This window comes from Acidimicrobiales bacterium, assembly GCA_036378675.1.
GTDB lineage: Bacteria > Actinomycetota > Acidimicrobiia > Acidimicrobiales > Palsa-688 > DASUWA01.
In genome coordinates this window covers 1-115,343 of record DASUWA010000054.1, presented here as the reverse complement: position 1 = coordinate 115,343, position 115,343 = coordinate 1, and the positions used below count along the sequence as shown (strand labels likewise).

General features: G+C 66.3%; 110 protein-coding genes and 1 tRNA gene (1 of these 111 running past the window's edge). 66 read left to right on the top strand and 45 right to left on the bottom strand.

Features of this window, described 5'->3' with window-relative positions; translation table 11 throughout:
* The 13 genes in view from VFZ97_17115 to VFZ97_17055 are tightly spaced (at most 31 nt apart) and all read left to right on the top strand, a layout consistent with a single transcriptional unit that may run on beyond the window.
* A protein-coding gene (locus tag VFZ97_17115; GenBank protein ID HEX6395157.1) for a xanthine dehydrogenase family protein molybdopterin-binding subunit crosses the window boundary here: on the top strand, positions 1–780 show its 3' portion. 1,479 nt of this gene lie to the left of the window's left edge; only the last 780 of its 2,259 coding nucleotides appear in the window; its start codon lies beyond the left edge, outside the window; the stop codon is at positions 778–780.
* 26 nt (positions 781–806) lie between these two features.
* Positions 807–1,283: a (2Fe-2S)-binding protein gene (locus VFZ97_17110; GenBank protein ID HEX6395156.1), complete on the top strand. Its 477-nt coding sequence runs from the start codon at positions 807–809 to the stop codon at positions 1,281–1,283.
* On the top strand, positions 1,280–3,649 hold the full coding sequence (locus VFZ97_17105; protein ID HEX6395155.1) for a molybdopterin cofactor-binding domain-containing protein: 2,370 nt from the start codon (positions 1,280–1,282) through the stop codon (positions 3,647–3,649). The genes VFZ97_17110 and VFZ97_17105 overlap by 4 nt, the downstream gene beginning before the upstream one ends.
* The gene (locus VFZ97_17100; GenBank protein HEX6395154.1) at positions 3,646–4,470 is read left to right on the top strand and encodes a xanthine dehydrogenase family protein subunit M; all 825 of its coding nucleotides are present in this window, start codon (positions 3,646–3,648) and stop codon (positions 4,468–4,470) included. The genes VFZ97_17105 and VFZ97_17100 overlap by 4 nt, the downstream gene beginning before the upstream one ends.
* A gap of 9 nt (positions 4,471–4,479) precedes the next feature.
* Entirely contained in the window at positions 4,480–5,382 is a 903-nt protein-coding gene (locus VFZ97_17095) for a MoxR family ATPase (GenBank protein ID HEX6395153.1), read from the top strand.
* Between the two features lie 6 nt (positions 5,383–5,388).
* Positions 5,389–6,564, top strand: coding sequence for a VWA domain-containing protein (locus VFZ97_17090; GenBank protein ID HEX6395152.1), 1,176 nt, complete (start codon positions 5,389–5,391; stop codon positions 6,562–6,564).
* Positions 6,561–6,878 carry an XdhC family protein gene (locus VFZ97_17085; protein ID HEX6395151.1) on the top strand — a complete coding sequence of 106 codons (318 nt, stop codon included), beginning with the start codon at positions 6,561–6,563 and terminating at the stop codon, positions 6,876–6,878. Before VFZ97_17090 ends, VFZ97_17085 begins: the two co-directional genes overlap by 4 nt.
* A 5-nt stretch (positions 6,879–6,883) precedes the next feature.
* Positions 6,884–7,729 (top strand): XdhC family protein, encoded by an 846-nt coding sequence (locus tag VFZ97_17080; protein ID HEX6395150.1) that lies wholly within the window; start codon positions 6,884–6,886, stop codon positions 7,727–7,729.
* 14 nt (positions 7,730–7,743) lie between these two features.
* Positions 7,744–8,292: a nucleotidyltransferase family protein gene (locus VFZ97_17075; protein ID HEX6395149.1), complete on the top strand. Its 549-nt coding sequence runs from the start codon at positions 7,744–7,746 to the stop codon at positions 8,290–8,292.
* Positions 8,283–9,095, top strand: coding sequence for an SRPBCC family protein (locus VFZ97_17070; GenBank protein HEX6395148.1), 813 nt, complete (start codon positions 8,283–8,285; stop codon positions 9,093–9,095). The genes VFZ97_17075 and VFZ97_17070 overlap by 10 nt, the downstream gene beginning before the upstream one ends.
* Positions 9,096–9,126: 31 nt before the next feature.
* Positions 9,127–10,569, top strand: a complete 1,443-nt coding sequence (locus tag VFZ97_17065; protein HEX6395147.1) for a DUF501 domain-containing protein — start codon at positions 9,127–9,129, stop codon at positions 10,567–10,569.
* 23 nt (positions 10,570–10,592) lie between these two features.
* A complete protein-coding gene (locus VFZ97_17060) occupies positions 10,593–11,672 on the top strand; it encodes an alanine--glyoxylate aminotransferase family protein (GenBank protein ID HEX6395146.1) in 1,080 nt (359 codons plus the stop codon).
* A complete protein-coding gene (locus VFZ97_17055; protein HEX6395145.1) occupies positions 11,669–12,313 on the top strand; it encodes a GNAT family protein in 645 nt (214 codons plus the stop codon). Before VFZ97_17060 ends, VFZ97_17055 begins: the two co-directional genes overlap by 4 nt.
* On the opposite strand, the gene VFZ97_17050 is transcribed toward VFZ97_17055, so the two are convergent.
* Genes VFZ97_17050 through sodX form a run of 3 tightly spaced genes read right to left on the bottom strand, consistent with a single transcriptional unit; the run spans position 12,310 to position 14,601 of the window.
* Complete coding sequence (locus VFZ97_17050) at positions 12,310–13,350, bottom strand: NAD-dependent epimerase/dehydratase family protein (GenBank protein HEX6395144.1); 1,041 nt, start codon at positions 13,348–13,350, stop codon at positions 12,310–12,312. The genes VFZ97_17055 and VFZ97_17050 overlap by 4 nt on opposite strands.
* 4 nt (positions 13,351–13,354) lie before the next feature.
* Entirely contained in the window at positions 13,355–14,233 is an 879-nt protein-coding gene (locus tag VFZ97_17045; GenBank protein ID HEX6395143.1) for a lysophospholipid acyltransferase family protein, read from the bottom strand.
* A gap of 26 nt (positions 14,234–14,259) precedes the next feature.
* Complete coding sequence (sodX, locus tag VFZ97_17040; GenBank protein ID HEX6395142.1) at positions 14,260–14,601, bottom strand: nickel-type superoxide dismutase maturation protease; 342 nt, start codon at positions 14,599–14,601, stop codon at positions 14,260–14,262.
* Between the two features lie 101 nt (positions 14,602–14,702).
* Here sodX and sodN point away from each other — a divergent pair, with 101 nt between their 5' ends.
* Both sodN and VFZ97_17030 read left to right on the top strand, forming a co-directional pair.
* Positions 14,703–15,119 carry a superoxide dismutase, Ni gene (gene sodN, locus VFZ97_17035; GenBank protein ID HEX6395141.1) on the top strand — a complete coding sequence of 139 codons (417 nt, stop codon included), beginning with the start codon at positions 14,703–14,705 and terminating at the stop codon, positions 15,117–15,119.
* A gap of 74 nt (positions 15,120–15,193) precedes the next feature.
* On the top strand, positions 15,194–16,732 hold the full coding sequence (locus VFZ97_17030; protein ID HEX6395140.1) for an MFS transporter: 1,539 nt from the start codon (positions 15,194–15,196) through the stop codon (positions 16,730–16,732).
* 27 nt (positions 16,733–16,759) lie between these two features.
* On the opposite strand, the gene VFZ97_17025 is transcribed toward VFZ97_17030, so the two are convergent.
* A tRNA-Leu gene (locus VFZ97_17025) sits at positions 16,760–16,842 on the bottom strand.
* An 85-nt stretch (positions 16,843–16,927) separates the two neighbouring features.
* On the opposite strand from VFZ97_17025, the gene VFZ97_17020 reads away from it, so the two are divergent.
* Entirely contained in the window at positions 16,928–17,797 is an 870-nt protein-coding gene (locus tag VFZ97_17020) for a DMT family transporter (GenBank protein ID HEX6395139.1), read from the top strand.
* 51 nt (positions 17,798–17,848) lie between these two features.
* On the top strand, positions 17,849–18,319 hold the full coding sequence (locus tag VFZ97_17015) for a DUF1707 domain-containing protein (GenBank protein HEX6395138.1): 471 nt from the start codon (positions 17,849–17,851) through the stop codon (positions 18,317–18,319).
* Here VFZ97_17015 and VFZ97_17010 read toward each other — a convergent pair.
* Genes VFZ97_17010 through VFZ97_17000 form a run of 3 tightly spaced genes read right to left on the bottom strand, consistent with a single transcriptional unit; the run spans position 18,316 to position 21,488 of the window.
* The gene (locus tag VFZ97_17010; protein HEX6395137.1) at positions 18,316–19,260 is read right to left on the bottom strand and encodes an NAD(P)H-quinone oxidoreductase; all 945 of its coding nucleotides are present in this window, start codon (positions 19,258–19,260) and stop codon (positions 18,316–18,318) included. The genes VFZ97_17015 and VFZ97_17010 overlap by 4 nt on opposite strands.
* 2 nt (positions 19,261–19,262) lie before the next feature.
* Positions 19,263–20,180 (bottom strand): LLM class F420-dependent oxidoreductase, encoded by a 918-nt coding sequence (locus tag VFZ97_17005; protein ID HEX6395136.1) that lies wholly within the window; start codon positions 20,178–20,180, stop codon positions 19,263–19,265.
* A 21-nt stretch (positions 20,181–20,201) separates the two neighbouring features.
* Entirely contained in the window at positions 20,202–21,488 is a 1,287-nt protein-coding gene (locus VFZ97_17000; GenBank protein ID HEX6395135.1) for a C40 family peptidase, read from the bottom strand.
* 162 nt (positions 21,489–21,650) lie between these two features.
* Between VFZ97_17000 and VFZ97_16995 the strand changes: the two genes are divergently transcribed.
* Positions 21,651–23,048: a class II fumarate hydratase gene (locus tag VFZ97_16995; protein ID HEX6395134.1), complete on the top strand. Its 1,398-nt coding sequence runs from the start codon at positions 21,651–21,653 to the stop codon at positions 23,046–23,048.
* Here VFZ97_16995 and VFZ97_16990 read toward each other — a convergent pair.
* Positions 23,038–23,391 carry a metalloregulator ArsR/SmtB family transcription factor gene (locus VFZ97_16990; protein ID HEX6395133.1) on the bottom strand — a complete coding sequence of 118 codons (354 nt, stop codon included), beginning with the start codon at positions 23,389–23,391 and terminating at the stop codon, positions 23,038–23,040. The two genes, VFZ97_16995 and VFZ97_16990, sit on opposite strands and share 11 nt — an antisense overlap.
* Entirely contained in the window at positions 23,378–23,869 is a 492-nt protein-coding gene (locus VFZ97_16985; protein HEX6395132.1) for an SRPBCC domain-containing protein, read from the bottom strand. The genes VFZ97_16990 and VFZ97_16985 overlap by 14 nt, the downstream gene beginning before the upstream one ends.
* A gap of 93 nt (positions 23,870–23,962) precedes the next feature.
* Here VFZ97_16985 and VFZ97_16980 point away from each other — a divergent pair, with 93 nt between their 5' ends.
* From VFZ97_16980 to VFZ97_16960, 5 genes are read left to right on the top strand one after another with little or no spacing between them, the layout of a single operon-like run.
* On the top strand, positions 23,963–24,580 hold the full coding sequence (locus VFZ97_16980) for an ATP-dependent Clp protease proteolytic subunit (GenBank protein HEX6395131.1): 618 nt from the start codon (positions 23,963–23,965) through the stop codon (positions 24,578–24,580).
* 45 nt (positions 24,581–24,625) lie between these two features.
* Positions 24,626–25,114 carry a hypothetical protein gene (locus VFZ97_16975; protein HEX6395130.1) on the top strand — a complete coding sequence of 163 codons (489 nt, stop codon included), beginning with the start codon at positions 24,626–24,628 and terminating at the stop codon, positions 25,112–25,114.
* Positions 25,114–25,920, top strand: a complete 807-nt coding sequence (locus tag VFZ97_16970) for a hypothetical protein (protein HEX6395129.1) — start codon at positions 25,114–25,116, stop codon at positions 25,918–25,920. Before VFZ97_16975 ends, VFZ97_16970 begins: the two co-directional genes overlap by 1 nt.
* Positions 25,921–25,948: 28 nt before the next feature.
* Positions 25,949–27,130 (top strand): hypothetical protein, encoded by a 1,182-nt coding sequence (locus VFZ97_16965; protein HEX6395128.1) that lies wholly within the window; start codon positions 25,949–25,951, stop codon positions 27,128–27,130.
* Positions 27,131–27,151: 21 nt separating this feature from the next.
* Complete coding sequence (locus tag VFZ97_16960) at positions 27,152–28,084, top strand: CoA ester lyase (GenBank protein ID HEX6395127.1); 933 nt, start codon at positions 27,152–27,154, stop codon at positions 28,082–28,084.
* A gap of 3 nt (positions 28,085–28,087) precedes the next feature.
* Here the strand turns inward: VFZ97_16960 and VFZ97_16955 are convergent, their stop codons facing one another.
* The gene (locus tag VFZ97_16955) at positions 28,088–29,686 is read right to left on the bottom strand and encodes an acyl-CoA dehydrogenase family protein (GenBank protein HEX6395126.1); all 1,599 of its coding nucleotides are present in this window, start codon (positions 29,684–29,686) and stop codon (positions 28,088–28,090) included.
* A gap of 10 nt (positions 29,687–29,696) precedes the next feature.
* Positions 29,697–30,350 (bottom strand): methyltransferase domain-containing protein, encoded by a 654-nt coding sequence (locus VFZ97_16950; protein HEX6395125.1) that lies wholly within the window; start codon positions 30,348–30,350, stop codon positions 29,697–29,699.
* Positions 30,351–30,405: 55 nt separating this feature from the next.
* Between VFZ97_16950 and VFZ97_16945 the strand changes: the two genes are divergently transcribed.
* The 3 genes from VFZ97_16945 to VFZ97_16935 all read left to right on the top strand — a co-directional run bounded on the left by VFZ97_16945 (position 30,406) and on the right by VFZ97_16935 (position 33,895).
* Positions 30,406–30,918, top strand: a complete 513-nt coding sequence (locus VFZ97_16945; GenBank protein HEX6395124.1) for a MaoC family dehydratase — start codon at positions 30,406–30,408, stop codon at positions 30,916–30,918.
* A 117-nt stretch (positions 30,919–31,035) separates the two neighbouring features.
* On the top strand, positions 31,036–31,863 hold the full coding sequence (locus VFZ97_16940) for an MBL fold metallo-hydrolase (protein ID HEX6395123.1): 828 nt from the start codon (positions 31,036–31,038) through the stop codon (positions 31,861–31,863).
* A 136-nt stretch (positions 31,864–31,999) separates the two neighbouring features.
* The gene (locus VFZ97_16935; GenBank protein ID HEX6395122.1) at positions 32,000–33,895 is read left to right on the top strand and encodes an AAA family ATPase; all 1,896 of its coding nucleotides are present in this window, start codon (positions 32,000–32,002) and stop codon (positions 33,893–33,895) included.
* On the opposite strand, the gene VFZ97_16930 is transcribed toward VFZ97_16935, so the two are convergent.
* The gene (locus VFZ97_16930; protein ID HEX6395121.1) at positions 33,867–36,014 is read right to left on the bottom strand and encodes a S9 family peptidase; all 2,148 of its coding nucleotides are present in this window, start codon (positions 36,012–36,014) and stop codon (positions 33,867–33,869) included. The genes VFZ97_16935 and VFZ97_16930 overlap by 29 nt on opposite strands.
* Before the next feature lie 94 nt (positions 36,015–36,108).
* On the opposite strand from VFZ97_16930, the gene VFZ97_16925 reads away from it, so the two are divergent.
* Positions 36,109–36,309 (top strand): hypothetical protein, encoded by a 201-nt coding sequence (locus VFZ97_16925; protein HEX6395120.1) that lies wholly within the window; start codon positions 36,109–36,111, stop codon positions 36,307–36,309.
* Here the strand turns inward: VFZ97_16925 and VFZ97_16920 are convergent.
* A complete protein-coding gene (locus VFZ97_16920) occupies positions 36,293–37,219 on the bottom strand; it encodes a YihY/virulence factor BrkB family protein (GenBank protein ID HEX6395119.1) in 927 nt (308 codons plus the stop codon). The two genes, VFZ97_16925 and VFZ97_16920, sit on opposite strands and share 17 nt — an antisense overlap.
* Positions 37,220–37,296: 77 nt before the next feature.
* On the opposite strand from VFZ97_16920, the gene VFZ97_16915 reads away from it, so the two are divergent.
* From VFZ97_16915 to VFZ97_16860, 12 genes are all read left to right on the top strand, one after another.
* The gene (locus VFZ97_16915; GenBank protein ID HEX6395118.1) at positions 37,297–38,346 is read left to right on the top strand and encodes an LLM class F420-dependent oxidoreductase; all 1,050 of its coding nucleotides are present in this window, start codon (positions 37,297–37,299) and stop codon (positions 38,344–38,346) included.
* 75 nt (positions 38,347–38,421) lie between these two features.
* Positions 38,422–38,607 carry a hypothetical protein gene (locus VFZ97_16910; protein ID HEX6395117.1) on the top strand — a complete coding sequence of 62 codons (186 nt, stop codon included), beginning with the start codon at positions 38,422–38,424 and terminating at the stop codon, positions 38,605–38,607.
* A 117-nt stretch (positions 38,608–38,724) separates the two neighbouring features.
* The gene (locus tag VFZ97_16905; protein ID HEX6395116.1) at positions 38,725–39,720 is read left to right on the top strand and encodes a patatin-like phospholipase family protein; all 996 of its coding nucleotides are present in this window, start codon (positions 38,725–38,727) and stop codon (positions 39,718–39,720) included.
* A gap of 124 nt (positions 39,721–39,844) precedes the next feature.
* Positions 39,845–41,248: a Fe-S cluster assembly protein SufB gene (gene sufB / locus VFZ97_16900; GenBank protein ID HEX6395115.1), complete on the top strand. Its 1,404-nt coding sequence runs from the start codon at positions 39,845–39,847 to the stop codon at positions 41,246–41,248.
* Between the two features lie 85 nt (positions 41,249–41,333).
* Positions 41,334–41,819 carry a hypothetical protein gene (locus VFZ97_16895; protein HEX6395114.1) on the top strand — a complete coding sequence of 162 codons (486 nt, stop codon included), beginning with the start codon at positions 41,334–41,336 and terminating at the stop codon, positions 41,817–41,819.
* A gap of 211 nt (positions 41,820–42,030) precedes the next feature.
* Entirely contained in the window at positions 42,031–43,221 is a 1,191-nt protein-coding gene (locus VFZ97_16890; GenBank protein ID HEX6395113.1) for a SufD family Fe-S cluster assembly protein, read from the top strand.
* Entirely contained in the window at positions 43,221–43,535 is a 315-nt protein-coding gene (locus VFZ97_16885) for a non-heme iron oxygenase ferredoxin subunit (protein HEX6395112.1), read from the top strand. Before VFZ97_16890 ends, VFZ97_16885 begins: the two co-directional genes overlap by 1 nt.
* Positions 43,532–44,347, top strand: a complete 816-nt coding sequence (gene sufC / locus VFZ97_16880; protein HEX6395111.1) for a Fe-S cluster assembly ATPase SufC — start codon at positions 43,532–43,534, stop codon at positions 44,345–44,347. The genes VFZ97_16885 and sufC (VFZ97_16880) overlap by 4 nt, the downstream gene beginning before the upstream one ends.
* Positions 44,348–45,769, top strand: coding sequence for an MFS transporter (locus VFZ97_16875; protein HEX6395110.1), 1,422 nt, complete (start codon positions 44,348–44,350; stop codon positions 45,767–45,769).
* Between the two features lie 208 nt (positions 45,770–45,977).
* Entirely contained in the window at positions 45,978–46,997 is a 1,020-nt protein-coding gene (locus VFZ97_16870) for a metalloregulator ArsR/SmtB family transcription factor (GenBank protein HEX6395109.1), read from the top strand.
* Positions 46,998–47,036: 39 nt separating this feature from the next.
* Positions 47,037–47,987, top strand: a complete 951-nt coding sequence (locus tag VFZ97_16865; protein ID HEX6395108.1) for a fatty acid desaturase family protein — start codon at positions 47,037–47,039, stop codon at positions 47,985–47,987.
* A 145-nt stretch (positions 47,988–48,132) separates the two neighbouring features.
* Positions 48,133–48,903 carry a hypothetical protein gene (locus VFZ97_16860; GenBank protein HEX6395107.1) on the top strand — a complete coding sequence of 257 codons (771 nt, stop codon included), beginning with the start codon at positions 48,133–48,135 and terminating at the stop codon, positions 48,901–48,903.
* A gap of 57 nt (positions 48,904–48,960) precedes the next feature.
* Here VFZ97_16860 and VFZ97_16855 read toward each other — a convergent pair whose 3' ends face one another.
* The 4 genes from VFZ97_16855 to VFZ97_16840 all read right to left on the bottom strand — a co-directional run bounded on the left by VFZ97_16855 (position 48,961) and on the right by VFZ97_16840 (position 53,261).
* On the bottom strand, positions 48,961–49,725 hold the full coding sequence (locus VFZ97_16855) for a PaaX family transcriptional regulator C-terminal domain-containing protein (GenBank protein ID HEX6395106.1): 765 nt from the start codon (positions 49,723–49,725) through the stop codon (positions 48,961–48,963).
* Between the two features lie 78 nt (positions 49,726–49,803).
* On the bottom strand, positions 49,804–50,463 hold the full coding sequence (locus tag VFZ97_16850; protein HEX6395105.1) for an adenylate/guanylate cyclase domain-containing protein: 660 nt from the start codon (positions 50,461–50,463) through the stop codon (positions 49,804–49,806).
* 378 nt (positions 50,464–50,841) lie between these two features.
* Positions 50,842–51,885: an NlpC/P60 family protein gene (locus VFZ97_16845; protein HEX6395104.1), complete on the bottom strand. Its 1,044-nt coding sequence runs from the start codon at positions 51,883–51,885 to the stop codon at positions 50,842–50,844.
* 164 nt (positions 51,886–52,049) lie between these two features.
* Entirely contained in the window at positions 52,050–53,261 is a 1,212-nt protein-coding gene (locus VFZ97_16840; protein ID HEX6395103.1) for an acetyl-CoA C-acetyltransferase, read from the bottom strand.
* 78 nt (positions 53,262–53,339) lie between these two features.
* Between VFZ97_16840 and VFZ97_16835 the strand changes: the two genes are divergently transcribed.
* Positions 53,340–53,615 (top strand): DUF3039 domain-containing protein, encoded by a 276-nt coding sequence (locus VFZ97_16835; GenBank protein HEX6395102.1) that lies wholly within the window; start codon positions 53,340–53,342, stop codon positions 53,613–53,615.
* A 143-nt stretch (positions 53,616–53,758) separates the two neighbouring features.
* Here the strand turns inward: VFZ97_16835 and VFZ97_16830 are convergent, their stop codons facing one another.
* Positions 53,759–54,949: an FAD-dependent oxidoreductase gene (locus VFZ97_16830; protein HEX6395101.1), complete on the bottom strand. Its 1,191-nt coding sequence runs from the start codon at positions 54,947–54,949 to the stop codon at positions 53,759–53,761.
* Positions 54,950–55,081: 132 nt separating this feature from the next.
* Between VFZ97_16830 and VFZ97_16825 the strand changes: the two genes are divergently transcribed.
* Both VFZ97_16825 and VFZ97_16820 read left to right on the top strand, forming a co-directional pair.
* Positions 55,082–56,683, top strand: a complete 1,602-nt coding sequence (locus VFZ97_16825) for a hypothetical protein (GenBank protein ID HEX6395100.1) — start codon at positions 55,082–55,084, stop codon at positions 56,681–56,683.
* 28 nt (positions 56,684–56,711) lie between these two features.
* The gene (locus tag VFZ97_16820) at positions 56,712–57,194 is read left to right on the top strand and encodes a hypothetical protein (protein ID HEX6395099.1); all 483 of its coding nucleotides are present in this window, start codon (positions 56,712–56,714) and stop codon (positions 57,192–57,194) included.
* 28 nt (positions 57,195–57,222) lie between these two features.
* Here VFZ97_16820 and VFZ97_16815 read toward each other — a convergent pair whose 3' ends face one another.
* The 3 genes from VFZ97_16815 to sufC (VFZ97_16805) form a co-directional block, all read right to left on the bottom strand.
* Positions 57,223–57,744: an SUF system NifU family Fe-S cluster assembly protein gene (locus VFZ97_16815; GenBank protein ID HEX6395098.1), complete on the bottom strand. Its 522-nt coding sequence runs from the start codon at positions 57,742–57,744 to the stop codon at positions 57,223–57,225.
* Between the two features lie 62 nt (positions 57,745–57,806).
* Positions 57,807–59,033 carry a SufS family cysteine desulfurase gene (locus VFZ97_16810; protein ID HEX6395097.1) on the bottom strand — a complete coding sequence of 409 codons (1,227 nt, stop codon included), beginning with the start codon at positions 59,031–59,033 and terminating at the stop codon, positions 57,807–57,809.
* Entirely contained in the window at positions 59,024–59,767 is a 744-nt protein-coding gene (gene sufC / locus VFZ97_16805; protein ID HEX6395096.1) for a Fe-S cluster assembly ATPase SufC, read from the bottom strand. The genes VFZ97_16810 and sufC (VFZ97_16805) overlap by 10 nt, the downstream gene beginning before the upstream one ends.
* A gap of 114 nt (positions 59,768–59,881) precedes the next feature.
* Between sufC (VFZ97_16805) and VFZ97_16800 the strand changes: the two genes are divergently transcribed.
* Positions 59,882–62,017: a glycogen debranching N-terminal domain-containing protein gene (locus tag VFZ97_16800; GenBank protein HEX6395095.1), complete on the top strand. Its 2,136-nt coding sequence runs from the start codon at positions 59,882–59,884 to the stop codon at positions 62,015–62,017.
* A gap of 24 nt (positions 62,018–62,041) precedes the next feature.
* Here VFZ97_16800 and VFZ97_16795 read toward each other — a convergent pair whose 3' ends face one another.
* Both VFZ97_16795 and VFZ97_16790 read right to left on the bottom strand, forming a co-directional pair.
* On the bottom strand, positions 62,042–62,560 hold the full coding sequence (locus VFZ97_16795; protein HEX6395094.1) for a pyridoxamine 5'-phosphate oxidase family protein: 519 nt from the start codon (positions 62,558–62,560) through the stop codon (positions 62,042–62,044).
* Positions 62,561–63,163 (bottom strand): MBL fold metallo-hydrolase, encoded by a 603-nt coding sequence (locus VFZ97_16790; GenBank protein ID HEX6395093.1) that lies wholly within the window; start codon positions 63,161–63,163, stop codon positions 62,561–62,563.
* Positions 63,164–63,224: 61 nt separating this feature from the next.
* Here VFZ97_16790 and VFZ97_16785 point away from each other — a divergent pair, with 61 nt between their 5' ends.
* Positions 63,225–64,340 carry an acyl-CoA dehydrogenase family protein gene (locus tag VFZ97_16785; GenBank protein HEX6395092.1) on the top strand — a complete coding sequence of 372 codons (1,116 nt, stop codon included), beginning with the start codon at positions 63,225–63,227 and terminating at the stop codon, positions 64,338–64,340.
* Between the two features lie 28 nt (positions 64,341–64,368).
* Here VFZ97_16785 and VFZ97_16780 read toward each other — a convergent pair whose 3' ends face one another.
* Entirely contained in the window at positions 64,369–64,887 is a 519-nt protein-coding gene (locus VFZ97_16780; GenBank protein ID HEX6395091.1) for a gamma carbonic anhydrase family protein, read from the bottom strand.
* A gap of 330 nt (positions 64,888–65,217) precedes the next feature.
* Here VFZ97_16780 and VFZ97_16775 point away from each other — a divergent pair, with 330 nt between their 5' ends.
* On the top strand, positions 65,218–66,033 hold the full coding sequence (locus VFZ97_16775) for an alpha/beta fold hydrolase (protein ID HEX6395090.1): 816 nt from the start codon (positions 65,218–65,220) through the stop codon (positions 66,031–66,033).
* Positions 66,034–66,055: 22 nt separating this feature from the next.
* On the opposite strand, the gene thiE is transcribed toward VFZ97_16775, so the two are convergent.
* The 4 genes from thiE to aceE form a co-directional block, all read right to left on the bottom strand.
* Positions 66,056–66,733 carry a thiamine phosphate synthase gene (gene thiE, locus VFZ97_16770; GenBank protein HEX6395089.1) on the bottom strand — a complete coding sequence of 226 codons (678 nt, stop codon included), beginning with the start codon at positions 66,731–66,733 and terminating at the stop codon, positions 66,056–66,058.
* Entirely contained in the window at positions 66,726–66,926 is a 201-nt protein-coding gene (gene thiS, locus VFZ97_16765; protein HEX6395088.1) for a sulfur carrier protein ThiS, read from the bottom strand. The genes thiE and thiS overlap by 8 nt, the downstream gene beginning before the upstream one ends.
* Positions 66,927–66,929: 3 nt before the next feature.
* Positions 66,930–67,517, bottom strand: a complete 588-nt coding sequence (locus VFZ97_16760; protein ID HEX6395087.1) for an HhH-GPD-type base excision DNA repair protein — start codon at positions 67,515–67,517, stop codon at positions 66,930–66,932.
* 63 nt (positions 67,518–67,580) lie between these two features.
* Positions 67,581–70,289: a pyruvate dehydrogenase (acetyl-transferring), homodimeric type gene (gene aceE, locus VFZ97_16755; GenBank protein HEX6395086.1), complete on the bottom strand. Its 2,709-nt coding sequence runs from the start codon at positions 70,287–70,289 to the stop codon at positions 67,581–67,583.
* Between the two features lie 187 nt (positions 70,290–70,476).
* Here aceE and VFZ97_16750 point away from each other — a divergent pair, with 187 nt between their 5' ends.
* Positions 70,477–70,992, top strand: a complete 516-nt coding sequence (locus VFZ97_16750; GenBank protein HEX6395085.1) for a ribonuclease H — start codon at positions 70,477–70,479, stop codon at positions 70,990–70,992.
* Here the strand turns inward: VFZ97_16750 and murJ are convergent.
* Positions 70,985–73,003, bottom strand: a complete 2,019-nt coding sequence (gene murJ, locus VFZ97_16745; GenBank protein HEX6395084.1) for a murein biosynthesis integral membrane protein MurJ — start codon at positions 73,001–73,003, stop codon at positions 70,985–70,987. The genes VFZ97_16750 and murJ overlap by 8 nt on opposite strands.
* A gap of 82 nt (positions 73,004–73,085) precedes the next feature.
* Between murJ and VFZ97_16740 the strand changes: the two genes are divergently transcribed.
* From VFZ97_16740 to VFZ97_16725, 4 genes are read left to right on the top strand one after another with little or no spacing between them, the layout of a single operon-like run.
* Entirely contained in the window at positions 73,086–74,051 is a 966-nt protein-coding gene (locus VFZ97_16740; protein ID HEX6395083.1) for an aldo/keto reductase, read from the top strand.
* A 20-nt stretch (positions 74,052–74,071) separates the two neighbouring features.
* Positions 74,072–75,454, top strand: a complete 1,383-nt coding sequence (gene purB / locus VFZ97_16735) for an adenylosuccinate lyase (protein HEX6395082.1) — start codon at positions 74,072–74,074, stop codon at positions 75,452–75,454.
* Positions 75,451–76,917, top strand: a complete 1,467-nt coding sequence (locus VFZ97_16730; protein ID HEX6395081.1) for a cytosine permease — start codon at positions 75,451–75,453, stop codon at positions 76,915–76,917. The genes purB and VFZ97_16730 overlap by 4 nt, the downstream gene beginning before the upstream one ends.
* A gap of 23 nt (positions 76,918–76,940) precedes the next feature.
* Positions 76,941–78,311: a wax ester/triacylglycerol synthase family O-acyltransferase gene (locus tag VFZ97_16725; protein ID HEX6395080.1), complete on the top strand. Its 1,371-nt coding sequence runs from the start codon at positions 76,941–76,943 to the stop codon at positions 78,309–78,311.
* Between the two features lie 24 nt (positions 78,312–78,335).
* Here VFZ97_16725 and mftF read toward each other — a convergent pair whose 3' ends face one another.
* From mftF to VFZ97_16685, 8 genes are all read right to left on the bottom strand, one after another.
* Positions 78,336–79,715 carry a mycofactocin biosynthesis glycosyltransferase MftF gene (gene mftF, locus VFZ97_16720; protein ID HEX6395079.1) on the bottom strand — a complete coding sequence of 460 codons (1,380 nt, stop codon included), beginning with the start codon at positions 79,713–79,715 and terminating at the stop codon, positions 78,336–78,338.
* 61 nt (positions 79,716–79,776) lie between these two features.
* Positions 79,777–80,577, bottom strand: coding sequence for a mycofactocin-coupled SDR family oxidoreductase (locus tag VFZ97_16715; GenBank protein ID HEX6395078.1), 801 nt, complete (start codon positions 80,575–80,577; stop codon positions 79,777–79,779).
* Entirely contained in the window at positions 80,574–81,263 is a 690-nt protein-coding gene (gene mftE / locus VFZ97_16710; protein ID HEX6395077.1) for a mycofactocin biosynthesis peptidyl-dipeptidase MftE, read from the bottom strand. Before mftE ends, VFZ97_16715 begins: the two co-directional genes overlap by 4 nt.
* Before the next feature lie 4 nt (positions 81,264–81,267).
* Positions 81,268–82,395 (bottom strand): mycofactocin radical SAM maturase, encoded by a 1,128-nt coding sequence (mftC, locus tag VFZ97_16705; GenBank protein ID HEX6395076.1) that lies wholly within the window; start codon positions 82,393–82,395, stop codon positions 81,268–81,270.
* Positions 82,385–82,645 (bottom strand): mycofactocin biosynthesis chaperone MftB, encoded by a 261-nt coding sequence (mftB, locus tag VFZ97_16700; protein ID HEX6395075.1) that lies wholly within the window; start codon positions 82,643–82,645, stop codon positions 82,385–82,387. Before mftB ends, mftC begins: the two co-directional genes overlap by 11 nt.
* Before the next feature lie 5 nt (positions 82,646–82,650).
* A complete protein-coding gene (gene mftA, locus VFZ97_16695) occupies positions 82,651–82,782 on the bottom strand; it encodes a mycofactocin precursor MftA (GenBank protein HEX6395074.1) in 132 nt (43 codons plus the stop codon).
* 33 nt (positions 82,783–82,815) lie between these two features.
* A complete protein-coding gene (gene thiH / locus VFZ97_16690) occupies positions 82,816–83,973 on the bottom strand; it encodes a 2-iminoacetate synthase ThiH (GenBank protein HEX6395073.1) in 1,158 nt (385 codons plus the stop codon).
* A complete protein-coding gene (locus VFZ97_16685) occupies positions 83,970–84,797 on the bottom strand; it encodes a thiazole synthase (GenBank protein ID HEX6395072.1) in 828 nt (275 codons plus the stop codon). The genes thiH and VFZ97_16685 overlap by 4 nt, the downstream gene beginning before the upstream one ends.
* A gap of 166 nt (positions 84,798–84,963) precedes the next feature.
* Here VFZ97_16685 and lpdA point away from each other — a divergent pair, with 166 nt between their 5' ends.
* The 8 genes from lpdA (at position 84,964) to VFZ97_16645 (ending at position 94,626) form a co-directional block, all read left to right on the top strand.
* On the top strand, positions 84,964–86,391 hold the full coding sequence (gene lpdA / locus VFZ97_16680; protein ID HEX6395071.1) for a dihydrolipoyl dehydrogenase: 1,428 nt from the start codon (positions 84,964–84,966) through the stop codon (positions 86,389–86,391).
* On the top strand, positions 86,384–87,988 hold the full coding sequence (locus VFZ97_16675; protein ID HEX6395070.1) for a dihydrolipoamide acetyltransferase family protein: 1,605 nt from the start codon (positions 86,384–86,386) through the stop codon (positions 87,986–87,988). The genes lpdA and VFZ97_16675 overlap by 8 nt, the downstream gene beginning before the upstream one ends.
* 11 nt (positions 87,989–87,999) lie before the next feature.
* Entirely contained in the window at positions 88,000–89,868 is a 1,869-nt protein-coding gene (gene lipA, locus VFZ97_16670; protein HEX6395069.1) for a lipoyl synthase, read from the top strand.
* A 4-nt stretch (positions 89,869–89,872) separates the two neighbouring features.
* Positions 89,873–91,027, top strand: coding sequence for a Xaa-Pro peptidase family protein (locus VFZ97_16665; protein HEX6395068.1), 1,155 nt, complete (start codon positions 89,873–89,875; stop codon positions 91,025–91,027).
* Positions 91,027–91,752, top strand: coding sequence for an SDR family oxidoreductase (locus VFZ97_16660; protein HEX6395067.1), 726 nt, complete (start codon positions 91,027–91,029; stop codon positions 91,750–91,752). The genes VFZ97_16665 and VFZ97_16660 overlap by 1 nt, the downstream gene beginning before the upstream one ends.
* Positions 91,753–91,920: 168 nt before the next feature.
* Positions 91,921–92,964 carry an ABC transporter substrate-binding protein gene (locus VFZ97_16655; protein ID HEX6395066.1) on the top strand — a complete coding sequence of 348 codons (1,044 nt, stop codon included), beginning with the start codon at positions 91,921–91,923 and terminating at the stop codon, positions 92,962–92,964.
* Entirely contained in the window at positions 92,961–93,761 is an 801-nt protein-coding gene (locus tag VFZ97_16650) for an ABC transporter ATP-binding protein (GenBank protein HEX6395065.1), read from the top strand. The genes VFZ97_16655 and VFZ97_16650 overlap by 4 nt, the downstream gene beginning before the upstream one ends.
* Positions 93,748–94,626 (top strand): ABC transporter permease, encoded by an 879-nt coding sequence (locus VFZ97_16645; GenBank protein ID HEX6395064.1) that lies wholly within the window; start codon positions 93,748–93,750, stop codon positions 94,624–94,626. Before VFZ97_16650 ends, VFZ97_16645 begins: the two co-directional genes overlap by 14 nt.
* Positions 94,627–94,636: 10 nt before the next feature.
* Here the strand turns inward: VFZ97_16645 and metH are convergent, their stop codons facing one another.
* Together metH and VFZ97_16635 are read right to left on the bottom strand one after the other, a co-directional pair.
* The gene (gene metH, locus VFZ97_16640; protein ID HEX6395063.1) at positions 94,637–98,161 is read right to left on the bottom strand and encodes a methionine synthase; all 3,525 of its coding nucleotides are present in this window, start codon (positions 98,159–98,161) and stop codon (positions 94,637–94,639) included.
* A 73-nt stretch (positions 98,162–98,234) separates the two neighbouring features.
* Positions 98,235–98,702, bottom strand: coding sequence for a DUF2510 domain-containing protein (locus tag VFZ97_16635; GenBank protein ID HEX6395062.1), 468 nt, complete (start codon positions 98,700–98,702; stop codon positions 98,235–98,237).
* A gap of 98 nt (positions 98,703–98,800) precedes the next feature.
* On the opposite strand from VFZ97_16635, the gene VFZ97_16630 reads away from it, so the two are divergent.
* Together VFZ97_16630 and VFZ97_16625 are read left to right on the top strand one after the other, a co-directional pair.
* Positions 98,801–99,370 (top strand): cob(I)yrinic acid a,c-diamide adenosyltransferase, encoded by a 570-nt coding sequence (locus VFZ97_16630; GenBank protein ID HEX6395061.1) that lies wholly within the window; start codon positions 98,801–98,803, stop codon positions 99,368–99,370.
* Complete coding sequence (locus VFZ97_16625; GenBank protein HEX6395060.1) at positions 99,367–100,824, top strand: leucyl aminopeptidase; 1,458 nt, start codon at positions 99,367–99,369, stop codon at positions 100,822–100,824. Before VFZ97_16630 ends, VFZ97_16625 begins: the two co-directional genes overlap by 4 nt.
* Positions 100,825–100,836: 12 nt before the next feature.
* Here VFZ97_16625 and VFZ97_16620 read toward each other — a convergent pair whose 3' ends face one another.
* The 6 genes from VFZ97_16620 to greA all read right to left on the bottom strand — a co-directional run bounded on the left by VFZ97_16620 (position 100,837) and on the right by greA (position 108,091).
* Positions 100,837–102,231, bottom strand: coding sequence for a metallopeptidase TldD-related protein (locus VFZ97_16620; GenBank protein HEX6395059.1), 1,395 nt, complete (start codon positions 102,229–102,231; stop codon positions 100,837–100,839).
* Positions 102,228–103,739 (bottom strand): TldD/PmbA family protein, encoded by a 1,512-nt coding sequence (locus VFZ97_16615; GenBank protein HEX6395058.1) that lies wholly within the window; start codon positions 103,737–103,739, stop codon positions 102,228–102,230. The genes VFZ97_16620 and VFZ97_16615 overlap by 4 nt, the downstream gene beginning before the upstream one ends.
* Before the next feature lie 2 nt (positions 103,740–103,741).
* On the bottom strand, positions 103,742–104,560 hold the full coding sequence (locus tag VFZ97_16610) for an ABC transporter permease (GenBank protein ID HEX6395057.1): 819 nt from the start codon (positions 104,558–104,560) through the stop codon (positions 103,742–103,744).
* Complete coding sequence (locus VFZ97_16605; GenBank protein ID HEX6395056.1) at positions 104,557–105,630, bottom strand: ATP-binding cassette domain-containing protein; 1,074 nt, start codon at positions 105,628–105,630, stop codon at positions 104,557–104,559. The genes VFZ97_16610 and VFZ97_16605 overlap by 4 nt, the downstream gene beginning before the upstream one ends.
* Positions 105,631–105,715: 85 nt before the next feature.
* Positions 105,716–107,572 carry a glycoside hydrolase family 15 protein gene (locus VFZ97_16600; GenBank protein HEX6395055.1) on the bottom strand — a complete coding sequence of 619 codons (1,857 nt, stop codon included), beginning with the start codon at positions 107,570–107,572 and terminating at the stop codon, positions 105,716–105,718.
* A gap of 48 nt (positions 107,573–107,620) precedes the next feature.
* Positions 107,621–108,091, bottom strand: coding sequence for a transcription elongation factor GreA (gene greA / locus VFZ97_16595; protein HEX6395054.1), 471 nt, complete (start codon positions 108,089–108,091; stop codon positions 107,621–107,623).
* A 296-nt stretch (positions 108,092–108,387) separates the two neighbouring features.
* Between greA and VFZ97_16590 the strand changes: the two genes are divergently transcribed.
* From VFZ97_16590 to VFZ97_16565, 6 genes are read left to right on the top strand one after another with little or no spacing between them, the layout of a single operon-like run.
* Positions 108,388–109,389: a 3-isopropylmalate dehydrogenase gene (locus tag VFZ97_16590; GenBank protein HEX6395053.1), complete on the top strand. Its 1,002-nt coding sequence runs from the start codon at positions 108,388–108,390 to the stop codon at positions 109,387–109,389.
* 4 nt (positions 109,390–109,393) lie between these two features.
* Positions 109,394–110,317, top strand: a complete 924-nt coding sequence (locus tag VFZ97_16585) for a branched-chain amino acid transaminase (GenBank protein HEX6395052.1) — start codon at positions 109,394–109,396, stop codon at positions 110,315–110,317.
* Entirely contained in the window at positions 110,307–112,004 is a 1,698-nt protein-coding gene (cimA, locus tag VFZ97_16580; GenBank protein HEX6395051.1) for a citramalate synthase, read from the top strand. Before VFZ97_16585 ends, cimA begins: the two co-directional genes overlap by 11 nt.
* Positions 112,001–112,510: a hypothetical protein gene (locus tag VFZ97_16575; protein ID HEX6395050.1), complete on the top strand. Its 510-nt coding sequence runs from the start codon at positions 112,001–112,003 to the stop codon at positions 112,508–112,510. The genes cimA and VFZ97_16575 overlap by 4 nt, the downstream gene beginning before the upstream one ends.
* Entirely contained in the window at positions 112,507–114,207 is a 1,701-nt protein-coding gene (locus VFZ97_16570; GenBank protein HEX6395049.1) for a class I adenylate-forming enzyme family protein, read from the top strand. Before VFZ97_16575 ends, VFZ97_16570 begins: the two co-directional genes overlap by 4 nt.
* A 25-nt stretch (positions 114,208–114,232) precedes the next feature.
* The gene (locus tag VFZ97_16565; GenBank protein ID HEX6395048.1) at positions 114,233–115,210 is read left to right on the top strand and encodes a haloalkane dehalogenase; all 978 of its coding nucleotides are present in this window, start codon (positions 114,233–114,235) and stop codon (positions 115,208–115,210) included.
* Positions 115,211–115,343: the final 133 nt, after the last annotated feature.

Sequence of the window (115,343 nt, the reverse complement as noted above, 5' to 3'; positions counted from 1 at the left end):
GGGATCCCGATGGAAGACATCGAGGTCATCGCCAACGACACCGATCTCGTCGCTTCCGGCATCGGTACTTTCGGGTCGCGCTCCCTGCAGTCCGGGGGCCTGGCCGTGCACGAAGCCTCGATCCAGTTGGTGGACGAGGCGCGCAAGGTCGCGGCGACGATGCTCGAGGCCAACCCGGACGACGTCACTCTCGACCGGGTGGACGGACGCTTCCACGTCGCGGGAACGCCGGCAGTGTCGAAGACGTGGGCAGAGGTGGCGAAAGAGTCCGGTGGCGAGTCAGGGATCCGGGTGGAGCACCGGTCGGCTCCTGCGTCGCCGACGTTTCCCTTCGGTGCGCACGTCGCAGTGGTCGAGGTCGACGTCGAGACCGGCCGGGCGCGCCTTGACCGTCACGTCGCGGTGGACGACGCCGGCACCATCATCAACCCGCTCCTTGCCGAAGGACAGCGCCACGGCGGCATCGCGCAGGGCGCCGCGCAGGCGCTGATGGAGGAAGTGCGCTACGACGACGACGGCAACCCGGTCACCGCGAACCTGGCCGACTACGCGATGATCTCGGCTGCGGAACTTCCAAGCTTCGAGCTCGTTCCTATGGAGACGCCGACTCCGGTCAACGCGTTGGGCGCGAAGGGGATCGGGGAGTCGGGGACGATCGGTTCGACTCCGGCGATACAGAGCGCCGTGGTGGACGCGATCTCGCATCTCGGTGTCCGGCATATCGACATGCCGGTGGCGCCCGACAGGATATGGACGGCGTTGCAGCAGGCGAGAACCTGATCTTTGAGAGAGACAAGGGGGAAGCTATGAAGATTTCAATGACCGTGAACGGCGAGGTGCGCGAGCACGACGTCGAGCCTCGCACTTTGCTGGTCCACTACATCCGCGACGTCGTCGGGTTGACGGGGACGAACATCGGATGCGACACCTCTTCGTGCGGCGCGTGCACCCTTCTGTTGAACGGGGAGTCGGTCAAGTCGTGCACCATGCTGGCCGCCCAGGCCGACGGCATGGACATCACGACCATCGAGGGCTTGGCGGACGGCGATCGGATGCACCCGATGCAGGAGGCCTTCCGCGAGAACCACGCACTCCAGTGTGGGTACTGCACGCCGGGCATGGTGATGGCCGCGGTGTCTCTGTTGAAAGAGCATCCCGACCCTACCGAACGGGAGGTGAGGGAAGGGCTCGAGGGGAACCTCTGCCGCTGTACCGGCTACCACAACATCGTGCAGGCGGTCCTCGCTGCCGCGAAGGGCTCGACGGTGGGGGCGATCACGTGACCGCCGTTGATTCTCCGGCCGCGGTAGTAGGCACCAGGATGCGCCGCCGGGAGGACCCGGCGCTGCTGACGGGCGAGGCGCGCTTCGTGGCCGATCTTGCGGTGCCCGGGGCGCTCAGTGTTGCCGTGGTGCGCAGCACCGCCGCGCACGCGCGGATCCGGTCGATCGATGTCAAAGCCGCACTCTCGATGCCGGGAGTCGTGGCCGTCTTCACGGGTGAGGACCTGCGCGACGAATGGGCCGGACCGCTTCCTTGCGCGTGGACCGTCACCGAGGACATGAAGACGCCCGCCCACCTTCCGTTGGCGGTCGGCAAGGTGTCGTACGCCGGCGAGGGCGTGGCGGTCGTAGTCGCGCACAGCGAGTATGAGGCTCACGACGCGGCGGACGCGGTCGTCGTCGACTACGAGCCGCTCCCACCCGTGCTCGATCTCGAGGAAGCGTCGACTGATCGGGTCGTGATCCACGACGACCTCGGAAGCAATGTCAGCTACACGTGGGAGCTCGATCCCGATCCGGGCGCCGTGGACAGGGCCTTCTCAGAGGCGGCGCACACAGTGTCGGAACGGTATGTGCAACAACGACTGATCCCTTCTCCGATGGAACCTCGCGGAGTCGTCGTCGTTCCGCACCCGTTCGGAGGGGACTTCACTGTCTATTCCTCGACCCAGATTCCGCACATCCTCAAAGTGATGCTTTCCCTTTCCGTCGGCGTCTCGGAGACCAGCCTCCGCGTGGTGGCCCCCGCGGTCGGCGGGGGCTTCGGATGCAAACTGAACGTTTATGCCGAGGAGGCGCTTGCACTCGCACTCGCCCGAAAGATGCGCCACCCGGTGCGATGGGTGGAGGAGCGGACGGAACACTCGCAGGCCACCATTCAGGGTCGTGGACAGGTCCAGCACATAGAGCTGGCCGCCGACAAGACCGGGAAAATAACCGCAGTTCGCGTCAAGCTGCTCGCGGACTTGGGCGCCTACCTGCAGCTGGTAACGCCCGGCATTCCGCTGTTGGGAGCGTTCCTGTACGGCGGGGTCTACGACGTCGGTGCGTACTCTTTTTCGTGTACCGGGGTTTTCACGACCAAGACCCCGACCGACGCGTACCGCGGGGCAGGACGACCGGAAGCCACCTACGCGATCGAGCGGGCGATCGACGCGCTTGCGGCAAAAGTGAGCGCCGACCCGGCCGAGATCCGAAGGCGGAACTTCATCGCGGCCGACAAGTTCCCCTACAACTCGGTCGCCGGGCTCGTCTACGACAGCGGGAACTACGCGGGAGCCCTCGAGCGGTGCCTCCATCTCGCTCACTACGACGACCTGAGGGCTGAGCAAGCTCGCCGGCGGGAATCGAAGGACACCCGCCAGATCGGAATCGGCCTCTCGTCATACTGCGAGATGTGCGGCCTGGCACCGAGCCGGGTGCTTGCGTCGCTGAACTTCGGCGCCGGTGGCTGGGAGGCCGCAACCGTGCGCATCTTGCCGACCGGCAAGGCTCAGGTGGTGACCGGGTCGTCACCCCACGGCCAGGGACACGTGACTTCGTGGTCGATGATCGTCGCCGACAAGCTCGGAGTCGCCCCCGAAGACGTTGAGGTGATCCACGGGGACACCGCGACCTCGCCTTACGGACTCGATACCTACGGTTCTCGTTCTCTGTCGGTCGGCGGTACAGCGGTCTTCCTTGCGACCGATCGGGTGATCGGCAAAGCCCGCAAGATCGCGGCCCACCAACTCGAAGCCGCGGAGGACGACATCGAATTCGTTGGCGGGGAGTTCAGTGTCAAGGGCTCACCCGACCGGGCGATGCCGCTCGCAGCGGTGGCCTTCGAGGCTTTCACGGCGCACAACCTGCCGGACGGGATGGAGCCGAACCTCGAGGCGTCCAGCCATTACGACCCGCCGAACTTCACTTTCCCTTTCGGGACCCACGTCGCAGTGGTCGAGGTGGACACAGAAACCGGCGCGGTGCGACTAGAGCGCTACGTCGCAGTCGACGACTGCGGCAACCAGATCAACCCGATGATCGTCGAAGGGCAGATCCACGGTGGAATCGTCCAGGGGGTCGCGCAGGCGCTGTGGGAGGAAGCTTCCTACGACGAGGAAGGCAACCTGGTCTCCTCGAGTCTGATCGACTACCTCGTGCCGTCTGCCGCGGAAGTGCCGAGCTTCGAAACCGACCACACGGTGACGCCGAGCCCCACCAACCCGATGGGAGTGAAAGGCGTCGGAGAGGCCGGGACGATCGGCTCGACGCCGGCAGTCATCAACGCGATCTGCGACGCGCTCGCCCCTTACGGGGTCCATGACATAACCATGCCGGCCAGCCCTCAACGGGTGTGGCAGGCGCTGAAGGAGGTAAGCCAGTGATACCGGCCGCTTTCGACTACTGCCGCGCTTCCAGCCTGCAGGAGGCATTGCAGTTTCTCTCCGACGGCGGTGAGGACGCCAAGCTCATAGCGGGTGGTCATTCGTTGCTGCCTCTGATGAAGCTTCGGCTTGCGGCGCCGTCGTTGCTGGTCGACATCGGCCGGCTGGGTGACCTCTCGTACGTCAGGGAGAGCAACGGACAGATCTCAGTCGGCGCACTGACCCGCCATCGCGACCTCGAGACCAACGAGTTGTTGAAGTCGCATGCGCCGCTACTCGCGCACGTCGCCAGCCAGGTCGGCGATCCGCAGGTTCGCCACCGTGGCACTATCGGTGGTTCGATAGCTCACGGCGATCCGGCTTCCGACCTACCAGCGGCATGTCTCGCGCTCGGGGCGACGTTCGTCGCGGAGGGGCCCGGAGGGAGGAGAGAGATCGATGCCGGCGACTTCTTCGAGGGTTTTCTGGAGACCGCTTTGCGGCCGGACGAAATCCTCACCGAGATCAACCTCCCGAAGGCGACGGGATCGGGATGGTCGTTCCAGAAGTTCAACCGGCGGGCACAGGATTGGGCGATCGTCGGCGTCGCCGCCGTCGCTGGAGAACGCCCGGGTGTGGCCCTGGTGAACATGGGCCCGACCCCCTTGCGCGCGACCTCGGTGGAGTCGGCTCTCGGGTCGGGGGCCTCCGCGAGCGAGGCCGCGGCACACGCTTCCGACGGACTCGATCCGCCCGAGGACCTCAATGCGAGCGCCGACTATCGCAGGCACCTCGCGACCGTCCTCGTTCGCAGAGCGCTACAAGAAGCAGGTGTCGCTTAGCCTGTAGGCGTGGCCGCTTCGACCAGCCAGCTGACGGTAGACGACGTTTCGGACGCCCTCGCCGGCCAGGGATACCTCGCCGACGAGGGCTTGGCGACGTCGATATTCCTTGCAGTCGTTCTGCACCGTCCGCTCTTTCTGGAGGGCGACGCAGGTGTGGGGAAGACCGAGGTCGCCAAGGTCCTGTCGGCGTGGACCGGCGGGGAACTGTTGCGACTGCAGTGCTACGAGGGGATCGACGTCTCGCAGGCGGTTTACGAGTGGGACTACGCCCGCCAGCTTCTGCATCTGCGGGCTGCCGAGTCCGGAGGCGCGGCGGCGGTCGAGGACGACGTCTACTCCGAGCGTTTCCTGGTCAGGCGGCCCCTCCTTCGGGCGATCGATCACACTGCCGACGCACCTCCGGTGCTCCTCATCGACGAGGTCGACCGTTCCGACGATGAGTTCGAGGCGTTCCTCCTCGAGTTTCTCTCCGAATACGCGGTGACCATTCCCGAGCTTGGAACCTTCAAGGCTATTGAGCCGCCGCTGGTCATCATCACGTCGAACCGGACCCGCGACGTTCACGACGCGCTCAAGCGGCGCTGCCTCTATCACTGGGTCGAGCACCCGGATTTCGATCGCGAGGTCGCGATCGTGCGACTCAGGGCTCCAGAGGCCGTGCCCGAGCTGGCCCGGCAAGTGGCAGGCGCGGTCGAAGCGCTGCGCGGTATGCACCTCTACAAGCCTCCCGGCGTTGCCGAATCGATCGATTGGGCGGCTTCGCTTGCTGCGCTCGGTTGCAGCGACATAGACGCACGGACTCTCGACCTCACCCTCGGTACGGTCCTCAAGTACCAGGAGGACCAGCAGCGGGTCAGAGCCACCGGAGTCGACGAGCTGGTGCGCGCGGCGCTCCGCAGGGGGATCTGAAGAAACGTGGCTGCAGCCGACCGGATAGTGACCGGGTTCTGCGTCGCGTTGCGCGGCGCGGGGTTGATCGTGCCGACCGGATCCGTCGTTACGTTCGCGAACGCCTTGTCGCGGGTCGGGCTCGAAGACGAAGGTCGCGTTTATTGGGCCGGCCGGGCAACGCTCGTTCGCCGACCCGAGGACGTCCGCACCTTCGATCGTGTCTTCGATTCGTACTGGCGCAACCGAGTGGCGGGCGTGTTGGACGCCGTCTCCGAGCCGCCGCCCCTCAGCCTGGGCGTCGACGATGAAGACGCCGGCGGCGAAGACGAGCCCCAGGGCGTGTCGCCTGCGGGCGAAGTTCTCGCGGTTCGGTACTCGGCCGTCGAGGTGCTGCGCCGTCGTGATCTGGCCAGACTGAACCAGTCCGAGTGGGCGCAGGCCCGGCGCTTGATCTCGGCTCTTCGGGTGTCGTCCGAGCTCCGCCCGTCGCGCCGGCGCCGTCCAGCGCGCGGTCACGGTCGCGGCCATCCCGACCTGCGAGGCACCGTTCGGCGCAACCTGCGCCGCGGCGGCGTCCCGATAGAGCGGGCGTGGAAGGTGGAAGTGATGCGCCCGCGGAGGGTCGTTTTCCTGCTTGATGTTTCCGGGAGCATGGAGCCATACGCGCGAGCGCTGGCCAGGTTCGCTCACGCAGCGGTGGGATCCCGGAGGATCGGCCAGGTCGAGGTCTTCGCCTTCGGTACCAGGCTGACCAGGATCACCAAGCAGCTCGCCTGCCGTGATCCTGATGCAGCCTTGGGCTCGGCCACAGGATCCGTCGAGGACTGGTCGGGCGGGACCCGGATCGGCTCTGTGCTGCAGGAATTCAACGACCGCTGGGGCGTGCGAGGCATGGCGCGCGGCTCGATTGTCGTCGTCTGCTCCGACGGATGGGACCGGGGCGACCCCGAGCTGGTCGGTAGCGAAATGGCCCGTTTGTCCCGAGTCGCTCACCGGGTGGTCTGGGTGAACCCTCTCAAAGCATCACCGGGGTACGCGCCGCTTGCGCGAGGGATGGCTTCGGCCTTGCCGTACATTCACCAGTTCGTGGAAGGACACGCAGTCATGTCGCTGGAGCAACTGGCCGGCGTCATCGCGGGCACGGAGCCGGTTACCAGGACCAACAAGCTGGTGATCTCAGGCAAGGAGTCAGTCTCGTGAAGGAAGTTCTGAAAGACATCGAGCGCTGGAAGGGCGAAGGGAAGAGGGTCGCCTTGGCTCGCGTGGTCGGTCTCGACGGTTCCGGGCCCCGACTGCCGGGAGCGACGATGGCAGTGTCCGAGGCCGGCGAGGTCGCGGGTTCGGTGTCGGGAGGATGCGTCGAAGGCGCAGTGGTGACCGAGGCGCTGGACGTGCTCGGCGGCGATGGTGTGCCCAGGCTGTGCACCTTCGGCTACTCGGACGACGAAGCCTTCGCGGTCGGATTGACGTGCGGCGGAACCATCCGGGTCTTCGTGGAGCCGCTCGACTGGTGACCTCCATGTTCGAGAGGTTGGCCGAGGCTCTCCGTCGGGAGGAGCCGGCGGCGCTTGCGGAGGTGGTCGAAGGTCCCGACGAGTTGCTCGGCGGGAAGTTGCTGCTGCTTCCCGGGCCGCCCCGGGAATTGCTCGGCACCCTTGGCGATCCCGACCTCGACCGGGTCGTCGCCCGAGACGCGGAAGGCGAGCTCGCGGCCGGCCTGACAGCCACCCGCCACTACGGGCTGCACGGCGAAGCCCGTGCCCGGGACGTATCGGTCTTCATCGAGTCGTTCGCTCCGCCGCCGAAGATGGTCATTTTCGGGGCGGTCGACTTCACCGCTGCGCTGGCCAAGGTGGCGAAGGTCCTGGGCTACAGAGTGACCGTGTGCGACGCGAGGCCGGTGTTCGCGACCACGGCGCGCTTCCCCATGGCGGACGAAGTCGTCGTCGCCTGGCCGGACAAGCATCTCGACGATATTGGCGAAACCCTCGGGCCGCGCGACGTGGTGTGCGTTCTCACCCACGACCCGAAGTTCGACGTGCCGGCGATCGTCGCCGCGCTGCGCACCCGGGTCGGATATCTCGGGGCGATGGGTTCGCGCCGCACGACCGAGGATCGGGAGTCACGGCTGCGCGAGGCCGGAGTAGACGACGCGGGCCTCGCCCGGGTGATGGGCCCCATCGGCCTCGACATCGGCGCCCGGACACCAGAAGAGACAGCGGTCGCCATTTGCGCGGAGATCATTGCGCTTCGGACCGGCCGTCCCGCGCCATCGCTGCGGGACAAGCTCGGCGCCATTCACGGGGATCTTGCCGTTACAGGCGGCTCGGGCGCAGGCGGTCCGGGCACGGGTGGTCAGGTCTGACCGCCACCGCGGCAGTGGTTCTGGCGGCCGGCGGCGGCCGGCGCTTCGACGGGTCCGGCCAGGGACTCAAGCTGCTGGCGCCGTTCCGGGGACGGCCGCTCGTTTCATGGGCGGTTCAGGCCGCGGTCGACTCGGCGATAGGTCCCACTTGGGTGGTGTCCGGCGCGCTGGACCTCTCCGGTTCGCTCCCGGCCGGGGCCAGGCTCATCACCAACACAGGGTGGGCTGATGGCCAGGCGACCTCGCTCCAAACGGCCGTGAGGACTGCACGCGAAGAAGGGCTCGGCGCGATCGTCGTGGGCCTGGCCGACCAGCCGCTCATACCCGCGTCGGCGTGGCGCGCCATAGCAACCAGCGACGCACCGATAGCTGTTGCCACCTACGATGGGATTCGCCGTAATCCGGTCAGGCTTTCGGCCGCAGTGTGGGACCTGCTTCCCTCCGCCGGCGACGAGGGAGCCCGATCGGTGTTCCGGCACCGGCCGGAGCTGGTCCAGGAAGTCCCCTGCGAAGGCGACCCGGTAGACATCGACACTCGAGAGGATTTGCGCAAATGGAGCTGACCAACGACTTCAGGGTGGGCATATCGGTGCCCGACGCCTGGAAGGTTCTCACCGACGTCGAGCGGATCGCACCGATGCTTCCGGGCGCACAGCTCCAGGAGGTCGAGGGCGATGAGTACCGCGGGGTGGTGAAGGTCAAGGTCGGCCCGATAACCGCTCAGTACAAAGGAGTCGCCAAGTTCGTCGAACGTGACGAAGCGGCGGGGAAGGTCGTGCTCTCGGCTTCGGGGCGTGACACGCGCGGCCAGGGAAACGCGAGCGCCACCATCAGCGTCGCGATGCAGCCAGACGGCGACGGCACCAAGGTCAGCGTGGTCACCGACCTGACGGTCACCGGCAAGGTGGCCCAGTTCGGTCGCGGGGTGCTCGGCGAGGTCAGCACCAAGCTGCTCGGACAGTTCGTCGATGCCCTCGAAGCCGACCTCGCATCGAATACCGGCGGTGGCGGTGGAGCCCCGGAAACCGCAGGCTCGAACGAAAGCCCGGATACAGCTGAGGCGGGACAGCCCGACCCCGGCTCGATTAGCGCCGCGGCCGCGGCGACCGGTCTGGCCGAAGCCGCCGTCAAGGCCGGCGTCGTTGGCGACTCCGCGGAATCGCCGTCGACCAACGGCTCGGCCGCAACAGGGCCGAGACGCATCGAAGGACCGGAAGCCGAGCCGGTGGACCTACTTGCCATGGCCGGAGGCTCGACGTTGAAGCGACTCGTTCCCGCAGCCGGGGTAGTCGTGTTGATCCTTGTCGTCATCGCACGCGGAAGGGCCCGCAGGCTCAAGCGGATCGCCTCGGCCGTGCTTCCCTAAAGGCCGGCCGGCCTTAACGACTCTTCCCTCAATGAATGCAATGGACTTCCGACAACGGGAGGCAGACCGCAGGCGGGTGGCCGAGCTACTCGGTCGTGAACCGCGGGGAGAATTCTCCGTCGTCGCTCGCGACGAAGGCGGGGATCCGCTGGTCATCTGCAACGGCCCGGTCCTCACTGACGGGACTCCTATGCCTACCCGTTACTGGCTGGTCGGGGAGCGAGCCAGGCGCGCGGTGGACCGCCTCGAAGCCGCGGGCGGGGTGCGCGCCGCCGAAGCCGCGGTGGACCCCAAAGCACTCGCTGCGGCGCACGAGACTTACGCTCGTGAGCGCGACGCTCAGCTGCCTTCCGGCTGGACGGCCCCTCGGCCCGCAGGTGGAGTCGGCGGTACGCGACGCGGGGTCAAATGCCTGCACGCTCATTACGCCTGGTACCTCGCCGGCGGAAACGATCCAGTAGGGAGGTGGGTGGCCGACCAGCTCGCCGGCGAGTTCGCGCCCCCATACCAGGCAAGTTCAGACCAGCCAGGCGACGACAGTGGTCCGGTCGCAGCGGTCGACTGCGGGACCAACTCCACGCGTCTGCTGGTCGCCGCCTCCGACGGCAACCCGATCGAGCGGCTGATGCGCATAACCCGGCTTGGGGAGGGCGTCGATGTGAACAACCGGCTCAGCGCCGGCGCGATCGAACGCACTCTTTCGGTTCTCCGCGAGTACCGCACGGTCATGGACCGGCACGGGGTGACCAGGGCGAGGATGGCAGCCACGTCAGCCGCCCGGGACGCGAGCAACCGGGAAGAGTTCTTCTCCGGAGCGACCGAGGTCATCGGTGCTCACCCCGAGCTGCTCGGCGGAGACGAGGAGGGTCGCCTTTCATTTGTGGGAGCGACACGCGAACTCGACCCGGCTACCGGCCCCTGGCTCATGGCCGATATCGGCGGGGGCTCAACGGAGATCGCCTTCGGTGACGCCGCCGGCGGATCTCCGTCGATCGTGCGCTCCCTTCAGATCGGCTGTGTGCGGATCACCGAGCGGTTCCTCGCCGAGGATCCGCCGACCCCCGCCAGCGTCGGTGCCGCTCGTAGCTTCGTTGCTGGACTTCTCGACGAAACTTCAGCGGCACATCCCTCCCTTCGCGACGCGAGGACCCTTCTCGGGCTCGCCGGCACCGTTGCCGCGCTCGCGGCCATCGAGCAGCGCCTCGACCACTACGACCGCGCGCGCGTTCACCACCACACGCTGACACGGGCGAGCGTGGAGAACCTCTTGAAGGTGCTGGGCGGCGAACCCGCGGCCGAGCGTCGCCGGCGCCCCGGGATGGAGGCCGACCGGGCGGACGTCATAGTGGGCGGCACCCTCGTGCTCGCCGAGATCATGCGCCACTTCGGTTTCGACGCTTGTCTCACCTCGGAGGCCGACATCCTCGACGGGATGGTGATGAGCTTGGTCGGACCGCAGGGCGGGATGGGCTGACCTGCCGTCTAGCATCGACGGCCATGGTTCTCTCCGACCGAATTCTGATGGGCCCCGGGCCTTGCAACCCGTACCCGGAGGCGACCGAGGGGCTTACCCGGCCGATGCTCGGGCACCTCGACCCAGAGTTCATCCGGATCCTCGACGAGACGTGCGAACGACTGCGCAAGGTGTGGCAGACCGCGAACCTGCTCACTCTTCCCGTGTCGGGTACCGGGTCGGCCGGCATGGAGGCCGCGTTCGTGAACCTGGTCAGCCCGGGTGACACGGTCGTCGTCGGCGTCAACGGGCTGTTCGGCGAGCGCATGTGTGACGTGGCCAGCCGCTGCAGGGCCGAAGTCGTTCGGGTGGACTTCCCGTGGGGCGGACCGGTCGATCCGGACGTGCTCCTCTCGGCGCATCCCTCGCCCAAGGTGATCGCCCTGGTGCACGCCGAAACGAGTACCGGTGTCCGAAACGATGTTGCAGCCGTGGCAGCCGGCAAGAAGGACGCGCTGGTGCTGTCGGACTGTGTCACGTCCCTGGGCGGCATCCCGGTTGACATAGACGGCTGGGGGATCGACGTCGCCTACAGCGGGACCCAGAAATGCCTGGGCGTGTCGCCGGGGCTGGCTCCGTTCACTCTCGGATCGGTTGCATGGGAGCGCAGGAACCCGGCCCCTCAAAGCTGGTACCTCGACCTCGGAATGATCGGCGACTACACGTCGGGTACGGCGCGCAAGTACCACCACACCGCGCCGATCGCGATGATCATGTCCCTTCATGCAGCACTGGGCGCACTCCTCGAGGAGGGGCTCGAGGCTGCGTGGGCCCGGCATGCCGAATGTGGCCGTCAGCTGCAAGACGGACTCCAGAAAATCGGATTGGAGCTGTGGGCCGCCGAAGGCCATCGTCTCCCCGAGCTCACCACGGTTCTCGTGCCCGAAGGCGTGGATGACGCCGTTGTTCGGAGGACGCTGCTGAACCATTACGGGATCGAGATCGGAGGCGGGGTAGGACCGTGGGCCGGCAAGGTGTGGCGGATCGGCTGCATGGGCCACACCGCTCGCGCCCGCAACGTGACGCTCCTTCTCGCCGCCCTCGGCGAAATACTTGGCCGGTGAGCTGGCTCGGGAGCAACCGGACCTCGGCACCTGCGCTCACCGGCAGACGGGTGCTGTTGCGGCCACTCGCTCCCTCGGACTTCGATGCCTGGAGGGAAGTGCGTGTCCGCTCGCGGGACTGGCTTGTCAAGTGGGAGCCTCGTCCGCTTCCGGGACAACCCGACGCGACCGAAGACCGGCGCGTCTTCGCTGCAAGGTGCGGCGCCCGCGAGCGCGAGCGCCAGCTCGGCAGCGGGTACGGGTTCGGCATCTTCGTCGGACGGGACCGAGAGCGATTCGCAGGTGAGATCAACTTGGGTACGGTGCAGCGCGGCCCGTACCAGAACGCTTACGTCGGGTACTGGATCGACGAAGCCGTAGCCGGCAACTCGTACGTGCCGGAGGCGTTCGTGGTTCTCTGCCGCTTCGCGTTCGAGGACCTCGCACTGCACCGGCTTCAAGCGTCGATCATCCCGAGGAACCGACCTAGCCATCGAGTCGCGGAGAAGCTCGGGCTTCGAAACGAGGGCATCGCTGTTCGCTATCTCCAGATCAACGGAGTATGGGAGGACCACGTCCGATACGCGATCACCGCCGAGGAGTGGGCAGAGCGACGCGACGCCTATCTAGCCGATTGGATCCTCGCCGACGACGGAACTTAGGTGCTCCGGACCACGGCGGGGGAGTGGCGGAAGAACGCCTCGACGTCGCCCTCGTACCGGTACGCCGGCTCGGGTTCTCCCACGACTCCGCGAAGCCGTAGCTCCTCGACGAAGTGGCGGACCGCGCCGGCAGTCGTGAACATGTAGCGGAATCCCGCCGACTTCAGCTTGCTGTTGTCGACTCCCCGGCCGTAACGGAGCAGGTCGAGCGCTTCAGGCGGAAGGTTCAGCAGGCCAATTCGTTTGAGCGGTGCGGCAGCGAATCCGGTGGCCACCGGGCTCAGGTAGAGCGGCAACTTCCCGGCGATCGCGCGGACTTCTGACCACGGCAACCGGCCGTCAGCGGCGACGTTGTACGCCCCCTCGAGGCCCGAATCCACGACAAACCGAATCGCCCGAACGACGTCTTCCTGTTCGACGAACTGAATCTGCGGGTCGAAGCCGGCGATCGTCGGTATCGCCGGCATGGAGATAGCTCTGGACAGCGCAGTGGTCAGATGGTTTCCCAGGACGTTGGCGCAGCGTAGGACCGCGACACCGACTCCAGGATTGTCCTCGGCGAAAGACCGCAGGTAGCTCTCCGCCTCTACCAAGGAACGCTCGATGCGGGTACGGGCAGAAGATGTTCGCGGTGTTTCCTCGCGAAACCAGGTGGGATCCTGGCGCGACGATCCATACACGAGCGAGGAGGACTTTACGACCAGCGAACGAACCCGGCTCTCCTCGGAGCCGGCCGCCGCGACAAGGTTCATCGTGCCGATCACGTTCTTCTCGTGGATCCGTCTCTCAGGCACGAGCGCCGAGTTCACGACGAGTCCCGCGTGCACCACCGTGTCGACCTGCGTGGCTTTGAGGAGTCTCGCCAGGATCGAATAGTTGTCGTCGGTACGCACGAACTCAGTCCGATCGAGCGCGACAGTCGGCTCTTCGCTGTCCAACCCGACGACCACTTCGAAATGCGGATCCCGTTCGAACTCTTGGGCCAACCTTCCGCCCCAGAACGTGGCGAGGCCCGTGATGAGGATGCGGCGTCCCAAATCTTTACCCGAACCACACGCTGCGCCGCTGGCGCAGCATGTCGTAGATGTTCGACTGCATGTTTCGCCTTATCGATTCGGCCTCTTCGAATACACGGCTCTTCGGATACCGGTCCTGGTCGGGCTCGATGTCGAAGAACACCGGATCGAGAACCCGGATCTTGATCTTCGCCGGGAAGTAACCGAGCAACCCCAGCGGGCCGAGCAGCAGCATGTTCGCGGTGATCGGCACGTAGGGAACGTGCAGGATTCGAGCCAGCCGGTTCGATTTGGTGAGCAGAGGCATGGTCTCCTCGGCGCCGATGACCACCATCGGTACGACGGGCACTCCGGCGCGCATTGCAATCTCGACGAACCCCCCTCGACCGAAACGACGGAGCCGGTATCTCTCCGAGAAGATCTTGCCAGTACCCTTGGTGCCCTCCGGGAACACGAGGACCAGCTGGCGCTGGTCGCGCAGCAAGCGGTAAGCGTTGTCGGGGTGGGCGGCGACCCCCCCGCCTCGGGCCCACGCGGTCCCCACGACGGGCATCGATCGGAACAGGAAGTCGGCGAGGCCGTAAACGGGTCTTCCGAGCTCTTCCTCAACGCCGTGCATGATCACCGGCGCGTCGGTCGGAATGGCGCCGGCGTGATTGGCGATCAGCAGGGCTCCGCCTGCGCGTGGAATCTTCTCGAGCCCCTCCCATTCCACCCTGAACCAGTGCCGGTAAAGCGGTTGGTACACCTGGCGCAGAAGGGTTCGGGTTGATTCCGAGCGGCCCCACTCGTCGACGTCGCTCAGACGGTCCTCGGCCAGCTGATCGTTCTGCTCGCGTGGGATCGGCAGCGGGACGAGGGAAGCCCCTCGCGACGGATGCTCGGATAGCCCGGCCGGTGGCACGCTAAGAGCTTCGCACAATCCGGCCGCTATCCCGGCAGCCGTCCGGCCCTTTCGGGCGGGGCGTATCGATACACCACCCGCCCCGCCACCGACGACCTGGGCACCGGGCCAAAGTCGCGGCTGTCGGTGCTGGCTCCCTGGTTGTCTCCCCTCACATCCACGAGCCCGGACGCGATCGACTGGACCCTTTTGACGAGCAGTCGGTCAGGTTGTCTGGGATCACGGACGGCGACTACGTGCCCGGGCCGCACGCAGATGGCCGGAACGACCAGGATCCGGTCGCCTGGCTCGAAGGCCGGGCGCATGCTGTCGCCCGAAACCGCGACCCGGTGGAATCTCCACCTGCTGGATCCGACCAGGGTGATCATCGCCGCAACGCCCAGGGTGAAACCGAGCCTTCGGGTTCTGCGGCGTCCGGGAGACTGGGTAGGGTGAGGGCGTTCACAAACCATGGATAGGAGCTCCGGCTATGTCGCTTGTTTCTCGCGCCCTCAGCTTCGCCGATCGTCTGAGCGAACCGCGCACCGGATACGCACACTGCGATCTCCCGTGCGGGGTCTACGACCCGGCTCAGGCGCGTATCGAGGCGGAATCTGTCAAGGGTTGCATGGAGAAGTTCAATGCCTCGGATGACAACGTGTTCAAGACCCGAGCGGTCTTCATCAAAGAGGAGCGGGCCGAACTTGTAAAGCACCATCTGTGGGTGCTGTGGACCGATTACTTCAAGCCGGTTCATCTCGAGAAGTACCCGCAGCTGCACGAGCTCTTCTGGAACGCGACAAAGGCCGCCGGAGAAGCCAAGAAGACCAACGACACCGCGGCCGCGGACGACCTTCTGGCGAAGATCGCGGAGATCGACAAGATCTTCTGGGAAACCAAGAAGTAGAGCTTCCGTATCTGTCCGGAGGGGCCCTACGTGCAGGGCCCCTCCAGCGCGTCCAGCCCATAGGGTAGAGGCGGATGCAGAACGGGGACTCTGGTCATCGGTGGCGCCGCCTCGCCGGTCGGGTGGCTGGGTCGACCGAACGCCATCTTGACCACATACTCGGCGGTGCCGAACGCCGGCGGATCATAGTCGTGCTCGCAGCCGTCCTGGCGCTCAACAGCGCGGACTCGTCGACGGTTGGCGCCGCGGCCACGCAGCTTCGTTCGTCTTTGCACATCGACAACGCCGATATCGGACTTCTTGTCGCGGTCAGTTCGCTGGTTGCCGCGGTCGCCAGCGTCCCGTTCGGGATATTGGCAGACCGGTTCAAACGAACCCGCATCCTCGGGGTGACCATCGTCGCCTGGGGTGTGGCGATGGTGTGGAGCGCAACGGCGACTTCTTTTTCCAAGCTGCTGCTCGCCCGTCTCTTCCTGGGTGCAGGTACCGCTGCGGCCGGACCGATCGTCGCCTCTCTCGTAGGCGACTATTTCGGAGGCGAAGAGCGGGGGCGTATCTACAGTTTCATCCTGACCGGCGAGCTTGCCGGGGCCGGGGTCGGCTTCGCCGTTGCAGGAGACATCGCCGCGCTCTCATGGAGGGCGGCGTTCGTGTTCTTGGCGATACCGGCCCTCTACCTGGCGTGGAGAGTCTTCCGGTTGCCCGAGCCCGCCCGGGGCAGTCAGAAACCGCTCAGGACGGGGGTACCGCCCGGGGAGGAGGTCCCGGAGGATCCGACCGACGCGCAGAAGCTGGCGGAGGAACGCGGCATCAAACCGGACGAGGACAAGGTGATCGGGCCGGAGGCGCGGACGTACGGGATCATGCAGGCGGCGAGGGCCGTTCTCGGTATCCGCACGAACGTGATCCTCATCGTGGCCAGCGCGTCCGGGTACTTCTACCTGTCAGGCATCGAGACCTTTGCGGTCGAGTACGTCAAATTGCAATACGGGGTGGCGCAAGCCCTTGCGAACCTGTTGCTGTTCGTGCTTGGCGCCGGCGCGGTCCTCGGAACCATCGTCGCCGGTTCGCTGAGCGACCGTCTGTTGAAGCGCGGGTTCCTCAACGCGAGAGTTTTCGTCCCAGGAGTCGCCGCGATCCTCGCGAGCATTCTGTTCCTGCCGGCGATACTGACCAGGCAGACACTGACGGCTCTGCCTTATCTGACTGCGGCCGCGTTCATGCTCTCGGCGCAGAACCCACCGATCGACGCTGCCCGGCTCGACATCGTGCCGCCTCTTCTATGGGGCCGCGCAGAAGGCATACGAACTGCTCTTCGGACCGGGGCTCAATCCCTTGCCCCGCCGATCTTCGGCGTGATGTCGAACTCGATCCTCGGCCACGGCCGAAGGGGGCTCCAGCTCACCTTCTCGCTGACCCTGATTCTCCTTTTGGCTAGCGGAGTGATCCTCCTGAGAGCGATGAAGACCTACCCCCGCGACGTTGCGACGGCGTCCGCGTCTCGCGACCGGCAACGCTTCCCCGGCCAGCGCATCCGCACCGAGGGGCAGAGGCGCGGGGTGGATCCGGCGCCTCCGCCCGCCTGGCCGGATCCTCCAGGCGTCCCTCTCTAGGGGCCCGCCGGGTCAGTCAGTTCGCAGTGGGCGCGGAGGGAGTCGAACCCTCATGCTCGCAAGAGCAGCAGGGTTTAAGCCCGCTGTGTCTACCGTTCCACCACGCGCCCGAGCAACGACCCGGAAGTCTCGCACGGATCCGGTACCGCCGCGTACCGCCGCTCACCCGTCTACTGGATGCCGTAGCCTTCCGGCGTGTTGGCCGTGGTCTGCGCGCTGTTGTCAGCGCTGCTGTACGCGCTGGCCTCGGTCCTCCAGCAGCGGGGGGCAGCGGCCCAACCCGAGGAGACCGCTCTTCGGATCGGGCTGCTCACCCGGTTGCTTCGCAACCCAATTTGGGTGCTCGGATTCGGGTGCGACATCGGCGGTTACGTATTTCAGTTCATCGCACTCGGAAACGGTCCGCTCGTGGTCGTCCAGCCTCTCCTCGTCTTAGGCTTGCTATTCGCCTTGCCGATCGGAGCGGCGTGGTCCGGTCGCCGCCTGGGACGGTGGGACTGGGTGGCCGCAATGATGGTCTGCGCCGGCCTCGCCGCCTTTCTAACCGTGGCCCAGCCGTCGAAAGGCCGGCCGGATGCCGGGGGAGTCGAGTGGGTGCTCCTGGTCGTCAGCACCGGCGGCCTGTCCTTTCTCATGGTGGCGGCGAGCCTTGGGCGGCCCGCCTGGCAGAGGGCGGCGCTGCTGTCCTCCTCCGCGGGCGTCGTGTACGGGCTGGCGGCCGGGCTGACCAAGACCAGCTCGCATCTGTTGTCTGGCGGTGTATTGCACCTTCTGGGGCATTGGCCGCCGTACGCGCTTGCGGCGGCCGGAGTCGGCGGGATGCTCGTCGCTCAGAGCGCATTCCAGGCGGGATCTCTCGAGGCCTCGCTTCCCCCGATGTCGGTGATCGACCCCGTCGTGAGCATCCTTATCGGTGTTTTCGTGTTTGGCGAGACCATCTCGGCGAGCGGGCCGGCGATCGCTCTGGAGGTCGTCGCGCTGGCTGCCATGACGGTAGGCGTGTTCGTGCTCGCCCGGTCGGAGGCGGGCCGCACGGTCCACGAATCGAGATCCCGGCCTACCTAGGCCCTTACCCGGAACAACGTCCGGCGCTCTACGATGCGAAGCAGGATGCGAGTGTCGGACACGGAGAGGCAGAGGACCGTCGACGAGCTGAGGCGGCACTGCGCCGCCGGCAGGATCGACATGGACGAATACGGCCGCCGCATCGAAAAGGCGATGGCCGCCGAACGCCTCGAGGAGCTTGACGCGGTTCTGTCCGACCTCCCCATACTGCGGATCGCCGATCCGTCCGCTCCGGGCGAGGATCAGAGGCGGCATCGCCGCGCACGCGACAACGGACGCCGCCGTTCAGCTCCTTTCGCCCACCTTCCGCCGTTCGGGTCGGCCGGCGGCAATCTCGGCTCCGACGGCGCGTTGGGCTCGAGCAGGCTGGCGTCGACGCTGACCGCGCTGCTCGTGGTTGCCGTGGTCGTCGCCGCAATCGTGTTGCTGGTGACGGTGTCGTGGACATGGGCTGCCGTGCTGCTCGCCGGCTGGGTCGTCGGGATGGTGCAGGCTGCCGCAGCCAAACGGAGAGTTCGCTAATCGAACGTCAGGACGATCTTCCCGAACTTTCCGCCGGCCGCGAAATGGTCGTACGCCTTCTCGGCCTCGGCTAGCGGAAACTCGGAGTCGATGGGCACCGACAGCTTGCCCGCCTCGAACAGCGGCAGAACCTGTGCCTCAACCCGCCGGGCTGCGTGCGCCTTGCTCTCCAGCGGTCTCGCTCTGAGCGTCGACCCGTGAATCCTGCCGCGGCGCGCCATGAGTAGTCCGAGGTTGATCTCCCCGACCGCGCCGGCGCCGATGCCGATGACGCAGAGCCTCCCGCCATTGGCGAGGGCTTCCATGTTCGCGCTCAGGTTCGGAGCGCCGACCAGCTCGAGGATCACGTCGTACGGCCCGTGTTCGACGGTGGCCGCCGGGTCGACAACACTGGCGCCCAGCGCGGCCACCGCGTCTCTTTTGTCGGGCGAGCGCACCGTCGCAATCACCGTCGCGCCGGCGGCGACGCCGAGTTGGACGGCCGCGGTTCCTACACCGCCTGCCGCGCCGTGCACGCACAGTCGCTCGCCGAAACGGAGATCGGCCTGCGATATCAGTGCGTCGTGTGCGGTCGTGTAAGCCTCCGGGAGGGCTCCTGCCTCGGTCCACGTGAGACCGGACGGGACCGGCATCGCCTCGCGCTCGTGAACGACGCACATCTCCGCCTGCGCTCCGCCGGCGGCGAGCGACATGACTCGATCGCCCGGCTTGAACCGGTCCGCCCCCGGTCCGCAGCTGACAACCTCGCCGGCGAACTCGAGGCCGGGAATGTCAGCGGGGACGCCAGGCGGCGCCGGATACAGCCCTAACCGCTGGAGCAGGTCGGCGGCGTTGATGCCCGCGGCCCGGACACGGACGAGTATCTGGCCGTATCCGGGCTCTGGGTCGGCCCTCTCACGAACCTCCAGCGATCCTCCGGCTCCGATAACGACCGCCCGCATGGCTACCCCCGCCCCAACTCTGACAGCAGAGCCAGCGTCCGGTTTCGGTCGTCTCTCGACCCGAACACCGGAAGGCTCAGCTCGGTTGCGCCGACGTCGAATAGACGGCGAAGTGAACTGGAGACCGTCTCCTCGTCTCCGACGATCGCGAGGTCGGCCGGGCCGCCGGCGCCTTCCTTGTCGAGCATTGCCCGGTACGACGGGAGGTTGTTGTAGTAGCCGAACGCGCTCGCAGCCTGCTCCCTGGCAGCGCCGGGATCGGCGGTCACGCAGACCGGGAGGCCCACGACGACTCGGGGCGCGGGCCGTCCCGCAGCTTCGGCGGCCTTGGTGATGGTCGGCACGATATGGGTCGCGAGGGTGTGCTCGCCGACCATCCACAGGGCGGTCCCGTCGGCGACACGTCCTGCCAGGTTGAGCATCTGCGTCCCCAGCGCGGCGACGACGACGGGTGGCGCCGAAGCCCCCGCAACCCGCAGCGGCGCGAAGGTTCGTGCGGTCAACTCCTCGCCTTCGAAGGTGACCTTGCCGTCGTGCAGGAGCGGCATGAGGATCTCGAGGTACTCGCGCATGTGCCGGATCGGTTTGGAAAAATCGATCCCGAAGGCGCCCTCGATCACCACTTGGTGCGAAAGCCCGATGCCGAGGACAAGGTTCCCGCCGGTGGCGGCTTGCACCGTTAATGCCTGCATCGCCATCACCATCGGATGGCGCGGGTACGTAGGAACAACTGCCGTGCCGACTTGTAGCCCGGGAACCTCCCTCCCAATAACGGCCAGCGCCGTCAACGCGTCGACATCCGTCAGCTGCGGCACCCAGTAGTTCAGGCCGAGTTCGGACGCTTTCCGTGCGGTGACGATCATCTCGCCGATCGCGTTGTCCCCCCGGCCGGTTGGCCCTCCGTGGATTCCGATTCGCATGGAGGGATGGTACGCGGCCGGCTAGCCGGTGACCCGCCCCGCGCCGAGGAGGTCCGACCAGTAGATCGACTGGATGCTCACGTTCTGGCCGGTCTCTGGCGCGTCGATCATCTGGCCGTTACCTATGTAGACGCCGACGTGGTACACGTTGCTCGGAGTCCCGAAGAAGATCAGGTCGCCTGGAAGCGTTTCGGAGATCGATTCCCGCTGAGTCATGTCGTACTGGTCCTGGGCGAGATGCGGGAAGGACACACCGGCCTGCCGCCAGGCCATCATGGTGAGACCCGAGCAGTCGAAGGAGTTTGGTCCGGCGGCGCCCCACTGGTAGGGCTTGCCGAGTTGTGCTCTCGCGTAAGCGGTCGCCTTGTTGGCCCCGGGTGCCTGCGCGCCGACCTGCCCGCCTTGCGGCGAGCCGCTCTGGGGCTGTGCTGCCGTAGCCGGCGAAGTGGTCGTCGTCCGGTAGAACCCCGGGGTCGTGGGCTGAGCCGCCGGCGGGTTGTAGTGGCGCGTCGTGGTGGCCGACGTCGACGGAGGGGTTGACGGGGTCACCCCATGACCAACCGGTCGCGGGGTTGTAGAGGTGAGGACCGCGGCTTTCGCGGCCGCCTCCTGCGCAGCTTGAACCTGCGCGACGAGAACGGCCAGCTCGCCGGTCACCTGGGACAGTGATTGGCGCCGGGCCGTGTCGGCCTGTGCCGCCGACGAACGTGCCGCTTCGAGCTGCTGGAGATTTACCGCGGCTTCGTGTTGAGCTACGAGGACCCGCTGGGCGTCAGAGGCCTGCGCCGCCAACGCCGCCCGGTAAGCCTCGACCGCCCGCTTCTGTCCGCCGGTCACTATCTCGGCGTAGGAGATGGCCAGGTTGGGATCGGTCCGGGCGCTCCGCGGCACCGAGCTGATCGCCGGCGCGCCCCCGACCACATAGGACAAGACCGCCTGCTGTCTGAGGGCTGCCTTTGCGGCAACCGCCTCCGCATCGGTTTGCGCCATGTCCGACTGCAAGGCTGCCAGCCGGGATGCCAGCTGCTGGCTTCGCAGCTGCGCCGCGTTCACCGCCTCGGCCATCTGGTCGAGCCGGCGCCCGTCCGCCAGGATCTGGGCGGCGAGCTCCTGGGCCTGTACCTGTAGCGCCGACTGGTTCGACCCGCCCGAGCCGGCGGCTGATATCCCGCTTCCCGTGTTACCGGACGTTCCGCCGTCGGCCCATGCAGCCGGCGCTCCGCCGAGGGCTGACCCGGCGGTGGCCGTCACGGCTATGGCCGCCAACGCGGCAAGAGCCCGGAGCTTCCCGGCAGCGGCGTGGAGCATGTCGATCACGGACAGGCGATCCTCGGGACGGGGCCTCGCGCCCTATCCGCCGTCAACTCTAGTCACAACAGCCACATGGTCAACATCGGTAACAGAGTCCCCTACCTTGACCTCTACTGGCAGCCTTGACCTCTAGTGACATAGGTGCAGTACGTTCCCACCATGAGCAGCGGCAGCAGCGGCGAGTTCCGCGTCGAGCACGACTCGATGGGGGACGTACGCGTCCCCAAGGAAGCGAAGTACCAGGCCCAGACCCAGCGTGCGGTTGACAACTTCCCGATATCGGGGATGAGCATCGAGCGAGCTCTCATATCCGCGTTGGCTGCCATCAAGGGAGCCGCCGCGATGGAAAACGCACGGCTCAAGATCATCGACAGGAAAGTCGCCGACGCCATCCATTCAGCCGCCGAGGAGGTCGCAGCCGGCAAATGGGACAGCGAGTTCCCCGTCGACGTCTTTCAAACCGGGTCGGGCACGTCGTCGAACATGAACATGAACGAGGTGCTCGCAACCCTTGCCACCGAGCGGCTAGGGGAGAAGGTTCACCCCAACGACCAGGTCAACGCGTCCCAATCGTCCAACGACGTGTTTCCATCGGCGATCCACCTCGCTGCTGCATCGGAGATCGAATACCGGCTGATCCCGGCGCTCGATCACCTGGCTAAGGCGTTGAGGAAGAAGAGCCGCCAGTTCAAGTCGGTCGTCAAGTCCGGGCGCACCCACCTGATGGATGCCACTCCGGTAACGCTCGGTCAGGAGTTCGGCGGCTACGCGGCGGCGGTCGAGCACGGAATCGAACGGCTTCAAGCGTCTCTCCCTCGGGTTGCCGAGCTTCCTCTCGGCGGGACCGCGGTCGGCACGGGAATCAACGCGCCGAAATCTTTCGCCCCTCGTGTGATCAAGCGCCTCGCCGAGGACCGAAGCCTTCCGTTGACCGAGGCACGGGATCATTTCGAGGCTCAAGGTGCTCGCGACGCGTTAGTGGAGGCCTCGGGGGTTCTGCGCACCATCGCGGTCTCTTTGTTCAAATGCGCGACTGATCTGCGATGGATGGGAAGCGGCCCCCGAACCGGCCTGGCGGAAATCCGAATTCCCGATCTGCAGCCTGGGTCGTCGATCATGCCCGGAAAGGTCAATCCTGTCGCTGCCGAGGCGGTCTCGCAGGTCGTCGCGCAGGTGATCGGCAACGACGCCGCCGTCGGCTTCGCCGGCGCGATGGGCAACTTCGAGCTCAACGTGATGCTTCCTGTCATCGCGCGGAACCTGTTGGAGTCGATGCGGCTGCTGGAGAAGGTGAGCATTGTCTTCGCGGACAAGTGCATCGCCGGGATCGAGGCCAACGTCGAGCGTTGCCGGACTTACGCCTTGTCGTCCCCGTCGATCGGCACGGCGCTCGCGCCCTACATCGGTTACGAGGAAACCGCGAAAGTGATCAAGGAGTCTCTCACCGAGGGTAAGGACCTTCGAACCCTGGTCCTGGAACGGGGCCTTCTCACCGAAGAGGAGGTTGATCGCGCGCTCGACGTCGAAGCGATGACGCGAGGCGGCATCATCGGGTAGTCCCAGTATCCCGGAGTTGCCGGGTCAGCGCTTCGAGCCGGCGGTCCCACTGTTCTCCCACGTCACGCAGCCAGGACGAGACCTCGGTGAGGCGACGGGGATCGACTCCATACAGCACCTCCCGTCCGTGGCGTTCGGGGCGGAGCAACCCCGCACCGGTGAGGGTGCTGAGGTGCTTGACGACTGCCTGGCGGGAGACCGGGTAGTCCCGGGCCAGCTCGGTGGCGCTCATCGGGCCCTCAGATGACAGCCGGTCCAGAAGTTGCCGGCGGGTCGGGTCCGCCAGCGCAGAGAAGACGTCTGCCGCTTCGGGCTGAGAGTTTTCTGGCTCAGGCCCGCGCACGACCGACTTCCGCGATGCCGGCCCAAGCGCCGGCCAGGCGGGTGTCCCAAGCGGTCCACCCGGGCGCTTCATGCCGGGACGCCAAGGCGCCGGCCCTCGCCCGCGCCGTCGGGCCAGAGGTCGCTGCGGGAGCACCGGGCACGGGCCGCTCCTGGACGGTGAGCCTCACCCCTTCATCGACGGGTTCAAGCGTGTACGAGACCTCGCTCGCGTCGCCGGCGTCGCTCGCTTCGCCGGCCTCGCCGGCCTTGCCGGCGGGCCACCACACGAACCGGAGGCGCCGCTCGGGCCGAACCTCTTCGACCCGTCCTCGGCGCTCGTCTCCGCTCTCAGCGCGGAACCCCAGCTGCGATCCTTCGGTCAGCTCCCAGTCGAACTCGCCGCCGAACCATCCCCTGAGCGATTCGGGGTCGGTCAACGCCTCCCAAACCCGGTCCGGGCTGGCGGGTATTACTACTTGGCGTCGGATCACCGGCACCTCCTGATCCTCGAGAATCCCTGCAACCAAATAGTTGCACAACCGTTAGGCTAAGCATAACCTGCAACTACTCGGTTGCACTAGGAGGCCTAAGTGAGCTATCTCGTCCCCACCGTCATCGAGCAGTCGCCCAAGGGTGAGCGCGCGTATGACATCTACTCCCGGCTGCTCAAGGACCGGATTGTCGTCCTCGGGACCGAGATCAACGACACCACCGCCAACCTGCTCACCGCGCAGCTGCTCCACCTCGAATCAGAGGACCCGGACAAGGACATCGCGCTCTACATCAACAGCCCCGGAGGTTCGGTGACCGCGACCCTTGCCATCTACGACACGATGCAAGTGATCAGAGCCGACGTGGCGACGTTCTGCATGGGTATGGCGGCGTCGGGTGCGGCGGTGATCCTTGCGGCCGGCGCCCCCGGCAAGCGATCGGCGCTGCCGAACGCCCGGGTTCTGATCCACCAGCCTCACGGCGGTGCGCAGGGGCAGGCGGTCGACATCGAGAACCAGGCGCGCGAGATCGCGTTCCTTCGCCGGCGGGTCGACGAGATCCTCGCCCTCCACACCGGGCAGCCGATCGAGAGGGTCGCCAAGGACACCGACCGGGACTACATCCTCGGTGCCGTCGAGGCGAAGGAGTACGGACTGGTCGATGAGGTCCTCGAAGCACGGGAGAAGGAGCGCCCTCGCCTCGTCGGTTCCCAATAGCACCGGCCTGGGCCAGGTTCCAGATTCCAGTACCGTCGACGCTTCGTGACCGGCTTCCACATCCTCGTGATGCTGCACGTGCTCGGCGTCATCGGCGGCTTCGGCGCCCTCGCGTTCAACGCCCTGTACATGAGCCTGGCCCAGCGCCGGCCCCAAGGAGGCACCGGGGCGATCATCGAGGTCAACGGTCTCGTGTCGGGACTGGCGGAAATCCTGATCTACGCCGCATTGCTGTTCGGAATCGGAGCGGTGGCGAGCAGCCATTCGACGGTGAAGTTCAGCGACGCCTGGGTCTCGGCGGCACTCGGCGTGTACTTCGTCGCCGTTGGGGTGCTCCACGGTTGGATAAAGCGGAACCAGCGTCTCTACGGCGCGATGGTCCGGAAGCTGGAGAGCGGGGCGGAACCGTCGACCCAGGAGCAGGATCTCGGTGAACTCCAACTGCTGGAGAAGAAGGTGGGGTTCGGTTGGGGGGTGTTCAATGTGCTGGTGATCGGTGCGGTGTACCTGATGGTCTTCAAGCCAGGCGGTTGATGCACCCGATAGAGCATCTGCGCTACGTCGCCCGGGCGTCCGGGGCCGACCCGTCCCTGCTCGCCCGAGAAGCGGCCGCTGCTCTCGCCGAGATAGCCGAAGCCGACTCCGCCGGGCTGGTCCCGGCTTGCCGCCGTTTGGTGGAACGGCATCTGACGTCCGGGCCAGTGTGGTGGATGTCCGCCCGCGTTCTTTCGGCAGCTGATCCAGCGGAAGCGGCACTGAACGCAGCAGCCGAACTCGAGGACGACCAGACCGACAGGCACCTCGCGGCCTTGCTGCCTGACTCCGCGACGGTGACGGTCATCGGCTGGCCTGAAGCGACAGCCGACGCGCTGCGGAGGCGCGGCGATGTTGAGGTCCTCGTCGTCGACTCGACGGGCGAGGGGAGCGGCTTGGCCCGCCGCCTTTCGAACGCCGGTTCCGAAAGCGAAATCATCCCGAACACCGGTGTAGGCCCGGCAGCTGCAGTGTCGGACCTTGTGGTCATCGAGGCTTTCGTTGCAGGTCCCTCGGGAGTACTTGCTGCGCCGGGGTCGCTCCCTGCGGCGGCTGTGGCAGCCCACGCGGGGCGCCCGGTATTGCTCGCCGCCCCAACCGGGCGGGTGCTTCCCGACGCGCTTTGGGGCGCGCTTTTGACCCGGTTCGACGATACCGCCGGCGAGCCGTGGGATAGAAGCGCCGAGCTGGTTCCAGCCGCGTTGATCAGCCGGCTGGTCGGACCTGAAGGTGAGATCGATGTCGCCGGAGGTTTGTCGACTGCAACCTGCCCGGTCGCGCCCGAACTTCTCCGGGCCGCCGGATAAAGCCGGAGATGGCGGATAGCTTCGCTGCATGTCCGAGACACTCGTCGATGACTACCTGAAACTCGGCCTTGCTCTCGGCCGACACATCGACGGGCTGGTCGACGCGTACTACGGGCCCGCCGAGCTCGCCGATCAAGCCGCCGCCGGACCACCGGAATCGCCTTCTTCGCTCGCGGACAAGGGCCGGCGCTTGCTCGGCGACCTTGCGGTCGACGGTGAGCTCGGCGCCAGCCGGCGCGCTTGGCTAGCTGCGCAAGTCCGCGGGCTGTACACAACGGCGAGAAAGCTAGCGGGAGAGCAGATCAGCTACCTCGACGAGATCGAGGACTCCTACGGCGTGAGACCGCGCATGGTGCCCGAGGACGAGCTGTCGGAGGCCCACAAGCGGATCGACGAGGTGTTACCGGGGTCTGGACGGCTCGAAGAGCGTTATGTCGCGTGGCGGGAAAAGCAGGTCGTCCCGGCGGATCTCCTCGGCCGTGCGGTCGACTCTCTGGCAGAGGACTTCAGGGAACGAACCGGCAAGGCGTTCGGTCTTCCAGAAGGCGAGCGGGTCGACTTCGAGTTGGTCACCAACAAACCTTGGTCCGGTTTCAACTACTACCTCGGCGGGCTCCGAAGCAAGGTAGCCATCAACGTCGATCTCCCAGTGCCCTCGACCAACCTCGGGCCTCTCGTCGCGCACGAGGCCTATCCGGGACATCACACCGAGCACTGCCGGAAGGAGGTGGGTCTGGTGCGGCAGAGGTCTCAGCTCGAAGAGACGATCTTTCTGGTCGGAACGCCCCAGTGCCTTCTCGCCGAAGGTCTGGCCGATCTCGGGATCGAGGTGATCGCAGGGCGTCGACCGGAACCGGTCGTGGCCGAGCACCTCAAGCCTCTCGGCATCCCGTATGACCCGGGCCTGGTCGGTCATCTGGCCGTCGCAGGTGAGGCGCTCGGAGCGGTGCGCGGGAACGCCGCCATCCTCATCCACGACCGTGGAATGGAGCCGACCGAAGCAGTCGACTACATCGCCCGATGGGGCCTGCTTCCGACGGCCCGCGCAGAGAAGATGGTCGAGTTCCTCGTCGATCCGACATGGCGGGCGTACGTGTTCTGTTACATCGAGGGTGTGCGGCTGTGCCGCGCGTACGTGTCAGGCGATCCGGCGCGATTCCAGCGTCTCGTTACCGAGCAGGTGACCACCGCGGAACTCGTGGCCGCCTGACGGATCGCTAGCATCCGAACCATGTCGCAGCGCTCCCGCTTCCTTCCCCGCCGCTCTTGCCATGCCGTGCCGGGCTCCAACGAGAAGTTTCTCGCGAAGGCTCCGACCCTGCCGGCCGACATGTTCTTCCTCGACCTCGAGGACGCAGTGGCCCCTCTGGAGAAGGAGGACGCGAGGGCCAAGGTGGTCGAGGCGATCCAGAAATACGACTGGGGCGACGCGGTGGTCTGCGTGCGCGTAAACGCCTGGGACACCCGCTGGACATACGCCGACGTGATCGAAGTGGTGGGGAACGCCGGTACCCGGCTCGACGAAGTGATGCTCCCAAAGGTTCAGAACGCTGCGCAGGTCGTCGCGCTCGACTTGCTGCTGACGCAAGTCGAGATCAACAGCGGGCTTCCCGCCGGCCACATCGGCATCGAAGCTCAGATCGAGACCGCGCAGGGTCTGATCAACGTGGAAGAGATCTGTGCCGCGTCGCCTCGTCTCGAGACCGTCATCCTCGGACCGGTCGACTTCTCCGCTTCGATGGGGATGCCCTCGCTGTCGGGCGGTCTGTTGATCCCCGAATACCCCGGTGACTACTTCCACTACGTGTTCATGAAGATCCTCATGGCCGGGCGCGCGAACAACCTTCAGGTCATCGACGGCCCTTACGTGAAGGTGCGGGACCCGGAGGGCTTTCGGGAGTACGCCCGCAGAACGCAGATCCTTGGCTACGACGGAAAGTGGAGCTTGCACCCCGACCAGATCGACATCCTCAACGAGGTGTTTTCGCCGACGCAGGAGCAGTTCGATCGGGCTTGGGAGGTGCTCGACGCGTACCGCCAAGCGACGGAAGGCGATCGAAAGGGCGCGGTGATGCTCGGTGACGAGATGATCGACGAAGCGTCCCGGAAGGTCGCGGTGACTCTCGTCGCGCGAGGCGAGCGAGCCGGCCTGAAAAGGTCGTGACGGTCAGCCGGCTCGATCGAGCAGTCGCCGGGCGACGACCTTGAGGGCAAGGGTTTCGTCCGCTCCCTCGAAGATCGACAGCACCCGAGCGTCGACGAACAGCCGGCTCACTGGGTACTCCTCGGCGTAGCCCATGCCGCCGTGGATCTGCATCGCTTCACGCGACACCCACTCGGCAGCCCGGCAGACATAAGCCTTGATCATCGACGCTTCCAGGGCGCCTTCGCCTTTGGCCATCAACCGGGCGACGGCGTACATGTACTGGCGTGAAGCCTGGATTATCGAAGCCATCCGGGCGACCTTCACCCGGGTCAGCTGGTAGTCGATAATCGGCCTGCCGAAGACGATCCGCTCGCTGGCGTACGCGAGCGCGGTCTCGTAGGCGGCCTGCATGACTCCGACCGCGCGCGCAGCGGTTTGCAACCGGCCGTTCTCGAACCCTTCCATCTGGTAGTAGAAGCCGCGCCCGAGTCCGGCGTCCTCCCCGATCAGATGATCCGCAGGGATGCGCCACGAGTCGAACGAGAGCTCGTAGGAATGCATGCCTCGGTAGCCGATGGTGTCGATCGGCCTCCCCTCGAGCCGGCCGCCCGAGGGTTGCCGCAAGACGAATCCTTCCCCGTCCGCACGCTCCTTCGGCACGACGAACAACGACAGGCCCCTGTGCGCAAGGCTCCTGTCCGGGTCGGTACGTGCGAGGACCATCAGCACGTCGGCTCGCGCCGCGAACGTGGACCAGGTCTTCGTACCGGAGATGATCCATTCGCCGGATGAGCTGTCTTTGGACGCGGCGACCGTCAGTCCTGCTACGTCGGATCCGAAGTCCGGCTCGGTCACCGCGACGCCTGCCATGATCTCGCCGCTCGCGAGTGCAGGAAGCCACCGTTGCTTCTGTTCCTCGGTGCCTCCCCGAAGCAGCGCCCTGGCCAGAATTTCGGGCCGGGTGATCAGCGACCCGCCGGCGCCGAGCGATGCCCGCGACAGCTCCTCGGTGGCTACGACCATGCCCAGGTAGTCGTGCTCGCCACCGGATGCGAACCCGCCGTACTGCTCCGGGATGGAGAGCCCGAACGCGCCGAGTTCGGCGAGGCCGGCGATGATCTCCTCGGGGATGTCGGTGTTGTGCCGGTGAATGTTCTCGGCCGCGGGAGCGATCCGGTCCTCCGCGAACCGCCGGAAGGTGGCGGCGACCATTTCGAAGTCGGGGTCCAGGTGCCTCGGTCCAGCTTCACCGGCGAGCTGCGCGAGCCACTCCGGGTCCCGGTAGGCCTCGACGAAGGGCACCGCGGCAGAGAGGTCTTGGACTCCGACACCCCACGAGGTCTCGCGTGCGAGCAAGCGTGTCGCGAGGTCCCAGATCGCATCGGCGGTGAAGGCGGCCGCCAGCCTTCGTTCAACTTCACCGTGGGCTCCGTATTCGATGGCCGCCCGGGCGGTTTCGATGGCGGCGGCTGCGTGAGCCAGGTCGTACGCGACTGCCTGGTTCTCGTCAACCGCGCCGGCGCCCTGCGCCGCGAGGTGGGCCGCGGCGCGGTCGATCACCGAACGAGCCAGGTCGACCGCTTCCAGCGCTGCATCAAGATCTGGGGGGCTGTCCCTCACGCAGGGCACACTACCGAGCAGCCTTACGGGCCACGACTGTGACGAGCGGCGGCAGGATGACTGGCTCATTTTCTGGATCGACATCGGTCATCGCTTGCAAGTAGTCCGCGACAGGACCGGGGCCGGCCCACGCCGGCGCCTCCGCCCATGCGTCGACCAGCTCCAGGCCTGCCTCGAGAATGAGGGCCGGTAGGAATGCACCGATGTCGGCGTGTCGTGCGCCGGGCATGAAAAGGGGTTGGCCTCCGATCCGGCCGGCGGAGGTCACCGGCTCCTGGGCGACCACCCAACCTCCCGGCCGGACCGCGGCGCGCATTTTCGCGAGAACCACCACCGGCTCATGGACGTGCATCAGGACGAACCTGCAGTACGCGAGATCGAGCGGCTCGGGGAGGGTCAGCTCCTCGCCGGCCTGGGTCAGCGCTACGACCTGCGCCTGTGCGGCTTCGGCGGCGGCTCCGGCCACCTGATTTCGTCTCTCCGGGTCCGAATCGACCGCGTACACCCGGCCGTCCCGGCCGACGATGCGGGCCAATGCCACGGTCACGTCTCCTCCGCCGGCGCCGACGTCCGCGCACCTCCACCCCTCGCGCAGCCCTAAACGGTCGAGCGCCGTTGCGAGGGGGCGGCGGTAGACGTCGTTGCGCAACTCGAGGTCGATCACCCGAAGAGGTTCGCATAACCGGCCCGGCGTCCGGAGGCAATAGCCTCACGCTTTGATGACGACGTATGACCGTCCCTTCGGGCGCTACTTCGAGGACTTCGAACCCGGTGACGTCTACCGGCACTGGCCGGGCAAGACGGTCACCGAATACGACGACCACCTCTTCTGCATGATCACGATGAACCACCACCCGCTGCACACCAACGCCTGGTTCGCCGAGCACGAGACCGTCCAGGGCAAGAACGTGGTGGTGGGCAACCTGGTTTACAGCCTCGTCCTGGGTATGAGCGTGCCGGACGTGAGCGGGTCTGCGATCGCGAACCTCGAGGTCGAGGAGCTGACCCACAAGAAGCCGACCTTTCATGGTGACACGATCTACGCGGAGACCCGGGTGCTCGGAAAAAAGGAGTCGACGAGCAAGCCGGACCGCGGTGTCGTGACCGTCGAGACGAAGGGCTTCAACCAGCAGGGAGACGAGGTCTGTTACTTCCGCCGGCGGGTGATGGTCTGGAAGCGCGACTCGGCGCCCCAGCGTCGCCGCCCTTATGGCGACGACGTTTGGCCGTAGCCGCTACGCGGCCCGGCTGTGCCAGACTCGTCGCCCGTGTGTTGCATCGGTCACACCGCTTACAGCCGCCGGTCTGGTCGAAGTAGCCTGCGGGTTAATCATCCGGGGGGTGCCTGAGTGAAATTGACCTTTTATGGGGTCAGGGGCTCTTGCCCCTGCCCTTCAGAGGCAAACAGGCGCTACGGAGGCAACACTGCCTGCGTTGCGCTGACCGACGGCCCGGAGCCGCCGATCATCTTCGATCTGGGCACCGGCTTGAGGGCCTTCGGCGACACCCAGCCTGTCGACGGGAGCTTCAGGGGGACGGCCCTCGTCACCCACATTCACTGGGATCACATCCAGGGTCTGCCGTTCTTCCCTCCGGCTGACCGGCACGGGGCGCACTTCGACATCTACGGCCCCGAGCAAGAGGAGGCCTCCCTCACCGAGCTCATCGACGGGCTGATCCGTCCGCCCTACTTTCCGGTGACCTACAGCGAGTTGCGCGGAGACATCTTCTTCCACGAGGTTCTGAAGGACGAGTTGCACCTCGGGCCGGCGAAGGTCATCGTGCGGCCGGTTCCCCACATCGGGCCGACCGTCGGCTATCGGGTCGAGTGGGGCGCGAGCGTGATCACCTACATCAGCGATCACCAGGCGCCGCTCGGGATGGACAGCGTGGCCGACAGCGTGATCGAGCTCGCGCAGGGTGCCGACGTTCTCATCCACGACGCCCAGTACACCCCCGCCGAGTTCGAGCAGAAGTCTCACTGGGGACACTGCACGGTCGACTACGCCGTTCGCGTCGCGCAGGAAGCCCACGTGAAGAAACTGATCCTGTTCCACCACGACCCGTCTCACGGTGACGACTGCATGGACCTGATCCTCGAGGATGCGCAACGTTTGGCGGAACCGTCTGGGCTCGAAGTGGCCGCCGCTTTCGAAGGTTTGAAGCTCGACCTTTAGAGGTTTGGTCACAAATCCCGAGAATTGCCGGTGGGAATCGGACTAAACGCGAAATCTCCGAACAAGGCGTTCTGTCCCCGATGTGAAATCTACGGTGTAATGAAACATCGCAGGTCCGGGGCAGGATAGGAGAACCATGGAGACGATGTCGCTGGCGAGGCGGGACGTTCTACGTTCGGCTGACGTATCCATCGCAGCCGAGGCAGCCAGACAGCGGCGGCTGAGAAGGCTGGCGATCTTCCTCGGCGTGATCGCCCTGCCGTTGGTCGCGCGCGCGCTCGTCGGTGGCATCCGTTACGCACAAGGCGATCTGAGCGGCGCGTCATCTGCTTTCCGCTGGCCCCTTCCTCATCTTCCGGCCGGTGCAGGCACCTACATCCCTTCTGTATTGCTGATCGTCGCTCTGGTTGCGGTCCTCGCGGTTCCGCTCCTTGCCGCCGGGCGTTCCCCTCACGTCCTTTACCGGCCCGAAGAGATAGAAGTCCGGCTCTCCGATGTACGTGGGGCAGGTGCAGTCGTCGAAGAGGTGGTCAAGACGCTGAACCTGTTTCTCGCCTACCGCACGTTCAAAGAGCGAATGGGGGGAACACCTCGCCGCGCGGTCCTTTTCGAGGGGCCTCCGGGAACCGGCAAGACATACATCGCCAAGGCCATGGCAGCCGAAGCGGGCGTGCCGTTCCTTTTCGTTTCGTCGTCGGCATTCCAGTCGATGTACTACGGGCAGACGAACCGCAAGATCCGGACCTTCTTCAAGGCCCTCAGGGCGCATGCACGACGCGAAGGCGGTGCGATCGGCTTCATCGAGGAGATCGACGCCATCGGTGCGACCCGCGCCGGGATCGGTCCGGGCGGTGGCCGTGAGGGAATCGCAGGTGTCGTCAACGAGCTTCTCATCCAGCTTCAGTCGTTCGACCAGCCGCCTTTCGGCATCCGAATCGCAGGCCTGTGGATCGACTTGGTCAACCGGTGGCTCCCGCGAAACCACCGGATCCGCAAGCCGCTCGCATCGCCGGCGAACATCCTGGTAATCGGGGCTACCAACCGCGCCGGCGACCTCGATCCCGCTTTGCTCCGCCCCGGGCGCTTTGACCGGACGATCACCGTCGACCTTCCCGGACGCGTCGGCAGGCGCGAGATCTTCGACTACTACCTCGCCCGCAAAGCGCACTCGCCCGAACTCGACGACCCGGGCCTCCGCGACCAGCTGGCCGCCTCGAGCTACGGCTACTCGCCAGTGATGATCGAGCATCTTCTCGACGAGTCCCTGGTGTGGGCCTTGCGGCGCGGGGCAGAGAGCCTCTCCTGGGACGACATCCAGAAGGCCAAGATGACAACGGAGCTGGGCCTCGCACAGCCGGTCACCTACGCCGAGAAGGAACGCCTGACGATCGCCACCCACGAAGCCGGCCACGCGACCGTCGCCTGGCTCGTGGCACCAGAACGGAACCTCGAGGTGCTGTCGATCATCAAGAGGTCCTCCGCCCTGGGCCTCCTTGCCCACTCCGAGCCTGAAGAGCGCTGGACGAAAACAAAAGCCGAGATCGAGGCTCTCATCCGCGTCGCCATGGGCGGTCTGGTTGCGGAGGAGCTGTTTTTCGGCGATACGAGCAGCGGTGTGTCCGGTGATCTCCAGGCAGCGACGGAGGCGGCCGCTCAGATGGTCGGAAGCTTCGGCATGTCCGGTTCGCTCATCTCCCTGGACGCGGTACGGGCGCCAGGGTCCCCGAACATCGTGGCGAAGGTCCTGTCAGACGAGTCGTGCAGGGAACGGGTCGACGCCATCCTCGACGCAGCCCGAGAGGACGTGAGGGTGATCCTCTCTCGCTACAGCTATCTCGTCGAGGCGCTCCGAGACGCGCTGCTCGAGAAGGAAGAGCTCATCGGCGACGAGATCACCTCGGTGCTCGAGGCGGCGTACATGGCCAAGGACGGCGAAGGCAACATCGTCGACCTCCGGGACGCGCTGATCGATACCAGGCAGGCCGAGACCGATGATCCCGAGATCATGCCAGACCCATCTGCCACAGCATGAACGCCTGAATCCTGGCCTCATCTCGCCAAGTGTGGTAGCGCCCGGTCGAACCTCTGTGGCCCGCGCCCATCTCGGTTCTGAGCAGGATCGGTCGGTCGCCCTTTCCCGCTCCGACCGACCGTAGCTTGGCGACCCATTTGGCCGGCTCCCAGAAGCCGACCCGAGGATCGTTCAGGCCGGCGGTCACGAACATGGCGGGATAGTCCTTGGGCTCGACGTTGTCGTACGGCGAGTAGGAAAGCATCCGATCGTACGCAGCCTCGTCGTGCAGCGGGTCGCCCCACTCGTCCCATTCGGTCACCGTCAACGGGAGCGACGGATCGCACATTGTCGTGACGACGTCCACGAAGGGAACCTCGGCCACAATCGCACGCCAAAGGTCGGGACGCGTGTTGGTGACCGCGCCCATAAGCAGACCGCCGGCGCTTCCTCCGCGAGCCACCAGCTTAGCTTGATCGACCCAACCCGAGTCGATGAGGAACGTCGCCGCGGCAATGAAGTCCGAAAACGTATTCGCCTTGTGCTCCAGCCTCCCCGTCTCATACCAAGACCTTCCAAGGTCGCCCCCGCCTCGAACGTGCGCGATGGCAAACGTCACCCCGCGCTCCATCAGGTTCGCCCTGACCGGCGAGAACGAGGGGTCCACCGGCACCTGGTAGGCGCCGTATCCGTAGAGGAAGCAGGGAGCCGATCCGTCGAGCAGGGCGTCCTTCGGCGCGACCAGCGAGATCGGGACGAGAGTTCCGTCAGGTGCCTTCGCCCACAATCGTTCGGTCCGGTATGCAGCAGTATCGAAGCCCCGCACCAGCTGCGTCCACACCGCCCGTCTCTGCCGGGTGGTCAGGTCGTACTCGATCGAACTGGCCGGCACCGCGAGCGACGTGTACCCGAACCGGTACGAGGTCGAGTCCCATTCGGGGTTTGACTCGGGCGACAGCGTGTAGACGGGTTCCGCCTGCTCGACGATGTGCTGGCCGGTCCCGGAACGGGGCATGATCCGCAGTCGTTCCAGCCCGTCTGCCTGGTGTCGTTCCCACACGACGATGTGCGCAGCGAATGCGTCTGCGGACTCGAGCGTGACATCTGCGCGGTGGGAGATGACCTCTTCGAGTTCCGCTGGATCGTGACTGGATTCCTGAAGACGAAAAAGAGCGAAGTTGGTGCGGGGCGAGCCGTCCGCAGCCGCTCGATTCGTGCGTACCAGCCACGAGTCCCCGTCGTGCTCGACGTCGTATTCAACGCCGTCTTCACGCGGGAGAATGATCGTGGCATCGCCGTTCGGGTCGGCGGCATCCACCCACAGGGCCTCCGACGTAGTCGAGCTCGAAGAGTGGATGACGATGCGGGTTTCGGTGCGGGTCAAAGCCACGCTGACGAAGAAGCGCTCGTCGTTCTCCTCGAACACCAACTCGTCCTGGTTACTACCGGTCGCGCCGAGCCGGTGCCGCCACACCTGGAACGGACGCATCGCCTCGTCGGGACGCGTGTAATAGAAGGTCGAGTTGTCGGTGGACCAGGCCGAGCCGTAGTAGACGCCCTCGATCCCGTCGGCTAGATCATCACCTGTATCGAGGTCGCGGAACCTGAGCTTGTAGAGCTCGGAGCCGTCGTCATCGACCGCGTAAGCGAGCAGGCGATGGTCGGGGCTGATGTCGAGAACCCCGACGGCCATGTAGTCGCCGGTCGCCAGGTCGTTTTCGTCGAGCAGGACAGCCTCTCCCGAAGCAGTACCCGATCGGGTCGACTGTGTGATCCGTTCGGCGTCGAGCGACCTGTTGATGTCGGGCAGCCTGCAAAGCAACGGATACTGCCGCCCCTCGAACGTTCGGGTGAAGTACCACCACGCACCGTGGCGGATCGCGGCGCCAGCGTCGGTCTCGACGACGCGCGAACGGATCGACTCGAACAGCTCGTGTTGAAGCTTCTCGGTGGGGGAGAGGACTGCGGCGGCGTATTCGTTTTCCGCTTCGAGATACGCGATTACTTCAGGGTCGTCGCGGTCCCGGAGCCAGTACCAGTCGTCGACCCGTTCTTTGCCGTGGGTGGAGAGGACGTGCGGGCGCCGCGGGGCCAGCGGAGGCTGCGTGCGGTTCGGCTGGACCCGGTCCGTTGAAGTCATTGCAAGAGACTGTCACGTTTATTCGGCACGTTCATTAGGGACTTTCATCAAGGATGTTCATCGGGCACCTTCACCGGCTTAGGCTGGCACCGTGGTGACCGACGACCCTGCCGAGGCGCTCGAACTGGTCCGGCGAGGGAGGAACGTCGTGTTGATCGTCAACGAGGAGACCGTTGCTACCCCCGTCGAAGAAGGCAAGGGAAGGTTGGCGATCTTCGTGGGCGACCCGTCCGATCCCGCGACCCACGCCGCGGCGCATGAAATGGACGACGAACTGTTCAGCAGTCGACGCTGACTTTTTGCCCCTGAAGCCTGGCCTCGCGCTTCGCGAGATTGCTCAGCTGCCGGCGATCCGCCTCGGACAATTCCTTATTGGTCAAGGAGCGCGGCCACAGGTGCTGCGCACGAACCGCGCTCGCCTCCACCGAGTAGATGGTGATCGTCGCGGCCAGGTACAGGAATGCCAGGAGGCCAAGAACGGGCGCAAACGTGCCGTACAGGGAGTTCGAGTGGGCGAGCTTGTGGGTCAAGCCGATGCCGACGCCCGTCAGGAAGGTCCACGCCGCGCCCGCGACGATCGCACCCGGAACCATGTCGCGCACCGACACACGTGAGGAAAGGATCCAGAAGGAGGCGAAGAACAGGCCGATGTTCAGCACAAGGGCAACAAGGGTCGAGAGCGCGAGTCCGCCCGACCAGTGGAGCCATGACCCGAGTGACGCGACGAACGTGGAGGCCACGATTCCGAGACCGAAGACGATGTACCAGGCGAAGCTCCGCGCGAGCCGCGGGAGGAAGCCTGGGCGATCCTTGGCGGGTACGTTCCACGCCTGCTCCATCGTGAACTGCGCGGCTTGAGCCAATCCGGTCGCGCCGTAGAGCAGGCCCAGGATGCCGACGGTCAAGGCGACCGGCGATCCCTGAAGCCTCTTTCCGGCGAGCTGGTGGGCCGCGCTACCCAGGATCGGGTAGCTGCCGATGTGCTTTTCGAGGGTGTGAATCGCCGAGACGTCGTCTGCCAGGACATAAGCGACGACCGTGAAGGCTGCGAGGAGCAATGGAAAGACCGACAGGAACGCGTAGTACGTGATAAGCGCCGCGAGGTAGCCGCCGCGATCGTCGCCGTACTTCTTCTGAACCGCGAACACGAATGCCGTAGCCCGGTGGCGTTGCTGCCAGCAATCGATCCTCGACAGCAAGTCCACGAATGCTGTGTACCCGTTTGTACCGAAGAAGGCCCACCCTGGGGATGGTGGGACGGTTCCCGCATATCATCCCGGGCATGAAGATCTCGACGACCCTTAGCTACGCCGGCGGTTTCAAAGAGTCGGCCCGGCAGGTGAGCGAGCTTGAGAAGGCGGGCCTGGACCTGGTTTGGGTGGCCGAGGCCTACGGCTTCGACGGCCCAAGTTTGATGGGCTACCTCGCCGCGCTCACCGAGCGAGTCGAGATCGGGTCGGGCATTCTTCCCATCTATACGCGGACTCCGACGCTTATTGCGATGACCGCGGCGGGGGTCGACGCGCTGTCGGGGGGTCGTTTTCATCTGGGGCTGGGTGCGTCCGGTCCTCAAGTGATCGAGGGCTGGCATGGCGTCCCTTATGACAACCCGCTCGGGCGTACCAGAGAGATCGTCTCGGTCTGCCGGGCGGTATGGGCTCGCGAAGCACCGCTCGAGCACCACGGAAAGAACTATGACATCCCTCTCGCAGCTGGGAAGGGGACCGGGCTCGGACGCCCGTTGAAGATCATCGCCCATCCGGTGCGTCCGCGAATCCCCATCTGGGTCGCCTCGCTCGGCGAGAAGAACGTGGCGATGACCGCCGAGGTCGCCGACGGGTGGCTGCCCATACTGTTCATCCCGGAGAAAGCAAAAGAAGTCTGGGGCTCTGCCCTGACCGCCGGCGAGTCGAAGAGAGACTCGTCCCTCGCCAAGCTGATGATCTCCGCCGGCGGGCTGCTGGCCATCGGCGACGGGGAAGACGTGGTTCGGCTCCGCGACCTGGCCCGGCCGATGGTCGCCTTGTACGTCGGAGGCATGGGGGCGAGAGGCCGCAACTTCTACAACGACCTCGCCTGCCGGTACGGGTACGAGAAGGAGGCGAAGGAGATCCAGGACCTCTACCTCGCCGGGAAGAAGGACGAGGCCGCCGCGCTGGTGCCGCAGGAGCTCCTCGACCTCACCTCTCTCGCCGGCCCTGCCGGCTGGGTGGCGGATCGGGTGGCGGCGCTGCGCGAGGCCGGGGTCACCCACTTGCAGGTCACACCCATCCCCACCGGCGACCAGACGCCGGCGCAGTTGATCGAGCGCCTGAGGGCGATCGCCGGCTAGCCGCCGGGCTGCGGGGGTCGTGAACTCGCCGCCCGGCAGGCGGGTCACACGGAGCCCTCGCTATGCTGCCAGCCCATGCGGCCAGCGGCTCTGAGTGCCCCGTTCGAGTACTTCTTCGCCCTGCTCATGGCTGCCTCGCCGATCATCGGCGCAATCTGGGTGACCCCGGACATCACCAAGTGGACCGTCCTCGGGGTCGGCGTGGCGATGGTGGTCGGAGTGCTGATCGTGGCCCTCCGCCCGGTTCCGAAGCCCGAGTAGCGCCCCGCACCGCCCGAACCAGGTCCCCGCGGCAACCCCGCCTCGCACGAAAACGTAGTTCTGTGGCAAATGACACGAAACCACAGCTATCTGCATCGCCTTGGGTAGAGTAACGATATGCGTGTCGGGATTGTCCTCGCCGCAGGGGGATCTGTGGGGGTTGCCTACCACGGAGCGGTTCTGTCCGCCATCGAGGAGGCGACCGGCTGGGACCCCAGGACCGCCGAGATCGTGGTCGGAACCTCCGCGGGGTCGATCACCGCTGCGATGCTGCGAGCAGGCCTCCCGGCCGCCGATCTCCGCGCCATAAGCGAGGACAAGCCCTTGTCGCCCGCCGGAGCGAGGCTCGCCGACGTGGGCAGGCCGCACCGTCCCCGCACCCAGGCCGCCCAGTTCTTCGGGATGAGGCCGGTCGCCGATCCGGTCGCGGTGATGAGGGCGTTCACCCGGCGGTCGGTCCCGAACCCGATGGCGTTGATCGCAGCGATGTTGCCGGCCGGAAGGGTTTCGACCGCGGCAATCTCCTCAGGGATCAACTCGGTGTTCGCCGACGGTTGGCCGGACGATCCCATGTGGATCTGCGCGGTGGATCTCCGTAACGGGAAGCGGGTCGTCTTCGGAAAGGCGGGTTCCCCGCCGTCCGACGTGGGCGACGCGGTCGCGGCCTCGTGCGCGATTCCCGGATACTTCGAACCGGTGCGCATCGATGGCCGGCGGTACGTCGACGGCGGCGTCCGCTCGATGGTGAACCTCGATCTGGTCGGGGGGCCCGGGCTGGATTTGGTCATCGTCAGCTCGCCCATGACCCAGCAAGCGGGGAGGATGCGGTTCGGAGCGGGCCGGATGATCCGTCAGCTGCTCAGCGCGCAGCTCGAGCGGGAGGTGTCCGCTCTTCGGCGGACGGGAGTTCCGGTCATCTCGGTCGAGCCGGATCAGCGGGTGGCGGTGGCCATGGGAATGAACCCTATGGACGCTCGCCTCAGGGGGCCGGTATCCAGGGTCACCCATGATTCGGTCGGCGCTTGGCTGCACAGGCGGGGCTCCGAGGGATACCAGCTGGCGCAAATGCTCGCCACCGGCCCCGAAACCCCTGCTCAGGCAGTCAATATGTGAAATACATGAGCTGAGCGGCGGCATCGGCGGCTCCGGTTCGGCATTGGCCCTACCGGCTCACCCCTGAGGGTTGTTACTATCGAGATAGGAGAAATCCCCCTATCTCCGGAAGGATGCAAGCCGCATGGCCACAACCTCGGATCTGGATCTCGGCCGGTACAAGCTGGGCTGGAGCGACGTAGAGGACTTCTACGTCTACAAGCCCAAGAAGGGCCTGTCCGAAGAGACGGTCCGCGAGATGTCGTGGATGAAGGGCGAGCCCGAGTGGATGACCCAGAGGCGACTGAAGGCGCTGCGCTACTTCGAGCGCCGGCCGATGCCGTCATGGGGTGGCGACATGTCTGGGATCGACTTCTCGGACATCTACTACTACATCAAGCCGATCGACAAGCAGGTGAGCGCCTGGGACCAGCTCCCCGAGTCGGTCAAGGCCACCTACGACAAGCTGGGCATCCCCGAGGCCGAGCGGAAGTACCTGGCCGGCGTCACAGCTCAGTACGAGTCCGAAGTCGTCTACCACAAGAACCGCGAGGACCTCGAGGCCCAGGGCGTCCTGTTCTGCGACATGGACACGGCCCTCCGCGAGTACCCCGACATCGTCAAGCAGTACTTCGGCACTGTGATCCCGGCGAACGACAACAAGTTCTCTGCCCTCAACACCGCCGTCTGGTCCGGTGGGAGCTTCATCTACGTCCCCCCCGGCGTGAAGGTGGGGATGCCGTTGCAGGCCTACTTCCGCATCAACGCGGAGAACATGGGCCAGTTCGAGCGCACGCTGATCATCGCCGACGAGGGCGCCCAGGTGCACTACATCGAGGGCTGCTCCGCACCCGTGTACACCACCGACTCCCTTCACTCGGCGGTAGTGGAGATCATCTGCAAGCCGTCGAGCCGGGTCACTTACACGACCATCCAGAACTGGTCGAACAACGTCTACAACCTGGTCACCAAACGGGCCCGCTGCGACACCGAGGCCCACATGGAGTGGATCGACGGCAACATCGGGAGCCGGCTGACCATGAAGTATCCGTCGGTCTACCTGATGGGCCCCAAGGCGTCCGGCGAGGTGCTTTCGGTCGCGTATGCCGGGCCCGGGCAGCACCAGGACGCCGGCGCCAAGATGGTTCACGCAGCGCCGGAGACCTCGTCGACGATCATCTCGAAGTCGATCTCCAAGGACGCGGGCCGCACCTCCTACCGCGGCCTGGTCCGGTTCGAGGAGGGCGCGAGGAAGTCGAAGAGCTTCGTGCGTTGCGACGCCCTGCTCCTCGACGATCTCTCCCGCAGCGACACCTATCCGTACATCGAGTTCGGAGAGCAGGACGCCCAGGTTGGTCACGAGGCGACGGTGTCCAAGGTCGGCGAGGACCAGCTCTTCTACCTGATGAGCCGCGGGCTCTCCGAGCAGCAGGCGATGAGCATGATCGTCAACGGCTTCATCGAGCCGGTCACCCGGACCCTTCCGATGGAGTACGCCGTCGAGTGGAGCCGCCTGATCGAACTTCAGATGGAGGGTTCGGTCGGCTGACCCCGCCCCAACCGGGAGAGACGCGATTGGTGCCCTGGTGCTGCGAGCGGTGAAAGAGATCCTCGATCACTAACATCACCAGGCGGTGACCGGAGCTGTAGTACTCACCGTGCTGATCGTGATCGTTGTCGTCGGGCTCAGCTTGGCGATGCAAAGCCAGCAGACCATCCAGGGACCGCGCCCGACCCGCGCGCCGAGGATGCCGAGGCCGCCCTCGCCGCCGCGGCGGATCCGCGAGCGCAAGGCACAACCGCAGGCGCAGGACGTTCCTCCGCCACCGCCCGATCCGACCGACGCCGACCTTCTGAAAGGTCCGGAGATCCTGCGCTCAGGAGAGGAAGCCGAGGCCAAGGTGATCTCTGTCGTCGACGAACGCACCCTCGGCCCGGTCACCCGGAGCAGGCTGACGGTTCAGATCGACCCGGGCGACGGCGAACCCTTCGAGGTGACGACGCGGGTCGCCTTCCCGACGCCCGAGTCCAGGGCGAAGGTGAAGGTCGGCGGAACCGTGAAGGTTCACTACGACAAAGACGACCGGACCCGCGTCGTCGTCGACATTCCCGCCGAGTAACCGCCACTTGCCGCTTTGGCCGGACCGCTCCGGCCGGCCGTAGAATGCAAGGCCCGGCCGGGTTTCCGGCCATATTGCACCAGGATCGCCTGGGCCCACCTCTGATGTAGGAGCACCACTGTCCGGCTTCACCGCTGAATCTGCCGCCGCGCTCGCCGGCCCCGACTGGCTGCGCGCCGAGCGGAGCGCGGCCTTCGAGCGTTTCGAAGGCTTGGACCTGCCCACCGAGGCCCTGGAGGAGTGGCGCTACATCCGGATCGAACAGCTCGACCTCGGCCGCTTCGAGCCCGCGATGGCTCCGGAAATCACGGTTCCGATCCGCGACGACCACGCAGACGAACTGGTGAGGGCGATACAAGGCAACGTCACGGTCGTCGAGACGAATAACGGCTTTCTGTCCGAGCTGTCGGTGCCACCGGATTCGGTCTTCGAGATCGACGATCTGAGCAACTCCACCGCGAAGGAGCCCCAGCGCCGGGTGGTCGCGGACGACTCCGATCCATACGTCACACTGAACCGGGCCTTCGCACCATCGTGGATCCGGGTGCGCGCGCCGCGCAGGACGCGCGGCGGAGTGGTCGTCGTCGTGCACCGGCTGACGGCGGTCGGCGTCGCGGCATTCCCGCGCGTGCGGGTCGACGTCGAGGGGGCTGCGGAGCTTTCGGTCGTAGAGATCTTCGCCGGCGGCGCGGGCTCGCTGGCGATACCGGTGACCGAGCTCAACGTCGACGCGGCCGCCAACCTCGGTTATCTGAACGTGCAGGTCCTCGATCCGAGCGCGTGGCAGGTCGGTTTCCAGGTGAGCCGAGTCGACAAAGATGCATCACTCGTTTCGGCGGCAGTTGCAGTCGGAGGCGAGTACGCGCGTATGAGGACGGACTCGTCGCTCGTCGGTCCTGGTGCCTCCGGCCGTCTTCTCGCCCTTTACTTCGGGTCGGCGAACCAGATGCACGACTTTCGCACCGTCCAGCACCACGGCGCGCCGAAGACTCAATCCGAGCTCCTTTACAAAGGCGTCGTCGCTAACACGTCGCGATCGGTGTACAGCGGTCTCATCCGGGTCGACAAAGGTGCCCGAGGCACCAACGCGATGCAGACCAACCGGAACCTAGTCCTCCACGAGGGCGCGCACGCCGACTCCGTCCCGAACCTCGAGATCGAGGACAACGACGTGCGCTGCTCTCATGCATCCGCGGTCGGGCCTATCGCCGAGGATCAGCGCTTCTATCTTGAAAGCAGGGGAGTCCCGACGGCCGTCGCGGACCGGCTCATCGCGCTCGGCTTTCTCGACGAGGTTCTCGAGCAACTGCCGGTGCGCGGGATTTCGGCGCCGCTTCGGGAATCCGTGGATTCCAAGCTCGCGCAAGCCGAACGCCTCGAAGCGACACGGAGCGCGACCTGATGGCGGAACTCGCAAGGGTCCGAGCCGACAAGCTCCAGTCGGGCAGTTCACTCCGGCTGGACGTCGGTGAAGAGGGCATTTGCCTGGTGCGCATCGGCGACGAGTTCCACGCGATCAGCGACCGGTGCAGTCACGCGAACGTGTCGTTGTCCGAGGGCGAGGTCGACGAGTTCGACTGCACGGTGGAGTGCTGCAAGCACGGCAGCACGTTCTCGTTGTTGGACGGTGAGCCGCAGTGCTTGCCCGCAACCCAGCCGGTGAAGGTTTTCAGAGTCACCCGCGACGGCGAGGACGTGGTGGTGAGCGAACCGTGACTTCTCATCGCGGCGAACTGCTGATCGAAGACCTCCACGCCGAGGTGAGCGGCCGGGAGATCCTCCGAGGCATCACCATTACCGTTCGTTCCGGCGAGGTGCACGCGGTCATGGGGCCGAACGGCTCGGGCAAGAGCACCCTCTCGCACGTGCTGATGGGCAGGCCCGGCTACGCCGTCACCGGCGGCCGGGTCCTCCTCGACGGCATCAACCTGCTCGAACTTCCCACTTGGGAACGAGCCCAGGCAGGGCTGTTTCTCGGAATGCAGTACCCGATCGAAGTGCCCGGGGTCTCGCTCCAGGACGTACTAGCGGCCTCTTTTTCCGCATCTGGAAAAAATCCTGACGACGTCGCCGCTCTAGTCACCGTCGAAGCCGAGCGAGTCGGATTCGACGAACGCTTTCTTGTTCGCCCCCTCAATGTCGACCTGTCCGGCGGCGAAAGAAAACGAAACGAAACCGTCCAGCTCGGCGTCCTGCGCCCGCGTTTCGCCGTCCTCGACGAGATCGATTCCGGTCTCGACGTCGACGCGCTACGAGCGGTCGCGCGCAGGGTCGAAGCCGCCACGAACGAGACCGGCTTAGGGGTGCTCGCGATCACCCACTACACCCGGTTGCTCGCCGAGCTCCGGCCCGACCGGACGCACGTGCTTTCTCGCGGGCGGATCGTCACAAGCGGCGGCCCGGAGCTCGCCGACGAGCTGGAGAGGACCGGCTACGCCGGGTGGGCGGAAGAGGAGGCGGCTGCTGTCGCCGAGCGGTCTCCTGCTGCTACGAGTGCAGACGATCCGTTCGCCGACCCGCTCGCTTAGATGTCCCCGAGGAATCGCTGGTGGCTGCTGGCGACGATCCTCTTCGGATTGTTCTCCAGCAACGTCAACTTCACCGTCTTCAACGTCGCCCTCGTCGACATAGCGCGCAACCTGCACACGACCGAGAGCACGCTTACGTGGGCAATCACCGCGCCGCTGCTCGTAGTCGGGGTCGCCGCGCCGATCCTCGGGAAACTCGGCGACCTCTACGGCCACAGGCGCCTCTACCTCGCGGGGTTGGTGCTGTCGCTGGTGTGCGCCGCTCTGACAGCCGGCGCGTGGAACGCGGGTTCGTTGATCGTGGCGCGGCTCTTTTCGGGGTTGGGGGCGGCGTGTCTGACCGCTTCGTCGTGGTCCCTTCTGTTCCGGGTCTTCGGCCCGGCCGAGCGAACCAAGGTTCTCGGGTGGTGGTCGCTTATCGGTGCCGGCGGCCCGGTGATCGGCGTGGCCATAGGCGGACCCGTGGTCCAGTACTTCGGATGGAGGTGGATCTTCGTCGCGCAGGTGCCGCTGATCCTCGTCGCCCTGGCCGCTAACCGCCGGGGCCTCCCTGAGACCGAGCCAGCACCGGGGGAGACCCTCGACGTCGCCGGAGCGATCTTGCTCGCCGTGGCGGTCGGTGCGCTCCTAATGGCGTTGAACCAGGGGAGCGGCGGGTGGTCCAGGCCGCAAGTCTTCGCTGCCGCGGCGTTGTCGCTCGTCGGTTTCGCGACGTTCGGCCTTGTCGAGCGCCGCGCGAGGACGCCGATATTTCCGCTCGAGTGGCTTTCACGGCGGAACTTCACGTTGCCGTGCCTGGCGGGTATGGCGATGAACTTCGCGTACATGGGCGGCTTTTTCCTCACCCCGCTCTTCCTCGAGCGCGGACTGCACTACAGCGTCGGATCAGCGGGACTGCTTCAGATCGCCCGTCCTCTTCTTTTTGCGATCAGCGCACCGGCCGCCGGCTACCTCGCTTCGCGCACCGGGGAGCGGCCGGCGGCGATCAGCGGGGCGGCTTTAATGATCTTCTCCATGATCGTTTTCGCCACGCTTCAACCGGGGGCGAGCGTTGTGGTCATCGTCGCGGCCCTCGGCCTGTCGGGCCTGTCGAACGGCGTGGCGATGCCGCCCATCTCCGCGCTGGTTGCGAACTCGGCGGAGGTGCGCCACATGGGATCGGCCAGTGCGGCGCTGCAGGTTGCCAACCAGGTTGGCGTCGTCGCCGGGATCCAGTTGATGCAAACGGTGCAGGCCTCCCGGGAGCACGTAGCCGGGGTCGTCGGCTCGTTCCAGGAGGCCTACGTAGCGGGGGCTCTGGTCGCGGTGGTGGCCGTGGTGGCCACCCTGTTCATTCGTGGTGCTGCTCAGGCTGAGAACACGCTGGCGGGCCGGGCGGCCGCAGGGATGGCCGCCGCAGAAGCCGCGGCAGAACCGGGCTGAGACTCACGCCGGCGCCGTCGCAAAACCGCGATCCGCCGGCGGGCACGCGGTGCCGACAGGGCCTCCAGGTTCCTCCGGTGCTCTCGGCCCAGCTGCTCCAACATCCAGGGGTGCATTGGGATCCTCGATTCGGTCGTCTTCGGACAGCCGCAACCGTACCGCTGCGGTTCATTGAAAGAAAACTATTTTATGATATAGTTATCTGACTATGCCCACTCTCGACGCAACCGAAACCGCCCTTCCCGTCTCAGCGCTACCGGTCACGGTCCGCACCTCGCTGGTCACAGATCTGGTGTGGGCGATGTGGGTGCACCCGTCCGAGCCCGAGCCGGACTATCCAGCAAGGTTCGGACGCTTCGCGCCGGATTCGGAGCTGCCGACCAGGCTGGCAGCCTTCTGGGATGACGGCGAACGATTTTTCACCGAGGTGCTCGTCGTCGCAGACCGGGCCGGCGCGCTGTTCGAGGAGGATCCCGAGAGCCTGTTCGAGCGCCTCCAGGCTGCGGCTGCGGGTCCCTCGCGGCCGGAGCCTTTGTCATCTGAGGTGCCCGACGACCAGAAGAGGTTCCGCGCCAGGCTGAAGCGTCTGCACGACAGCGCGAGGTTGCGGAGGTCCTGGATCTCACTGATCCGTGCGGTGTGGGACGAGGTCGGGCCCGATTGGGAATCGCGCGGCCGGATAGCCGCGGAGTCGGTCGCCAGGGAGCTGCGCCACAAGTTCGGCCAAGAGATCGGAATCACCGACGTGCAATCGCTCATCCAATGCGACCTCGTCGACACGTTCCAGGCGTTCCTTCGCGATGCTGCGTCCGACGGTGCGAGAGTCCTGCTCGTGCCCGGCTGGTACAACCGGAAGTGCCTTTACCTCCGGCTTCCCGGTAGTGTCCTGGTGACGCCCGCGAGGCAGGTGCTGAGCCCGGGGCCATCCGAGGAGACCCGGCTAAGGGCGCGTCGGTTCAAGGGCCTGGGGGACCCGACCCGGCTGGCGATTCTCGAGGCGCTGGGGCGCCGTCCGCGCGCGATCGGCGAGCTGGCAAACCTGTTCGGTGTTGCGCAGCCGACCGTGTCCAACCACGTGCGGGTGCTGCGAGAGGCAGGCCTAGTTGTCGAGGGCAAGGGAGCGGGGCGGCGTCTCGAGGCCAACGTGGTCGCCCTCGACGACCTCTTCAGGGAGTCGCTGGGCGTGGTTGCCGGCGAGCCGAGCAGTGTTAGGGCCGGTATTACATAGACTGGACTGAAACGGCTAGATCCTGTAATATCGGACCTGATGGTCGCAACCGTCGTTCCGCCGGCCCTCGTACTGCCCGATGTGCTGCCGACCGACCGGCTTTCGTCTGCCGGCCGGCCAGCTCCCTCGCTTCGCGAACAGCTGCGTCGCATCCCCGATCGGCGCAACATCTTGACCGTGTTCGGCGCGTGGCTTCAGTCGTTCGGGGTGGTCGCGGCGGCTGCCTGGCTGGATCGCTGGTGGGCGTACGCGGTCGCCTTCTTCCTGCTCGGGCGCGGGTTCGCTGTTCTCAACATCCTCGGCCACGAGGCTGCGCACCGGCTCCTGTTCAGCCGCCGCACACCGAACGATGTCGTCGGGCGGTGGATGCTCTCCTACCCGGCGTTCACCCCGTTCGACCTGTACCGCCGGTCGCACATGGCGCATCACCGCGACGAGCTCGGTCCGGAGGAGCCAGACATTGCGCTGTACTCCGGCTATCCCATCACTCGGGCATCGATGCGCCGCAAGCTCACCCGCGATGCGGTCGGTATCTCCGGTTGGAAGAACCTCAAGCCGCTGCTCATGGCCCTGTCGAGTCGGAGTTCTCGACCGATCGCGTCGCGCATTGTCGGGGTGCAGATCGTGCTGTGGGCGGCGTTCTGGCTGGCTAGCGGCCGGTGGTGGCTCTACCCGCTGCTTTGGCTGGCGCCGTGGATGTCGGTGTGGCGGGTGATCAACCGGCTCCGCGTAATCGCGGAGCACGCCGGGATGGAGCGGTCCGAGGACAGGCGCAAGACCACCCACGTGGTGAGGCAGCGACCACTGGCCCGGTTCTGGATGGTGCCCTACAACACCGGCTGGCATCTCGCCCACCACGTCGACATGGGGATCCCTTGGCGGAACCTGCCGGCGCTGCACGCCGAGCTTGTCGCTGCCGGCTGGATCACTCCCGAGCTCGAATACCCGAGCTACCTCGCCCTGTGGAGGGCGCTCGCTTCCCGCCGGTAGGGATATGTGGGCCTTCCGCGGCCGAGGTGGCCGTAAGGGGGCCCTAAGGGGGGGCCGTAAGCGGGGCCACAAGTGGGGCCGCAAGTGGGGCCATACGGAGAGCAGTTAGGGGAGTCGGATCCACGCGGCCGCTACCGTCGTTGGGGTGACCGTGGTGGTGGGGGTGGTGGCTGGCGTGGCCGTTGTCCTGCTGGTCGCTTCGCTGGTCGCCTGGCGCTCGAGTTCGAACCGTCTTGCCGGCGCCGAGTCGAGGTTTGTTGAGTCGCAAAGCGCCCTCGAGGACGCCAAGCGCAGCGAGGAGGCGACCCGGCAGGAGCTAGGAGAGGAACGCCGGCGCGGGAGCGAGTCCGAACTGCGGGCCCACGACGCCGAGGAACGTGCCGGCCGGGCGGAGACCCGGGCGGTCAGCGCGGAAGCGGCGATGGAGGCGCTCATCGCCTCCCGTTCGCCGACGGTGCTGGCCGAGGTCGAGCGGGTCAGGTTGGAACGGGAGTGGAGGGAGGTGTCCGGCCTCGACGCTCCGCTACCCGTGCGGTGGGACGGCTCGCTGGAAGCAGCGTTAGCGATAGAGCTCGAAATCATCCGCGAGGTCACGGGCACCCCGAGCCGGCTCGAGAACGCTGGTTCCGGGCGCTCGAACGCCGGCGTCGACGATCCGAAGGTGTGGATCATGGGGTCGCTCGGCTGCGAGCTGCTCCGGATCGTGTCCCGCCACGCCGACGAGATGGTCGTCCGCCTCGATCCGGGGCCCGGCATGGCGCCGGCGCTGGCGGTCGAGTCGCTGGGCGCCAGGTCGCTGCCGGACCTCACGTCGGTGGAGATAGCGGCCAAGGCGCTCGGAATTACGGTCACCGTTGAGCAGTTGGGCGACGGTTTCGTCGCCCGGATGTCCGCCGAGACGGACGCTTCCGCCTAGTCGGCCCACGTGCGTTCATCCGTGCCGGTCGCTTCCGCCTACTCGGCCCACGTGCGTTCATCCGTGCCGGTCGCGTTCGCGGCGGAGCAGCTCCCCAAGCTGTGCTTCATAGCCGGCGTACGCCTCCCGCAGGGCGTTTCCAGGCCACCCGGAGGGCAGGAGCTCCGGGGGCAGCACCGGATCGTCCCGGAAGTGCCTGACCATCGCCGTGGCCACCATGAACCGCTGCGCCATGTCGTCCACCGACTCGAGTGCGGCGATGAGCTGCTCGGCTCGCCCAGCCCAAGCCTCGAGATCCCACAGCGTCGCGGCTAACTCGCGCGCCGGCGGGTCCTCGAACCCGGCTGCCGCATCGAATCGGAGCGCCCGGCCGGACAGGTCGGCGGGCCAGGCCCTGACCAGGTTGTCGGGACGGACCCAAACCCCCTGGCGCAGCTCGGCGAGCCGGAGGGTGGCGAGCTCCGACCCCAGCGCGAGCCGGTCGCCGGCGGAGCGTACCTCGGGCGAGGCGATGGCAACCTCCCACCCGCCGGTCCAGGGCCGGGTCACCGGGTGGTGTCCCTCGTCTTGCTGTCTCTGGCGGTCGAGGAGCCTGGCGGTCAGCCGATAGTCCCGGTCCTCGGCGAGAACGTCGCCGTCAGCGGTCAGACGCGAGAGGGCGACCCGGGTCGTCCCCTCGGAGATGCCGAACAGCTCAGCCGTCCTGACCAGGATCTTCACCGGAAGCCGCGGCGGGTGGGTCCCGAGCAGGACCGACAGGATGACCGACCGGGCGGTCAGCGGCTGAAGGCCCAGGACGCCGGCCAGGTCGTCGTTATCCATCGGAAGAGTGCTACCGGTCAATGTCCCCCAGTCAATGTCCCGAGGTTCTTCTTTCCAGTCGATCCCCCGGTCGGGGATTCAGTCAAGCCGGGCCAGGATTGCGGGGTCACGGTTGCCTTGTTCCCAAGAGAGGGCACACGCGGTGGAGCAGAACCGGTGGACGCTCCCATCCGCCCCGGAGCGGGTTTCCAGCCCTGCCACGGACGGAAGGACCAGGCCGCAGCAGGGATCGGTCACCATCGTCTCGGAGATACCGATTTCCAGGAGGCTGGCTTCGAGCGGGCGGTCGAACCCCTGTGCCTGGTAGGAGCACACCGGGCCGACCGAGATCCACCTCGGCGCCCGGCAGGCGACCTCCCTGGTCGCAAGGACCTGTCCGGGGGCGGCCGCGTCGCACATCCGGGCCGCCACGTTCGTCGGCCGACCTATGTAGTCATCGCCTTCGAACATGATGACAGGCCCCTGCGCCAACCCTGCTCGGATCTGAAGCGGGACCTCGGCGGGGACCATGGCGGCGAGCTCTACCACCATCGACACGACCGATGTCGTGTCACCGGAGCTCAGCATGGCGCCGTCTCCCAGCCACTTGGTGACCCGCACGCCCCGGCGTGCGGCTACCTCCCGCACCCGGGTCCGGAAGCTTGCCAGCACGAGCACAGTCCGCTCGTCGCCGTAGCGCTCCGTGAACGCGGTGAAGCCGCACAGGTCGAGAAAGGCGAAGCAGCGATCGACGCGCAATGGCTTCCTTTGTGGGTCGGCCGGATGTGGGTCGGCCGGATCGGTAGTAGTGGCGGCGGAGGTTTCGGTCGGCTGTGGGGTGGGCGCGAACCTCCGGCCCGCCCCGACACAGGCTACAGGGTTGCCGCGACGCCGCCTGTCCCGTCCAGGAGGTTCCACCGCTTCTGGGTAGACTTAAGCAACTATAGTTCCCTAACTCTACCCAGCATGATATTTCATGGCTTCGAGCGAGCGAACATTCGAGCGAGCGAGCGAGTGAGTGAGCGTGCGAGGACGAGGCGACCGTAGGGACCTAGCCGACCGGGTTGAACCCGGCCCGCCGGCTACTCGATTCTGAGGGGCCGGCGCTCGACGCGCTAGCCCTCGGCTTCGACCCGGCTAGCCCTCGACCCGGCTGGCGTTGACGAACCAGGAGCTCATCGGGATGATGTGCACCTGTGCGCCGGTGTACGGCGCTTCGACGATCTCGCCGTTGCCGATGTACATCGCCACGTGCTCACCCGGGTCGGAAGGAAACACCAGGTCACCTGGCTGCAGGTCGGACATCGGGATGTGGGTCGTGTCGGCGTACTGGCCCCCGCTGAAGTGGGGCAGGGAGACCCCGACCTGGGCGTAGGACCACATGATCAGGCCGGAGCAGTCGAAGGTGTTCGGGCCGGCGGCGCCCCACTGGTACCAGTCTCCGACCCGGCTTTCGGCCGCGGCGACAGCACCCGATGCGCCATGCCCCACCGGCGGCGGGTTGCCGCCGAGTACCACGCTGACCGTCCGGGCCCGTGCCGCCGCCTGTTGGGCAGCTAGGCGAGCCTGCGCCTGCTGAGCGGCCAGGGCCCGTGCGGCGGCTTCCTGCTGGGCGATGATGGTGGCGACCTGGCCGTTCACCTGGCTCTCGGTTGCCTGCAGCTGGGCGGCCAGCGATGCGGCTGCCTGCCGGTCCTGGTTGACCTGGACCAGCTGGGCCTGCGCGGCCGCCTGCTCCTGCTGGAGCTGAGCCTTCGCAGCCTGCTCTTGCAGGGCGGCTAGGCGGAACTGGTCGATCGCGTCGTGCTGGTTGGCGGCGAGGCTGTTGACGTACTCAGCCCGCAGCAGGCTCTCGTTCGCCGTCGACATAGCGCTTCGGCCGGAAGCGAGGGGGCTGTTGCCTCCATGTACGTAGGCGAGCACAGCGTCCTGCTTGAGCGCGTCCCTCGCTTTGTTGGCGCTGGCCTCCGCAGCTGCTACCTGCTGGGCGGCGTGGGCCACCTGCTGCTGTATGGCATCGGCACGAAGCTGCGCGGCGTCGTACTGCTCCGCGAGAGCGTCCTGCTGAAGTCCAAGCGCGTTGATTCGGGACGCAAGCGCAGCGGCCTTGGCCTTGAGGTCCGTCACCTGATCCGCCGACGCATGAGAAGCCACGAGACCCGAGGTCGAAGCCGCAACCATTGAGGTCGCAACCAAGACCCGACGCGCGTGCCGACGGAAATTCCACGTGCACGTAGTCACAACGGGATCTCACCTTAGGTGATCCCATGTTCACGGATCAAGCCAATCGGGGTGCGCAGCCCCCGATTCCGTTACCTCTCGTTCAGCTAAGACGTTCGACTTGTTCAGCTAAGGCGTTCGACGATCATCGCCATACCCTGCCCTCCGCCGACGCACATCGACTCGAGACCGATGGATTTGTCCGCGGTTTGAAGCCCGTTGATCAGCGTCGACATGATCCTCGCGCCGGTCATCCCGAACGGATGCCCCAACGCGATCGCGCCTCCGTGAACGTTCAACTTGTCCCAATCGATATTGAGCTGTCGCGCCGATGGCACGACCTGCGCGGCGAACGCTTCGTTGATCTCAACGAGATCCACGTCGTCGACGGTCATCCCCGCGCGTTTCAGGGTTTGCCGGCATGCGTCGACGGGACCGAGGCCCATGATCTCAGGATCGAGCGCAGTGACACCTGAAGCAACGACGCGCGCGAGAGGTGTGATACCAAGCGCTCGGGCTTTCGCGTCGCTCATGACGACAACAGCTGCTGCTCCGTCATTCAAAGGGCAGCTGTTTCCTGCAGTCACTTCGCCGTCGGGACGGAAAGCCGGTTTCAGTTCCGCGAGTTTCTCAACAGTCGTGCCGGCGCGAGGCCCGTCGTCCTTGGTTACTTCGGTTCCGTCGGCCAACGTAAGCGCACTGATCTCCCGCTCGAAGAAGCCGTTCTCTTGCGAAGCAACTGCTCGGTTCTGCGACAGCGTCGCGAACTCGTCCATTTCGCGTCTGGTAACGCCTTCCTGTTCGCGAACGTTCTCCGCTGTCTGTCCCATCGCGATGTAGATATCAGGTAAGCCGTCACCCGGCTTCCAAGTTCCTCCGCCACCTAGCGAGCGACTCGCGCTTCTCTCCTCAGCGTCGCGGAACAACGGATTGTGCGTATCGGGATGGCCATCCGACATGCCCTGACCAAATCGACTAACCGCCTCGACTCCCGCGGAGATGAAAACATCACCCTCTCCCGCCCGGATCGCGTGCGCTGCCATGCGGATCGTTTGGAGCGAAGACGAGCAGTACCTGTTGACGGTTGTTCCCGGCACGGTTTGCAGCCCGGCCAGAAGCGCGACGACGCGCGCCATGTTGTAACCGGCCTCGCCGGCGGGTTGCGCGTTTCCTAGTAGAAGATCCTCGACGTCAACGGGGTTCAACTGCGGCACCTTGTCGAGGACCGCTTTCACGATCTGCGCAGCCATGTCGTCGGGTCGGAGGCTGACCAGGGATCCCTTGAACGCGCGCCCAATCGGGCTGCGGGCGGTTGCGACGATCACGGCTTCGGGCATCGGTGACTCCTTGGGGAACCAGGTTGTTGACCCACTTGTTGTACCCGATCCTGGGTGGCCTCGGTACGCTTGAACCCCATGAGCGACGTCACCGTTTCACCGGTGCGCCAGGATCCGGCGCTGGACGGCGATCACGAACGGATGGCCCACATCGTCCTCGAGGGGTTCAAGCCGGACGAGGGCGATTTCGTCTCGGCGGGACCTTCGGTCGTCGAAGGCCTGGTCAACGGCACCGCGGTGAAGGCCCTGTGCGGGAAGATCTGGGTTCCCTCTCGAGACCCGAAGCGCTACCCCCTGTGCCCGACCTGCAAGGAGATCGCCGAGGCGATGGGCTGGAAGGTCCCGGCGAGCTAGGCGAGCCATACCCACCGAGACGAGGCCGGCAAGCGCCACGAGCCCGACGAGCGCCACGAGCCCCACGAGCGCCACTAGCCCCACCAGCCCGCGAGCCAGAACGCCATGAGGGCCGTCGCGAGATCGACGGGGTGTAGCCGCTTCTAGCCCGGCTCTGGAGGAAACGGCGCCCGCTCGCCGATAAGCCTTTGCATCGCCATGACCCGGGCGGGCCGGCGAATTCCCAGCGCCGCCACGAGGCGGCCTGCTCTTCCGTAGGCGACCAGAAAGCGCTCCTCTTCGAAGCTGCCTTCGATGAGGGCAACCTCGTCCCCCGGAACCGTCTCGCCGACGAACTGGATCTTGAGCCCGAACTGGTCTGACCAGAAGTAGGGAACCGGGGCGAACGCCGGCGCCGCCCCGCCCTCGAGCAGGGTCCTGGCCGCCGCCTCGCCTTGTTCGACCGCGTTGGTCCAATGCTCGACGCGGGCCAGGCGCGACCAGCCCGGATGCGGCCATCGGGCAACGTCTCCGGCCGCCACCACCCCCGGCAGGGGACGCCCGCCCGAGAGGACACGGAGGCGTTCGTCGCAGAGGACGCCGTCGTTCAGGTCCACGTTCGAGTCCTCGAGCCATGACGTCTCGGGCGCTACCCCGATCCCGACCACGACGGCGTCCGCCGGCACAATCTCGCCGCCGGAAAGGCGCAAACCCTCGATCCTCCCGTTCCCGACCCGGCCCTCGACGATCACGTCGGTTCGCAGGTCGATGCCTCGCCGCCGGTGCAGGTCGGCGAGCTGGGATCCCATCGTTTCGCCGATCGCCCGGTCGAGCGGGATGGGCAACGCCTCGAGGACGGTCACGTCGAGACCTCGTTGCGAGGCGCTGGCCGCAACCTCGAGCCCGATGAAGCCTGCGCCGATCACCGCGAGGCTCGACGCCTCGGACAACTCGTCCCGGAGCCGGATCGCATCGTCGATGGTCCTCAGGTAGTGCACACCCGGGCCGGGCTCGAAACCACGGAGCATTCGCGGGCGAGCGCCAGTAGCGATGACGAGCTGGTCATAAGGAAGTTCCTCGCCCCCAGCGAGCAGGATGACCCTTTTGTCCGTGTCGAGGTTGGTTGCCTCGGTTCCGAGCACCCACTCCGCCTCGAGCTCGCCGGCCTCGTGCAGAGCTGTGGCTTCCGGCTCGACCTTTCCCGTTAGTACCTGCTTGGAGAGCGGAGGGCGGTCGTACGGGCGGTGACGCTCCGCGCCGACGATCGTCAAGGGGCCGTCGTGTCCCCCTCTGCGCAGCCCCTCGGCGGCACGGAGGCCGGCGAGCGAGGCGCCCACGACGACGGCCCTTGGCATGGCGGAAAACCATACCGGGCGGTTTGCACCAGGGGGCTTTCCTGTTTTCGCGGATTGCCGCGCGTATTACTCAAGCGTCCTCCCCGGGGGGCCGACCAAGTTCCGGTCAGTTCAACGGAGTAGGGCGAGGAAATGGCGAAGCATCGGCATCGGTCTCTGAACGCGCGCGGCCTTGCGGCGACTGCGGTGGCAACGAGCGCACTGCTCGTTTCGGGAACGTCGATTCTCACCGCCGCGGCCGTGTCGTCGAGCGCGACCTCCGCGGCGCACCTCGCGAACCAGTCCCATCTGGCTGGGGCGGCGAATCGTGCTGGACGCCGCGCGCTGGCCAAGGGCGCGTCCGGCTCGAAGCCGACCGCTCAGGTGGCCAACGACGATGCTGCGCCGGTCGGCCCGGGTGCCCATGTCGGGAATTCCGCGTCAACCGCCGGCGGCTCGGTCGTCGCTGCCGCACCCACCCAGGACGGCAAGGGTTTCTGGATGGCCTGGAGCAACGGTGCGGTTACGACGGCAGGCGACGCCACCTGGCTCGGAGACCTGGCCGGTGCTGCACTGAATGCCCCGATCATCGGCATCGCGCCAACCCCGAGCGGTCTCGGCTACTGGTTGCTCGGCCGGGACGGTGGAGTGTTCACATTTGGTGACGCCGCCTTCTACGGCTCGACCGGTTCCATCCGGTTGAACGCGCCGGCACTCCAAATGATTTCGACGAGCGACGGCCACGGCTACGACTTCGTTGCCGGCGATGGCGGAATCTTCACCTTCGGCGACGCGCCGTTCTACGGATCCACCGGTTGGATGCGGCTCAACCAGCCGGTCGTCGGTATGGCGAGCACCCCGGCAGGAAACGGTTACTGGCTGGTCGCGAAGGACGGTGGCGTCTTCAACTTCGGCGCAGCAGGTTTCCACGGCTCCACCGGTGCCATCCGTCTCAACGCTCCCATGGTCAGCATGGCCAGGACGCACGACGGTGGCGGATACTGGCTGCTCGCCCAGGACGGTGGGGTCTTCCCGTTCGGCGACGCGCCGTTCCTCGGCTCGGCGGTAGGCAAGACGGGCGGAAGCCCGGCGATCGCGATCGTCGGCACAGGAGACGGAGGCGGTTACTGGGTCGTCGCGGCCAACGGTCTGATCCTCCCGTTCGGCGACGCTTCGTTCTCGTCCGGACCGGTCGCCGCGGCCATCCCCGCCGACAACAACTTCGCGTTCGAAGTAACCAACTCCGCCGGACAAGCGGCCCGGTGGAACCCGTGCGAATCGGTGCACTACGCAGTCGTCTACCCCGGCGCTCCGGCGGGATGGCAGAGCGACGTCAGCAACGACATCGCCCAGGTGAGCCAGGCGACCGGCCTGTCGTTCGTGAACGACGGCACCTACTCGAGCGCGTCGTCGGTCCCCGCCAGCTCGAAGGTCGTCATCAGCTGGGTGCCCGCACTGAGCGGCGGCGACACCATCGGGCTCACCACCTACAGCTATTACAACTCGGCTCCCTACGCCCCCGAGATAGTCGCTGCGCAGGTGCAGGTGCTCAGCACTTTGCGCGGCGGTGGCGGCCTCTCGGGAGAGCAGCCTGTTCTTCTTCATGAGCTCGGCCACGCCGTCGGTCTCGCTCACGTCAACGCCGGCGAGGTGATGAACCCGGTCGACCAGGGTTACGGGACCTACCAGCCCGGAGATCTCAACGGTTTGCAGAGGCTCGGGTCCTCCGGGGGTTGCGCAGGCTTCTACGGCTGAGAGGCTCTCGACGTGCAACGATTCCCCGGTGCACGCGCATTGTGAGGAGTGGTTCGCTTCCAGGATTCCCGCCCATTGGGGAGCCAAGGGACTCGACGTGGCTTTCGATCAGGACGAGATCCTGGTGATCGTCGATTTGGGTCCGGAGCACGCCGACCTCAAGTCCCTGCGCCTCTTCCGGGAGGCGACCCGGGACGAGCGCATGACGATCGCTGTGGACGCCGAGAAGCATTTCGAAACCAAGGTCTCCTGGGGTGCGAGGGCCGGCGACCTGGTGGTCACGTTTACCACCTACTCGGTACCGGTGATGACCAGGCTGCGCATGCAAGAGCGACAGGTGCTCGACACGCTCATAAACGCGGGTGTCGCCCGCAGCCGCAGCGACGCGCTCGCCTGGTGCGTGCGCCTGGTGGGCGAGAACGAAAAGGAGTGGATCGACGCGCTTCGCTCGGCCTTCGAAGCGGTCGCGACGGAACGCGAGCGAGGGCCCGCGAGCCGGCGGGGCGAGTGAACCCGAATAAGTGAATAACTGAGGGGGGCTAGCCGTTCGCCGGCGTCAGTTGGTCGAGCGCCTGCGTCAGGGTGTTCCACGACAAGGTGGCGCACTTGATCCGCACCGGGAACTTCACCACGCCCTGCAACGCCTCGAGATCCCCGAGCGACACCTCGGGTTCTGCGCTGCCTGTCCCATCCTGTCCAGGTCCAGTTTGCGCAGCGGTCTCTCCTTCGTCTGCGCCTTCGCCGTCGAGTCGCAGCTCGTGGATCGACATCATCGCCTTGAACTTCCGGATGATCGCGCGGGCCTCGGCGAGGTTCTTTCCCTTGACCGCTGTCGACATCATCGACGCCGACGATTGGCTGATGGAACATCCCTGGCCGGTGAGCCTGATGTCAGCGAGCTGGTCGCCGTCGATCTCGAGGTAAAGGGTTATCTCGTCACCGCACAGCGGATTGAAGCCGGTCTCGACGTGCGCCGGCGGCGCGGGGAGCTCGCCACGGTTCCGGGGGTTCCGGTAGTGGTCGAGGATGATCTCTCTGTAAAGGTCTTCAAGACCGGACATGGTTGGTGTGCTCCTGGCTCTTCATCGGGACGTAGCGCGACGTCACACTTCTACCGCACGGATCAACCGAACAGGCGGTCGGCGGTGCTCAATGCTTCGACCAGTTCGTCCACGTCCGCCTCGTCGTTGTACACGGAAAACGACGCCCGCGCAGTCGCACCCACGCCCAGTTTCCTCATGAGCGGCTTGGCGCAGTGATGTCCCGCCCGTACACACACGCCGGCTTCGTCGAGGACCTGGGACAGGTCGTGAGGATGGACGTCGTTGTAATTGAACGAGATGACCCCGCCGCGCCGGTCGGCGTCGGGAGGGCCGTAGATATCAAGCCCCGGATGGCGTTCCTTCAACGCCGACAGAGCGTACGAAGTCAGCGAACGCTCGTGATCTCGCACGGACTCCATGCCGAGCGCGTTCAGGTAATCGATCGCAACCGCGAGACCGACCGCTTCCGCGATCGGCGGGGTTCCGGCCTCGAACTTCCACGGGACGTCGTTGGATGTGAAACCGTCGAGGCGAACGTCGCGGATCATCTCTCCCCCGCCGAGGAACGGCGGCATCGACTCGAGGTGCTCAGCCCGCGCCCAGATGGCGCCTATCCCGGTCGGGCCGAGCATCTTGTGCCCGGTGAGACCGAAGAAGTCGACGTCCATCGCCTTCACGTCAGTGACCAGGTGAGGCGCCTGCTGCGCGCCGTCGACGAGGATCAGCGCGCCGGCTGCGTGCGCGGCGTCGGCGAGATCACGGATCGGGTTGATCGTTCCGAGCACGTTCGACATCGCGCTCACCCCGAGCAGCCTTGCGCCCGCGAGGGTCCCCTCCAGGTCGCTCAGATCAAGTACGCCCTCGTCGGTGAGCGGGAGGTAGCGAAGCTCGATGCCGAGCTGCTCTTTGAGGATCAGCCATGGCACCAGGTTGGCGTGGTGCTCCATCTCGGTGAGGACGACCACGTCTCCCTGCTTCAGGTTCGCCCGGCCCCAGGACTGCGCTACGAGGTTGATTCCCTCGGTGATGTTCTTGGTGAAAACCACCTCGTTTGCGGAGCGAGCACCGATGAACCTGGCGACGGATGAGCGGGCCGATTCGAACAGCCGGGTGGCCTCTTCGGCGATCGTGTAAACGCCGCGATGGACGTTGGCGTGGGTCGTCTCGTAGTAGCGCGACATCGCCTCGATCACCGAAGTCGGCTTCTGCGACGACGACGCGGAGTCGAGATAGACGAGGCGTCTTCCGTGGATCTGGCGGTCGAGGATCGGGAAGTCCTTCTTGATCCGCTCAACGTCTAGCGCCATGCTTCGTATCCCTCCTCCTCGAGACGGACCGCCAGGTCGGCACCTCCGCTCTCGACGATGCGCCCGTTGATCAAAAGGTGAACCACGTCCGGGCGCAGCTGGTCGAGGATCCGCTGGTAGTGCGTGACAAGCAGAACCCCTAGCTCTGGCCGGGCTTCACGCACCGAGGTCACGCCCCTTGCCACGACCCCCAACGCGTCGATGTCCAGACCGGAGTCGGTCTCGTCGAGCACCGCCAGGTCGGGCTCGAGGATCGCCATCTGAAGGATTTCGTTTCGCTTCTTCTCCCCGCCGGAGAAGCCCTCGTTGAGGTAGCGGTCTCCAAAGGACGGGTCCATGCCGAGCCGCTTCATCCACTCCATGATCGAAACTCGGAGCTCGAGCACGGACAGGTCGGCGCCCCGGCGGGCCGACAGCGCCTGGCGCAGGAACTGCGCGACAGGGACTCCGGGGATCTCCTCGGGGTACTGGAACGCGAGGAACATGCCGGCCTTGCCGCGAACGTCGCTCGGCCAGTCGGTGACGTCTTCCCCTTTGAAGAGCACCTTTCCCCTGGTCACCTGGTACGTGGGGTTCCCGAGCAGTGAGTTGGCCAGGGTGGATTTGCCCGAACCATTCGGGCCCATCAACGCGTGGATCTCGCCGCGGTCGATCACCAGGTCGACGCCGCGCAGTATCTCGTTACCGTCGACGGACACGTGAAGGTCCTGCACCTCGAAAAGCGGGGGGGCCACACCCCAAGTCTATTACCACTACGGCGATAGGGAAAAATATGCCGACCGTTGCCGGCTTCGCCATTGTGGAAGGCGCGCGGCACGCAACTCAGGGGCAACTAGCGTGCCGTTGCGATGGCCGATCCCTGGACATCGCAGGTAAGCGTGTCGCTCGGCGGACCCGGTGACCGTGTGACCCTCGTTGAGGGTTCGGCCTTCGTGATCTGCTCCCCCGGCGGCGAGATGCACCCGGATGTGGCTCACGGGTTCTTCTTCCGCGACACCCGGTTTTTGTCCCGCTGGTCCCTCCGGATCAACGGCGAGGTACCGGAATCGCTGGCGAGGTCGACGCCCGACCCCTACTCGGCGACGTTCGTCGCCCGCACCCATCCCAAGCCGGGCAGAGCGGACTCCAACCTGATGATCGAGCGCCGGCGCTACGTGGGGCGCGGGATGCGGGAGGACCTGATCATCCGGAACTTCGGCGAGGAGCCTGCGTACTGCGCGGTCGAGCTCACCTACGGGGCGGACTTCGTCGACCTCTTCGCCGTCAAGGAAGGACGAGCAACGGGTCAGGGAGACCTGGCGCCCGACCACGTAGACGGCGAGATCGCCTTCCAGCACAAGAACGGGTCACGTCGCCGTTCGCTGCGGATCTCCTTCTCCGAGCCTGCCGCCCTCGACGGCACCGCCGCCAGGTGGGAGATCATCATCCCCTCCCGCGGGTCCTGGAATCTCTGCCAGCAGTTCTCCTGCGGGATCGACCTGGACGAGATCGAGCCCCGCTGGCTCTGTGGTCAGCCGATCGGCCGGGCGAAGCCCGCGGAACGCATGGCGGCGTGGCGCAGGAGCGTCCCGGTCGTCGACACGGAACACGACGGGTTGCGCACCGTATTGAACCGGGGGGCCGAGGACCTCGGAGCCCTCCGAATCTTCGACCCAGAGTTCCCGGAGAGAACGGTGGTGGCCGCTGGCGCCCCCTGGTTCATGACCCTTTTCGGCCGGGACTCGCTGATCACCGCCTGGATGGCGCTTCTCGTGGATCCCGAGCTGGCCCTCGGCACCCTTCAAACCCTCGCCCGCTTTCAGGGCACCGACGTTCGCCCCGGTAACGAGGAGGAACCTGGGCGGATCCTTCATGAGATGCGATTCGGCGAGGCGTCGTCGCTCTCCCTCGGCGGTGGAACGATCTACTACGGAACCGCCGACGCGACGCCCCTTTTCGTCATGCTCCTCGGGGAGCTGCGTCGGTGGGGGCTCGCCCGCGAGGCGGTGGACGAGTTGTTGCCTCACGCCGACCGAGCGATCGAATGGATGCAGAAGTTCGGTGACCGCGACGGTGACGGTTACATCGAGTACCAGCGAACATCCGACCGCGGGCTCAGGAACCAGGGCTGGAAGGACTCCCACGACGCGATCCAGTTCGCCGACGGGCGGCTCGCCGACCCGCCGATCGCATTGGCGGAGGTTCAGGGCTACACCTACGGCGCGTATCTCGCCCGGGCTTTCTTCGCGGCCGAGCAGGGCGACAGCGCGCTGGCAACCGAGTTGAGGTCCCGGGCCGCCGAGCTCAAGGCGGCGTTCAACCGGGACTTCTGGATCGAGGACAAGGGCTGGCTGGCCATGGGTCTTGACCGCGACAAGAAGCAGATCGACGCGCTCGCGTCGAACATTGGTCACTGCCTTTGGACCGGTATTCTCGATGCCGAAAAAGCCGACATCGTTGCGCGCAAGCTGGTCGGACCCGACCTCTTCAGCGGGTGGGGGGTGCGCACGTTAGGGGCCTCGATGTGCGGCTACAACCCGATCAGCTACCACTGTGGATCCGTCTGGCCCCACGACAACGCCATCATCGCCGCTGGCCTGATGCGATACGGCCACGTGAAGGAGGCGCACCGGGTGATCATGTCGATGATCGACGCCGCGGTCGCCCAGGGAGGCCGTCTGCCGGAGCTGTTCAGCGGGCTCGATCGCATGGAATTGCCGTTGGTTGTCTCGTACCCGACGTCCTCGTCGCCTCAGGCGTGGGCTGCCGCATCACCCCTGCTGATGCTGCGCACATTGTTGAGGCTCGACCCATGGGTTCCGCGCGGAAAGGTGTGGCTGCACCCGGCCGTGCCCGAGCAGATCGGTCGCCTCCGCGTCGGTCGGATCCCGCTCGCCGGCGCGCGGGTCACCGTCGAAGTCGAGGGCGACCAGGTTTCGGTCGACGGGCTGCCGGACGACCTCGAGCTGGTCGACGCGCCCCGCCACCCGCTGACCGGGTCGTAGCCTGGGCGAGGCCACGCCGGCCGTTCACTCCATATGAAACGTGAACATTCGTTCCGCGTGGATGCGGGCACCCACGCCGTCGAGCTCGTCGATCCACTCCTCGAACTCGGGACCCTGCAACGGCAAGTAGTGGTCCAGCATCGCCTGCCGCATCTCCGCACCCTGCTTGCTGCCGCGCTTGCCGCCGAACTCGAATAGTTCCGCCCGCCCGTGCACCGTCACCGCGAGATGCTCGCCCGGGAGGTGGGTCGCGCTCACCGCTGGGCGGGAACGCAGGTGCCGCATGCGCACCGAGTCGCGCCCTGAGCTGAACCAGAACGACCCGTGGAGGAAGTAGCCGTCGACCGGACCGCACAGGGGACGCCCGTCGGCGGTCACCGTCGCAAGCACCAGCAGCACCATCCCTTGGAGCCGCTCGCACAGTTGCTCCGCGCTCAGCCTGCGCTCGTCGGTGATGATGTCCCTCAGATGGGGCCCCGCACCCGCCGCGCTCCGGTCGAGAAGTTCTTGAAGCTGGCGCAACTCGTCGACTGTTTCGAGCAACTACCAGCCCCGATCGATCCACTCCTGAAGGTGCGGCCGTTCCTCGCCGATCGTGGTGTCGGCGCCGTGCCCCGGCATCACGATCGTCTCCGCCGGCAGCGTCGTGAAGAGGCGGTCCTCGATCGACCGGATGATGCTCGGGAAGTCCCCGCCCGGAAACCCGGTCGCTCCCGGCCCTCCGGGAAAAAGGGTGTCGCCGCTGAACAGCACCGGCGAACCCTCCAGGCGAAAACACATCGACCCCGGGGTATGCCCCGGTGTGGCGATCGTGTGCAGCCGGAGGCGCCCGACCTCGATCACCGACCCGTCTTCGAGAACGAAGTCGTAGCTCGGCAGCATCGACGCGTCGGCTGCGGTGACGCCGACCTCGTAGCCGGCGTCACGGACCGCCGGCACCGCCTGGATGTGGTCCCAGTGGCCGTGGGTCTCGAGCACCTTCTGGACGTCCAACCTCTGGCACAGGTCCAGAAGCTTCTCGTGCTCGTTTGCCGCGTCGAGAAGGACCGCGTCGCCGGTTTGCTTGCAGCGGACTACGAAAACGTTGTTGTCGATCGGTCCGACGACCAGCCGGTGCACTTCGACCTGGTTGTCCTCGTAATGCACGCTGGCCAGCCTATGGGCTAGAAATATCGGGAGACGACCGACGTGCCCGAGGGGGACTTGCGTGAATTTCGCTTTCAGTGAGGAGCAGGAGGAGCTTCGAAAGGCGGTCCGCCGCTTCCTGGACGACAAGTCGCCCGAATCAGAGGTACGCCGGCTCATGGAGACCACCGAGGGCTACGACCCGGCGGTGTGGTCGCAGATGGCCGAGCAGCTCGGCCTTGAGGGCCTGATCATCCCCGAGGAGTTCGGTGGCTCCGGCTTCAGCTATGTCGAGCTGATCGTGGTACTGGAGGAGATGGGCCGCTCGCTGCTCTGCGCCCCCTATTTCGCCAGCGTCGCGCTCGCAGCCAACCTCCTGATGGCGTCCGGTGATGACGCCGCCAAGAAGGACTACCTACCGGGTATCGCCGGCGGGTCGACGATCGCGACGGTCGCGCTCGCAGAGGCCTCGGGCCGTTGGGACGAGGAGGGAGTCACCCTCGAGGCGAAGAAGTCGGGCGACAGTTGGACCCTGACAGGCGAGAAGCTTTACGTCCTCGACGGTCATACGGCCGACCTGATCCTGGTCGCAGCTCGCACGCCGGCGGGCGTTTCGGTCTTCGCCGTTGACAAGGGCGCCTCGGGATTCACTTCGACCCCGCTGTCGACCATGGACCAGACCCGCAAGCAGGCCAAGTTGACCTTCGACTCCACCCCGGCCCGTCTGATCGGCACGGACGGCCAGGGCTGGGCAGCAATATCCAAGATGCTCGATCTGGCGGCGGTCGCTCTCGCGGCTGAGCAGGTGGGCGGGGCGCAGAAGGTGCTCGACATGGCCGTCGAGTACGCCAAGGTGCGCGTCCAGTTCGGTCGGCCGATCGGCAGCTTCCAGGCGATCAAGCACAAGTGCGCCGACATGCTTCTCGAGGTCGAGTCCGCCAAGTCCGCCGCCTATTACGCCGGCTGGGCCGCCGCCGAAGACAACGACGAACTGCCGGTCGTGGCCTCGCTCGCCAAGTCCTACTGCTCCGAGGCCTATTTCCACGCCACCGCCGAGAACATCCAGATTCACGGAGGCATCGGATTCACGTGGGAGCACCCCGCCCATCTGTATTTCAAGCGGGCCAAGAGCTCAGAGCTGCTTTTCGGCGACCCCACCTACCACCGGGAGCTCCTCGCCCAGCGCATAGGAATCTGAACGGAGTCCTTTTTTCCGGAAAAAGACTTCACTCGATCAGGCGCAAGCCCTTCTTGTAGCGGGCCGCATTGTCGACGTAGACCTTGGCCATCAGCTCGATCACGTCGGCACGAGAACGGTCCGGTTTGATTTGTGCGGGGACGCCGACGGCGAGCGCGGAAGGCGGAACGTTCATGTCGTTGGTGACGACCGCGCCGGCACCTACCGTCGCGCCTCTTCCGACGACGGCCCGGTGAAGCACGATCGATCCGACGCCGATCAGCGCGGCGTCCTCGATGGTGGATCCCTCGACGTGCGCGAGATGCCCGACAACGACCCAGGACCCGATGTGTGTATCCAGTTGATCGGTCGCATGGACGACCGCGCCGTCCTGGATGTTCGACGACTCCCCGATGATCACCGCGCCGTAGTCGCCTCTCAGAACCGCGCTCGGCCATACGCTGCTGTTGGCTCCGATCCTGACGTCGCCGATGACGGTCGCCTCCGGGTGGATGTACGCGTCGGGGTGGATGGATGGAACTCGTTCGCCGATGGCGTAAATGGGCACGCCGGAACGGTACCCCGTGCGGGCGGGCGTCCGACGTTGGTGAGCGAGAGGTGATCGCTTTATTGCCAACGGCAGCCGCCACCCGGCCGCTAGGATCATCCTCACCGAGGAAAGGAGGTGGTCCAGCTGAGCAGTCAACTTTTTGGGACCTCGGAGGTGTCTGGCCGCTAGGCGGCGCCTGGACCACCTGGTGAATCCAAGCCAGCTACCCGGGGTAGATCCGGTCGGAATCTGGTCCCAGCCGGCAGTCAACGGATGACCCTGCTATCCAGAACAAGTTCGACCAGGGAGGCCGCCTCAGCGCGGCCTCCCTGCGCGAGAGTGGCCTAGATGAACGTCCCAATGAGTGTTGCCGAACCGCGTGGCTCACTGCCGGAAGGCGGTGGGCCGTTTTCGATCGTGGTTCCCGGCGACGACGTCACACTTTCCGCCTACCTGGCCAGGCCGGCCCCCTCGGCAGCCGGCCGGAACCGCCACGGTCTCGTCCTGTGCCACGGCTTCCCTGTCGAGTTGAACGACGCCACGATGACCAGCCGCGGGTACCAGGAACTGGCCGACCGTCTGGCCGCGGACACCGGTTGGGTGGTCCTCACCTTCAACTTCCGGGGGACCGCGCAGTCCTCGGGGAACTTTTCCCTCGGCGGGTGGTTGAGCGACTTGAACGCCGCAGTCGACGTTCTGATCGGCGCCCCGTCCGTCGACGCTGTTTGGCTGTGTGGCTTCGCCGCCGGGGGCGCGCTGGCGGTCTGTGCTGCCGGCGAGGATCCGAGGGTGAGGGGCGTTGCCGCGTTCGCTGCTCCCGCGGAGTTCGGCGAGCGTGCGGCAGATGCCCGGCGGTTCGTAGCCCAGGCGCGGGCGGTGGGAGTGATCAGGGATCCGAACTTCCCCCCGGACCTCGAGGAATGGGCGCGAGAGTTGCGGGAGGTGCGGCCGTTGAGCCTTATAGGCAAGGTCCCACCGCGGCCGATACTTTTGGTTCATGGGGCCAACGACGAAGTCGTGCCTGTCCTGGACGCCAGAGCGCTGGCCGACGCGGCGGGCGGTGAGGTCGAGCTGCGCGTCCTTTCCGGAGCCGCGCACCGCCTCCGGCACGATCCGCGCGCCGTCGCGATCCTGATCGGCTGGCTTGACCGGCAGCACCTGTAGCGGCGCTGTTCGGAGTAGGCGCCTACCAGCCTGCCGACCGGTCGATGACCTCCCGCAGCTGGCCGGCGGATCGCTCCGGATCCTCTGATTCGGTCAGGTACCGAACGACAACGAATCGACGTGCGCCCGCGGCCGCCATGTCGGGAACGGTCTCGGGCGTCACCCCGCCGGTAACGAACCACGGGAGACTTTTGGGACCGCCGTCCTCGCTTGCTGCGACGTATTCGAGGTAGGCGAGACCGGTTCCCGGGCGTCCCGGCTTGGTCGGAGTAGGGCTGACGGGCCCCGCGGACAAGTAGTCGACATCGGCATCCGCGACGGGCCCGGTGGTGGCCGCGTCCCACTCTGCAGGGGCGTGGGTTGACAGTCCGACGATCGCATGTCTCCCGAGGATCCGCCGAGCTATGCGGGGTGGAGCGTCGTCTTGGCCGACGTGCACTCCAGCTGCTTCGGAGGCGAGAGCGAGATCGGGCCGGTCGTTGAGGATGAAAGGGACACCCAGCTCTAGACATACCTCACGGGCGAGCATCGCCCTGGCAAGAAGCGGGCGCGCATCAAGCTGCTTCTCGCGAAGCTGAACTACATCGACGCCTCCGGTGATGCACGCGGTTAGAAATTCGGCTAGGTCCGCACGGTCGGGCGTGCAGAGATAGAGACGGCGATCGGCGAGCACGTTTTCATCGCCGGCTTCTTCAACCACCGGCAACGGCTCGCACCAGCTCCACCTTGTCGCCCTCTGTCAAAACCGCGGCGGGCATGGCGGCACGGTCCACCGCCTCTCCGTTCAACTCGGCCACGACCCACTTGGCCCCGAGCCCGAGCGACTCGAGGAGATCGGTGATCGTGGCCCCGTCGGCGAGGGTGACCGCATCCCCGTTGGCGAAGATCTCCACCGCCTAGCTACCGGATGCAGCCGCCTTGGCCGCGCGCTTGAGCTGTTGCTTGTAGCTGCGGACCTTGGACAGCGAGTCGGCGTCGACGATGTCGGCGACCGACAGGTAGGTTCCGTCGTTACCGAAGGAACCCGCAGCCTCCCGCCAACCCTCCGGGCGGACCCCGAGCTGCTTGCCGAGCAGGCCGACAAAGATCCTCGCCTTGTGCTCACCGAAGCCGGGCAGAGCCCTAACCCGCTGGAAAAGTTCCTGACCATTCTTCGCGGTGCTCCAGACGGCTTCGGCGTCGCCGCCGTACTCGTCGACGACGATTCTTGCGAGGTCTTGGACCCGCTTCGCGTTGGCAACCGGAAAACGATGCAACGCCGGCCGCTCCGCGAACGCCTTCGCCAGCTCATCGGGATCCATGCCTGCGATCTCGTGCACGTCGAGCCGCCCGCCCAGACGCTGCTTCAGGTCGCGCGGAGAGCTGAACGCCCGCTCCAACGGGACCTGCTGGTCGAGAACCATGCCGATCAACAACGCAAGGGGATCATCGGACAGAACCCGGTCGGCATCGGGGTCCTGGCTCAGGTGAAGGTCTGCCTTCATGATCGGAAGGCTATCCGGGCCTGCCGGGAAGTGGTCGAAGCGCTGAACCCTTGGAACGACGGGTCAGTTGGCCAGCCGGGGATCGGGTGCTTCAGCGTCGATCTCGAAGCGAGCTATCGCGTCCTCGACATCCTTGGCCTTGCCCTCGCCGGTGGCAAGAAGCCCGTCGAGCACAGCGACCACCACGTGGGCGGCGTCAGTCTCGAAGTGGCGGCGCAGCGCTTCGCGGGTGTCCGACAGGCCGTATCCGTCGGTCCCGAGGGGGATGAAATGTCCGGGAACCCACCGGGCCACTTGGTCGGGCACTGCCTTCATGAAATCCGTGACCGCGACAACCGGTCCGCTGGCCGTCTCCAGCGCCTCCGTCACGTACGGCGTCCGCGGCTGCAAGCTGGGGTGCAGACGGTTCCAGCGTTCGACCGAAAGGGCGTCCTCTCGTAACGCCTTGTAGCTGGTTGCCGACCAGAGCTCGGCTGCGACGTCGTAGTGGTCGGCAAGGAGCTGCTGCGCCTCCAACGCTGCCTGGGACGCCGTCCCGGAGAAAAGGATCGTCGCCTTCCGCTTCGGACCCTTCGGCGCCGTCGCATACCTGTACAGGCCCCGCAGGATGCCCTCGTCCACCCCGTCCGGTTTCGCCGGCATCTTGTAGTTCTCGTTGTAGAGAGTCAGGTAGTAGAAGATGTCCTCCGGTTCCGGGCCGTACATGCGCCGGATTCCGTCGTTGACGATCGCCGCCACCTCGTAGGCGAAAGCTGGGTCGTAGGCTTGAAGGTTGGGCAGCGCGCTCGCCAGTAGGAGCGACTGCCCGTCGTCGTGCTGCAGCCCTTCGCCCAGAAGCGTCGTGCGCCCGGCGGTCGCACCGAGAAGGAATCCGCGACCACGCATATCACCGAAGGCCCAGATGAGATCACCAACCCGCTGGAACCCGAACATGGAATAGAAGATGAAGAACGGGATCATCGGTTGTCCCCACGTCGCGTACGACGTGCCTGCCGCGGTGAAGTCCCCCATCCCGCCCGCTTCGCTTATCCCCTCCTCGAGGATCTGCCCGTCGCGTGCCTCGACATAGGACAGCATCAGCTTCGAGTCCACCGGGTCGTACATCTGACCGAACGGCGCGTAGATCTTGACTTCCTTGAACAACGCGTCGAGCCCGAACGTCCGGGCCTCGTCGGGAATGATCGGCACTATCCGCTGCCCGATGCCCTTGTCGCGCAACAGGTTTCGCAGCATGACAGCGAACGCCATGGTCGTCGAAACGGAGCGTTTGCCCGAGCCCTGATCGAACTCGGCGAGCGCCTTATCCGCGGGCTGCGGGAGGGGCTTGGCCCGAACGACACGGTGCGGAAGCGATCCGTTCAGCGCCTGCCGGCGCTCCACCATGTACTGGTACTCGACCGAGTCGGGCGACGGAAGGAAGAACGGGGGTTCGCCGCGTTCCAGCGCGCTGTCGGGGATCTCCTCTTCGAGGTACAGACGATCGCGCAGGAGCTTCAGCTGCGCAGCGTTCATCTTCTTGATCTGGTGGGTGGAGTTACGCGCCTCGATCTCGGGACCGAGAGTCCAACCCTTGATCGTCTTGGCGAGGATCACGGTCGGCTGGCCGGTCGTCTCGGTCGCGGACTTGTACGCGGCGTACAGCTTCCGGTAGTCGTGACCGCCGCGCGGAAGGTTCCGAAGGTCGTCGTCCGAAAGGTGGTCGACGAGCGCCCTGAGCCTCGGGTCCGGCCCGAAGAAGTGCTCCCGGATGTAGGCACCGTCCTCCGTCGCGTACTTCTGGAATTCGCCGTCGACGGTGGTGTTCATCTTGTTGAGAAGCACGCCGTCGACATCGCGAGCGAGAAGCTCGTCCCACTTGGTTCCCCAGACCACCTTGATGACGTTCCAGCCGGCGCCCCGGAATGTAGCCTCGAGCTCCTGGATGATCTTGCCGTTGCCGCGCACGGGGCCGTCGAGGCGCTGCAGGTTGCAGTTCACGACAAAGATCAGGTTGTCGAGTTGCTCGCGCCCGGCAAGTGAAAGCGCCCCGAGGGTCTCGGGTTCATCGCATTCGCCGTCGCCGACGAAGCACCAGACCCGGCTCCCCGAGGTGTCGGCGATTCGCCGGTTCTGGAGATAGCGATTGAAGTGCGCCTGGTACACAGCGTTCAACGGTCCGAGGCCCATAGAAACTGTGGGGAATTCCCAGAACTCGGGCATGAGGCGCGGATGCGGATATGACGACAGCCCGCCGGCGCCGGCGTGCTCACCCTGCAGCTCCAACCGGAAGAACTTCAGCTGCTCCTCGTTGAGTCGCCCTTCTAAGAATGCCCGGGCGTAGATGCCCGGTGCGGCGTGGCCCTGGAAGAACACCTGGTCGCCGGGCTGGCCGTTGGCCTTGCCTTTGAAGAAGTGGTTGAAACCGACCTCGTAGAGGCTGGCCGAGGAGGCGTAAGTTGCCAGGTGGCCGCCGATGCCTTCGGCGGCGTGGTTCGCCCGCACGACCATGATCGCCGCGTTCCACCGGATGTAGGCCCTGATCCGCCGCTCGATGTAGTCGTCGCCGGGGAACCATGGCTCGAGATCCGAGGGAATCGTGTTCACGTACGGCGAGGAGACAGTGGCGGGAAAACCGACCTGCTGTTCACGAGCGCGCTCGAGCAGCTTCATGAGCAGGAACCTCGCGCGGGTCTTTCCACGGGAGTCCAGGACCGCGTCGAACGAGTCGACCCACTCCGCCGTCTCCTCGGGGTCGATGTCTGGAAGCTGGTGCGAGAATCCGTCGAAAATCACGGCACCATCGTCGCGCCGATCCGGCCGAGAGCGTGCACAGCGGTAGGACGCCGCCCACGTTTAGTGTCACCGCCGGGCGGGGTTGGGGTCCCGCCCGGGTTTAGTGTCACGGCCGGGCGTGGGGTTGGGGTCCCCACGCTTCGGAGGAGGGCGGGGTTGGGGCCCCGCCCGGGTTTAGTGTCACAGGATGGCCTCCCCAAGCGGACAAGACCGGACACTCGTGTACACCGACGGGGCGTGCTCAGGGAATCCGGGGCCCGGTGGCTGGGCATGGGCGGTCCCGGAGGGTCCGTACCGGTCCGGCGCGGCAGCCCGGACGACGAACCAGCGGATGGAGGTCCAGGCGGTTCTCGAGGCTGTCACGTTCCTCGAGGGGCGGCTGCAAATCGTGAGCGACTCGACGTACGTGGTGAACTGCTTTCGCGACGGCTGGTGGCGGGGGTGGCTCGCCCGGGGGTGGCTGAACAGCCAGAAGAAGCCGGTGGCCAACCGCGATCTGTGGGAGCCGCTGATCGACGAGTACCGAGGGGATATGGAGCGGTTGGCGTTCCGCTGGGTCAAGGGTCACGGCGGCGATCCCTATAACGACCTGGTCGACCGCCTAGCGGTGGAAGCTGCCCTGACCCAAAGCGGGCGCCAGGGCGATGGAACCCCCAAGCCCCCGGGACCCGAGGTCGAGTTGGCTCGTCAGGAGTTCACCTGAGGCTTCGCGACATCAGGCTGCGCAGTCGGTTGAGCTCCTTGATCCCGAGCAGCCTCGCCAACACGGCGTACGCGACGCCGGCCACACCGAGCTGCACGATGAGCCGCCCGACGAGCGCTGCGTCTCCGGAGTGCGACCTGAACGGCAGCCCGACGAGCACCGCCAGACCGGCCGTAATGGCGCTCGCCAGTAGCACCCGAACCAATGCTCGCACCGTATGTACTCCTCCGAGCCGGCCGATCCGCGAACGAAGCTCTACCGCCGCGATGATCGAGGCCACCGTATACGGGGCGACCCACGCCAGCGCGAGGCCGGGTACCCCGATTGCGGGTTCCAAAGCGACGGCGAGGATCACGGTGAGAACGTTCTCGACCGAGTAGATCCAGAACATCGTTCTCGCGTCCTGCATCGCTTGATAGACCCTCATGAGCAGGAAGAAGGCGCTGAATCCGGGAAGTCCGAGCGCGAACAGGGCAAGGCTCGAGCTGACCAAATGCGCGCCGGACCCGGTGACCCGGCCGTGGTGGACCGCCAGATCGATGAAAGGTTGTGCGATCACCGCGTAAAGCAAGCCGGCGGGTATAAGCAGCGCGAGAGTTAAACGAAGCCCGGTCACGAACCGGCGTTCCAGCCCCTGCCTGTCACCAGCGGTCCAGCGCTCCGCTAGGTCGGGCATGATCGCAGACGCGACCGAGACGGCAACCAGCGCGTACGGCAGTTGGAAGAACTGGTAGGAGAATTGGTAAGCGGTAACGCCGCCATTGGTTTTGCCGGCGAGCACCAGAACCAACGCCAGCGAAACCTGATTGGCGACGACAACGCCCAATAGCCAGGTCGAGAGCCGGGCGACCCTGCGCACGGCCGGGTGACCGGGCTCCCAGACCGGCCGCAGCCGGTAGCCCGACCGCCTCACCGAGACCAGCTGTACAAGCGCCTGGGCGAGAAAGCCGGCGCTTGTTCCGGCGCCGAGAATCAGCACGGCGCGCTCGTCGTGCGAGAACCGCATCAGCACCGAAGTCGGGGATCCACCCTTGTTGCTGAGCACGGATTCAGCGACGAATTTCGTCGCAAGCAAAGCGGCGATAGCGATCAGGTTGTTCAGGACTGGCGACACGGCCGCCACACCGAAGCGCCGCCGGGTGTTCAACAACGCGGTGGTGACGACAATCGTGCCCAGGAAGAAGACCTGCGGCGCGAAGAGGTGAAGTAGCCGCGTAGCGAGAGCTTTCTCGGCCGGACCGGTGCTCGCAGGGTTGAGGATGAGATAGAAGCGGATCACCCACGGCGCGAGCAGCCACAACACGGCGCTGATGGCCGCCAGGACGACCGATATTGCGGTCAGGACAGCGGAGATCGCCCTCTGCGCCTCGGCTTCATCGCGCTTGGAGAATTGCTCGACGAACACCGGGATGAGGGTCGCGGAGAGGATCCCACCGAGCAGCAGGTCGTAGGCGATCGCGGGGATGCCGTTGGCGTAGTTGTACGCGTCGGACAGCGTGCCGACTCCCAGCACGTAGCCAACCGTGAGGACTCGGACGAAGCCGGTGATCCGCGAGGTCAGAGTGCCGAACGCCAGCACCGTGGTCGCGCCGCCGAGGGAGCTTCCCTCACGATCGCTCGGTCGCGCCCGCTTGGGCCTCGCCGGCACGACGGGGACCCTCATGCCGGCCCTGGGGTACGCGGTTCCTGCCGCGCTGTCGTACTGAAGGGCCGGCCGGGAGCTGATCCGGAGCGGGGCCGGGGGAGCGGGGGTCCGCTGAGCCTCTCTCGCGCGCTGTCTTCGCGCGTCGCGCTCCTGTTCGAGCCGCTCCTGGCGGCGGAGCTCTATCTCCCGTTCACGCTGTCGAAGTTCTGCGTGACGCCTCCAGGGTTCCGCTCGGACGGGGCGTCTACTCGGTTCGTCGGCCAGGTCCTGGTCATAGAGCTGCCCGGGCGCAGCCCTGGCCGGAGGTGAGGAGACCGGGACCGACTCCTCGCGGTCCTGGTCGTACAGCTCACCGGGGCGGCTCATCGGCTAATGCTTATCTGCCCCAGGACCCGAGTCCAGTACCACCCACTCGCAGGTCCTCCACGCGCTCGGATACCGTCATGCCATGCGTTACACACAGGTGAGCGGCGTGCGTCTGTCCGTCATCGGCCTTGGGACATGGCAGTTCGGTTCACCCGAATGGGGATACGGCAAGGACTTCGAGCAGAACGAGGCGCTCCGGATCACCGAGCGTGCGCTCGACCTGGGGATCAACCTGATCGACACCGCCGAAATCTACGGCTTCGGGAGATCCGAGCGAGCCGTCGCGAAAGCGATAAAAGGCCGGAGGGACCAGGCCTTCATCGCATCCAAGATCATGCCGGTGTTCCCGTTCGATCCGGTTGTCAGCCGGCGTGCCAGGGGAAGCGCAAACCGACTGGGAGTCGACCACATCGACCTCTACCAGGCGCACTGGCCGAACCCGGTGTTCCCTTCCGGCCCGCTTTTCCAGGCGCTTGCAAAGCTCCAGCGGGAAGGGCTCATCACCCACGTCGGGGTCAGCAACTACTCGCTTGATCGCTGGCAGGCGGCTGAGAAGGCACTGGGTGGTCCAGTTCTCTCCAACCAGGTTCAGTACAGCCTGGCGGACCGGCGTCCCGAGCAGCAGCTAGTGCCGTGGGCCCAGGCCAACGACCGGTTGATCATCGCTTACAGCCCGCTCGCCCAAGGACTTTTGTCGGGACGGTACGACCGCGAGCATCGTCCAACGGGCGTCCGGGCCATGCGCCCCCCCTTCCTGCCGGCGAACCTCGATCGAGCCGGGGAGCTCATCGACACGCTTCGCACCGTTGCCGAATCGCACGGTGCGACCCCTTCCCAGGTATCGCTCGCGTGGCTTATCCGCCAACCGAAGGTCGTAGCGATCCCTGGGGCAGCCAGCGTCGCCCAACTCGAGTCGAACGTTGCAGCGGCCGATCTGGAGTTGACCGACGAGGAAGCCGACATGATCGGCTCGGCGAGCAACCGGTACAACCCGATCTCAGGGTTGCCCGCCGTTCCCGGCCTTATCCGCGCCAGGTTGCCGGTCTGACGCCGACGGACCCGGAATTGATGACCGGCGCGCTGTCGCCACTAGACGGACGCTACGCACAACAGGTCGAGGCCTACGCCAAGTCGTTCTCGGAAGAGGCGCTCTTCCGGCAACGGTTCGCTGTCGAAGTGGAGTGGTTCCTGACCCTCGCCGCCGAACCGGGCATACCCGAGCTTCCGCCGGTCGCGCCCGACCAGTCCGAGACAATTCGCCAGTGGGTCGTGGATTTTCGGCCGGCAGACGTAAGCCGGATCAAGGAGATCGAACGCCGGATCAATCACGACGTCAAGGCGGTCGAGTACTACCTGAAGGAGCGGTTGGCCGGCATCGGGTTCGGACCCGAAGCCGAGTTCGTCCACTTCGGATGCACCTCTGAGGACATCAACAACCTTGCCCACGCTCTGATGCTCCGCCACGGCCTCGAGACCGCCTGGCTGCCCGACGCGGAGGAATTGGTCGACGACGTTTGGACCGCAGCGGAAACGACCGCAAGCCTGCCGATGCCGAGCCACACCCACGGTCAGCCGGCCTCGCCGACGACCCTTGGAAAGGAACTGGCAGTCTTCGCTTACCGGTGGGACCGGCAGCTGGAGACAATTCGCTCCACCGAGTTGCTCGGAAAGTTCAACGGGGCGGTCGGTACGTACGCCGCCGACCAGGTTGCGTACCCGGATCTGGATTGGATCGGCGTGTCGCGGGCTTTCGTCGAGAGTTTCGGGCTGGCCTGGAACCCCCTCACCACCCAGATCGAGCCGCACGACACACTCGCGCAGGTATTCCAGGGGATCTCTCGCTTCAACTCGATACTGATCGATTTCTGCAGGGACGTGTGGGAGTACATCAGCCGCGGGTATCTGCAGCAGCGGCCGGTCGCCGGCGAGGTGGGCTCGTCGACGATGCCGCACAAGGTGAACCCGATCGACTTCGAAAACGCCGAAGCGAACGCGGGCGTGTCTTCCGCTCTGCTCGATCACCTCGCGTCGAAGCTCGCGGTATCGCGGATGCAGCGAGACCTGTCGGATTCGTCGGCGATCCGCAACATGGGAATTGCCGTGGCCCACTCGGGGTTGGCGGTGCGAACGGCTCGTCGGGGGATGTCTCGCGTTTCGCCGGCACCCGACGTGATGGCGACCCAGCTCGATCAGCAGTGGGAGGTCCTGGCCGAGCCGATCCAGACGGTGATGCGCAGGTACGGGTTGCCGGAGCCTTACGAACAGCTCAAGGCATTGACCCGCGGCGTCCACGTGACGGCGGAGGACGTGAGGGCGTTCATCGCGAATCTCGGGTTGCCGCCCGAGGCCGAAAAACGTCTCCTCGAGCTCACCCCCGCCGGCTACACCGGCCTCGCCTCCGACCTCGTCGGGTTGGGTCGGGGAATGACCGCGAGAGTCGAGGACGAGTGACCGCAGCGGGCACCAGCGTCACGCCATCAGGCGACTTCGTCGACGAGTACGGCCGGGAGGACGAGGCCTTCAAGGTCGAGCACCGCGGGATCGATTTCATACCTCTGGCGGACCGGTGGGCGACGCCCAGGGACCTGTTCGGAATGTGGCTGGGTGCGAGCGTTCAGTTCGAGTACCTCGTCTACGGCGCGGTGCTGATGACATTCGGATTCACCTTCCCGCAGGCCGTCCTGCTGATTCTTGTTGGCAACCTCTCGTACCTGCTGCTCGGGATATGCAGCCTGCAGTCGCCTCAGGCCGGAACCACCACCTTCATGATCAACCGAGCGCCGTTCGGTCCAAACGGCTCGAGGTTGATCGCCTTGTTCAACTGGTTGACCCAGGTCGGATTCGAAGCCGAAGGGCTCATCCTCGTGGTGTTCGGTGCCATGGCACTCGCCGTCAAGGCGGGGTATCACCCCGGCACACCGCTGAAGATCCTGTTCATCGTCATCGCCGCCTGCCTGCAGACGGTGCTTCCGTTCCTCGGGTACGCGACGGTCTTGAAGGTGCTGCGGGTCATGGCGATTCCGTTCGTCGCGCTTTACGTAATCCTGGCGATCCTCACGGTCGGCAAGGCAAACCCGGGGAGCATCCACCACGGCGCGAGCTGGCAGACGGTTATGGGCGGCCTCGCGTTCGTGATCGCTCTGACCGGTCTCGGCTGGGTCGAGTCCGGAAACGACTTTTCCCGTTACCTGGCGCCGACCGCCAGACGGAGCTCGATCATCGGATGGATATTCGCCGGGGCCGCCATTCCTCAGACCCTGCTCATGCTCCTTGGCGCGGCGGTCGCGACCTATGTGCAGATCGACAGCAAGAACCCGTTCAACAGTTTCCCGCACGCGTTCAGCAGCTGGTTCCTAGTCCCGTTCTTCGTCGTGGCGATAATCCAGCTGTTCGCCATCAACAGCATGGACCTCTACTCCTCGGGCGTCACGCTGCAGGCGCTGGGACTGCCGCTGAAGCGATGGAACGCCGTACTGGTCGACACGTTCATCGGAGGGGGCATCACCACGTACGCGGTGTTCTCGGCGGGCTTCAGCAAGTTGCTGAACGACTTCGTCGCAGCGGTCATCGCGTGGATCGCACCGTGGATGGCGATCTTCCTCGTCGACTGGATCCTTCGGCGCCGGCGGTATGCGCCGTTGGAGCTTCAACGCACCGATCGCGCGAGCATCTACTGGCGAAGCGGCGGAGTCCACTGGCCGGCGATCATCGCCCAGGGGGCAGGCACCGCCGCGTCCGTGCTGGCCTTCAACCAGGCGTTCTACGTCGGACCTTTCGCCAACCTCTTCGGCGGAGGCGGAGCCGATTTCAGCGTGTTCACGGGAGTCGCGGTCGGAGGAATCGTGTACTTCGCTCTCGCCGCGGGTACCGTTCGGCGGGAAGCAGACGCCCAGGATCGGCTGCTGACAGGTTGAACTGTTAGGGAAGAGGTCGCCACATGGCACCAATGCCAATCACCGACGCAGTGTTCCTGCTGGCGGAGCGCCGCGAGCAGCCGATGCACGTTGGGGGATTGCAGCTCTTCGAGCTGCCGCCCGGAGCCGACCAGGAATGGGTTCAGACGCTCTACGACAAGGTGCTGGCCGACTCGGAGGTCTCTCCGATGTTCAGACGGCGGCCTTACCGCCCGATGACCAGTCTGGGAGCGTGGAGCTGGCAGAACGATCCCGACGTGGACATGGAGCATCATGTACGCCACTCCGCTCTGCCGCGCCCGGGCAGGGTGCGGGAGCTTCTGGCTCTGACCTCCCGACTGCACGGCTCCCCTCTCGACAGGCGCCGGCCACTGTGGGAAGCGCACGTCATCGAAGGCCTGCAGGGGCGCCGCTTCGCGGTCTACACGAAGATCCATCACTCGTTGGTCGACGGGGTGTCAGCGCTGCGATTGCTGGAAGCGTCGCTCAGCACTGATGGCGACCGGGAGGATGTCCCTTCGCCATGGACATACCAGCCCGAGCAGCGCGAGTCGCCAACGCCGTCCGGTGGTCATGGAGTCATGGAGCTGCCCCGATCCGCTTTGAGAACTGTCGGAGAGATCGCCGGGCTGGGACCAATGGCGGTTCGGTCAGCGGTGAAGACGCTCATGGACCAGAGTTCGTACCTGCCGTCCATGGCCCCCAAAACGATCCTGAACACCCCGATCACCGGGGCTCGCCGCTACGCCGCTCAGTCGTGGCCTCTGCCCCGGATCAAGGCGGTCGCCAAGGCGAGCGGAGCGACTCTCAACGATGTCGTGCTGGCCATGTGCGCGTCGGCACTCCGCACCTACCTCGACTCTCTCGGCGCTCTGCCGGAGGCGCCGCTGATCGCAATGACGCCCGTCTCCCTTCGGCGGGAGGCTACGGACATAGGCGGAAACGCTGTCGGGGCGATCCTCGCCAACCTGGCCACCGACGTGACCGACCCGGGGAAGAGGCTGAACGCCATTCACGACTCGATGGAACAGGGCAAGCAGTCCCTCCGCCAGATGACCCAGACACAGGTGATGCTCACGAGCGCGGTAACGCTGATGCCGATGGTCATGAGCACCATCCCCGGAATACGGCGATTGGCGGCGCCGGCGTACAACCTGGTCATATCCAACGTTCCCGGCCCAACCCAGCCGCTCTACTGGAACCGGGCGAAACTGGAAGGGGTTTACCCGCTCTCCATCCCAATGGACGGCCAGGCGCTCAACATCACGGTCACCAGCTACAACGGGAACATGGACTTCGGCCTGACCGGTTGCCGGCGCACCGTTCCACACCTCCAACGACTTCTCGAGTATCTCGAGTCCGGACTCGCCGAGCTGGAGACGGCGGCGGCGTAAGGCGCCGCTTGACTACGCAGCTTTCTAGAGGCGGGGTAGGAGTGTTTTGAGGCTCCGCGAACTCACCGCTCCGAACCAGACACCCGTCTGGTAGGCGAGATCGTCGGCATCACGGAGAGCCATCCACCGAACTGCATCGACGGGCGGGCGGAGCGAAACCCACTCGACGAGAGGGGTTGCGAAGGCCGCCCCGACAACAGCCGCAGCGCGCCGGCGGGGTCGACCTGCAGGGAGGAGTGCCATTGCGGCGAGAGAGGGGAGCAGCCACGCCCGCCGAATCGCCTCAGCCAACTGGGCTCCGGCGAGCAGGTTGCCGCGAACCGCAAGGCGGGCGAGTTCGATGGCCGTTTCCTTGTCTCCTCGGGCACGTCTCGCGAGAACCCCCGCGGTCGCCGCGGCCAGTGCTGCGCCTCCGGCCGGGTACCCTCCGGCGACGAGCGCCCAGACCCCGATGCTCCACGGGGAAACCGCGAGAGGCGCCACGTCACTGCCGTGGCGACGGGCGAGAGGTGCGGCTGACCTGCCGTAGTCGAATCGCTGGCGAAGCCACTCCGAAAGGTTCGGCCGGGGCGGGTGGTTGACCGATGCGCGGGGCTCGTACCGCACCGACCACCCGGCATCGTTCAGCCTCCAGACCAGGTCGACGTCCTCACCGAATCTGAGCGTCTCGTCGAAACCGCCGATCTGTTGGAGCGCTTCTCGACGAACAGCTAGGCAAGCCGTCGGGACGTACGGGACCCGGCTGCCGGGACGGACCGGAGCTTCTCTTTCCCCGAGATCGAGCGACGAGCGCAAGTTCTCGTACACGTGTAGCGCGTCGCTGTCGCGGACCGCGCTCACGATTCGCGGGGCGACCGCCGCCACCGCGGGGTCGGCGAAATGGGGGAGGAGTACTGCTAGCCAATCGCCCTTCGGCACGCACTCGGCGTCGAGGAAGACGACGATCTCAGATTCCGCGGCGTGCCATCCCAAGTTCCGCGCCGCCGCGGGACCGCGGGGAAGTTCCTCTCGGAGGACCTTGACGTCCGACGGCAGAGGATTCCGGTGACCTGCGGGGGCAGCCGAGCCATCGTCGACGACCACGACGTTCGGGCCGCCCGGACGACCCGCGAAGGAACTGGTGAAAGCGAGCGAGGCAAGTGTCGCCCGCAACCCGGCTTCGTGATCCCGTACCGGAATAACGAAGGCGACGTCTGGCAAGGGGCTTGCCGGGGGCCTCGGATGCGCGATGCCGGCGTCCACGAGGCGGCGGGCGAACCGGCCGGCGGCCAAACCTCTACCGACCGTCGTGCCCCCATCCCAACGGTCGATCAGGCGGGCGCCGGCATCTCCAAGGCGCAGCACACGTACTGGCGCACCGCCAACCACGACGTTCCAAGAGGGTCGGCGAACGTCGGGGTCCATTGCAAGCCGGAACCCCTCAGGTAGGGGCAATTCATCGCGGTTCAACGGAGCGTCGTGACGGTCAACGGGCGGTCATGCCGGCGTCCACCGGAAGAACCGCGCCAGTTATTCCACCGCTGTCGGGTCCGCACAGCCAGGCGATCAGCGCCGCTGGTTCGTCGGGGGTCAGCAGGCGGGGCAGCAGATGCTGCTCAGCGAAGCGTCGGGGGTCTTCGAGGCCGTAAAGGCCGGCGCTGGCCTCGAGCATCGCGGTCGAGGTCGATCCCGGAGCCACCGCGTTAGCGGTCACGCCGTGCGGACCGAGCTCCGCGGCGAGGCTCCGCACCAGGCCGACCACGCCGTGCTTGGCGGCGCTGTACGCGGCGAGCATGTAGATACCGACCGTTCCGCTGGCCGACGTCACCGCGACGAACCTGCCTTGCCGCGGCTCAGGCCGTTCGAGCATTGCCGGCACCGCCGCCTTCGACAGGCGCCACGCTCCTTCGAGGTTCACCGCGAGAAGAGTCGACCAGAGCCGGTCGGGCGTCTTCCAAGCTTCCACCCCTCCGCCGATGCAACCGGCAACCGCCAATGCCGCGTCCAGGCCGCCGAACCGTTCCTGGGCGATGCCGACCGCAGAGTCCAGAGCCTCCTGATCCCTCACGTCGCCGACGACAGGCACCGCGACGTCGGGCCCGCCGCAGTCGGACACTGTTTTGTCCAGGTCGGCAAGGTTGGCCAGCGGGTACGACAGTGTCGGATCGTCCGCGCACCGGTCGAACAACACGAGCTTCCAGCCTTCTGAAGCAAGGCGCGCAGCGGTCGCCGCGCCAATGCCGCGTGCCCCGCCGGTTATGAGCGCGACGCGATGCTCGTCGGTCACCGCAGCGCCGGCTCCCACTCGCGTCGGACCGCTTCGACGAGGTCGTCGGTCCATCTCTGCAACATCTGCTGTCCGATCTCGGATGTCGATCCGACGGGGTCGCCGAGGGTCCCCGATGCGGAGACCGCCAGCACGCCGCCTTGGCGCAGCACGGGCATCAAGTCAGGAAGCGGCCGGGTGTCGCCCGTTGCAAGGCGATCGCGCCGGACTCGCTCGGGTCGCAAAGCGAGCTGCACAGACGTTTCCACCCGCCCCGCGTGGGAATCGCAGGGATCGCCGCCACGGGGGAACCACGCCGCCACCTTTCGCCTCTCCGACCGGAGCAGCGCCACCGATCGCTCGACCGTCTCCCGGTTCCCGCCATGTGTCGACACGATCATCACGCCCGAAAACTCGTCTGCCGAACGGCACAACTCCACCAGCATCGCTTCCAGCGCGTGCTGGCCTATCGACAACGTCCCGGCGAAGCCGCGGTGCTCGCCGCTCGATCCGTAACAAATCGGCGGAGCCGCCAGGACCTCGGGTACCTCTGCCTCCAACCGTGCACACAGAGCAACAGCGATGTCGGTGTCGGTGGAGAGCGGAAGATGGGGGCCGTGCTGCTCGGTCGAGCCCAGAGGTACTGCGACAACACTCCAACGCGCCCGGTCGGCCACCTCGGGCCACGCGAGCGAACCAAGGCCCACTAAGTCACCTCCGGGCACGCAGGGTGACCGGGACCGAATGTCCCGCGCCCGGCGAGGGAACGCTGCCGGCTGGCACGCGCTGGAGGAGAGCTTCGCCGTGCCCCATGACGCACTCTGGATCTGGGCCGTCCAGCGGAAGACCCGTGAAGAACTTCGCGGCCATGCACCCTCCCTGGCATGCGTCGTAAGAGCCGCACGACGTGCAGGCGCCGGCCGACCCGGGTTCACGCAATGACAGGAACAGCTGTGACGTCCGCCAAACCGCCGAAAAGCCGCCGTGCTCACGGACGCTCCCCGCCTTGAACTCTGGATGGAGCACGAACGGGCATGCGTACACGTCTCCGACGGGGTCGATCAGGCAGACGACGCGTCCCGCACCGCAAAGGTTCAAACCCGGCAGAGGCTCGCCGAGCGCGGACAGGTGGAAGAACGAGTCGCCGGTCAGCACTCCCGGACGTGACAACAACCAGCGGTAAAGAGCCACCTGCTGCTCCGCGGTCGGGTGCAACTCCCCCCACGAGTCGGCACCGCGCCCCGAGGGCCGAAGCCTGGTCAGACGGAGTTGCGCGCCGTACGAGTCCGCCAGGTTCTCGAACTCATCGAGTTGACGCACGTTGTGCCGCGTCACCACCACGCTGATCTTGAAAGCCCCGAAACCGGCTTCTGCCAACGCGTCCATCGCGCGCCGCGCCGATGCGTAGCTCCCGCGTCCGCGCACCGCGTCGTTGGTCGCCTCGTCGGCGCCGTCTATCGATATCTGGACGTCGACGTAATCCGTTCCTGCCAGTCTCTTCGCCTTGTCCGTGTTGAGAGTCGAACCGTTGGTGGAGAACTTGACGCCGACACCGCGCGACACCGCGTATTCGACCAGCTCGTAGAAGTCGGATCTGATCGTCGGTTCGCCGCCGCCGATATTCACGTAGAACACCTGCAAATCGTGCAGCTCATCGATGACGGCCTTCGCCTCGCCGGTCGAGAGCTCCCGCGGGTCTCGCCGCCCCGACGAAGAAAGGCAGTGGATGCAGGCAAGGTTGCACCCGTAGGTGATCTCCCAGGTCAAGCAGATGGGCGCGTCCAGTCCGCGCTTCAGCTGGTCGGCGAGGCGCGGCTTTCTCGCGGCGTCAACACGCACGGATGAACCTCGACTCCGCGAGCGATGCCAGCGCCTTCTTGTACGAATCGCGCTCACTCACGGGGACAACAGACTCGAGCGCTGCGTCCACGGACTCGTGCTGATCAAGATCGCGAACCAGGTCGGCCAGCAAACGGGAACGCAGGAAGGTGAGCCGCCTGCTTCCATAGTGATACGCAAGGGCACCAAACGGCTCGGGTCGGACCGCGACGTTCGGGTCCAACCCGTATCGCCCCCCGGTGTCGAACACGTCTGTCAATAGACGCCGCACATTCCGTCGATCGAGATCTCCTCGACGAGGATGTCCTCTGATATGAGGTCGTCCTCAGGTGACTCGCGGGTATCGGCGGACTCCTCGGCGAGAGATGTCTCTGGGTATTCGGCCATGGCTCTTACTTTACGTAGAGGGCGCGGCCCGGCTCATGCCCGCTGCCAATCCTTCCAGACCGGGTCGTAGCCGGCCGCCCGCAACGCTGCCGCCACGTCGGCCGGCGAACGACGATCGGAGATCTCGAACTGCGGCTCGGCGTCCGACTCGTCCGCGTAGCCGCCGGGCTCCGTGTGGGAGCCCGCCGACATGGCGGTGACCCCGAGCGGCACCAGCGCGTCACGCAGCTCCGCCGGCTCACGGGTGGACAGGCTTATGCCGACGTCGGGCAGCACGATCCGCATTGCGCAGAGCAGCTGGACCAGATCAGCGTCGCTCACCGGATCGACGGGCTCGAACCCCCCCGCCGCCGGCCGCAGCCTCGGTAAGGCAACCTGGACCTCGCACCGCCACCACCGCTTGATCAGCGCCCTGCCGTGCGCCGCGAGAGCGATCGCGTCCGAGCGCCAGTCCGGGTGCAGGCCCAGCAGCGCGCCGATCCCGAGCCTCCTGATTCCCGCGGCGGCCGCACGGTCCGGCGCGGCGAGGCGCCACGCGTAGTTCCGTTTTTTTCCCTTCAGATGGACCGAGGCGTACGTGGCCGGGTCGTACGTCTCCTGGTAGACGATCACCCCGTCAGCGCCGGCGGCCCCGAACCGGCGGTAGGTATCGGCGTCCCACACCTGAACCTCGACGTCCACCTGGGCGAAGTGTTGGGCGACGGCCGCCACGCACTCCTCGATGTACTCACGGCTGACGATCCGCGCATGCTCCCCCGACACGAGCAGCAAGTGACGGAACCCCCGCCGGTGCAGCTCGGCGGCCTCGGCCCGAAGTTCGTCGGGGGTGAGGGTGCGGCGGTGGATTTCGTTTTCGGCGGAGAAGCCGCAATAGGTGCAGGTCGACACGCACTCGTTCGACAGGTACAACGGGGAAAAAAGACGAACGGTCGCGCCGAAGCGAGCTTTCGTTATCCGGTGCGCTTTCTGGGCCAACGCTTCGAGACGTTCCGATGCCGGCGCCGACAACAGCACTGCGAAATCGACGAGACTCGGGTGCGAAGCAGATAACGACCGGTCGACGTCTGCCGCCGTCGCAGACCCGGCGATGTCCCGCAGGTACCGCAGGTCCGTGCTCACGACCTCTGCCGCAGCCGTGCCCTCAGGCGGATGCTCAGGTCTTGTCTCGAGAACGACGGGAGTCGCGGTCACGACAGAAAACCGGTGAGCGGCGACGATGCCTCCGCCATCATCCGGCTCGCCGCGAGTCCGGACAAGCGGCCCATCCGTCCCGCTTCCACGGCGAGTTTGAACGCCACAGCCATCGCCGCGGGGTCGCCCGCCGTTCCGATCGCAGTGTTGACCAACACGGCGTCGGCGCCGATCTCCATCGCTTCTGCGGCGTGGCTGGGCGCCCCGAGGCCTGCGTCGACGACCACCGGAACGACCGCCTGCTCGACGATGATCTCGATGGCGTTCCTGGTCCGCAGGCCCTGGTTAGAGCCGATCCAGGATCCGAGCGGCATGACCGTCGCGCACCCGGCTTCTTCGAGGCGTTTGCACAGGATCGGGTCTGCGGGGCAGTAGGGAAGCACGGTGAAACCTTCGGAGCAGAGCTGCTCGGCCGCCTTCAGGGTCTCGACGGGATCCGGCAGCAGGTACCGAGGGTCGGGCGTGACTTCGAGCTTGATCCACTCCGGGAGGCCTGCCGCGCGGGCGAGCCGAGCCAGGCGGACCGCTTCCCCTGCGTCGACCGCTCCGGAGGTGTTGGTTAGCACCAGCACTCCGTCGGGGACGGCGTCAAGGATGTCCTCGTCGGCGGTCGGGTCGATGCGGCGCAGCGCGACAGTGACGATCTCCGTGCCGCTCGAGACGATCGCCCGGCGAAGCGCCTCGTTCGAGGGGAACTTTCCCGTGCCGATGAAGAGGCGGGACTTGAAGCTGCGCCCTCCAACGACGAGGTGGTCCGTGTTGCTGACGAGGTCGTCCGCGTTGCTGACCATTGGGGGGGTGATTTCGTCGGGTCTCGTATCCATCAGCGCTCCCTGGCCCGCGTTACCGGGCCGGTTTCAACGTCGAAAACGTAAGGGTCGCTAGCTTTCAGCCAGCCTCTCAGCCCAGTACTACCGAGCTCCCCTGCGTAGGTTGTGTGGTTTTACCGACTTGATCGTACCCCCCGGTGAGCGCAGCACACGGCCTACATTGGAAACCGCACCCGAGGAGGTGGTCCAGACGGCCGAGAAATTCGACGTTGTAATCATTGGCGGGGGTCCGGCAGGTTACGCCGCCGCGCTTCGGGGGGGACTCGCTGGGCTCAACATTGCTGTGGTCGAGAAGGAGAAGGTCGGCGGGACGTGCCTGCACCGGGGATGCATCCCGGCCAAGGAATTCCTGGAGACCGCGACCGTCTACCGCACCGTGACCGGGGCGAAGGAATTCGGTATCGAGGTCGAGGCTCCGGCTATCCAGTTCGCGCAGTCGCAGGCTCGAAAGCAGAAGGTCGTCGATCAGCTCTGGAGGGGCTTGCAGGGCTTGATGAAGAAGCGCAAGGTGACGACGTTCATAGGCACCGGAACGCTGGGGCCCGATCACCTAGTGAAGGTCGACGACGGCACCGAGCTGGTCGGGGACCACATAATCCTCGCGTCCGGGTCGGTTCCCCGGTCGATCCCGGGCTTCGATGTGGACGGGAGCCTGGTTATGACCTCCGACGAGGTGTTGGACCTGGAAAGGCTTCCCGCATCTGCGGCGGTCATCGGCGGAGGAGCGATTGGCTGCGAATTCGCGTCGATGTTGTCCGACCTGGGGACACAAGTCACCATCCTCGAGGCTCTACCGAAGATCCTTCCCGGCTGCGACCGCGACGTTGCCGACGTCGTCCTGCGCTCCTTCAAGAAGCGGGGCATCGAGGTCAAGACGGGCGTGGTGGTGACCGGTCACACCCCGAACTCGGATGGATCGTCCACGACGGTGACCTTTGGCGAAGGCGAGTCGGTGACAGTGGAGACAGTCGTGCTGTCCGTGGGTCGCCGTCCGTTGTCGGACAATCTGGGGCTGCGGGGGACCGCGGTCAAGGTTGACAGGCGCGGTTTCGTCGAAGTGGACGAGTACATGCGGACTGGTGAGCCGGGCGTGTTCGCTGCGGGCGATCTTGTCGATACGCCGGCGCTGGCGCACGTTGGTTTCGCCGAGGCGGTAGTGATCATCGACCAGATCCTCGGCGACGCGGTGCTGCCGGTCGACTACACCAAGGTCCCCTGGTGCATCTACTGCCACCCCGAAGTGGCATTCGCCGGATACTCCGAGGACGCCGCGAAGGAGGCGGGCTACGAGGTGGTAACGAAGAAGGATCCATACGGCGGCAACGGCCGAGCCTTGATCGTGGGCGAGCCCGAAGGATTGGTAAAGGTGATCTGCGAGAAGCGTCCCGACGGGTCCGCGGGACGGTTACTTGGTGTGCACATGGTCGGTCCGTGGGTCACCGAGCAACTCGGCCAGGCTTACCTCTCGGTCAACTGGGAAGCCACCCCGCAGGAGGCTTCGCATTTCATACAGCCCCATCCCACGCTTTCCGAGACGTTCGGTGAGACGGTTCTCGCCCTGACCGGAAGAGGTCTGCACGTTGGCTGACATAACCATGCCCCAGCTGGGCGAGACGGTGACCGAGGGCACCATCACCAAGTGGATGAAGAAGGTCGGCGACCCGGTCGCGGAGGACGAGGTCCTCTTCGAGGTCTCTACCGACAAGGTCGACTCGGAGGTCCCCTCGCCGGCGGCCGGGGTGATCACCGAGATACTTGTGGACGAGGGCGAAACCGTGGACGTGGGAACCAAGCTCGCGGTCATTTCGCCGGAGGGTGCCCAGCCGGCGCCCGCAACCAGCTCGCAGCCGGCCGAGGCCGGCGCTGACAATGCCAGCCCTGACAATGCCAGCCCTGACAATGTCGGTGACAACGGGTCTTCGGCGGCGCCGGCGGCGGTTGACCAAGTCCAGCCGGCCGCTCGGGAGACCGAGCCGGTCGCAGAGCGGCAGGCCGAACCCGAGTCGGCGGTCGCCCCTGAGCCCGAATATGTCTCCTCTGCTCCGCCCGCTCCGCAAACGCCGCCCGCTCCGCAGGCGCCGCCGGCGGCGCCGTCGGCGGCCAGGGTCGAGGCGCCGGCTCCCGCCTCCGCTGCCGCTCCTGCTCCTACTGCCTCTGCCGCTTCATCCGCTCCGGCCGAGTTGGCGGACGACGGCGGTTCGAAGCTGCTCTCGCCAGTCGTCAGGAAGTTGGTCGCCGAGCACAACCTCGATCCTGCCCAGATCCGGGGGACCGGCCCGGGCGGGCGCATCACCCGGAGCGACGTCCTCGCGTTGATCGACCAGCGCAACGGGGGTGCAGCGGCCCGGGTCGCGCCGGCGTCCGGGGTCGCCGCGCGGGCGGCACAGCCCGCTCCCTCGACTTCGGCCGGTCCAGCGGGACCGGCTGCGCCGGTCGCACCGGGTGCGCCGGCCGCTCAGGTCAGCGTCGGTGAGCACGACTCGGTTGTTCCGTTCACCAACATCCGCCGGCGGACCGCCGAGCACATGGTCCGGTCGAAGCACACGTCGGCCCACACCATGGTCGCCGTCGAGGTCGACTATTCCGGTGTCGAGAAAGTCCGTCGCGCCGAAAAGGATCGGTTCAAGGAGGCAGAAGGATTCAGCCTCACCTACCTGCCGTTCGTGGCGCGGGCGGTGGTCGACGCACTCGAGCAGTTCCCCAACGTGAACAGCTCGGTCGGCGACGACGCGCTGATCGTTCATCACGACGTCAACATCGGCATTGCGGTCGACCTGGACTTCGAGGGTCTCCTCGTTCCGGTGATCCACAACGCAGACGAGAAACGACTGCGGGTGCTCGCCCGCGAGATCTCCTCGCTCGCTTCCAAGGCGAGGGCCAAGCGGCTGACCATGGACGACATCTCGGGCGGCACGTTCACGATCACCAATGCGGGTCCGTTCGGGACTTTCATCACCGTTCCTGTGATCAACCAGCCGCAGGTGGCGATCCTCTCGACTGATGGTGTCAAGAAGAAGCCTGTGGCGATCGAGTTGCCGGACGGATCGGATGGGATCGCGGTGCATCCGGTCGGCAACCTGGTCATGTCGTGGGATCACCGCGCCTTCGACGGCGCGTACGCGGCGGCGTTCCTCCGCGCGATCAAGAACGTGGTCGAGACCCGGGACTGGTCCGCGGAGCTGTGATCTGCGATGCCGTGAGCTCCCGGCCGGCCCGGCAAGTTCTGCGGGCCAGGTGGCTCGGAAGAGTCCGGTACCGAGACGGGCTGGCGCTGCAGCACGGGTTGTGGTCGACAGGTGCCGACGACTGGCTCCTGTTGCTCGAGCATCCTCACGTCTACACCCTCGGAGTGAGGGCCAAGGTGGAGCACGTGCTGGTGGATCCCGAGTCCATCGGAGCCGAGCTGGTTCGGAGCGACCGCGGCGGCGACGTGACCTATCACGGGCCCGGGCAGTTGGTTGGCTACCCGGTTTTCGAGGTGCCGACCGCACCGAATTCGTCGCCTTGCCACGTTCACCGGATCGAGCAGGCGGTCATCGACTCCCTTACCGAGCTGGGGCTTTCCGGCGCCGGCCGGTTGGAGGGCTATCCCGGGGTTTGGATCGACCCCGACGGCGACAGGCCGCGGAAGATCTGTGCGATCGGGGTCCGGGTTTCGCGGGGCCGGTCGATGCACGGATTCGCCCTGAACGTCGCCCCGGACATGGACTATTTCCAGTACATCGTCCCGTGCGGAATCGCCGACAAACCGGTCACCTCGATGGCCGCCGAGGGGATCCACGTTCCGATGCATCAGGTCGTCGACACCGTGGTCGAGAAGTTCGCATCACTGTGGGAGTTCGAAGCGGTCGAACGCCAGGATGTCGCCTGGCGGCTTCGACATGACGATCTCGCGCCATTCACGCGAGGCGAGGGACCGGGGGATCCGGTTCGCGATGGCTCACCAACGCCGGCTTCGGACCGCACCGGTCATGGGCAGCCCGTGCGGATGCTGGACCGCCGGCTTCGGGAAGCGGGTGTCGAGCCGTCGGCCGGCCTTTCGGTCGGAACGCGCAAGCCCGAGTGGCTTCGCGTGAAGGCTCGAATGGGCCAGGAGTACCGGGACCTTCGCCGCACTATGCGGGAGCTGTCTCTCGTCACGGTCTGCGAGGAGGCCGGCTGCCCGAACATCTACGAATGCTGGTCGGACGGGACGGCCACCTTCATGATCAACGGGGATCGCTGCACAAGGGCGTGCGGCTTCTGCCTTGTCGACACGCGAAAGCCGCTCGCTCCCGACCCCGCCGAACCCGAACACGTAGCTGAAGCAGTACAACGGCTGAGGTTGTCCCACGCCGTGGTGACCACGGTCGCGCGGGACGACCTCGCGGACGGTGGAGCGTCGGGATTCGCCGCGACTGTCGAGGCCATCCGCCGGCGGTCGCCCGCGACCGCGATCGAGTTGCTGATCTCGGATTGCAAGGGCGATCCCGATTCTCTCGACGTCATCTTCGATGCGCGTCCCGACGTCCTGAACCACAACATCGAGACCGTCGCTCGCCTCCAGCGCGCGGTTCGCCCCTCCGCTTCCTACGCCCGCAGCCTCGCCGTGCTGGCCCGGGCCAAAGACGCCGGCCTGACGACCAAATCCGGGCTCATCGTCGGGATGGGGGAGACCGAGGACGAAGTGCTCTCGACCCTGGCAGACCTGCACGGTGTCGGCGTCGACATCGTCACCGTCGGCCAGTACCTGCGTCCCACGTCCAACCACCTGCCGGTCGCCCGCTGGTGGACGCCCGGGGAGTTCGATCGCCTGAAGCTCGCCGGTGAGGCGATGGGCATCCCGCACGTGGAGGCTTCCCCCCTGACCAGGTCCAGCTACCACGCTCGCCAGGCCGCCGAGGCGGCGGCTGGGGCGGCTGCGGGGGCTGGGGCGCCTGCGGGGGTCGCGGCACCAGCGGCGGCTGGGGCGGCTGCGGCTGAGGCCGACGTCACTGGCGACCCTGGCCATTTGTTTGCAATAAAGCACCAAAAACGACCTCAAATTGCAAGGAAAACTTTCAACGATCCCGCCAGGACCGCATGACCAGATGACGAACCCTCCCTCGCCGGCCTCACCCGCCGCCGGCGCTTCCAACCCCCGCTCCGCCCACGCCGCCCGTCTCGCCAAGGTCCGCAAAGCCATGGACGAGGCCGGGCTCGACGCCCTCCTTCTCTCGCTGGGTGCGGACTTACCGTGGCTGACCGGCTACGAAGCTATGCCCCTGGAACGGCTCACCATGCTGGTCGTGCCGGCGAAGGATCACGCCATCCTCGTCGTTCCACGCCTCGAGGCGCCGAGAGTCGTCGCCGACCCGGACTCATTCGCCATCCGCCCCTGGCGGGAGGAAGAGGACCCGATCGACATCGTGGCTTCGCTCGTAGGGTCCGGAAACGGCCATCTGGCCATATCGGACCGGACTTGGGCGACCTTCCTCCTGGCACTTCAGCGGGCGCTCCCCGAGGCGACCTGGCAGCGGTCATCGTCGGTTACCGGGCCGTTACGTGCGGTCAAAGACGAAGCCGAGATCGAGGCGCTGGCAGAGGCCTCGGCCGCAGCTGACCGGGTTGCCGCCCAGCTGCTCGAGGGTGAGATACCGCTCGTCGGCCGGACCGAGAGGGAGGTCTCCGAGGACATCGGCCGTAGGTTGATCGCAGAGGGCCACCAACGGGTCAACTTCGCCATCGTTGGGAGCGGACCCAACTCCGCCAGCCCGCATCACAACGCCGGCCCCAGGACGATCCGGGCGGGAGAGGCCGTCGTGTGTGACTTCGGCGGGACCATGAACGGGTACTGCTCCGACATCACTCGCACGGTCTGGACCGGATCGGCGGAGCCCCCGAAGGAGTTCACCAAGCTGTATGCCGTCCTCCAGGAGGCGCAAGCGGCGGGTGTCGCAGCAGCTTCGGTCGGCACCACTTGCGAAGGCGTCGACGCGGCGGCCAGGGACATCATCGCCGCGGCCGGCTACGGCGAGGCCTTCATTCACCGGACCGGCCACGGAATCGGGCTCGAGGAGCACGAGGACCCGTACATCGTCGCAGGGAACCAGCTTCCCGTGGTCCCCGGCAACGCGTTTTCGGTCGAACCCGGCATCTACCTCGACAGGCGCTTCGGCGCGAGGATCGAGGACATCGTGGTGGCCACGGCCGGCGGCCCCCGTAGCCTCAACTCAGTCAGCCACGACCTCGCTGTCGTCGACTGATGGACCTCGGGATCCAGGGCCGAGTCGCGCTGGTCACCGCCTCGTCAAAGGGACTCGGGCGAGGCGCGGCCCTAGCGCTCGCCGCCGAGGGCGCCAAAATGGTAATCAGCGCCAGGGGAGAGGAGGCGTTGCGGAAGACCGCCGGCGAGATCGCGGGCGCGGGTGGCGAGGTTCACGCGATAGCGGCTGACGTCACCGACCCGGAATCACCTCGCCGGTTGGTATCTGAGACGGTCGAACGGTACGGCGGTCTGGACATTCTCGTCGCCAACGCCGGCGGCCCACCCCCTGGTCGCGCGCTCGAGATCACCGACGAGCAGATCGACGCAGCGGTGAACGCCAACCTGACCACCAGCGTGAGGCTGGTGCGCGAGGCGGTGCCGGCGCTCCAGGAGGGCGGCTGGGGCCGTATCTGCTGCATCACCTCCTGGTACATCAAGCAGCCCAGCCGGACCCTCGCGCTCTCGAACCTGGCGAGGACCGGACTGTGGGCTTGGGCTAAGACGGCGGCGTTCGACTTGTTCCCAAGCGGGGTCACCTTGAACGTGATCTGCCCCGGCGCTCACGCGACCGACAGGATGCTCAGTCTGGGTGGGTCCACCGATGAGATGGGAGATCCCGTCGACTTCGGCCGGATCGTGGCGTTCCTCTGCTCCGACCCAGCCGGATACGTCTCGGGCGCCACCCTGATGGTCGACGGCGCGGCGAGCGTCGGGCTGGTCTAGAGCCGCGTAGCCGGCCGCAAAACCGACCCGAACAGCAAAAACCCACCGGCGGTTGCCATTTGGGCCCGAACAGCCCTACAGTCTTGGCTAATGCCGATTAAATCGCTCGACAAAGGAGCAAACCTCGGAAATATAGGTTTCGGTGGTTCAGGCGGTCGAGTCACACGCATGGCTCTAGCAGCTGGCGGCGCCGGCCTCGCACTCGCTCTCGTAGCCTCCGCGTGCGGCTCCTCGGGCGGAGCCTCATCTGGCAGCTCCGCCCCGGTGACGGTCCGTCTCGGCTATTACCCGAATCTGACCCACGCCCCCGCTCTGGTCGGCGTCGCCCAGGGGATCTTCGCCAAAGACCTCGGCTCCGACAAGCTCGATGCCTCGCAGACCTTCAGTGCAGGACCCGCCGAGAACCAGGCGCTCCTGTCCGGCTCGATCGATATCGCGTTCGAAGGGCCCAGCTCGGTCCTGTCGGCATACAGCTCCTCGAACGGCGCGGTCACGATCATCGCCGGCGCCGCGTCCGGGGGCGCCGGTCTGGTGACCAAGCCGTCCATTACCTCGCCGGCGCAGCTGAAGGGAAAGACCCTCGCCTCTCCTCAGTTAGCCAACACGCAGGACGTGGCACTGCGGTACTGGCTGAAGCAGCAGGGGTACGCCACCACGACTTCGGGAGGCGGCGACGTGGACGTCCAGCCGTCCTCAACGGGCAACGGCACGATCGTCACCGAATTCAAGGGCGGTTCGATAGACGGAGCCTGGGTTCCTGAGCCTTACGAAAGCCAGATGATCGCCGCGGGAGGTCACCTGCTCGTCGACGAGGCGACCTTGTGGCCCGCAGGGGAGTGGGCCACGACCAACGTTGTGGTGCGCACCGCGTTCCTCAAGCAGCACCCCGCTACGGTCAGACGGTTCCTCACAGGGCTGGTCGACACCGTGGCCTTCATGAGCGCCAACCCGACGCAGGCTCAAACGGCGTTCAACCAGCAGCTCGGCTCCCTCCAAGGAGGAAAACAGCTGTCCTCCTCGCTCCTCGCCGCTGCCTGGAACCGGCTCAAGTTCACCGCAGACCCACTTGCCTCGACTCTGCAGACCCAGATCCAGCACGGGGTAGCGGTCGGTCTGTTGAAGCAACCTTCCGATCTCGCCGGCATCTACAACCTCGGCGCGCTCAACAGCGTGTTGAAGGCGGCCGGCCAGCAGCAGGTCCGCGGTTTGTGACCCTCGCAGCCCAGGCCGCCCCGGCCGGCACAGGCGGAAGCGCCGGCACGACCCTCGCTGTGAGGCTCGACTCGGTGTCCAAGGTGTACGGCCGGGCGGGGAGCTCTGTTGCCGCGCTTGACCGCGTCAGCATCGACGTCGCCGCGGGGGAGTTCTTGTGCCTGGTTGGCGCGTCGGGTTGCGGCAAGACGACCCTGCTGAACCTGATAGCCGGTCTCGACGAGCCGAGCGCCGGCACGATTCACCGGCCGGGTGGCGAGGCGAGCCTGATGTTCCAGGAGCCGGCGCTGTTTCCGTGGTTGACGGCTGCGCGCAACGTCGAGCTCGCCCTGCGCCTTCGTGGAGTTCGCAAGGACGAGCGGACAGCGGCTGCGGCCAAGTTGCTCGAGCTGGTCCGGCTCGATTCCTTCGCCGAAAAGCGGCCTCACGAGCTCTCCGGCGGCATGCGCCAGCGGGTGGCCCTGGCAAGAGCTCTGGCGCAGGAACGCAGCATCCTTCTGATGGACGAGCCGTTCGGCGCGCTCGACGCGATGACCAGAGACGTCCTGCACGAGGAGATCGAAAGGGTCTGGCGCGAGACGGGGATCACGATCGTTTTCGTCACCCACAACGTCCGCGAGGCAGTGCGCCTGGCGGACCGTGTGGTGCTTCTCGCGAGCCGTCCCGGCCGGGTTGCGGCGACGTTCGACATCGACATTCCCCGGCCGCGGCGCATCGAATCGCGGCCGGTAGCGGAGCGGGCAGCGGAGATAACCGACCGCCTCAGGGAGGAGGTAGGCCGGCATGGCAGCCGTTGAGCCAGTCGATTCGAACTCGCGATTGGACGAGCAGATCCTCGGCCTCGACTCTCTCGACCTTCCGGGATTCGGACGCACGCCCCTGTGGCGAAAGGCGTGGAGCACCGTCTGGCCGAAGCTGGCTGCGTTGCTCCTGGGCCTTGCGATTTGGCAGCTGCTCGCATCGAGCGGATGGAAGCCGTCTTATCTGCTGCCGGGGCCGGGGACCGTTTTCAGCCACGTCTGGGACGACCGCCACCCTCTGGCCAGCGGTTTGCTGACCACGCTCCAGCGCGCCGCCGGGTACTACGCCCTCGCGCTCCTGTTCGGAACCGTGGTCGCGATCCTCGTGACGCGAGCCAGGACGATCCGGGCGGCGGTGGTCCCCTTGGCCACCGGGCTTCAGAGCATGCCGTCGGTTGCGTGGGTTCCGATCGCCATCTTGCTCTTCGGAGTGAGAACCCAGGCCATCCTGTTCGTGACCCTCGCCGGCTCGATTCCCGCGGTGGTGATCGGGACGGTCTCGGCGCTCGACTCGGTCCCGCCAATCCTGGTTAGGGCCGGTGATGTGTTGGGAGCCAGGGGCTTCGCTCTCTACCGCCACGTTCTTCTTCCCGCCGCTCTTCCGGGCTACCTCTCGGGCGCCCGGCAGGCGTGGGCATTCGCTTGGCGCTCACTGATGGCCGGGGAGCTGATCGTCAGCGCGAAAGGGACGACCTCGCTCGGTCAGCTGCTGAGCGCGTACCAGGATCAGAGCCTCGCCGCGGACGTCCTCGCCGTGATGCTTGCAATCCTCGCGGTGGGCCTGCTCATGGACGCGCTCGTGTTCTCGAGGCTCGAGCAGCTTGCGCTCCGCCGGCGCGGCCTCGCGGCGGCACCGGCCTGATCGCCGAATTTCAGTCGACTACGAAGTACTTCGCCTGCGGATGGTGGCAGATGATGGCGGCAGTGGTCTGCTCGGGATGGAACTGCCAGGATGTCTCCTCGCTGACCGTGACGCCGAGCCGGTCCGCGCCGACCAGCTCCGCGCATTTGGCGTTGTCCTCCAGATCGGGGCACGCGGGATAGCCCCACGAGTAGCGGCCGCCCCGGTACTGCTGGCGGAACAGCCCGCCAAGCGTCGGGCCGTCCTCGCCGGCGAAGCCCCAGTCCTCACGGATTCGCCGGTGCCAGTACTCGGCGAGAGCTTCGGTCATCTCGACGCCGAGGCCGTGCAGGTGGAGGTAGTCCTGGTAGTGGTTCTCGGAAAAAAGACGCGCCGTCTCCTCCGAGACCTTCGACCCCATCGACACGACGTGGAAGGCGGCGTAGTCGTCCTCGCCCGATTCGACCGAGCGGAAGAAGTCGGCAATCGACATCCATGGTTCGAACGCCTGCCTCGGAAAACGGAACCTCAACCACTCCGCCGTCCGCGACTCGTCCTTCCACACGATCAGATCGTCGCCCTCAGAGTTCACCGCGAACCAGCCGTACGCGACCGCGGGCTGAAGCACGCCTGACGAACGTGCAGCGGCCAGCTGCTCGCGCAGGACTGCGCGCACCCGCTCCTTGAACTCCGCGTCGTTCTCGCCGGTCGACTTGTCTGGCCGGTAGCCCCATTGCGCTCGGAACAGGGCGGTCTCGTTCAGGTACGCAGCTATGTCGTCGAGGGGGATCCCGCGCTCGATGCGGGAACCGACGAAGGGTGGGACGAAGACCGGGTTGTCGACGGCCACCGAAGGCGAACGCTCGGGCAGATCGTCGGGCCTGACCGGCCCGACCCCCCCTCCGACCCCCCCTGCGGCTCCTCCTGCGCCGGCGGCGGCTTCCGCCGCGCGACCCGCCCGCGTCCTGGCACCTTCCCTGCCTTCGGGAACCCGGCCGAAGTCCGGATCCTCCTCTTCGGAACGCTTTAGCTCCATCAAGCGGTCCATCGTGTGCAGGCCTTCGAACGCGTCCTTCCCGTAGAAGAGCCGACCCTGGTATTCGCTTCGCAGGTCTCTTTCGACATAGGTGCGCGTCAATGCCGCACCGCCGAGGATCACCGGGATGTCGGACAGCCCTCGCTCGTTCAGCTCGAGCAGGTTCTCACGCATGATCAGCGTGCTCTTCACGAGCAGGCCGGACATGCCGATCACGTCCGCGCCTACTTCTTTCGCCTTGTCGACCATCTCCGACAGCGAGACCTTGATCCCGAGGTTGTGAACCTCGTAGCCGTTGTTGGTGAAGATGATGTCGACGAGGTTCTTGCCGATGTCGTGCACGTCGCCTTTGACGGTGGCGAGCACGATGCGGCCTTTGCCGCCGTCGTCGGTCTTTTCCATGTGCGGCTCGAGATAGGACACCGCCGCCTTCATCGTCTCCGCGGACTGAAGCACGAACGGCAACTGCATCTGGCCGGAGCCGAACAGGTCACCGACGATCTTCATGCCACCCAACAAGGGCCCGTTGATGACGTCGAGGGCGGTCCACCCATCTGTCAAAGCCGAATCGAGGTCCGCCTCGAGGCCGTCACGGTCTCCATCGACGATTCGCTGCTCGAGCCGGCGCTCGACCGGCCAGCCGCTGCGATCCTCCCGCGCGACGTCGGTCGACGACACTCCCTCGAAGAGAGACAGGAGCTCAGCGAGCGGGTCGTATCCGCCGGCCTTGTCACGCCTGTCGTAGATCAGATCGAGGCAGACCTCGACGACGCGATCATCAAGCTTGTTCAGCGGAACGATCCGAGATGCGTGCACGATCGCGGCGTCGAGTCCGGCCTGCTGGCACTCGTGGAGGAACACGGAGTTGAGCGCATGGCGCGCGGCGGCCGACAGCCCGAAGCTGACGTTCGACAAGCCGACGATCGTGCCGGCCCCTGGCAGCTCGGCCTTGATCCGGCGGATGCCCTCGATGGTCTCGATCCCGTCGCGGCGACTTTCTTCCATGCCGGTGCTGATCGGCAAAACCAGGGGATCGAACAGCAGGTCCTCCGCCGGGATGCCGTAACGGTTCACCGCAAGCTCGTAGATCTCCCGGGCTGCCCGGACCTTCCAATCCGCGGTGCGCGCCTGGCCTTCCTCGTCGATGCACGTGCAAACCACGGCAGCCCCGTACTCGTGGGCGAGGCTCAGAAAACGATCCAGCCTCGTCCCAACCGCATCCCCATCCTCGAGGTTGACCGAGTTGAGAATCGGTTTACCGGCGATCAGCTGAAGTCCGGTCTCGATCACGTCCGCTTCGGTCGAGTCGAGCATCAACGGCACGGTTGCCTGGGTGGCGAACCTGCCGGCGACCTCCCGCATGTCGGCTACACCGTCCTCACCCGTGTAGTCGACGCACACGTCGAGGACATGTGAACCGTCCTTCACCGCCTCCCTCGCCATCGCAACGCAGGTGTCCCAGTCGTCCGACAGCATCGCCTCCCTGAACTTCTTCGAGCCGTTGGCGTTGGTTCGCTCACCCACCACCAGGAACGACGGTGACTGGTCGTAGGGAACATGGCTGTATATCGACGCGATGCCGGGTTCGTGCGCCGGATCCCGCCGTCCCGGCGTCAAACCGCCGCAACGGTCGACGACCGCGGCGAGATGTTCTGGCGTGGTCCCGCAGCATCCGCCTACCACCGACACGCCGTACTCGCTGATGAACCGGGCGTGGAAGTCGGCGAGCTCGTTGGGGGTGAGGTCGTAATGCATCTGGCCGTCGACCACCGACGGCAGACCCGCGTTGGGCAACACCGAGATCGGGACCCTCGCTCTCTGGGACAGGTAGCGCAGGTGCTCGCTCATCTCGGCCGGTCCCGTGGCGCAGTTGAGTCCGACGACGTCGGGCCGCAACGCTTCGAGCGTCGTCAGGGCGGCACCTATCTCGGTGCCCATGAGCATGCGACCGGTCGTCTCGATAGTCACCTGGACCTGGACCGGCAGCTCTCGCCCCGCTTCGGCCATCGCCCGCCGGCAGCCGATGATCGCCGCCTTCGCCTGCAGAAGGTCCTGGACCGTCTCGACTATCAGCAGGTCGGCGCCGCCGTCGATGAGACCCAGGGCGGCCAACTGGTAGCCGTCGCGCTGGTCCGCGAACGTGATCTGGCCCAACGAGGCGATCTTGGTCCCGGGCCCGAGCGAGCCGGCCACCCAGTGGTTCTGGCCGGCTACGTCCCGGGCGATCGACGCCGCCTTGCGGGCCAGGTCGCGGGTGCGCGCTTCCAGCCCGTACTCCGCCAGCACCCAGGGAAGGGAACCGAAGCTGTCCGTTTCGACGACGTGACAACCGACATCGACGAAGCTCTGGTGCAGGTCCGCCACCACGTCGGGGCGGGTCTCGACGAGGATCTCGTTGCATCCCTCGAGAGCCGGACCGCCGAAGTCGTCCGGTCCGAGGTGGCGCAGCTGCAGGTTGGTGCCAGTGGCGCCGTCGAAGATGACGACCGATTCCCGAACCGCGTCGAGGTAGGAACTCACCCCAACAGGGTACAAGGGCGCCTATCCGGACCCAGAAACGGGTTTTTGTCGACCTGGGGCTGGTGTAGCTTCCCTATCTGCCGGCGAGGGCGGCGAAGGCGATGATCACCGCTAGGATCGCCGCGCCGACGGCGACCGGTCCGAGCGGCTCGCGCCGGCGGACCGCCCGGACGGACATGAGGACCGGGAGGATCCCGATGAAGACGATCCTGGTCGTCATTGCGATGACGACGTAGGCGGCGACGATCGCTCCGGTGATCAGCGAGAACTTGTTCTGCTGGGCGAAGGTGGCACTTTGAACGGGCCCTTGAAACGGCGTCGCGTAGCCCCAACCCTGTGTTTGCTGCCAGGCAGCACCGCCCTGCCATCCCTGGCCGGCGTCGAAGCCCCCCGCGCCGACGCTCTGAGCCGGCTGGGGCATCGCCTGCTGGGCTTGGGGCTGGACGTGCTCGGTCCAGCGCGCGCCATCCCACCATCGCAGCTGGACCTGGGGGGCGGCCGGATCCGGGTGCCATCCGGGAGGTGCCGTGTTGGTGCTCATCGGTCGGAAGTTCCTTTCCCTCGTTGGGTACTAATCGGCGTCTTGCTGCCGACCGTTGAGAGCTGCCTTCACGGTTCGCTTAATCTCGCCCGGGAACCATGAGGATCTACACCCGCACCGGCGACGACGGCACGACCGGCCTCCTCTACGGGGGGCGGGTGCCGAAGGACTCAGCGGTGATCGCCGCCAACGGGGCAGTCGACGAGGCCCAGGCCGCTCTCGGGGTGGTCCGCTCCCAAGTGGAAAAAGGCTCCGAGCTCGACGATCTCCTCGTCGGCCTCGAGAAGGACCTTTACGTTCTGATGGCGGAAGTCGCGACCGCGCCAGAGAAGCGTTCAAAGCTGAAGCCTGGCGTCTCGCTGGTCACCGAGGAGATGGTGCGCGCGCTGGAGGAGAGGATCGACGAGTTGGTTCAGCGTTTTCCTCCGATCAACGACTTCGTCATACCCGGACACGATCAGGTCTCGGCAGCGCTCGATGTCGCTCGCACAACGGTCCGGCGGGCTGAGCGCGAGTCGCTTGCGGCCTGTCCACCCGAGTCGTTGGTTCTTCGCTACCTCAACCGGCTCTCGGACCTCGTTTGGGCTCTGGCCCGCTGGCAGGAGCATGGGGAATCAGTGCTGTCCAGGAAGGCCACAGGGCTATCTCGAAAGGCATCAGGTCGATGAACATCCCCTATTTCGAAATCGAGCGGGGCGCCCCCGCCGGTGTCGCGGTGCTCGGCGTACCGGTCTTCTCGGACCTCACCACTACTCCGGAAGCAGGAGCCGAGATCGACCGCGGGTTTCTCGCGCAGCGCCGCTTCGAGGGGCAGCCGGGCCAGGCGATCGCGCTTCTTGCGGACGACGGCTCGACGGTTGTCGCGCTCGGAGTTGGTTGTCGCGAATCGGTGGACGCCAACGCGGTCCGTCTCGCCGGTGGTGCACTCGCCCGCAACGCCGGGGACGCCGAGACGGTGGCGACCACCCTGACCGCTTCGTGGCCCGAGCACGCCCAGGCTGTGGTCGAGGGCATCGGCCTCGGTGCCTACCGGTTCGATGGCAGCGGCAACGGCAGGAACGGGAAGGCGCCGGTCAAGCTGGAGCGGGCGGTCCTTGTCGGCCGGAACGGGATCCGCGCCGCGGTGGAGCGCGGAAGAGTCGGCGTCGAAGCGACTTCGCGGGCGAGGGACTGGGTGAACCTGCCTCCGAGAAGCCTGACCCCCAGGGAACTCGCCCGGCTGACGGTTGAGGCCGCCGAGAAAGTCGGTGCGGAAGTCGAGGTGTGGGACGAAGCTCGGATCGCTGACGAGAGGCTCGGAGCGCTGATGGGTGTCGCGGCCGGCGCGTCCGAGCCTCCGCGGTTGATCAGGGTTCGGCACATCCCTTCCTCACGCCCTCGCGCGCGAATCGCTCTTGTCGGGAAGGGGATCACCTTCGACTCGGGCGGTCTTTCTCTGAAGCCTGCTCAGTCGATGATGACGATGAAGGACGACATGGGCGGAGCTGCAGCGGTCATCGCTGCGACCCTCGCCCTTGCGGAACTGGATGTGCGCGTCGAGGTCGACGGCTGGGTTGCGGCGACCGAGAACATGCCCAGCGGCACGGCCATCCACCCCGGCGACGTCCTGACCGCGCGCAACGGAACGACGATCGAGGTGCTCAACACGGACGCGGAGGGCCGGTTGGTTCTCGCCGACGCCCTGTCGCTTGCCGTCGAGTCGGAGCCCGATGCTGTCATCGACGTCGCGACCCTTACCGGCGGCCAGCGGGTGGCGCTGGGGACCGCGCTCAGCGCAGTCATGGGAACGGACGCCGAGCTGGTCAGGCGGGTCGTCGCCGCGGGAGAAGCCGCCGGCGAGCCGTGCTGGGAGCTGCCGCTGTTTTCGTCCTATCGCAAGGATCTCGATTCGGAAGTCGCCGACCTTCGAAACGTGACCGCCAAGCCTGACGCGTCGACGATCATGGCCGGGCTGTTCCTGAAGGAGTTCACCGCTGGACGCCCGTGGGCGCATCTGGACATTGCGGCGCCGGCCTGGGCGGAGTCCGAGACCGCGCTGACCCGCAAGGGCGGCACCGGGTGGGGCGCCAGGACGCTCATCGAGCTCGTGTCCGGGCTATCGGCCAGAAGACTGTCTGGCTAGTACGCCAGCCCGTTAGGAGGCCTGGCTTACCGAGGACATGTTGAAGTCCTCCACCAGAAGCGGCGGCATCGCGGTGCGCGTGAAGTAGTCCGACCACTCGCGGGGGAGGGTGCGTTCGGAGAGCCCGACCGACGAAACCCGCGCCAGCAGGTCGACGGGGCTCTCGTTGAACCGGAAGTTGTTGACCGCGCCGACGACCTCGCCGTCTTCGACCAGGTAGACGCCGTCTCGCGTCAGTCCGGTCAGGAGAAGGGTTTGCGGGTCGACGGTCCTGATGTACCAGAGGCATGTGAGCAGCAGCGTGCGGCCGGATGAAGCTTCTGTCATACCTCTCAGGTCGTCTCCGTCGGTGGTGCCGTCCATGATGAGGTTGTCGACGTAGGGCGTCACCGGAAGCCCGGTCAGGCTGGCGGAGTGCCTCGTCTGGATCAGCGACTGCAGGTTCCCGTCGGCGATCCAGCGGGTCGGGTGGATGGGGAGTCCGTTGTCGAACACGGACTGCGCGGCCGACGAACTGTGCGCGAACACGACCGGGGAGCACATAAGCGACGGCGCGGACGGGTCGCTGCGCAACGTGATCGGCTTGTCGCTCAGGCGGTCCCCGACGCGCGTGCCGCCGCCGGGCCGGCTGAAGACCGTCCTTCCGTCGTGGGCGTCGCGGGCGCCGAGCGACCAGTACATGCTGATCATCAGGTCGGCTACAGCGGTGGGAGGAAGGATCGTCGCGTAACGGCCCGCAGGGAGCTCGAGCTGTCGCTTGGCCCAATCGAGCCGCTGTGACAGGCCGGCGGAGATGGCGAGAATGTCCACGTCGGTGAAGTCCTCGCTCGGGACTCCGGCCCACGCCGAGCGGGCAAAGTCCTTGGACTTGGCGTTCATCTCCACATACCCGGTCGGTTGATCGTGGCGGGCGCGCAGGCCGGTGGAGGAAGCCAGATAGCTGGTGCGAACCTCATGCGAGGCGAAGCCGAACAGCAGCTCCCCTTCGGCCTCGCTCCGCCCGAACTGGTGACCGAGAGCTTTGGCCGTGTCGGCGAAGACTCCGATCGACGTCTCGGCAGGCGGCGCGTCCCAGTCGCCGGGGCTCAAAACAGTGTCGGCAGCCGCAAGCGGCATGCGGTCCTCGGCCTTGCCGCTCCCCGATGCAGCGGTCTCAGCCGCGCGGACCACGTCTTCGAGGGAATCGAGCGTGACACCTTCCTGCGCGACGATGCCAGTAGCGCCTTCGACGATTGCGATGACGGTGAGCGCGCCGGCGCGGGATATTCCGTTGCTCGTCAAAGTGTTGTTTGCCCACCGCAGATTGGCGCTGGTGATCTCGTCTGCGATGACGATGCAACCGTCGGCGCGGGACATGGAGAGCGCCTGCTCGACAAGGTCCTGGGGTTTCACGTCGTTGACGGTCACCGGCCGGACTCCTCGGTTGTGTTCAGGATGCGAACCTGCCGGAACAGCGCCGACGGGCATCCGTGGCTGACAGGTGCAACCTGTCCGGGCTGTCCCTTGCCGCAGTTGAAGGCCCCGCCGAGGACGTAGGTCGACTCGCCCCCAACCGCCTCCATCGATCCCCAGAAGTCGGTCGTCATCCCCTGGTAGGCGACGTCGCGGAGCTGCCCGGCGAGACGGCCCCCGCGGACGCGGAAGAACCGCTGGCCGGTGAACTGGAAGTTGTACCTCTGCATGTCGATCGACCAGCTCTTGTCGCCCAGGATGTAGATCCCTTCGTCGAGACCGCCGATCAGCTCCGAAGTGGTTGGACCGCCGGTTGCCGGCTGCAACGACACGTTCGCCATCCGTTGCAGGGGGATGTTTCCGGGTGAGTCCGCGAATGCGCAACCGTTGGATCTGCCGAGCCCCTGCCGCGCGGCCATGGCGCGGTTCAGCTGATATCCCACGAGAACGCCGTCGCGGACGATGTCCCACGACTGAGCGGCGACACCCTCGTCGTCGTACCCGATTGTCGACAACCCGTGCTCCACGGTGCGGTCTCCGGTGACGTGCATGACAGGGGATCCGTATCGCAAGTTGCCGAGCTTGTCGAAGGTCGCGAACGACGTTCCGGCGTAAGCCGCCTCGTACCCGAGAGCGCGATCGAGCTCCGTCGCGTGGCCGATCGACTCGTGGATGGTCAACCACAGGTTGGACGGGTCGATCACCACGTCATAACGGCCGGCTTCTACCGCCGGCGCCTTCATCTTCTCGGCGAGCAGCTCGGGGATCTCCGCCAGCTCCCGGTCCCAGTCCCACCCTTCACCGGTCAGGTACTCCCAGCCGCGCCCGGTGGGCGGCGCGAGAGTTCGCATCGTTTCGAAGCCGCCTCCGTTGAATTCGATGCTCACCGCGGTCGCGGTCGGGTGCACCCGGACCCGTTCCTGGAACGTGGCCGTCCCGGACAGGTCGGCGTAGAACTTGTCCTCCTGGACCGCGAGCACCGCCGAGTCGGCGTGATCGACCCCCGGACCGGAAAGCAGCGCGTCCGTCCAGCTCTTCAACAGCTCGATCCGGTCCGACGGGGAGACGTCGAACGGGTTGACGTCGAACGACGAGACCCACTCCTCTCCGCTGTACACAGGCTCGGGGGCGAGCTCCACTCTCTCACGGTTGATTGCACCCGACACGCGCGCCACCTCGACTGCATCGCCGGCAGCCCGTCGCGCTGACTGCTCGCTCAGGCCGCTGGCCGAAGCGAATCCCCACGTCCCGTCGACGAGGACACGGACAGAGAGCCCTGACGACTCGGATTCGGATGCTCCCTCGAGCTCTCGATCCCGAATGCGGACGTCGGCGGCCCTGATCCGCTCGAGCCTGAACTCCGCGTGCGATGCGCGGGACTTCCTGGCTTCGTCGAGCGCTGCGCCGGCGAGACCCTCGAGAGGAAGCGCTCGGAACGACGGGTCCACACTTCGCTTTGCCAAAGTCACGCCTTTCTGTACGCCCGCACCGCCAGGGAAGCAAACAGGATGAACAGGCCTCCCAGCCACAGCGCGCTTTCCCACGCGTGCAGAGCCACCGGGCCGCCCAGGGCCAGCGACCGCATCTCCTCGATGAGGATGCTGACGGGTTGATTCTTGGCGAAGGCCTGCATCCAACCGGGCATGCTCTGCAGCGGGACGAACGCCGCACTCACGAAGACCAGAGGGAAAACCCAGATGAAGCCGAACGCCTGCACCGACTCCTCGTCCTTGATCGCGAGCCCGGTGAACGCCGAAACGCACACGACCACGAGGCCGAACGCGAGCCCCCACAGCACCATGAACAGCGCGGCCCACGGCCCGTTCTCGAAACGGAAGCCGACGGCGTACCCGGTTGCAAGAAGGATGCTGATCGTGACGGCCAGCCGGATCATGTCCGCACTGAGCCTGCCCACCAGAACAGCCGATCGGGCGATGGGCATCGAGCGCAGACGGTCGATCGAGCCCTTCTTCAGTTCTTGAGCGAGTGCGATTGCCGTCCCGAAGGACGTAAATGTCGCGGTCTGCCCGATGATGCCGGGAACCAGGTAGTTCACGTACCCACCCTTGACCTTCACCCCGATCGCCCCGCCGAACACGTACCTGAAGAGGAGCATGAACATCAGTGGCTGGATGACGGTGAAGACGATGTACGCCGGCACCCGGACCCACAGGATCAGGTTGCGGTGAGTCATCGTGACTGCGTCGGTGGCCGCGCGCCGCAAACGCGACGAGACACTTCGCGGTGCCGTCCGGACTCGCGGTGCGATAGTCGCCGCGGTCACGAACGGCCCTCCGTGCTGCTGACAGCCGCACGCCGCCGGCGACCTCGTTTGGGCTCGGGTTCGTCTTCGCTCTCCGCCGCATGCCCCGTGAGCGCGAGGAAAACGTCGTCGAGAGAGGGGCGTCGCAATGCCAGGCCTTGAACCGAAACGCCGGCACCGTCGAGCGAACGCACGGCTTGCATCAGCGCGTCGGATCCGAGATGACCTATGCGGAGTGCGACCAGGCCAGTTTGCCCGTCGACGATCGGATCGGATTCCGACAGCTCCACAACCGCCCGGACTGCGTCGTCGCGCCGGGTGCTGTCCGGAACGGTGAATTCGATGACGTCCCCGCCGATCCTGTCCTTCAGCTGCTCGGCGGTACCGGCGGCTATCACCTGTCCATGGTCGATGACAACGATCTCGTCAGCAAGCTCGTCAGCCTCTTCCAGGTATTGGGTTGTCAGGAGCAATGTTGTGCCGGCGGACACTAGTTCCCGGATCACCGACCACATTCCGATCCGGCCCCTCGGGTCCAGGCCGGTGGTTGGCTCGTCCAGGAAGAGAACCAGGGGATCTCCGACAAGGCTCGACGCCAGATCGAGGCGCCGCTGCATTCCTCCCGAGTAGGTCTTCGCCGGACGGTCTGCCGCGTCGGCGAGGTCGAAGCGTTCGAGAAGCTCCTCCGCCCGTATTCGCGCCTGCCGTTTCGAGAGGTGGTGAAGCCGGCCGAAGATCTCCAGGTTCTCCCTGCCGGTCAACTCTTCCTGAATTGCCGCCGACTGACCGGCCAGCCCGATGATCTCCCTTACCGATTCCTCGTCGTCGACGACGTCGAGTCCCTCGATGACCGCTCGACCTTCGTCGGGCTTGAGCAGCGTCGTGAGTATTCGAACTGCAGTCGTCTTGCCGGCGCCGTTTGGCCCGAGCAGGCCGAGCACGGTTCCTCTCGGGACGGCGAGATCTATTCCGCGAAGCGCGTGCACGTTTCCGAAGGACTTCTTTACGCCTTCGACAATGATGGCGGGGGCATCGGCGGGCGCACCGTCGGCTCCATCGGCTACGGCGCGCACGGGGGGATAAGCAGCCATGCCGGAACGCTACCGCCGACAACGTGCGTCACTTGTTGGGATTCCCGGCGTGGAGGGTGAACGCTGGTGGACGTGAACGGCTGATTCAGTTCGGGCCGCTCGCCAGCGCGACAGCGGCGTCCACCAGCGCCAGATGTACGGCCGCGAACGGAATGTTGCCCATCAGCTCGCCGGAGATCGGCTCGGCCGCTTCTGACAACAACCCGGCAGCACCCGCCAGGCTCAGTATCGATTCCATCCGCTCGTGCGCCTCCTCCCAGCGCTCGGCGGCGGCGAGCGCCCGGACCGCCCAGAGCGATGCGAGCAGGTCCGGGTTGTCGGGTCCGGCTTGGCCGTCGTCGACCCTCTCGGAGTACCGGTGGACGAGTCCGGACGTGCTGAGTCGATCCAGAACGCGGTCGATGGTCTTGGCCACGATCGGGTGCGACGGCGGCCAGGGGCCGCGCCACGCGATGCGGAGGAGCGCAGCATCAGGTTCGTCGTCAGCCTCCGCGCTTCCGTCCCGTCGGAGGCCTCCGTCGAAGGACAAGCCGTCGGTTTCGAGCCAGCTCACGATCGAGCGAGCCTCTTGCTGCCAGGGAACCGCCGCCAAGTCGAGCGGGTCGGCTGCACGGGCGACACGGACGAGCCGGTCCAGCGCGAACCAGGCCTGGACCCGCGACGCCACCAGCATTGCCGGCGGCCCAGGCGTAGTCCAGACACCCGAATCCCGCTCGGGCCAGTGATCGGAGATCCAGTCGCCGGCGGCGGCGAGCTGCGGCCACGCGGCAGTAAGCGGACCGGGCTCACCCCGCCCGCCGCCCGGAGCGGTCCTGCTTGCCCCGATCGCCGCCACCACGTCCCCGTAGCAATCGAGATCCCGGAGCTCCTCTCGAACCCCGACAACCACCGGCCCGGACCGTCTCCACCCCTCCACCCCCAGTACCTTTACGTCCGGCGGAGGCTGGCCGTCGGAATCCAGCCGGGCCGGCCAAGGAAGCGGCGCCTCCTCGACTGCTCTGCGAAGCCACGCCTCTGCAGCTTCGGCGTCCTCGGCGAACCCGACTGAGGCGAAGGTCCGGGCTGCCCCGGCGGCGTCGCGCCACCGGACCCAGCGGTCGTCCGAGGTCCGCTCGCTTCCGACGCGGCGGGGGAGCGAGGTGGTGCCTGCGCCGGCAGGCGCCCCGCCGGCACTGGTGAGCGAGCGCACTGCCAGAAGGCTGCGTTCGACCGGCTGCCGGTACGGGCCGTCGTAGGCGAGCAGCCCCAGCCACCCACGCCAGGCGAGCTCCGTCGATTCGGCCAGCCTCATCGCCGAGTCGAAGGTGAGGGGCTCCGCTCGACCGGTCGACCCCCAAGAACCACCGGTCTGCTCGATGGTCAGGACCAAGCCTTCGCCTTCGTCCAGGCGGCGCACCGCCCGCCAACGAGGGGTACGACGGCCCACAGGTGCCGGCTCCAGCGGCACTCCCGCCCGCACCGCGAGCCCGTCCATGACCAGCCCGTCGGAGCCGGAGGCCACCTCTCTGGCCTCTGCGGCCTCTCCGAACCGGCCCGACGGGAAGACCTCCACCTCTACGTCCACGGGGCCAGAGAGCGCGCGCACCACTCGCACCACCCGGGAGGTGACTTCGAGTCCCGGACCCGGCCAGTCCAGGAAGTCCAGCACCGATACCCGACGGCCAGCGGCCCCTTCCAGGATCGTCTCGAGCACGTTCGTCGACTGGCGGTACCGCTGCTCGCCCGGTGGCAGGGTGCGGGTGGCGTTCGATCCAGTCCGCTCGGGGCCGACTCGCACTGCCCCGCCGGCCGGGTCGAGCAGGCGCCACAGCGCGGCTTTGGAAGCGATTCCGTCGGGGCAGTACCAGTCGATCGTCCCGTCAGCGGATACGAGCGCGCCCGCTGCGCCGTTCCCGATCCACCCGCGCCGGCTGAGAGGAACCCGCGCCGGGTCGGTGATCACAGCTGTGGCACCGACCTATGGGGCACCGACCTATCGGGCACCGACCTCTCAGGCACCGACTTCGACGATCTCCACCTCTTGCGCTCCGCTCGGAGCCTCGTAGGAAACCCGATCGCCTTGGTGCCGGCCGATGAGCGCTTGACCGAGCGGCGAGTTCGGCGAGATAACCGACACACCCTCCCGGCGCTCCTCGATGGAACCGATCAGGTAGCGCTCGACGTCGTCGTCGCCGGCGTAACGCAAAGCCACCACCACACCGGTGGTGACCTCGCCCTCGGCGCCTGCTTCGCCTGACACGATCTCCGCGTCGCGCAGCATCGCCTCGAGCTGGCGGACGCGAGCCTCCATCTTGCCCTGGCTGTCCTTGGCGGCGTGGTAGTCGCCGTTCTCCGAAAGGTCGCCGAGGGCACGGGCCGCCTCGATCGCCCGGGCGATCTCTATGCGGCCGCGGGTGCGCAGGTCCTCGAGCTCGGCCTGAAGCCGGTCGTAGGTGTCCTGAGTCAGATGCGTGGCAGCCATGCGGAACCAGGCTAGTGGCGCTCGCTGCAGAACCTCACAGGGCTGCTCGCCGGCCGCCCCGTGGTTGATTTCAGACCGCCTTTGAGCGAAACTGGTGACACCGTGAACCGCATTTGCAACGTCCCACCCGCCGCACAGATCGTAATTATCGTGTAGCGCATCGGCACACCTAAGCCGATGCGCTTCGTGGACCGTCCCCGAGGGGACGGTCGTTTTGTGTCTCAACCACCGTCAGAAAACTCAATCACCGCCAGAAATACAGGCAGAAACAAGAACGAACAGGAGCCGACAGACCAGTGACCGCCTACAAGATCGCCGTGATTCCCGGAGACGGGATCGGAACCGAGGTGATCGCCGAGGGATTGAAGGTCGCGCGGGCGGCGGGGGCCGAGCTCGACACAACCGAGTACGACCTTGGCGGCCGCCGGTACCTGGAAACCGGTGACGTCCTGCCCGACAGTGTCCTGGAAGAGCTCCGGGGCTTCGACGCAATCCTCCTCGGGGCGATCGGCACGCCGGAGGTACCGCCTGGGGTGCTCGAGCGGGGCTTGCTGTTGCGGTTGCGCTTCGAGCTGGATCTGTACGTGAACCTCCGGCCGTTCGTTTCGGAAAAAAGTGTCGGCGCGGGTGTGCCGATCAACTTCTCGGTCATCAGGGAGAACACCGAGGGAACGTACGCGGGGGAGGGTGGTTTTCTTCGCCGGGGAACACCGTACGAGGTCGCCACGCAGGGATCGGTAAACACCCGGTTAGGCGTCGAACGATGCGTGCGCTACGCGTTCGACCTGGCCCGCTCCCGCGAGAAGAGGCACCTGACTCTCGTGCACAAGACCAACGTGCTCACGTTCTCCGGCGATCTCTGGCAACGTACCTTCGATCAGGTCGCGCTCGAATATCCGGACGTGACCACTGCCTACAACCATGTCGACGCGGCGTGCATCTACTTCGTCGAGAGCCCGCAGCGTTATGACGTGGTCGTCACCGACAACCTGTTCGGAGACATCCTCACCGACCTGGGTGGAGCGATTGCCGGCGGAATCGGCCGGGCTGCGTCGGGCAATCTGAATCCGGATCGCACAGGACCTTCGATGTTCGAGCCCGTCCACGGTTCCGCTCCGGACATAGCCGGCACGGGCAAGGCCAACCCGACCGCGGCAATCGTATCCACCGCCATGATGCTGGACTTCCTGGGTGCCGGCGACGCCGCCTCCCGAATCACCAAAGCGGTCTCGGCCTTCGCACCGGGACCTGAACTGTCGACCACCCAGGTGGGCGACGCCATCGCAGAAAGGGTGTAAGTCGATGCCGATCACCAAGACCGAGAAGATCTGGATGGACGGGGAGCTCGTCGATTGGGACGACGCCCGTATCCATATCCTCACCCACACCCTTCACTACGGCTGCGGCGTGTTCGAGGGCATTCGCGCCTACCCCACCGAGTCCGGCCCGGCGGTGTTCCGGCTCACCGACCACATCGTCAGGCTGTTCAACTCGGCGAAGATCTTCATGATCGACGTCCCCTTCAGCGCCGAGGACATCATCGAGGCGACCAAGACGACGGTCAGGGTCAACGGCCTGACCGAGTGCTACATCCGGCCGATCGTCTACCTCGGCTACGGCGAGATGGGCCTGAATCCCCTTCCTTGCCCGGTGAACGTTTCGATCGCCGTGTGGCCGTGGGGCGCCTACCTCGGCGACGAGGGCATTGCCAACGGCGTTCGCATGAAGATCAGCTCCTGGCAGCGCCACGCGCCCAACGCCCTTCCCCCCGCCGCGAAGGGGACCGGCATGTACATCAACTCTTCGATGGCCAAGGTAGAGGCGCTGAAAGCCGGCTACGACGAGGCGATTCTTCTGTCACCCCAGGGCTACGTCAGCGAGTGCACCGGGGAGAACATCTTCGTCGTCAGGCACGGGAAGATCATCACGCCGCCGCTCGCTGCAGGCGCGCTCGAGGGCATCACCCAGAACTCGGTGATGACCATCGCCCGGGACCTGGGCTTCGAGGTCGAAGTCGGCAACATCCTCCGTTCGGATCTGTACGTCGCGGAGGAGGCGTTCCTCTCCGGGACGGCAGCCGAGGTCGTGCCGATCGCTTCGGTCGATGACCGTCAGGTCGGCGACGGCAAACCCGGCCCGATGACCCGCCAGATCCAGGACGTCTTCCACTCCGCAGTGCGCGGCAAGGTCGACCGCTACAAGGACTGGGCCGAACATGTCGGGTGACCACAGCCATACCCAGCTTTCTGCATCACGGACCGGCGTGGGGGTGGGGCCCCACGCTCGGGAGGAGGATGGGGTTGGGGCCCCGTCCGGGCTGATCGGCAGAGTGGATATCTACGACACGACTCTCCGGGACGGGAGCCAGCAGGAAGGCCTGTCCCTCACCGTCGACGACAAGCTGCGCGTCGCCGAGCAACTCGACCACCTCGGCGTGCAGTTCATCGAGGGGGGCTGGCCGGGGGCGAATCCGAAGGACGCCGAGTTCTTTCGCCGGGCAGCGTCAGGCGACCTGCAGCTGCAGACGGCGACACTCGTCGCATTCGGGTCGACCCGCAAGGCCGGGGGCCGGGCGGACACGGATCCGGTACTCGCCGACCTTCTCGCCGCGCAGACATCTGCCGTCTGCCTGGTCGCCAAGTCGGCCGAGTGGCACGTGACCGAGACGCTGCGGACCAGCCTGACCGAAGCGATCGACATGGTGGCGGATTCGATTGGTTACCTGCGCTCGCAGGGCCGGCGGGTCTTCCTGGATGCGGAGCACTTCTTCGACGGCTACCGCGCCAACCCCGGATTCAGCACCGACGTCCTCAAGGCCGCCGCCGGCGCCGGGGCCGAGGTGCTCGTGCTCTGCGACACCAACGGGGGAAGTCTCCCCTTCGATGTCGAGCGGGTCGTTGGCGAGGTGCGCAACGCACTCGACGGTGGGACGTCGATCGGCTGCCACTTCCACAACGACTCGGGCTGCGCGGTCGCGAACTCCCTCATGGCAGTTCGGATGGGGGCGACCCAGGTGCAGGGCTGCATAAACGGGTACGGGGAGCGCACCGGCAACGCCGACCTCACCGCGGCAGTCCCCGACCTCACTCTGAAGATGGGAGTGGAGACCATCGGGCGCGAACGGCTGCCCCGGCTCACTTCGGTCGCTCACCACATTGCCGAGGTCGTCAACATCGCTCCCGACCCGCATCAGCCGTTCGTAGGCCCCTCGGCGTTCGCCCACAAGGCCGGACTCCACACCAGCGCCATCGCCCGGCAGCGCGACGCCTACGAACATGTGGACCCGGAGTCGGTCGGCAACGGGACCCGCTTCGTCGTGAGCGAGATGGCCGGGCGATCGACCGTGGCTCTGAAAGCCGAGCAGCTCGGACTCTCGCTCGACGACGATCTGCTCGCCGGCATCGTCGAGCAGCTCAAGGACCTCGAGCATCGGGGGTACCACTTCGAGGTGGCCGACGGATCGCTCGAACTTCTCATGAGGGCCGCGACGGGTTGGAAGCAGTCGTTCTTCACCCTCGAGTCCCACCGGGTGATCACGGAGCTCCGCGAGGACGAGACGTTCGTCACCGAAGCCACGGTGAAGGTGGTCGTCGGCGACGACCGGGTGATTGCAACCGCTGAGGGCAACGGTCCGGTCAACGCTCTCGACGCCGCGCTGCGAAAGGCGATCGGTCCCGTGTTCCCGCAGCTCGCCCACGTGCACCTGACCGACTTCAAGGTCAGGGTTCTGGACACCAGCCGGGGCACGGCAGCGATCACCCGAGTGCTGATCGACTCGACCGACGGCGAGAGGACCTGGACGACCATCGGGGTGTCCGAGAACGTCATCGAGGCTTCCTGGGCCGCACTCGAGGACTCGATCGTGTTCGGGTTGCTGCACGGCGCGGACGCCCAGCAGAATCAACCTTCGTGAGCCAACCCGCCCACGTTCCCGTCCAGGCATCCGATCGGGTGCGCCCATCCGCCCTGCTGCCGCCACCCGTGCCGTGGTACCAGGACAGGCCGGCCGAGGAGACCACGCTGGCGCCGCCCGAAGGCCCACGGTTCGGCTCCACCGGGCCGGACCTCGGTTACGGGCTGAAGCTTGCCCGGCGGCTCGAACCGAAACTGATCCTCACTGCGGGGGAGCACGCCAAGGACGTGATCGCGGGGTGCTTCGCCTGCGGATCGCGGCGGGCGGCGCACTTCGGCAGAGCACCGGTCATCTACGACATGGAGTGGGCGTACACGGTGTGGGGCTATCTCGGGGGCGCCCCCGACGACCTGATCGGATGGCGGAAGCCGATGTTCCGCGGTGCAGCGGAGCATTACTGGGACCAGCGTGAAATCGTCGACGCCGTGCGTCTCCAAACCCTCAAGCTGGCCCCGACCCAGGCGAGAGAGAAGTTGAGCAACTGGCGGGAAATGTTCATCGTATGAGCGAGACCGCTTCGATGTCGGTGACCGACGCCGACGCCCAGTTGACCGCTGCGGGACAGATGTTCGAGATCGACCACGTCGACATCCGAGGCATCCCGACGAAGGTCTGGAAGAACTGCCCTCCCACGCTCGGCGCCATACTCACCATGAGCCGCGGCCACGGGGACAAGACGTTCCTCGTCTACGAGGACGAGGCGCTCTCCTTCGAGCAGCATTTCCGGGCCTGCGCTCATCTCGCCAACATCCTCAGGCACCGGTTCGGCGTGTCGAAGGGCGATCGGGTCGCGATCGCCATGCGCAACTATCCAGAGTGGTCGATCGCGTTCTGGGCTGCGGCGGCGGTCGGCGCGATCGTCGTGCCGCTCAACGCCTGGTGGACCGGAGAAGAATTCGAGTACGGGCTCGCCGACTCCGGGACCAAGGTGCTGATCGCCGATGATGACCGGGCCGAGCGGATCGCTCCGCACACCGGTTCACTACCGGACTTGCGTGCTTCGATCGTTGCCCGGACCGCCGGGCCCGTCCCGGACGGGATGCTTCGGTGGGAGGACGTCCTGGGCGAGGTCCCGGCGGATGCTGATCTGCCCACCGTTGAGATCGATCCCGACGACGACGCAACCATCTTCTACACGTCCGGCACGACCGGACGGCCGAAGGGTGCCCTTGGGACGCATCGCAACATCTGCACCAACCCGATGAGCCTCATCTACGTCAACGTTCGCAGCGGGCTCAGGTCGGGAAAGGATCCGACAGGCGATGGCGGTCCGAACGCCTACCTGCTTTCCGTCCCGTTCTTCCACGCGACCGGCTGCCACTCGATACTGGTCACCAACACCCTCGTCGGCGGGAAGCTCGTCATCATGTACCGCTGGGATGCAGGCAGGGCTCTGGAGCTGATCGAGCGCGAGCAGATCACGACCTTCGGCGGCGTTCCGACCATGGTGATGCAGGTACTCGACCATCCCGATTTCCCGACTCGCGACACTTCCAGCGTCAAGAGCGTTGGTTACGGCGGTGCGCCCGCCCCACCAGAATTGGTCCGGCGCATCCAGGAGCACTTCGGCTCGGTTCCCGCATCGAACGGGTACGGGCTGACCGAGACGTCGTCGTTGTCGACGATGAACTCGGGCGACGATTACGTGAAAAAGCCCGACAGCGTTGGCCCTCCAGTCCCCGTCGTCACGGTCAAGGTGGTCGATCCGGACGGACGGGACCTGCCCGCCGGTGCGGTAGGCGAGCTCTTCATCAAGGGTCCGAACGTGGTGAAGGGATATTGGGGCAAGCCGGAGGCGACGGCGCAGACGTTCTCCGACGGTTGGCTCCACACGGGCGATGTCGCTCGCATCGACGACGAGGGCTTCGTGTACATCGTCGACCGGGCGAAGGACATGTTGATCCGGGGCGGCGAGAACATCTACAGCGTCGAGATCGAGGACGTTCTGTACGAGCACCCGTCGGTAGGCGAGGCAGCGATCATCGGGGTTTCGCACCCGACCCTTGGCGAGGAGCCCGCAGCGGTCATTCAGCTTCGTCCGGGGACTTCGGCGACCGAGTCCGAGCTCCAGGAGTTCGTAGGGTCCAAGCTCGCGGCATTCAAGGTCCCTGTAAAGATCTGGTTCTACGAGGGACCGCTTCCCCGGAATCCGGCCGGCAAGATCCTCAAGCGCGAGTTGCGGGACGAGCTGGTCGGCTCCTGAGCGCGGACCTGGTGGGGAGGCGAGCGTGGGCGTGTTGAGGACCCCGGACGTCCGCTTCACCGGTCTTCCCGGATATCCGTTCGAACCGCACTACGTCCAGGTCGAAACGGACGGCGTCGCGCCGGTCAGGATGCACTATGTCGACGAAGGCCCGCGCGACGGGAGGGTCGTTCTCCTGCTGCACGGGCAACCGACGTGGTCGTATCTGTACCGCAAGGTCATCGCCCCACTCGTCGACGCAGGACTTCGGGCAATCGCCCCGGACAACATCGGATTCGGCAGATCGGACAAGCTGACCGAGGCGACCGACTACACCTTCCAGCGGCACGTCGACTGGATGCACAGCTTCGTGACCGGGCTCGACCTGCAAGAGTCTGTCGTAGTCGTCCAGGACTGGGGTGGCCCGATCGGTTTGAGCGTGCTCGCTCGCGAGCCTGATCGATTCGCCGGCGTGGTGGCGGCGAACACCATCCTGCACACGGGTGATGCAGCGCTGGCCGGAAAGCTGTCCTGGGCACTGAATGGCGTCGGCGACAGCCGCGTGCTCGTCGAGGAGGCGCTTCTCGACTACGTGCTCTTCTACCAGCGGGCTCCGGAGATCCGGCCGAGCATGTTCGTCGACGCCGTAGCGGGGCCGCTCCCTGCTGATGTGCTCGCTGCTTACGACGCGCCGTTTCCCGACCCGACTTACAAAGCCGGCCTGCGACAGCTGACCGCACTGATCCCGCTCACCCGGAACGATCCGGGAGCCGCGATCGGGCGCACCACGATGGCCGCGTTGGAGACGTGGAGCCGGCCGTTCCTTACGGCGTTTTCGGACGGAGATTTCGCGACGCGGGGATGGGAGTCCGTCTTCCAGGAGCGAGTTCGGGGTGCCCGTGGTCAGAAGCACGTAACGATCAAGGGAGCCGGGCATTTCCTGCAGGAGCAGAAAGGCGAAGAACTCGGTCGACTGATCACGGAGTTCGCTGGTTCGCTCGGACCGCCGCGTTTCCGGACATAACGGCGTATTTTTGACAAAGGGGAGCATTCCAGCTTTCGCCCTTTACTCGGCCGAACCGACGTGAGAGAGTCAAACCAGACGGGACGTGAAGTGGTAGGTGGTAGGTGGCATGTCGGTGCGACTTGACGACACG

Coding starts and splice junctions, on each gene's coding strand:
- sufB (HEX6395115.1), top strand. CDS start 39,845: ATGGCCACAACCTCGGATCTGGATCTCGGCCGGTACAAGCTGGGCTGG.
- VFZ97_17005 (HEX6395136.1), bottom strand. CDS start 20,180: ATGCGAATCGGAATCCACGGAGGGCCAACCGGCCGGGGGGACAACGCG.
- VFZ97_17070 (HEX6395148.1), top strand. CDS start 8,283: ATGGAGCTGACCAACGACTTCAGGGTGGGCATATCGGTGCCCGACGCC.
- VFZ97_16775 (HEX6395090.1), top strand. CDS start 65,218: ATGAACGTCCCAATGAGTGTTGCCGAACCGCGTGGCTCACTGCCGGAA.
- VFZ97_16945 (HEX6395124.1), top strand. CDS start 30,406: ATGACGACGTATGACCGTCCCTTCGGGCGCTACTTCGAGGACTTCGAA.
- VFZ97_16740 (HEX6395083.1), top strand. CDS start 73,086: ATGCGTTACACACAGGTGAGCGGCGTGCGTCTGTCCGTCATCGGCCTT.
- VFZ97_16865 (HEX6395108.1), top strand. CDS start 47,037: ATGGTCGCAACCGTCGTTCCGCCGGCCCTCGTACTGCCCGATGTGCTG.
- sodX (HEX6395142.1), bottom strand. CDS start 14,601: ATGATCACCCTGGTCGGATCCAGCAGGTGGAGATTCCACCGGGTCGCG.
- VFZ97_16835 (HEX6395102.1), top strand. CDS start 53,340: ATGAGCGACGTCACCGTTTCACCGGTGCGCCAGGATCCGGCGCTGGAC.
- VFZ97_16930 (HEX6395121.1), bottom strand. CDS start 36,014: ATGACTTCAACGGACCGGGTCCAGCCGAACCGCACGCAGCCTCCGCTG.
- VFZ97_16750 (HEX6395085.1), top strand. CDS start 70,477: ATGGCCTCCCCAAGCGGACAAGACCGGACACTCGTGTACACCGACGGG.
- mftA (HEX6395074.1), bottom strand. CDS start 82,782: ATGGCCGAATACCCAGAGACATCTCTCGCCGAGGAGTCCGCCGATACC.
- purB (HEX6395082.1), top strand. CDS start 74,072: ATGACCGGCGCGCTGTCGCCACTAGACGGACGCTACGCACAACAGGTC.
- cimA (HEX6395051.1), top strand. CDS start 110,307: ATGTCGGGTGACCACAGCCATACCCAGCTTTCTGCATCACGGACCGGC.
- VFZ97_16665 (HEX6395068.1), top strand. CDS start 89,873: ATGACGAACCCTCCCTCGCCGGCCTCACCCGCCGCCGGCGCTTCCAAC.
- VFZ97_16800 (HEX6395095.1), top strand. CDS start 59,882: ATGGCCGATCCCTGGACATCGCAGGTAAGCGTGTCGCTCGGCGGACCC.
- VFZ97_17060 (HEX6395146.1), top strand. CDS start 10,593: ATGGTTCTCTCCGACCGAATTCTGATGGGCCCCGGGCCTTGCAACCCG.
- VFZ97_16635 (HEX6395062.1), bottom strand. CDS start 98,702: ATGAGCACCAACACGGCACCTCCCGGATGGCACCCGGATCCGGCCGCC.
- VFZ97_17000 (HEX6395135.1), bottom strand. CDS start 21,488: ATGCTCCACGCCGCTGCCGGGAAGCTCCGGGCTCTTGCCGCGTTGGCG.
- VFZ97_16885 (HEX6395112.1), top strand. CDS start 43,221: ATGGCGGAACTCGCAAGGGTCCGAGCCGACAAGCTCCAGTCGGGCAGT.
- mftF (HEX6395079.1), bottom strand. CDS start 79,715: ATGGACCCCGACGTTCGCCGACCCTCTTGGAACGTCGTGGTTGGCGGT.
- VFZ97_16660 (HEX6395067.1), top strand. CDS start 91,027: ATGGACCTCGGGATCCAGGGCCGAGTCGCGCTGGTCACCGCCTCGTCA.
- VFZ97_16760 (HEX6395087.1), bottom strand. CDS start 67,517: ATGAAGGCAGACCTTCACCTGAGCCAGGACCCCGATGCCGACCGGGTT.
- VFZ97_16725 (HEX6395080.1), top strand. CDS start 76,941: ATGGCACCAATGCCAATCACCGACGCAGTGTTCCTGCTGGCGGAGCGC.
- VFZ97_16995 (HEX6395134.1), top strand. CDS start 21,651: ATGAGCAGCGGCAGCAGCGGCGAGTTCCGCGTCGAGCACGACTCGATG.
- VFZ97_16815 (HEX6395098.1), bottom strand. CDS start 57,744: ATGTCCGGTCTTGAAGACCTTTACAGAGAGATCATCCTCGACCACTAC.
- VFZ97_17110 (HEX6395156.1), top strand. CDS start 807: ATGAAGATTTCAATGACCGTGAACGGCGAGGTGCGCGAGCACGACGTC.
- VFZ97_17030 (HEX6395140.1), top strand. CDS start 15,194: ATGCAGAACGGGGACTCTGGTCATCGGTGGCGCCGCCTCGCCGGTCGG.
- VFZ97_16830 (HEX6395101.1), bottom strand. CDS start 54,949: ATGCCAAGGGCCGTCGTCGTGGGCGCCTCGCTCGCCGGCCTCCGTGCC.
- VFZ97_16870 (HEX6395109.1), top strand. CDS start 45,978: ATGCCCACTCTCGACGCAACCGAAACCGCCCTTCCCGTCTCAGCGCTA.
- VFZ97_16645 (HEX6395064.1), top strand. CDS start 93,748: ATGGCAGCCGTTGAGCCAGTCGATTCGAACTCGCGATTGGACGAGCAG.
- VFZ97_16570 (HEX6395049.1), top strand. CDS start 112,507: ATGAGCGAGACCGCTTCGATGTCGGTGACCGACGCCGACGCCCAGTTG.
- VFZ97_16655 (HEX6395066.1), top strand. CDS start 91,921: ATGGCTCTAGCAGCTGGCGGCGCCGGCCTCGCACTCGCTCTCGTAGCC.
- VFZ97_16685 (HEX6395072.1), bottom strand. CDS start 84,797: ATGGATACGAGACCCGACGAAATCACCCCCCCAATGGTCAGCAACGCG.
- VFZ97_16855 (HEX6395106.1), bottom strand. CDS start 49,725: ATGGATAACGACGACCTGGCCGGCGTCCTGGGCCTTCAGCCGCTGACC.
- sodN (HEX6395141.1), top strand. CDS start 14,703: ATGTCGCTTGTTTCTCGCGCCCTCAGCTTCGCCGATCGTCTGAGCGAA.
- VFZ97_16825 (HEX6395100.1), top strand. CDS start 55,082: ATGGCGAAGCATCGGCATCGGTCTCTGAACGCGCGCGGCCTTGCGGCG.
- VFZ97_16625 (HEX6395060.1), top strand. CDS start 99,367: ATGAACATCCCCTATTTCGAAATCGAGCGGGGCGCCCCCGCCGGTGTC.
- murJ (HEX6395084.1), bottom strand. CDS start 73,003: ATGAGCCGCCCCGGTGAGCTGTACGACCAGGACCGCGAGGAGTCGGTC.
- VFZ97_16585 (HEX6395052.1), top strand. CDS start 109,394: ATGCCGATCACCAAGACCGAGAAGATCTGGATGGACGGGGAGCTCGTC.
- VFZ97_16970 (HEX6395129.1), top strand. CDS start 25,114: ATGCACCCGATAGAGCATCTGCGCTACGTCGCCCGGGCGTCCGGGGCC.
- VFZ97_17065 (HEX6395147.1), top strand. CDS start 9,127: ATGAATGCAATGGACTTCCGACAACGGGAGGCAGACCGCAGGCGGGTG.
- VFZ97_16915 (HEX6395118.1), top strand. CDS start 37,297: ATGAAGATCTCGACGACCCTTAGCTACGCCGGCGGTTTCAAAGAGTCG.
- VFZ97_16845 (HEX6395104.1), bottom strand. CDS start 51,885: ATGGTTGCGGCTTCGACCTCGGGTCTCGTGGCTTCTCATGCGTCGGCG.
- VFZ97_16905 (HEX6395116.1), top strand. CDS start 38,725: ATGCGTGTCGGGATTGTCCTCGCCGCAGGGGGATCTGTGGGGGTTGCC.
- VFZ97_16910 (HEX6395117.1), top strand. CDS start 38,422: ATGCGGCCAGCGGCTCTGAGTGCCCCGTTCGAGTACTTCTTCGCCCTG.
- VFZ97_16935 (HEX6395122.1), top strand. CDS start 32,000: ATGGAGACGATGTCGCTGGCGAGGCGGGACGTTCTACGTTCGGCTGAC.
- VFZ97_17010 (HEX6395137.1), bottom strand. CDS start 19,260: ATGCGGGCGGTCGTTATCGGAGCCGGAGGATCGCTGGAGGTTCGTGAG.
- VFZ97_16630 (HEX6395061.1), top strand. CDS start 98,801: ATGAGGATCTACACCCGCACCGGCGACGACGGCACGACCGGCCTCCTC.
- VFZ97_16960 (HEX6395127.1), top strand. CDS start 27,152: ATGTCGCAGCGCTCCCGCTTCCTTCCCCGCCGCTCTTGCCATGCCGTG.
- greA (HEX6395054.1), bottom strand. CDS start 108,091: ATGGCTGCCACGCATCTGACTCAGGACACCTACGACCGGCTTCAGGCC.
- VFZ97_16840 (HEX6395103.1), bottom strand. CDS start 53,261: ATGCCCGAAGCCGTGATCGTCGCAACCGCCCGCAGCCCGATTGGGCGC.
- VFZ97_16965 (HEX6395128.1), top strand. CDS start 25,949: ATGTCCGAGACACTCGTCGATGACTACCTGAAACTCGGCCTTGCTCTC.
- VFZ97_16810 (HEX6395097.1), bottom strand. CDS start 59,033: ATGGCGCTAGACGTTGAGCGGATCAAGAAGGACTTCCCGATCCTCGAC.
- VFZ97_17080 (HEX6395150.1), top strand. CDS start 6,884: ATGTTCGAGAGGTTGGCCGAGGCTCTCCGTCGGGAGGAGCCGGCGGCG.
- VFZ97_16875 (HEX6395110.1), top strand. CDS start 44,348: ATGTCCCCGAGGAATCGCTGGTGGCTGCTGGCGACGATCCTCTTCGGA.
- VFZ97_16605 (HEX6395056.1), bottom strand. CDS start 105,630: ATGGCTGCTTATCCCCCCGTGCGCGCCGTAGCCGATGGAGCCGACGGT.